We start from the raw sequence: 115343 nt of genomic DNA, 5'->3' as shown, positions 1-115343 counted from the left end.
GGCGGTGGCTACGAAATTTGTCTGGCTTGCCATCACCGCATTGCACTCAACAACCCTAAAGCCGTGATTGGCTTGCCGGAAGTAACCATTGGCCTGTTGCCCGGAGCGGGAGGAACGCAGCGTTTGCCGCGAATGCTGGGCATGGAAGCGGCATTGCCCTTGTTGCTGGAAGGTAAAAAAGTATCGCCCGCAGAAGCGTTGAGCTTGGGAATGGTCGATGATCTGGTGACGAGCCCGGATGTTTTGCTGGAATGCGCTAAGGCCTGGATTGAAGCGCATCCAACGGCCTTGCAACCCTGGGATGAACGAGATAAAAAAACAGGCAGAATCGTTGCGAAAGAAGCGTATAACGTGCCTAAAGGCGCTGTACAAAGTTCGGTTGGCGCCCGGATTTTCAGTGCTGGAACGGCGCTGCTGATGGAAAAAACGAAGGGGAATTATCCCGCGCCGCTTGAAATCATGGCTTGTGTCTACGAAGGCTTGCAGGTCAACATGGATCGGGCTTTGGCCGTTGAGGCGCGGCATTTTGTGCAAGTAGCAACGTCAAAAGTAGCGGCCAACCTGATTCGGACTTTATTCCTAGGGCAGAATGAGATTAACAAAGGCGCGTCTCGTCCGAAAGACATTCCGAAAACGGAAGTTAAGAAAATAGGTATCCTGGGCGCGGGTCTGATGGGTTCAGGAATTGCCCATGTATCGGCGGGGGCGGGGATGGCGGTCGTTTTAAAAGATGTTTCGCTGGAAGCCGCTGAGAAGGGCAAAAATCGGGTACGTACACTGATCGAAAAAGGCCTCGAACGAGGCAAAATAACGGCGGAAAAAGCGGACGCACTGCTGAATCTGATCCAACCAACCGATAGGATAGAGGACCTGAAAGGCTGTGACCTTCTTATTGAAGCCGTATTTGAAAATCGGGCACTGAAAGCCCAAGTTACCCGGGAAGCAGCCCCGATGTTGGCGGAGGGCGGTGTTTTTGGCTCTAATACCTCAACATTGCCTATTTCAGGCTTGGCGCAGGCAGCTGGCAATCCTGCGAATTTTGTTGGGATTCACTTTTTCTCTCCCGTCGATAAAATGCAGCTCGTGGAGGTAATTGTTGGGAAAGAAACGTCCGACTACGCCTTGGCCGTAGCGATGGATTACGTTCGGAAAATTCGGAAAACGCCCATCGTGGTTAACGATTCGCGGGGATTCTATACGTCGCGCTGCTTCGGCGTTTATTCATCCGAAGGAATGGAACTGCTGAAAGAAGGGGTCAATCCGGTGCTCATCGAGAATGGCGCAAAAGCCGCCGGAATGCCTGTCGGCCCACTGGCTGTGACCGACGAAGTGGCGCTGGATTTAGTCTATAAAATTGCCAGCCAGGGCATTGCCGATGGCGCCCTAACCGAAGCAGATACCAGCTATCAGGTCAGTAAACAGTTGGTTGATTTGGGCAGAGCCGGAAAAAAAGTAGCGGCGGGATTCTATGATTATCCAACTGATGGTGAGGCTGCTGCCGGAGCAAAAAAACAGTTGTGGACAGGGCTAAAAGATCTTTTTCCGCCCGCTCAGGAGCAGCCCTCCGTTGAAGAAATCAAAACCCGCTTGCTATACCGGCAGGCACTCGAAGCGGTGCGCTGTGATGAAGAAGGGGTGATTCGGACAAAACTAGAGGCCGATTTAGGCTCTATTCTGGCCTGGGGTTTTCCAGCGTATACAGGCGGTGCGCTCTCCTTCGTCGATTTTGTGGGCGCTAAAACCTTTGTACAGGAGTGTGACCGGCTGGCTGATCGGTATGGCGAACGCTTCCGCCCGACGGCTAAACTCCGAGAAAGTGTATCTTTGCGACACGATGAGCGCATTTAAGAAACTAGCGAGCGATACCGCCCTTTACGGCGGAAGTACCATTCTGGGACGGCTGTTAAATTGGGCACTGGTTTTTTTACATACCCGGATATTTATCCGCCCCGGTGAACTGGCTTCCAACGTAGAAATTTACACCTACATTGGCGTTTTGTCCATAGTTTATACCCTGGGGTTAGAAACCGCCTTTTTTCGGTATGCGGCCCGCAACAAAGACCAGCTTCAGGACTATTACAACCGCTCACTAAGTATTGTTATCGTCTTCAGCGTTCTTCTGTCGGGTAGTTTCATTGCCCTGGCACCGTGGCTAACCGATCTGATGGGTTATCCCGGACAGGAAGTGTTCCTGCAATGGGCCGCCGCGATTCTAGCCATCGACGCGATAACTGCCATTCCCTTTGCGCGGTTGCGGGTGGAAAACAAAGCGCGGCGTTTTGTCAAGACCAAAATCACGAATATCCTGATTAATATTGGTCTGAATTTATTCTTCCTGATTCTCTGCCGTGATATTTACAATGGCGAATACCTGACGGGGCTTCAACCCGCGGTCGATCTTATTTATTACCCATCCATCGGTCCTGGTTACATCATTTTAGCCAACCTGATTGCCAACGCCGTAAACCTGCTGCAACTGGCCGATCTGTTTAAGGGCTTCCGCATTCAACTCGAAAAAGAAGAAGTAAAGGCCTTGCTGACGTACGCGTTTCCACTGATGATCATCGCGTTAGTAGGCGTTATTAACCAGATGACCGACCGGATTTTTCTGCGTCATTTTTTGCCGGACGATTTTTACCTGGGTTTAACGTCGGAAGACGTTCTTGGTATTTATGGCAACTGTTATAAACTGTCAGTATTCATGGCGCTGGCGATCCAGTCGTTCAAGTTTGCAGCCGATCCGTTCTTTTTCTCGCGGGCCGAAGACAAAAACGCGCCTGATCTGCTGGCCAATGTAACAAAGTGGTTCATCATTGTCTGCGTTTTGATTTGGGTCGGCGTCAGCCTGAATCTGGACGTGATTGGCCTGCTAATTGGCCGTTCCTACCGCCGGGGCTTAGACGTGGTGCCCGTATTGATGCTGGCTAACCTGATCATGGGCGTCTTTTACAACATGGGTTTCTGGTTCAAACTCAGCGACAAAACCATTTACGGCACCTGGATTACGGTGGTTGGCACGGCGGCTACCATTGTGCTGAATATTTTGCTCATTCCAGTCATTGGTTACATGGGTTGTGCGTTGGCTTTTCTGGCTTCAGCCATCATCATGGCGGGCTTGTGCTACTACCTGGGTGAAAAATACTATCCGGTTCCGTATGATTTATCCTCGGCCATTGGCTACATCGGTGGCGGTGGTTTGCTGATCTTTTTGGCTTCCCGAATCGAAATTTCCAATCTGTGGATGGCCGTGCCTTACCATGTCCTGCTGTTTATTTTATTCGTGGGTGTTGTCGTAATGGCCGAATGGAAAACCTTTGGTCCGGTGCTGGCTCGTCGGGGTATTGCATTTGGTAAAAAATAAAGGTTATCGAAGCTAGATTTTGATAGATTTGTAAATAACCAACACAATATCTTACTCATGAAAAAGCTCCTTTCTGTCGGGCTGGTCCTGGTGCCCACGCTGCTCTGGGCACAAAGTGGTAATTATACCATTAAAGGAAAATTAGGCACGGTAAATGCCCCCGCCAAAGCGTATCTGCGCTATATGGATGGAACGACAACCAAGATAGATTCTGCGTCGATTCAGAATGGGCAGTTTGAATTCAAAGGGACGGTAGATGGATCGGCGAGAGCCATGCTGCTGGTTGATAAACGCGGCACGGGGATGAGCAACACCCGGCCTGTACCCGCCATGAGTCTGTACTTAGAGCCGGGGGCCATTGTCATCAACAGTCCCGACTCGCTTCTGCATGCCGTTGTGAGTGGTACTAAGCTAAATGCCGACAACGAAAAGCTCAAAATGGCCCTGAAATCATCCTCTGAACGCATGGATAAGCTCATGCAGGAGTACCAGACTGCGACACCGGCCCAGCGGCAAGCCAGCGGATTTGACGCCTCTATTGAGAAACGCTACGAAGAAATTAGTGCAGAGCAGAAAAAACTCAGAGGTGATTTTATCAAAAATAATCCCAAGAGCCTGGTGAGTCTAGATGCCTTAAAAGCGTATGGTGGCTCAGTTCCCGAATATTCAGAAGTGAATCCACTTTTTGAGGGATTATCCAGCGAAATCAAAGAAAGTAAAGCCGGAAAAACATACGGCGCTGCATTAGCTACCTTGCAGAAAACAGCCATCGGGGCGGTTGCTCCTGATTTTACGCAGGCAGATACCGCCGGACGAAATGTATCGTTGCACGATTTTAAAGGAAAATACGTGTTGGTTGATTTCTGGGCAAGCTGGTGCGGACCGTGCCGCAAGGAAAACCCCAATGTAGTTAAGAATTTCCACCAGTTTAAAGGGCAGAACTTCACCGTGCTTGGTGTGTCTCTAGACCGTCCCAACGCAAAAGAAGCCTGGATGAACGCCATTCATAAAGATGGTTTGACCTGGACACAGGTTTCAGACCTGAAATTCTGGCAGAACGACGTGGCGAAGCTGTACGGTGTGCAGGCAATCCCGCAGAACTTTTTGGTTGGCCCCGACGGAAAAATCATCGCTAAAAATATTCGGGGGGAAGATTTAGGCAAGAAACTAGCCGAGTTGCTTCCGGTTCGTCCTTAGGCATAAATCAAATCCTGAAAAAAGCTCCACGCTGTTTATAAAGCGTGGAGCTTTTTTTTAGGCTTTTTGGTCGCGTAATAACTTGTTGGCGTAGATCAGTTCGTTCAGCTCTGGAATGTCTGATTTTGTGAGCGTAGCGCTATCGCCTTCCCACAGTTTTTTGCCTTTGTAGAGAAATATAATTTTCTCTCCAATCCCGATCATGGAGTTCATATCGTGCGTAATGACGATGGTCGTTATTTTGAACTCATCGGTGATTTCTTTGATCAAATCGTCAATGGTAACCGCCGTCAATGGGTCAAGGCCAGAATTGGGTTCGTCGCAGAAAAGGTACTTCGGATTCATCACAATCGCCCGGGCAATACCGACGCGCTTCTTCATTCCCCCGCTGATTTCCGAGGGCATCCGGTCGCTGGCGTGCGATAGTTCGACACGTTCCAGGCAAAATTCAGCGCGTTCTTTTTTCTCGGACGCGGGCATATCCGTCAGCATATCCAGCGGAAAGCGAACGTTTTCTAGCACTGTTTTTGAATCAAATAAGGCCGATCCCTGAAAAAGTACGCCCATTTCGCGCCGAATATCTTTCTGTGTGTTTGGGTCGCCTCTCAAAAAACTACGCCCGTCGTAAAGCACCTCGCCCTCTTCCGGGATAACCAGGCCGATCATGCACTTGAGCAGCACACTTTTACCGGTACCACTACCTCCAATTATTAAACTGGTTTGCCCCGGCTCAAACTTGGCGCTCACGCCATCCAGTACGGTCCGGTCGCCGAAGGTTTTATGAATATCTTTTATCTCAATCATGACGCGCTTATAATAACAATTGAGCCAACACAAAGTCCGCCGCTAATACAGCGATACAACTATTGGTTACAGCGGCGGTAGATGCCTGTCCGACCTCCAACGCACCGCCTGACGTATTGTATCCTTTGAACGACGAAATGGTCGAGATCAGGAAAGCGAACACAACGGCTTTGATCAGCGCGAACGTGATGTTGAATGCCTGGAAGTCCGAGCGAAGGCCAGCAATGTAATCATCAGGGGTAATGATGCCACCGAGGGTTCCGGCCAGATATCCCCCCAAAATGGCCAGAAAGCCAGCCAGAATTACCAGCATGGGAAACATGACAATAGAGGCTACGACTTTCGGTAAAACCAGATACGATGTTGAATTAATCCCCATCACTTCCAGCGCGTCAATCTGCTCCGTGATCCGCATGGTTCCGATGCCACCGGCAATGTTCGAACCCACCTTACCCGACAAAACAATACTGGTAATTGTCGGGGCAAACTCAAGGATCGTTGTATCACGAACAATCAAACCAATAATGGAAGGAGGAATGAGGGGGCTTACTAACTGATAAGCCGTTTGTACGCAGCTTACCGCCCCAATAAACGTAGCAACAATGGAGACAATAAAGACCGAGTCAATCCCAATTTGAATGCATTCATCGAGAGTTAATTTGACATAAACGCCAAACTTTTCTCGATTACGGAATAAAGTACCTAGAAAAATAAAGTAACGACCAAGGCTTTGCATGAGTGGAAACAATAAGAACGGGTAACCAAGGATGAATCAACAAATCCCGGTCCAAATGCCCGCTACACAGTTCAAACAGCGGTAAAGATAGAATGGTTTTGTGCGTATCTTGCTTCCGAATACCAAATTTGCTTATGAATCGATTAATCGTAGTAACGGGCGGAACAAAAGGCATTGGCCGGGCCATTGTCGAGGCCTTTATGAAGAAAGGATACGACGCTGTTGTCTGTGCCAGAAGCGAAAGCGATCTGCATCGTTTGCAGCAGGAAATGACAGTCTTGCTGGCCGATTCGGCGGAGAATAGCGAAGCTTTACCACAACTCTTTACCAAAGCGGTTGATGTTGCAAAACGGGCGGAGCTGGACGATTTTATCCGTTTCATTCAGGCGCTGGACCGGCCCGTTGATGTTTTGGTAAACAACGCGGGTGTCTTCCTGCCTGGTCAGATTCATAACGAAGCCGAGGGCGTGTTCGAGACCCAGATGGAAACCAACGTGCATAGCGTTTACCACCTCACGCGTGGTCTGCTTGGCGGCATGATGGAGCAGCGGCGGGGACATATTTTTATGCTGGGCTCGACGGCCAGCATCATCGCTTATCCAAACGGCGGCTCATACTGCATTTCCAAGTTTGCGTTGATGGGGATGACGAAGGTTTTGCGGGAAGAAATGAAACCGCATGGCGTGAAAGTAACGATTTTGCTACCGGGGGCCACTTATACGGATAGCTGGGCGGCCTCTGATTTGCCCGAAAGCCGGTTCATGAAGCCGCAGGACATTGCCGAAGTAGTTTGGACGGCAAGCCATTTATCCGCCGGCGCAGTTGTGGAAGAAATCCTGCTTCGGCCTCAATTAGGCGATATTTAGCCCTGCTGGAAAGCCTTTTTGAGCGGAATTCTGGCACTTATTTGACGGCTTATGTCAAAAACTACCCTTTATTCACTGCATCCTGCCAACTGTCTTCGTATCTTGCGCCCTCATCGGCAACTTTAGAAGAAACGCGCTAAACTGATAACTGAAAAATTTATACATGGAGCCTGTTCAGTATCTGGGTATTGACGTTGGTGGTACCAACGTCAAAATGGGAATTGTTAATTCAAAAACTGGTAAGATTTCAAACTTCTACAGCCACGACACGGCTGACTGGCGCAAGTCAGGAAATTTTGTGGAGCGTTTTGCGGATGCCATCGCCTTGCAGTTATATGCGCACAAAGAAGTAGAAAGAGTGGGAATCGGTTTGCCGGGAATGATTAACCGAACCCGTACTACCCCGTTGGAAATTACGGCAATTCCTGAGCTGGATGGTGTTCCGCTGGTAGACATTCTGAAAAAGCGCTTTTCGGGCGTTGATTTTTTCCTGGAAAATGATGCTAACGCGGCGGCTTTGGGCGAATTTTATTTCGCGGAAGAGAAAATAAATGAAAATTACATTTTCATTACCCTCGGAACGGGTGTGGGTGGTGCTGCCATCATCAACCGGAAAGTGTTTGTTGGAGGGGATGGAAATGCCATGGAGCCTGGCCATATTCCGTCGCGCAACGGTCGCGTGCTGGAACGCAATATTGGAAAAAAAGAACTGCTCGATCTAGCGATAGAACGCCGGGAAGCCTACCGGGGGGAGACCCAACTGCCCGAAGGCGATAAAATCTCGACGACAGGACTGGTTGCTGCCGCCGCTGAAGGCGACGATTTAGCGCTGGAAATCTGGACGGAAGTAGGCGAGATGCTTGGCGATGGTCTGGTTGCCCTGATTCGTATTCTGGATATCAAGCTGGTGCTGATCGGTGGAGGCTTATCTGCTTCTTATGATTACATTCTTCCCGCCGTAGAAAAGCAACTAAATTACTGGCTGACACCGTATTATCTGAAAGACATCGAGCTAAAACGCGCTACGCTCGGCAACGACGCCGGCTTGCTAGGCGCTGCTTCACTGTGTTTTGACTAAGGCCATAAAAAAAGGGGAATATGAGCCTAGACTTGTATTCCCCTTTTGAATTTTACCCGACAAAATTAACTTCCGGGTTCAGATGAATGCCAAATTGGTCGGCTACGGAAGCCTGGATTTTAGCGGCCAGCGCTTTTACCTCTTCACCCGTAGTTCCGCCGTGATTGACCAGCACAAGGGCTTGTTTTGTATGGACGCCCGTATTCCCCACGCGTTTGCCTTTCCAACCCGCTTGTTCAATTAGCCAGCCTGCGGGTACTTTTACGGCTGTTTCGCCAATTGGATAGCCGGGCATGGCTGGATAAAGCGCTTTCAAGCGATCAAACTGTTCTTTAGGAATTTCTGGATTTTTGAAAAAACTACCCGCGTTGCCAATCTCAGCCGGGTCTGGAAGTTTACTGCGCCGAATGCGAATAACAGCGTCGCTAATGGCTTTAATGCTGAGCTGATCGTCTGCAATGCCCATCTCCGTTAAGGTCTCCTGAATGGCTCCGTAGGATGTATGAAAGGTAGGCGTTTTGTTCAACTGAAACGTAACGCTTGTAATGATGTATTCGCCTTTCGCTTCGTGTTTAAAGATGCTTTCGCGGTAGCCAAAACGGCAGTCGCTGTGCAGAAAGGTATGAATTTCGCCCGTTTTCAGATGAACCGCTTCTAGCTGTTCAAAAACCTGTTCAATTTCAACGCCGTAAGCGCCGATATTCTGCATGGGAGCTGCTCCCACCGTTCCTGGAATGAGGGAAAGATTTTCGATGCCGGCGTAGTGATGCGCCACGCAGTAAAGCACGAAATTATGCCAGTTTTCCCCGGCTCCCGCACGAACATAAACGTGTTGACTGTCTTCTCGAACAACTTCGATGCCCTTGATGTTATTTTTAACCACCAGCCCGTCAAAATCCCGGGTAAGCAGAATGTTGCTGCCACCACCCAGAATAAGTTTGGGAATGGTTAAAAATTCAGTCAGTTGAAAAAGTGTTTTCAGATCATCCTGACTCTCAACCTCAACCCAGTAGCGAGCTTTGGCGTCAATGCCGAATGTATTGTATGATTTGAGAGAAATATTACTTTGTATATCTAGCATAGGTATATCAATCCTGCATCAAAGTTAACGAAAAACAAAGCACTGACGAGGGACTAGCAGGCCGTATGCAAACAAGCGATTCGATAAATTGTTGCATAGCGAGATAGTTGGTAAGTTTGTGGCATCCTATGAAAAAGCATTCTAGTATTTTTTGGATTGTTAACCTATTACTGGCTGTAGGTTTCTTGGCTGGGTTGACTTCTTGCGCCTCCTCGAAAAAGACGACTGCCTCGAAGGGAACTCCTGCCGTAAAACCGTACGAAGAAGACCTGTCTGTTGTTAGACCTAAATACGGCACGCCGCCACCAACTCGTCCGGCTACAGCCCCTGCCACACGGCCAAGCACGGCTCCGGAGCCCAAGCGGCAGTTGCCCTCGGTACAGCCCCTGCACATCAACCGGCGGCTCGATGCACTCTTAGACACGATTGCCCGGCAAAATCGCGCCATTCGGTACGCACCCGGCTACCGGATTCAGGTGTATGTTGGTGATGCCCGGCAGAAAGCGGACCAGGCTAAGGTATACACGTACCAGAATCATCCCGAATTGAACCCGTATCTGAGTTATCGCCAGCCTACGTATCGGTTAAAAGTCGGTGATTTTATGCGGCGGATGGATGCCGAGCGGTATCTGGAAATATTGAAACAGCAGTTTAGCAGCGCGATTTTATTGCCCGACCGCGTGGATATTCGCAAGAGCCTATCCATAAAATAGTGGAAACATAGGCGCACCAGGTATATGGAATTGTCTTAATATTTGGTTATTTTACTTCTAAATCAACATTGGTTGTAAATTTCTTAGTCAGAATTTTATGAAAAAAGCGCTGATCACCGGGACAACCGGGCAGGATGGAGCTTACCTAACCGAGCTGCTCTTATCGAAAGGCTACGAGGTTCACGGGATTAAACGCCGGAGTTCTTTATTTAATACGCAACGGATTGACCACCTCTACGAAGATCCGCACGAAAAAAACATTCGGTTTAAGTTACACTACGGTGACTTGTCGGATTCAACCAACATCATCCGGATTATCCAGGAAGTACAGCCTGACGAAATTTACAACCTCGGTGCTATGTCGCACGTGCGGGTAAGTTTTGAAGAACCAGAATACACGGCTCAAGTTGATGGTATCGGAACGCTGCGGATTCTGGAAGCCGTTCGACTGCTTGGTTTAACCGAAAAAACCCGGATTTATCAGGCGTCAACATCTGAGCTATACGGTGGAGTACAGGGCCATGCTCAGTCGGAGTCAACGCCGTTTTATCCTCGTTCTCCTTATGCCGTCGCCAAACTGTATGGCTACTGGATTACGGTGAACTACCGTGAAGCGTATAATATGTATGCCGTTAACGGGATTTTGTTCAACCACGAATCGCCGCTGCGGGGTGAAACCTTCGTAACCCGGAAAATTACGCGGGCGGTAGCTCGGATTGCTCTTGGTTTACAGGACAAAATTTACTTGGGTAATATGGACGCCCAGCGCGACTGGGGCCACGCCAAAGATTATGTGGAAGCGATGTGGCTGATCCTTCAGCAGGAAAAACCCGAAGACTACGTTATCGCGACGGGTATCACTACGCGTATTCGTGATTTTGTTCGGATGGCTTTTGCTGAAATTGGCGTTGAGCTGGAATTCCGGGGAACCGATGCCGACGAAAAAGGCTACATCGTAAGTGCTTCTAATCCGGCTTACGCATTGGCGGTTGGTAAGGAAGTGGTTTGCATCGATGAGCGGTATTATCGCCCGACCGAAGTAGATCTGCTGCATGGTGATCCAACAAAAGCCATGACCCAATTAGGCTGGAAACCGAAGTATGACCTTAAAGGTCTGGTTCAGGAAATGGTTGCTGCCGATATCGAGCTTTTCCGCCGCGATCAATTGCTGGAGCGGAGCGGCCACCGCGTCATGAATTATTACGAATAATAAGAGTTAGCTCTATAACAAAAAAGCCCGGCATGCCGGGCTTTTTTGTTGATCTATGTATTTTCAAGCATTACACTGGAACAGCGTAGTAGTACATACGCGAGCTATTCGGATACATACCAATCAACATCAGACCTTCACCTGCTTTGGTAGTAGATAAAGCTGCTTGCAGTTCTTTCACTGTCCGGACGTTGCGGCCGTTTGCTTTCGTGATGATGAAACCTTCTTCGATATCCGTTTCGGCTAACTTGCCTTCTGTGATGCGTTTCACACGAACACCACCGCTAACGCCGAGGCGTTTTGCATCAGCTGCTGCCAACTCTTCGAAATCGGCACCTAAAGAACTGATGCTACCTGTCGAAGCAGTTGCACTCTCTTCTTTGCGAATGACATCACGACCGTTGTTCCGGTTACGAAGTTCAACTTTCAGGTCGCGATTCTCACCGTTCCGGTTAACCGTGACGGCCAAGACATCACCCGGACGGCGACGACCGATGATTTCGCGCATCTGGGCATCTGAATCAACGTTCTGGCCTTCCATTTTCACGATAACATCGCCTTTTTTCAGACCAGCAGCAGCGCCAGCACCGCCAGCTACCACATCCTGAACATAAATACCACGGCCTACTTTCGCACCCAATTCCTGAGCAGCGCGGCTATCTAACTCACGTGGGTAGATACCTAAGTAACCCCGTTGTACATTACCATATTTCAGTAAGTCAGCCGATACTTTTTTCACTAGGGAAACAGGAACCGCAAAGCCATAGCCGCTATAATACCCTGTTTGTGAAGCAATCGCTGTATTAATACCAACCAGTTCACCACGAAGGTTTACCAACGCACCACCTGAGTTACCTGGGTTAATCGCGGCATCCGTTTGAATGAACGATTCAATTGGTGAATCACCTTTTGGATCTTCCCGGTTCACATTTTGGTTTAGAATACCAATTCCGCGGCCTTTGGCACTAACAATACCAGCAGTCACGGTCGATTCCAAATCCAGTGGATAACCAACGGCTAATACCCATTCACCTAATTTCAGGTTATCGGAGTCACCAAGCGTGATCGATGGCAGGTTTTTAGCGTTAATCTGAATAACAGCAAGGTCAGTCAAAGGGTCCGTTCCAATCACTTTCGCTTTGAAGCTGCGTTTGTCTGTTAGAATTACTTCTACTTCGTCCGCATCTTTAACAACGTGGTTGTTGGTTACAATGTAACCATCTGGGCTAATGATAACCCCTGAACCCGAAGCCTGTCCGCGTTGACGTTGTGGTGCGCCGCCCCGAGAACCGCCAAAATCTTCACCGAAGAACTCCCGGAAGATGTCTGGCATCTGTTGCTGGCGTACCGTGCGGGTTACTATCGTTTTAATGTGAACAACCGCAGGTGTGGCTGATTCAGCGGCAGCGGTAAAATCACCCGCCGCATTGGGACCCGTTAGGGCCGCCAGCCGGCCAATAGGGGCTGGCCCCGACTCAGTCAGAATAACATCTTGTTTATTAAAGCCCAAGAAGTTGTAGGCTGCGAGCGTGATCGCGCTCGATAAGAGAGCAATAAATGCTAGGACTTTCCAGTTACTTTTCATGTTTCTGTGCTTATGAAGAGGTCGTTTACTGTATCGTATTCAACTCATCAAGTTAACGAAAACTGCTACGCTCAAAATTCGTGATCGTATTGCAATTAACAAAATTTAACAAGGCTTTGTTGATATTGGATTTTAAGATGGTGGTCGCCTGCGGTATTACCCGCAGGCTAACCATATGACCGTTTACAGCCGGCTGCTTATCCGATTTAGTAATCGCTTGAGGCCGCTTGTCGCTGCCCCCTCTCAGTAAGAGTCAACCTGGATAATGGAATTTGACTCGTAAAAGTCATCCTCCTTACTCCGTTTACTCTATACTAATCAACTTACGTACCAGATCCAATTTTAGCGCTAATGTGGCCAAGTTGTCGTTGCTTGAGTAGCTAGAAAAGGTTAATCGTGACAGAATGGCGGGTTTTGCTTATAAAATGGCAGGAAATAACGCAGCGCACCTAGCGGGGAATGCCTGCTTATTACACAGAAATGTAACAGAAATTCTACACTGAAAAGAGAAGATTACAAAGGCGGGAATGTTAGCTATCAGTTGGTTTAATTTCCAGCAGTTCACAGGCTTTTTCGGCGGCAGACTGCTCCGCTTTTTTCTTACTGTATCCGCTTCCGGTAGCAAATTCTTCGCCGCTGACCATTACCTGAGCAATAAATTCACGGAAATGATTATTTCCTTTCTCCGAAATAATCAGAAAATCAATTTTCTTTCCTTCCCGCTGGGCCCATTCGATGAGCTTGCTTTTATAATTGAGGTTGTTGTTAATCAGCGAATCGAGGTCATAGTGCCCCAAGAGTTCTTTTAGGATAAAGCGGCGGGTAAACTGGAAGCCTTTATCCAGGTAAATAGCGCCGACTAAGGCTTCAAGTGCATCACCATACATCGACGTACGGGCGGGCATAATCCGACCCCGGCTTCCATCGTACTCAATGAGTTTATCGAGTCCCAGTTTGCGGGAAATGCCGTTAAGCGTTTCGCGGTTAACAATGCGCGAACGAATCTCTGTTAGGAAACCTTCGTCTTTGTAGGGGAATTTTTTAAAAAGAAATTCGGCGATTACCATCCCCAGAACGGCATCACCGAGGTATTCCAGGCGCTCGTTAGACTCCTTGAAGCCTTTGATCGCCGTCTCTTTTGAGGCAGAGGTATGCCGGAACGCAAGTTGGTAGACACGAGCGTTAGAGGGCCTTGCCCCGATGATGTGAGCAATGGCCTTCCGGAATTTTTTTTCCTCGCTGTCCGCACGGAAGCGGAGAAAGTTGCGAATGGGTAAGATCACACTGTTCGCTAAGACGGCCTGCACCCTCTGTTACTGATCAAATTTGCGGAATACCACGGAAAAGTTGTGTCCTCCAAAACCAAACGTATTGCTCATCGCAATGTTCACCGGGCGTTGCTGGGCCTGGTTAAACGTAAAATTCAGTTTTGGATTGAAGCTCTCATCGTCCGTAAAGTGATTGATCGTTGGCGGTACAAGACTATGCCGGATGGCCATAATACTTGCAATCGCTTCAACGGCTCCGGCAGCGCCCAGAAGGTGGCCGGTCATCGACTTAGTCGAACTGATGTTTAGTTGGTAAGCATGTTCACCAAAGACCTGCTCAATTGCTTTCGCTTCGCTGACGTCGCCAAGCGAAGTTGAGGTTCCGTGAACATTAATGTAATCAACTTCTTCGGGCTTGATTTGCGCATCGTCCAGTGCGTCTTTCATGACATTCAGCGCGCCCAATCCTTCCGGATGGGGAGCTGTAATGTGATAAGCGTCTGAAGACATGCCACCACCGATAAGTTCAGCATAAATTTTTGCCCCGCGCGCTTTGGCGTGCTCATATTCTTCGAGAATAATAGCACCGGCACCTTCGCCCAACACAAAGCCTTCGCGGTCTTTGTCGAATGGGCGAGAAGCCGTCTCGGGCGAATCATTGCGCTCGGAAAGGGCACGCAAGGCGTTAAATCCACCCACACCGGCTTCGGTTACGGCGGCTTCGGAGCCACCGGTAATGGCCACGTTCAGGCGGCCCAGGCGGATGAAATTGAAGGCATCAATCATGGCGTTGGTTGCCGATGCGCAAGCCGACACAGTCACGTAGTTAACCCCCCGAAAGCCATACCGGATCGATAATAGACCCGATGCACTGTCGGCGATCATTTTCGGAATGAAAAACGGATTATAACGCGGACTGCCATCGCCCCGGGCATAGGTCGTTACTTCGTCCTGGAAGGTTTTAAGACCACCAATTCCAGAACCCCAAATAACCCCAGCTTTATCCAGATTGATTTCTTCTAGGTTAAGTCCCGAGTCGCTTATGGCTTCATCAGCCACGACAAGTGCGTACTGGGCGAACGGATCCATTTTACGAGCTTCCTGGCGAGGGATGAACTGCGTTACATCCAGTCCTTTTACTTCACAGGCAAACCGCGTACGGAATTTCTCTGCGTTGAACTTAGTAATCGGGCCGGCGCCACTAACCCCGGCGGATAAGTTATTCCAGAAAGAATTGACGTCGTTACCAATCGGCGTGAGTGCGCCAAGGCCTGTTACTACTACTCGTTTAAAGGGCATAAAATGAACCTTAACCTTAAAATAGGAGGGTACTTATTTCACATTCTCTTCCAGATAGGCAACTGCCTGTCCAACGGTACCAATGTTTTCTGCTTGGTCGTCGGGAATGGAGATGTTAAATTCTTTTTCGAATTCCATAATCAATTCGACCGTATCGAGCGAGTCAGCGCCCAGGTCGTTCGTAAAGCTGGCTTCCGGGGTGACCTCCGACTCTTCAACGCCCAGTTTTTCGACGATGATAGCCTTCACTTTCTGTGCAATTTCTGACATTTGTGTATGCATTAGGGGTTAAAAAAACGTTGCAAAGAAATAGATTAAAAATAGGATTGTCAAATAATTTTTTAAAGCTAAAACCGTTCTGCAACTCTTATACGCACTAGTAAACTTGCAGATTTACAATTTGTTGAAAAATAATACGGATGTGGTTGTACTTAATAAAAGAAGATTAAGGAGGCTTTTTGATTAACAGCAAAATAACGCATCAAATCACCAAATTCACCAACTTCGCACTTCCGTTTACTTGTCTGAATACCGCTTTGTCGTTGTGTTTCAGGCAGGCTGTTGTTGTTTATAACCACTAATCATTAGGCAATTGTGAATATACCAAAGCTAAAACATACCGATTCTGGTAACTTTTTTCTGATCGCTGGCCCTTGCGCCATTGAGGGACGTGATATGGCCTTGCAGATCGCCGAACGCCTGGTTAAGCTAGCCGACAAATTGCAGATTCCTTATATTTTCAAAGGATCCTACCGGAAAGCAAATCGTACAAAATTAAACTCATTCACAGGAATTGGTGATCTTACGGCACTGAAAATTTTAAAAGAAGTTGGTGAAACGTTTGATGTACCCACAGTCACTGACTTTCACGAAGCGCACGAAGCGGCGATGGCTGCCGAATACGTTGATGTGCTGCAAATTCCTGCTTTTCTGTGCCGTCAGACTGACATGTTAACCGCTGCTGCGCAAACCGGGAAGGTCGTTAACATCAAAAAAGGGCAGTTCATGTCGGGCGAATCCATGGGCTTTGCGGTCGAAAAAGTACAGTCGGTTAATCCAGCGGCACCCATTTTTCTGACCGACCGGGGCAATTCCTTTGGCTACGGGGATCTGGTGGTTGACTACCGCAATCTGCCCGCCATGCAGGCGCACGGCGTACCGGTGGTTATGGATTGTACGCACTCCCTGCAGCAGCCTAACCAGACTTCCGGCGTGACGGGCGGAAAACCAGCCCTGATTGCCACCATCGCGAAAGCCGCTATTGCTGTTGGCGCCGATGGGCTTTTTATTGAAACGCACCCCAACCCAGCGGAAGCAAAATCCGACGGAGCAAACATGCTGGCCCTGGATCAACTGGAAGGGTTGTTGGAAAGATTACTCAAAATTCGGCAGGCAATTCGCTAAAAATAAAAACCTGCTGACATAGGGCTGTCATGAGCGGGCTTGACTTTTGTTGCATCGTTCACCCAATTCTTTTGGAATTATGCAGGTAAAACAAGCTCCCCCCATGACTGCCCTGACGTTTTCGACGGCAACCACTTTATCGCAATTAAACCAGTTTGTCGCCGTAATAGCGCGCGGATTGCATCAGGAAGCCGTGCGGCTCGGAGTCGATATTATGGGACCGATTTACTGGACCTATTACGGGGCTAGTGGCGATCCCAACAACGTGTTTCAACTGGAAATTGCCTTGCCCGTCAGCGAGGAAAAAGGCAAACCGGCTGATTTTTCGTTTCGGCGCATCGACTCGTTTAAGTGCGTGGCGGAAACCCTGGACGGCCCTTGGGAGAATCTAGGTGGCTTCTACGGTCGGTTTATTCCCCAGACGATTCAGCAAGGGCATCAATTGAGTGGTGTTGTGCGGGAAATGTATGTGCACATGGACATGGCTGAACCCGCCAACAACATCACAGAAGTTCAACTTGGTATCATCTAAACGGACGCTTTTATGAAACTGAACGCAGGAATTATTACCGATAAACTAGCCGAAACAAAAGCCTTTTACACCAACGTGCTGAATTTCGGAATAACCTTCGAGAACGATTTTTATGTTCTGATGCACACGCCTAGCCAGGAAGGAACCACCCCAACCGAAATCAGTTTTTTACTGCCAAATCACCCGACGCAGCGTCCTATTTTTCAGAGGCCATTCACGGGTGAAGGCGTATATTTGACTATTGAAGTGGATCAAATAGATGCTGAATATGAGCGCATTAAAGCATTAGGCGTGCCAATAGAAATAGAACTACGCGATGAGCCTTGGGGAGATCGTCATTTTGCCATTGTTGATCCGAATGGAATAGGAATCGATGTGGTCATGTACCAGCAACCCGAAGCATAACTGGCTAATTCTGGGCGCAGCTACTGGGTTGCCGCCCAGGATTAATCTCTTTCTTGAGGAATAGCCTGTATATTTGTTCAAAAGCATCTTTCATTAACCGTGCCGGCGTTCCGGTCGAACCGGCGCTCCGGTCTTACTGAATGCCTCGACTGCTTTCTATCGATTACGGCGCGAAACGGACGGGTCTGGCTGTCACCGACCCTCTTCAAATCATTGCCTCTGCCCTGGATACGGTGCCGACGCATCAATTGCTGGATTATTTGAAAAAATACGTTGCGACCGAAGCGGTGGAGGCTTTCATCGTAGGTTTGCCAAAGCACCTTGACGGGTCGGATACGGACAACACACCCCGCGTACAGGGTTTTGTAAAAAGGCTACAGGCGGCTTTGCCCGACATTCCGGTGCATTGGCACGACGAGCGGTTTACGTCCCGAATGGCTTTGCAATCCATGATTGCCAGTGGGACTAAAAAGAAGGATCGGCGGGATAAAGGCAATATTGATAAAGTTAGTGCGGTCATTATCCTGCAATCATACATGAGTTCGAAGGACTTTTTAGGCAATCAAGGCTGATTTTGTGCCTAAAAAACAAGCCCCAGCCAAGTGGCCGGGGATGTTTGTAATCTAACTTTTATCTTCTTGCTGGGTTATACGCCTCTTTTCAATCGAACGTTGCAGCGAATTCTAAAAAAATTATTTTTTTTGTTTGTAGGCCAGTAAACGCAACGCATTAAATACTACCACGAGCGTTGAGCCTTCGTGGGCAATCACCGCTGGGCCAATGCTGGCCACCCCCAGCATAGTCAGTGGAAGCAGCAGCGCCACCATGCCCAAACTGATCGCCAGGTTCTGCTTGATAATCCGCCGGGCCTGCCGACTCAAGCCAATGGCGAAGGGTAATTTCTCCAACTGATCGCCCAGCAGCGCAATATCGGCGGTTTCCAGCGCCACATCCGAACCCGCCGCGCCCATTGCAATCCCGACCGTACTTTTGGCCATCGCAGGCGCATCATTAACGCCATCGCCAACCATCGCTACCTTGCCTTCCTGCTCCCTTAAAGTTAAGACCGCCTGGACTTTGGCTTCGGGTAGCAAATCGCCGAGTGCGTCGGTTAAGCCTACTTCCTTGGCAATGGCGTCAGCCACCCGCTGGTTGTCGCCCGTCAGCATGATCATTCGTCGGATGCCGAGATCTTTGAGCGCTGCTAGTGTGCGTTGGGCTTCGGGGCGGGGCGTATCCATGACGCCGAGAATGCCCAAAAAACGATCTCCCCACCGAACAATCATGGCCGTATGACCGGATTGTTCTAATTGATCGGCTTTGTGGCTGACTGATTCGGGCAGCTTTTTTTGCTCTAGAAATAAGGCTTTATTGCCAATCCAGACGGGAAGCCCATTTACCTCAGCTTGCACCCCCCGCCCGGTGAGGGATTTCAGGTTGGTTGCTTTGGGTACGTGTTTATCGGCTAACCGCTCCTGGCTCCCCTTGACAATAGCTGCCGCTAGGGGGTGATCGCTCAACCGTTCGACTGACTGAGCAATTTGGAGCAGTTCTGTTTCTGAACCTGCCAGCGCGATAACTTGGTGTAACTGCGGTTTGCCTTGCGTCAGCGTGCCGGTTTTGTCAAAGGCGACAGCGGTCAGTTCGCCTAAATCTTCGAGTGGTCGGCCCCCCTTAATGAGGACTCCTTCGCGGGCTGCCCGCGCTACGCCGCTCAAAACGGCGGAAGGCGTAGAGATAGCGAGGGCGCAGGGACTAGCGGCTACCAGCACGGCCATCGCTCGGTAGAAACTGGCCGAAAACGGCTCATCGATGACCAGAAAGGCAAAGCAAAGCGAAACGACCAGAATCAAAACGGCGGGGACGAACCAGCGCTCGAAACGGTTGGTAAACTGCTGGGTGGGTGACTGCTGCGATTCCGCTTCGTTAACCAACTGAATCAGGCGAGCCAGCGTAGAATCGTTGGTGGCTTTTGTAACCTTGATTTCAAGCGCGCTGGAACCATTGATGCTTCCGGCAAAGACTTGATTTTCAGCTTTTGGTGTTGCTGTGCTGCGCAGCGGTATTTTATCTGCGGGTATGCTTTCGCCCGTAATGGGTGCCTGATTGACCGAGCCTTCACCGTTAATAACAACACCATCTGCCGCAATTTTACTGTTCGGTTTAACCAAAATAACATCCCCAATAATCAACTCTTCAATGGGAATTTCCTCTGTAAGCTCACCCCGGCGAACAAGGGCAGTTTTGGCGCTCAGCTCAGAAAGGGCGGCAATGGATTTACGGGCGCGATTCATGGCGTAATGTTCCAGCGCGTGGCCCAGACTGAACAGCGCCAGCAGGAGCGCCCCTTCCGCCCATTCGCCCAGAAAACCGGCACCAGCAGCGGCGACCAGCATCAGGAAATCTATCTCGAACTGTCCCTGCCGGATGGCTTCGACCGCTTCTTTCGCCGTGAAAAAACCACCGAAAAAATAGGCAAATCCGTATAAACTTAAACTGACCCATTGAGGCAAATTCGTTACAAACGATAATCCAAAGCCAGTACCTAAACAAGCGGCGCACAAGATCGCAAAAATGAGCTCGCTATTGGCTCCAAAGATGCCACCGTGTTCGTGGGTATGCTGGTGACTGCCTTTCCCGTGGGCATGATCGTGGCCGGCGTGGCTGTGCCCCGCGTGGCCATGTTCCGCATGTGAATGGTCGTGATGAGGCGCATGAAGAGGCTTGGACAAGGCATTACTTTCGGCGGGGGGCGTTCCGTTGCTAAGGAGCTGGTCGCTTAGTTGAGGCCAGGAAGTTTGCTCTTCGTCAAATTCCAGATGCACGGCTCCCGAAGCCGAAACAGAGGCCTCCAATACACCCGGCCAGCGCCGAATCTGATCCGAAACAGTGCGGGCGTGCCGAGCGTGGCGAATACCCGCTAATCGCCCGACAAAATGACCGTAGCGCTGCGTAATTTCAGCGCCAGCTTGGGCTGCGAGTTGTTGCACGCGGTCCAGCGAAATCGTTTCAGGCTGGTAATGAATGCACAATTGCGCCTTGCCCGAATGGTCGTGGTGATCCGATTTTATGTGGACTTTTTCGATACCGGGCCGATCCGCCAGCAAATCGATCAATCGTTTTACACAACTATCGCGCTCATCGGGCACGTTAGGCAGCAAAAGGGGCAAATCTAGTTGAGTCGTTTCCATAGCGAATGATGTTAATGGGCGTGGCCTTCTTCTTCGCCCGAAGCTGCTTTCAATTGAGACAGCACCGCATACGCACCCTGAATAACTACCTGTGTTTTAGCAATGTCAAAATTGCCGGGGAGCACGACCGCCGAATAACCATTTTCCGTTACCCCGCGCCGCACCTGAATTTGCTTGAAACACGTATGATCGGCTTCGGTTCCGACCTCTCTATGCTCGTGGTGAGCTTCTTCCGTGGTTACTATGAAAATGTAGTCTTTTCCTTCCGAATTAACGATGGCCCCTTCGGGTAAAGCCGTGACTCGGTTATTACCCAGATTCAGGCTGGCTTTCAGAAAGGTATTGGGTGTCAGTTTGCCGCTGTCCTGATCGAGACGGGCAACGACCCGCACGGAACGGTCGGCTTCAATCGCCTGGTTGATAAACGAAATTCGGCCCGTTCGTTCGCGCTCCGCTTCGTTCGTCAGACGAAACGTGAAGCGTTGCCCTTCCCGAATTTGCGGCAGGTCTTTTTCAAAAACAGTCAGTTCGGCGTAAACGCCTTCGTTACTGACCAACTGGGCCAGCACGTCAGCGGGTTGCAGGTATTGGCCGGTGTTAGTGGTGACGTTGGTAATAACGCCCGCTACCGGGGCCGTAATGACGTAAAAAGCGCTGAATTGCCCATTTAAGACGGCTTTTGGGGAAAGACCAACCCGCTGAATGCGCTGCGCAAGTCCCGCCAGGCGGGCACGGGTAGCCGACAATTCGGCGGTTGTTTGCTGGAAAACCTTTAGCGCGCTGACCGCCTGCTGGCTTAATTCTTTCTGTCGGGCGTATTCGGCTTCGAGAAATGTCAGGCGGCTGTGATTCTCGGCGTATTCCTGCTGCAACTGAATCAGGTCTGGATTTTCGATGCGCGCTAAAACCTGCCCTTTTCGCACCGGTTGGCCGGTCATGATGGGCAAACTACGGACAAAACCACCCTGCAAGGCCGTGATGCTCACCTGATTCTGGGGCGGTACGGCCAGCTTGCCATTCACGGAAAGTACCTGAGTGAGGTTACGATAACTAACGGTGCCGAGCTTTATTTCCCCCAACCGAATCTGGTCAGCGGTCAATTCAATCACATCTGTTGGTTCTTCCCCGTGCGATTCGTGCGCATGCTCTTTCTGCTCGGTGTCAGTCGTTTGATCGCCTTTTGGATCACAGGCGATCAACAAACTAGTGAGGGTCAGTATATAAAAAATAGGTGTTTTCATGGCGAAAATAGCTTACGGTAAGCCTAGAAGTTGCTCTAAACGAATAACGAGTTGATTATGCTGTCCCAGCACGTCGATGTAACCGGAACGGGTCTGGTAGGATCGGCTCAGCGCCTGCGAATACGCCAGATAGTCGATGTCGCCGGACTTGAAAGCGATCCGGGCTTTTTCGGCTAGCAACTGCGCCGTAGGCAGGCCCGTTTGTTCGTAGTAAGTCAGGCTACTTTGCCGCTTCCGAATTTCCTGAACCAGTACCGCCAGATCACCCTGTAGATTCCGTTGGGCCAGCGCAAGCATGGCGGTATTGAGTTGCTGCCCCAGTTCCGCCGCCTCGATACGGGCACGCTGCGGACCCCGAAATACCGGCAAGGCAATACCCGCCATAAAGCCCTGAAAGCGTCGGCCTCCACCATAATACACCTCCTGTGTTGGACCGCCCGGGCCACCCAGCGTATAATTTCCAATCAGCGACTGGTTAAAATAACCCAGCGAAAAAGAAGGAAGTAGCCGAGCTTTCTCGACTGCGATTTGCCGAAGTGCTACGTCGGTTTGCTGGCGAATGAGCGCTAGTTCTGGTGTTTGAGCCAGGGTTGCCGAGTCGGTAACAAGGAGCAGGGAGCGGCGGCTGAGGGTGGTCTCGCTTACCGTGACAGGTTGCCGGGTATTGAGTAAGGTTTGAATCCGCAGAATCGCCATTTGCTGGTCTGCTTCCGTTTGGGCCATGAGATTGCGGATTTCGCCCTGTTGATTGGCGGCAGTTGCTACTTCCACGGCGGTGCCTTCGCCAGTGCGTAGCCGCAAGTTAGTAGCATTCTGAAATTCAGTTAGTAAACTATCCTGGGTGCGTAAGAGCCGTTGTCGTTCGGCCAGATAAACCAGATCATAATAAGCTCCCTTTACCTGCGCCCGCAAATCGTTTTGCACAACCGCCGCCCCCAACTCACTGCTTTTTAGGCCCGCATCGGCGAGTTGGCCCAGCCGCCGGAGCAGTGTTGGATTGGGAATGGCTTGCGAAACGGTGAAGTTATTGTCGAAAGCGCGACTGTTGTATTGTCCGGCAGTCCAGTTCAGGTCGGTAGCGCCCAGGTCGCGGGAGGCGCGTCGGGATGTTCTCTGAATAGCAATGTTCAGGTTGCTGACGGTAACGGCCCCGTTGGCGGTCTGGGCCTGCTGTAAGGCACTTTCAATCGTCAAAGGCGTTTGCGCGCAAACGGGCGACTGTATGGCTAGCAGGCTTCCTACCAAAATTAATACAGTAACCACCTGACTACTGGCAATTGACCGTTGATCTTTGGATTGGTTTTTTTGTTCCCACCAGTACAGGCAAGGCAACACCAGCAGCGTCAGAAGCGTGGCCGAAACCAGCCCTCCGATGACCACCGTAGCGAGCGGCCGTTGTACTTCGGCCCCGGCGGTGGTAGCCAGCGCCATGGGCAGAAAACCCAGCGAAGCGACCAGCGCTGTCATCAGGACGGGCCGCAGGCGGTTGGCGGTGCCTTGTAGAATAATGTCTTGTAAGCTCAAATCAGTGTTTTCTTTTAGGTGGTTAAACTCGGCGATCAGGACAATTCCGTTTAGAACCGCTACGCCAAAGAGCGCAATGAAGCCCACACCCGCCGAAATACTAAATGGCATACCCCGCAGCCAGAGCGCCAGCACGCCGCCAATGGCCGAAAGCGGAATCGCCGAAAAAATGAGCAGACTTTGCCGAACCGATTTAAAGGTGAAAAAGAGCAGCAGAAAGATCAGGCCCAGCGCAACCGGGACGGCAATCTGAAGCCGATCTTTAGCTTCTTCCAGGTTCTGGAACTGACCGCCGTAGCGCAGGTAATAGCCGGGCGGGAGCTTCAACTGCTGATCCAGTTTTTGCTGTAATTCCTGCACCACGCTTTCTACATCGCGGCCCCGCACGTTAAACGCCACCGTAATTCGCCGCTGGGCATTGTCCCGCTGAATCTGATTGACACTGTTTTGAAACGAAACGGCAGCGACCTGGCTGAGCGGTACCATTTGGTGATCGACTGTGGTTATGAGTAGATTTTGCACGTCTTCGAGCCGTTGCCGCCCGGCTTCCTGGAGTCGAACCACCAGATCGTAGCGGCGTTCACCTTCGTAGACCAGACCCGCCGTAGCTCCGGCAAAGGCCGCTTCCACGTAGCGGTTGGCATCCTTGATGGATATGCCAAAACGGGCCAGCGCATCCCGGTCGTATTGCACCACAATCTGGGGCAAACCGGATACCTGTTCTACATACAGATCTTTAGCTCCCTTTACCGAGTTAACGATGCGACCCATCCGGGCGGCGTAATCGGCCAGCACGGTCAAATCTTCGCCGTAGAGTTTGATGCCTACATCCTGCTTAACGCCCGAAATCAATTCGCTGAACCGCATCTGAATGGGTTGCAGAAAGCCAAAACTAACGCCCGGAATCTGCGCCAACTTTTGCTGCATTTTGTCGGCTAGTTCTTCGCGGTTTTTTGCCGATGTCCATTCCGAGCGATCTTTCAGAATAACCATCAGGTCGGTGGCTTCGATGGGCATCGGATCGGTTGGGATTTCGCTGGAACCGACTTTGCCAACCACTTCTTTTACTTCCGGAAAATTGGCCTTTAATACTTCGCCCGCTTTCTGGGCCGCCGCCACGGATTGCGCCAGCGAAGAACCCGTCATGACACGTGTTTCAACGGCAAAATCGCCTTCGTCAAGCTGTGGAATAAACTCGCCGCCCAGCCGAGAGAAAATCCAGAGCGTTAGGGCAAATAACCCCAGTGAAGCGGCGAGAACTGCCTTTTTATTGGCCAATGTCCAGTGAATAACCGGGTCGTAGATTCGGTGGAAGAAGGCCATAATTTTATCCGAGAGCGTGCGGGTATTTTTGGCCGGTTTCCGACTCAGACACAGCGCCGACATCATTGGCACGTAAGTCAGCGACAGAATGAACGCCCCCAGAATCGCGAATGCCACCGTCTGCGCCATCGGTCGAAACATCTTTCCTTCGATGCCGACCAGCGCCAGAATAGGCAAGTAAACGATCAGAATAATAATCTCGCCAAAAGCCGCCGACGAGCGGATTCGGCTGGCCGATACGTAAACTTCTTCGTCCATTTCGGCCTGTGATAATTGGTGCTGGTAGCGTTTTAGGCCGAGATGATGCAAAGTTGCTTCGACAATGATCACGGCACCATCGACAATCAGTCCGAAATCAATGGCGCCCAGGCTCATCAGGTTGCCGGATACGCCAAACAGATTCATCATGGACACGGCGAAGAGCATGGCCAGCGGAATCACCGACGCCACAATCAGCCCCGCCCGCCAGTTTCCCAGTAGAATGACCAGCACGAAAATGACGATCAAAGCACCTTCAATCAGGTTCCGCTCAACGGTGCTAATAGCGCGGTTAACCAGATCGGTCCGGTCCAGGAAAGCGTGCAGTTCAACGCCTTCGGGCAGACTTTTTTTAATCTGCTCCATGCGCTCCTTAACGTTGCCGATGACCTGGGACGAATTAGCCCCCTTCAGCATCATCACCAACGCCCCGACAACCTCGCCATCGCCATTGTGCGTCATGGCTCCGTAACGCACGGCATGGCCAAACTGAACCTGCGCCACGTCGCGAACCAGAACGGGCATTCCACCCGGCGTGCGGTGAACAACAATTTTACCGATGTCCGCCAAACTCCGAATCAACCCTTCGCTGCGGATAAAATAGGCATTGGGCCGGCGGTCGATGTAGGCCCCGCCCGTGTTCTGGTTGTTTTTTTCGAGGGCGGTAAATAGCTCGTCCAGGGTTACGCCCGCGCCCCGTAAACGTTGCTGATCGACCGCTACTTCGTATTGTTTGAGGTACCCTCCGAAGCTGCTCACATCGGCCACACCGGGCGTTCCCAGCAGTTGCCGCCGGACAATCCAGTCCTGAATGGAGCGGAGTTCGGTGGCTGGATAACGGGCTTCAAAACCCGGTTTGGGACGAATAATGTATTGATAGATTTCGCCAAGTCCCGTCGTAACCGGAGCGAGTCCGGGCTCGCCCACGCCTTCCGGAATCAGGTTATGTGCTTGCTGAAGGCGCTCGAAAACCTGCTGGCGGGCAAAATAAATATCGACGGCATCGTCGAAAACCACCGTTACCACCGATAGCCCAAAGCGTGAAATCGAACGAACCTCTTCCAGATCGGGCAACGTCGCCATCGTTTGCTCAATCGGAAAACTGATGAGGCGTTCCACATCGAGCGCCGAGAGCGACGGACTGTTGGTAATAATTTGAACTTGATTATTGGTAATATCGGGCAGCGCATCGATGGGCAACCGGCTAAGGGAATAACTACCCCAGGCAATCAATGCCAGCGTTGCCAGGCCAATAATGAGCTTATTCCGAATGGAAAAGCGGATAAGAGAGTCCAGCATGACCGTATGAACAAAAATGAAACACAGGAATACACGCTGCTAAGCCCTTTCAAAACGAAAGGAGGTATCTACGCAGCAGAAACGTTGTTCAGACGGTAAGCTTGGGCGGTTGCCAGATGGCCGAGAGTGGATCAACCCAGTGGGGCGGATAGTAGGCGAAAACCAGCGAAGATGGAAACAGTATTTCAGCCGGTGAGTTGAGTGTATAAAGAAAGCGCGGAGCCGCCGTAAGGGTGGTCGCGCAACAGGCACAAGCACACAAAGGCGAACACAAATGAGCGTGCCCATGCGACGATTCGGTGGCTTCACGCACCTGGATAGACAAACTGATCTCTGGCTGTCCGGCGAGGGTAAGTGGTTCATCGGCACAGGGCCATAACGAAAGCCCCAGCAGATAAACAGTCAGTATGGTTGTCAGCCACTTCATGGGAGCAAATATAGCCGACAAGCTTGTGCAACAGGTAGTCAAAAACGTTACCCTATTGGAATTAATTGATCTTAACTATTTTATTGCAGTCTATAATTAATTAACCCATCATGAAAAAAATACTCTGGATTATCGGTGGTCTTGCCGTTGTTGTACTCATTGGCTTTTTTGTGCTTCGGTCGTGGACGAAATCAAAAAGTCCCGAAGCCGTAGCCCAAATCAATCAGAATGGCGTTTCGGTGAAGGTCGATTACTGCCAGCCTTACAAGAAAGACCGCAAAATCTTTGGGGATCTGGTGCCGTACGGAGAAGTATGGCGGACAGGTGCCAACGAAGCGACGCTCATCGAATTTGATCAGGATGTGGTAGTGGCCGGACAACCCCTGGATGAGGGAGAATATTCGCTCTGGACCATTCCCAGTGAAGGCAACTGGATTGTGATCTTTAACCGGGAAACCGGACAGTGGGGAACCGATTACGATCAGACGAAGGATGTGCTGCGCGTGCCGGTGATGACGCGCAAACGGAACAATGTGGCCGAGCAGTTTTACATCAGTTTTGCCCCGAAAGAACGCGGTACGGACATGCTGCTAACCTGGGACAAAACGGAAGCCATTGTGCCCATTCAGCTACGGCCAGAACAATAAGCCGGAAGAGTTGAAAAAGCGGCGGGGAGATGCCAGAATAATTAAGTATTTTCGTTAGTTATTCAGATTTCAACTTTACGGCTTTATCGATTCATTATGTACTTTTTGCGCTGGTTTGCGCCAGTAATTCTTCTTGCCTGTTTGGCTTTGTCTTCCTATGGCCAAAAAAATCTCTACAACCAGCAGCAACGGATCAATCTGGAACGGCTGGGTAAGGAATTTGAGCAAACGAATACTACTTTGTACCAACGGGCGGCCAGTCTAGCCCGGCAGCGTGGCCTGCCGCTTCAGAAATTTAGGGGCGATGGCAGCGTAATCATTTTGCAGGGCGTTGACGAGCGGGGCAATTTGTTGTATGATGCTACCTACAGCGCTACCCGGGCGGCGCAAACGACACGGACTTCTTCCCTGTATTCGGGGGGCGGTTTGGGATTATCGTTGTCGGGAAGCAGTGCAGTAGTACAAAATAAACTGGGTATTTGGGACGGGGGACGCGTGCTGGCTACCCATATCGAATTGGCCGACCGGGTGACGCAAGTGGATAACGTCACCCGAAACGACAATCACGCGACCCACGTAGCCGGTATTATGATAGGGGCTGGCATCAATCCCCAGGCACGGGGCATGGCCTTTGGCGGCAAATTGCGGGCCTGGGATTTTAGCAACGACGATGCCGAAATGGCCGCCGCTGCGTCTGATTTGTTGGTTTCCAATCACTCCTACGGTTCGCTGGCGGGTTGGGTGTACGATGCCGACCGAACCGGCGATATCAAATGGGAATGGTATGGCGATACGACTATCAGCGCTACCGAAGATCATAAATTTGGCATTTACAACAGCGAAGCCCGCGATTGGGACCGAATTGCCATTAATGCGCCGTATTACCTCATTGTCAAGTCGGCGGGGAACAACCACGGGCAGAACGGTCCGGGCGCTAATCAACCTTATTACATCGGCAGTAGCAATACGGTCAGCCGAACACCCCGCAAAGACCAGAACGGCTATGACCAAATAGCAACTTACGGCACGGCGAAAAATATTCTTTCCGTCGGGGCGATCAGTGCCTTGTCGGTTCCCTACACGCAACCTGCTGATGCACGCATTGCCAGCTTTAGCAGTTGGGGACCTACCGATGATGGGCGCATCAAACCTGATTTAGTGGGCGTTGGGGTAAGTGTGCTGTCTGCCGGTTCGGTCAGCAACAATACCTACGCCACGTTGAGCGGTACGTCCATGTCGGCGCCTAATGTGAGTGGTTCCTTGTTTCTTTTACAGGAATATTTTGCGCAACTAAACGGCGGTCGTTTTATGCGCTCCTCAACGCTCCGAGGTCTGGCCATTCACACAACCGATGAGGCTGGCGACAATCCCGGACCCGATTACCGATTTGGCTGGGGATTGCTCAATACCGAACGCGCGGCCCGGGTTATTGGCAATGCCGACCGAAGCCATTTATTGGAAGAACGAACGCTTACCGCTGGGCAAACCTATACAGTTCAGCTGGTGGCTTCGGGGCGCGGACCGCTGGTGGCTACTATTTGCTGGACTGATCCTGAAGGCACGGCAACAGCATCGGCGAATATTAACTCCCGAACGCCAAAATTGGTCAATGACCTGGATATTCGTCTGAGTAGCGGGCAAACTACCACGTTGCCGTGGGCACTCAACCCGGCGGAACCCACGCAGGCGGCTACGCGGAGCGATAATGTAGTCGATAATGTAGAGCAAATTCGTATTGAGAACCCCATTCCGGGCTCTACTTATACCTTGACGGTTTCGCATAAAGGAGCGCTTACCAATGCTCGTCAGGATTATGCGCTCTTAGCTAGTGGGGTAGGCGGTACGGTCTATTGTGCGTCGGCCGCCACTTCGGCAGGCGGAACCCAAATTGATCGGGTGCGTTTTGCGGGGATCGACCAGGCAGGACAGGCGGGATGCCAGCCTTACACAAATTTTATGACCAACGTGGCCATCGTTGCGAAAGGCCAGCAACTGCCTTTGGAAATTGTGCTGGGTTCCTGTGGCAATACGCGTCCCTCGACAACAAAAGTTTTCATCGACTGGAATCTGGATGGGGACTTTGCTGATGCCGGCGAATTGGTTGCTACATCGGGTACTTTAACGGCTCCGGCCACTTTCGCCTCGAACTTAGTCATTCCGCCGAACCTAACAGAAGGACAAACAACCCGCCTGCGAATTGTCACGGTTGAAACCGCCGATAATAATGCTGTGCTGCCGTGCGGAAATTTTGCCAATGGCGAAACGCAGGAATTTCTGGTTCGGTTTACTCGTCCACAGAATGATGTGGGGGTAACCGCCCTATTGGCGCCCGAGAACGCTTTTTGTGGTCAGGATGCTTTGCGGGTTGGGGTACGGGTGCAAAATTTCGGCACTAGCCCACAGACCGCTATTCTGGTAACGGTGCGGGTAACAACTGCTGACGGAACTTTAGTTACCACATTAACGGGTACGACAACGCAGCCAGTTGCCGCTTCCGCCGAAGCTAGTCTAACCTTACAAAGTCCGCTGACCTTACAACCGGGCGTTGCCTACCGCTTTACGGCGACAACCAATTTGAGTTCGGATCAGGATACGACCAACAACCAACTGGCCGAAACCCGAACTACGGTAGTGGCTCCGACGCCGGGAAATTTGACGGCTTCGTATTGTGGCGAGAATCCCGTTGCGCTCCGCAGCACGGGCAGCGGATTGACTTTCTGGTATGATGCATTAACAGGAGGAAATTTATTAGCGGTTGGAAATGCCACCTCAACAACCGTTCGGCCTGCTAATAACGTGTATTACGCGGGGATTAATGACTTTAGCGGAATCGTGGGACCAACCGAGAAAGGAGCGTTTGGAGGAGGTACTTACGCCGGAAATTTCGGGCCGCAGCCGTTAATCACCACGCAGATTCCTTTAGTACTGGAGAGTGCAAGGCTATATATTGGCAATGCTGGCCGAATCACGTTTACGGTGCAGCGGCTGGACGGCACCTTTGTCTCCTCAACAACGCTCGATGTAACCGCTACGCGTAACCCAAATACGCCCGTTGGTACTCCCCCCGCCGGGCAAACTTCCGACGATCCTACCGATAGAGGTGCAGAGTATCCCTTAAATTTGCGGATACCCGAGCCGGGTGACTACAAAATCGCGATTGAGTACGAGAACGGAGCTTCCATTTTTCGGAGTAACGTCGGTGTGAGTGGCTTTCCGTTTTCGATTCCGGGGGTCGTGTTGCTGAAAGGCTCGCTGTTCAACAATGATACCTTGAAAACGGCTTATTACTATTTGTACAACCTGAAAGTTAAGTCGCTGGGTTGCTCGGCGGGGCAGCGTACTGCCGTGACGGCGCAGCCGACCGATGCGGTGCAGGCCACAATTACGCCGGAAGGTTCGACAACGGCCTGTCAGGGAACGGGGGTGAGGTTGCGCGCCACCGAATCACCTGCTGTTTCGTACCAGTGGCTCCGCGACGGCCAGCGAATTGGCGGAGCGACAACGCCTGTTTTCTCGGCCACGCTGACCGGTGCGTATACCGTGGAAGTAACCGGCGGCTGCGGACCTATAACTTCAGCGCCAGTTGCGGTGACCATTCAGGAGCCGATTCGGCCTACCGTTACCCGCGATGAATATCGACTACTTTCAAGTGCACCAAGTGGAAATCAGTGGTTGCTGAATGGAGTAGCCATTCCGGCAGCGACGCAGCAAATGCTTCTGGTTTCGCAGTCAGGTCGTTATTCGGTGCGGGCCAACCAAAATGGGTGCGGCGAATTGGCGTCCGATGAAATTACCATTGAAGTAATCACTGCCACAACTGAGCCCCTTGGAAATGGCAAACTGACTATCTTCCCGGTTCCGGCTTCGCATCAGGTAACTATCGATTATGTTCTGCCGGTACTAGCTGCCCGTTCGTATCAGATTCAACTGACAGATTTACGTGGGATAACCATTCAAAAAGCGACCATGACGCGCGTGCAAAACAAACTTTACCACACATTTGATGTATCTGGTTTGCCTGCTGGGATATTCTTGATTGTTATTCAGGACGCAGAAGGGAACGTGCTTCACAACGGGAAAATGCAAAAACTGTAGCTCAGTTTCCCAGCGCTACTTTGGTTCGGATAACCGGATGCTCACCGCCGCCCGCTCGCGAAAATGTCGAGCTGTGGCGGCGCCAGTAACCGCCATTGACGCGTTCCCAAACCAGCGCCGACTTAATTTCTTTGGAGAAAGCCAGGTATTGGCCATAGCATTCCAGCTTATTTTGCTGGCCGTCGGGCATCTTGAAGCCTTTCGAAAAATGATATTTCGGGTTCTGGGTGGCTAGCCACTCCATCGCCACAAAAACGCCTTCTTTGGGAAGCCGGATGTTATAGTCGGAAAGGTCTACCTCGCACCAGTTCCCGCCGCGCCGCGCCGTAGCGATTACGCTACGCGGCAGCAAATCGGCACCTGGTTCACCCTCGTTATTGGCGTAGATGCGCACCCGAAACGGAGCCGTAGGAATGCCCTCGCGGGCAATCAGGTAGGCAATTTTATTTAAGTAGCCGTTGAGGGAGCGGGGATTTCGGATTAGCAATGCATACTCAATGTTTCTACCGGAGCAGTTTCCCCAGACGTAGGTGGTGCGGCGGCGCAGTGCGCCCAGGGTGGCAATCCGTGGTTTTCGTCGCCGGACAATCATTTCGGGCAACTGCGTTTCTTTTGCCTTCAGCAAAATGACCGGTTTGTCGGCAAGACCCGAAATAATAACTGTCGTATCCAGAAAGCCAACGCAACTAATCAGCAATGTATCAACGCCAGCCGGTACACGGGCGGTAAACTGACCACTTGTGTCGGCATAGGTGCCGAAGCGGTGTTGCGGATCCGTAATAAGCGCGTAGGGCACGGGGCGGCCATCGTCGACAGATTGGATTTTCCCTCGAATGACTACTTGTCCAATGGCCAGGCCATTACTGAGTACAAAAAGAAGGAAGTATAAGAGACTCTGTTTTACGTACGGTGAGTGAAACATGGAAAACCGTCTGGAAATCGGTACATTTGCAATATTAGACCTTATCACTGTGATTAAACAGCTTTTTGGAATAGAAAAAGACTATTTATTAGCTCCCAATCGCTATTCTATGCTACAGATCACCCCCTCAGAACTTCATCTTTATTCATGGAATTAAAGCACATTCCGCTCGAAAACATTCATGAGCAGCTCGGCGCAAAAATGGTCCCGTTCGCTGGCTATTTAATGCCCGTACGTTATTCTTCCGACATTGAAGAACACCAGACGGTACGAAACGGCGTTGGTATTTTTGACGTTTCGCACATGGGCGAATTTATTCTGAAAGGCGACCGGGCTCTGGAGTTAATTCAAAGAGTATCAGCCAATGATGCCTCTTTGCTCTACGATGGCAAAGTGCAGTACAGCTACTTGCCGAATGAGAAGGGCGGCGTTGTTGACGATCTGCTGGTTTACCAGATTAGCCCTGTTGAATTTATGCTGGTGGTCAATGCCTCCAATATTGATAAAGACTGGAATTGGATAAAAAGTCACATGGAGGCCGGAAATTTCGCCGATGGCGTTGATATGGTCAACATTTCGGACGACACTTGTCTGTTTGCAGTGCAGGGTCCGTTGGCTGCCCAGGCGTTGCAACCCCTGACCAATGCCAAGCTGGATTCGATGTCGTATTATACCTTCGAGAAAACGGATTTTGCGGGTTGTCCCAATGTGATTATTTCGGCAACGGGCTATACTGGCGCGGGTGGATTTGAAATTTACGTGTCCAACGAGCAGGCCGAAGCGGTCTTTAAAGCCATTCTGGAAGCCGGCGCACCGCACGGGATCAAACCGATTGGCTTAGGCGCCCGGGATACTTTACGCCTGGAAATGGGCTTTTGTCTCTACGGAAATGACGTAGATGACGTGATTTCCCCCCTGGAGGCAGGACTGGGCTGGGTGACGAAGTTTACTAAAGACTTCGTGAACTCAAGCAGTCTCAAAAGCCAGAAAGAACAGGGCCTGGTCCGGAAGCTGGTTGGCTTTGAGATGATTGATCGCGGGATTCCAAGAAGTCACTACGAGCTTTGCACGGCAGACGGCACCCATCTGGGCGAAGTGACCTCCGGCACGCAGTCGCCGACATTAAGCAAAGGGATTGGCATGGGCTACGTCCCGTCCGACTACAGCAAGCCGGGAACCGAAGTATTTGTTAAAGTCCGCGACCGGTTGTTGAAGGCCCAGGTTGTGAAGTTGCCATTTGTTAAGAAGTAATTACAGAGGCCCGGGTATAGCTAAATTCGGGCTTCTTTCCTCCATCTATGAAAAATATTGACGTTTGTCTTACCCCCGACTTACTGCATCTTCATACCCAATCGCTTGAAAATTCAATTGTTGTTGTTGCCGATGTATTTCGCGCTACGTCCTGCATGGTCACTGCTTTTGCCTACGGTGTAGAGAGCATTCTGCCCGTTGCAACCGTCGAAGAGTGCAAATCTCTGCAAGAGCGTGGCTATCTGGCAGCAGCCGAGCGGAATGCCCAGAAAGTGGATGGATTTGAGCTGGATAATTCGCCGTTCAGTTACATGGACGAGCGCCTCATTGGTTCAAGAATTGCCATGACTACTACCAACGGTACGTTAGCCATTACGCGTTCGAGAGGAGCCGTGAAGGTGCTGGTTGGTTCATTCCTGAATCTGGAAGCCATTACCCGTTATCTGAAAGCGCAGCAGTATGATGTGTTGATCTTGTGTGCGGGCTGGAAAGGACGCGTCAATTTGGAGGATACACTTTTTGCGGGTGCGTTGATCGAGCGGCTGCGGGATGAGTTTATGGTACCCGAAGACAGCGGTTTGATGGCGTGGCGAATGTACGTACAGGCCCAGAAAGACTTACCAGCTTTTCTGGCGGCTTCGTCGCACGTGCGGCGGCTTCATCGGCTCAGCATTCAGAAAGATATTATCTACTGCCTCCAGCATGATTTATACGACGTTGTTCCCGTACTGCGGGGCAATGCGCTGGTGTGTATGGAAGTCTGATGAAAGGACTTAAACAAAACAGCGTTCAAGGATTTTAAAACCCTTGAACGCTGTAAAAGCTATGATATTAGGTCAGTTAGACCACTGCGTCAGCCGTTACATGATGCTCTGTCTGGAGGTAATCCAATACCCCTTGCAAAGTCGTGAGCTTTGAATAATCCTCGTCGGGAACCCGGATACCAAATTCCTGTTCAAGATGCATAATCAAATCGACCGTATCCAAACTATCCAGCCCAAGATCCCGGGTGAAATGTACGTCGTTGGTAATGGCGCTGTGCTGGACGCCAAAATTTTTGAGAATGCTTATTACTCGCGCTTTCATGGTGTGTGCTTTTCAGGTTGTGAATCCGCAGCTTGTGCAGACGGGCTCTATTCTTTTAACTGCTTGTGGCAAAGTTTAGTTTACCTCACCTAGCAGTTTTATTTTTCGGTCAATTCAAATTCTCTCCCAATAAGCGTTTTAGCTCTAATTGATTCAATAACAGTTGGTACTGATAATTTAGTCGGGCTAATTCCGCTTCTTCGACGCCTGTTTCGGCGCTTTGCAGCTCTACGTTGGTTATAACGCCGTTTTTCAGCCGAGTACGGGCAATATCCAGGGCTTTGCGCGCCTGTAAGGTTTGCGTCTCCAAGTTGGCCAATCGTTGCTGGTTGCTGCGAATATCAGCGGCCAGTTGATCTAGATTCTGACGCAACTGGGCACTGGCATTGGCAACGGCGTAGCGGCTGGCATCCAGGTTGATTTGCGCTGCCTGATTCTGCAATTTGTGACGCCTACCGTCGTAAATAGGCACGGTTAAGGCCACACCGGCAGCGATGTTGAATCGAGGCGTATTGATAGCGGGCAAATAACCGTTTCGGAAACCCGCTGAGCCGTTGAAACCGATACTTGGTTTATTGCTGCGTCCACTAATCAAAACATCCGTTTGTGCAGCCCGAACGCGATCCTGGGCCAGTTGAACTTCTTTATTGCCAGTTTCTTCCGCTGGCCGAGTTGCCTCCAAAGACAAGGTAGAAACCTGCTCGGAAAACTGCGTAGCCGCCGGGCTGATCGCTGGATTCAGATTGCCCGTCAGGTAGGTCAATAACGCGCGTTGCCGTTCCAGATTGTTCTGCAAGTCTATTTTTCGGTTTTGGGCCGCTTTCAAACGAACCTGCTGGGAGATGAGATCGTATTCCAGCGCCTCCCCGTTTTGCAGCCGATTGGCGAAAACCTGGATGTTTTGTTGCGATACACTAATGACCGAATCCTGCACTGTAATGCTTTTTTGCAGAAAGCCGATGCCGTAGTATGTAGCCGCCACCTGATAGGCCAGATTTTGCTGACTCAGCTCGAGGTTCCGTTTTAAAATCTGCACATCGTCCGTTGCTCGGCGGATACTGGCTTCGGTGCGACCAAAATCATAAATCGTTTGCCCGATGCCAATGTTCGCGTTCAGGTTATGATTGGGCTGAAACTGAATGGTTGTTTCGCGGCCATTAACAGGAAGCGTAGCCTTGGCCACCGGCGTAACATACTGGTAAGAACCATTTCCAGTTACGTTGGGCTGGTAGGCGGTGCGGGCCAGATCAACGCGGACTTCTCCCGCCCGAACCTGCTGTTCCTGCTCTTTCAGGCGCGGAAAATTAGCGGTAGCCTGCGTAATCAGGGCCTTTAAATCAGCGGGCAGGTTCGTCTGAGGGGCGTTTGTCTGCGCCTGGGCAAGGCCCGTTATTGCGAATAAGATGAAAATTAGCTGAAATCGTCTCATGTTGATTGATTCGTTGGAATCTATTTTGGCTTAATGCGCCGCATCAGCCGCCGCTTTTGCCGCAGCAGGGTCCATTTTCTTGTTTTGTAATAGAAAGAGTAGCGGTAGCGTAACAACAAAGAAGAGCCCCGCCAGCCTGAATGTATCCAGGTAAGAAATCATAAGTGCCTGCCGGGATATAATGGCATCCATGGTTCGGTAAGCGCCCGATACGGCATCCATTGCGTTAACTCCTTTGGCAATCAGGCCCTGCGTCAGGCCGTTCAGCCGTTCGGTTGTTAGCGGATCACCGGCCTGTAGGTTAGATACCAGATCGCTTCGGTGAACAGCAGTCCGCTGGGCAATGTAGGTGTTGGTAATGGCAATCCCGAACGCGCCACCTAGCTGCCGAACCATGTTGGTGAAAGCAATGCCCGTTGGCAGCTCCTGCGGTTTCAGGGTAGAAATACACTGGTTGATGATGGGAGCGTTAATCAGTGCCATCCCAATCCCGCGAATGAGCAATGCCCAGATAAAATTTCCTTCGCTGGCATTGGCATCATACCCCGCCATCATAAAGCAAAACGTGATAAAAGCCAGGTAACCTAGCGAAACAAAAATGCGGGGAGAAACCCCATTCGCCAGCGATTTACCAACCAGCGGAAAGATCAAAATCGTGACGATCCCGCCCGGAATCAGTAAGTTACCAGTCTTGGTAGCCGTGTAGCCAATAATGCGTTGGGCAAACAGCGGGAATAGCAGAATAGACGTAAACAAGCCATACCCAATGATAAAAACCAGAATTGATCCCACCGCCAGATTGCGGTTTTTTACCACCCGCAGGTTAATCACCGGACTATCGGTTTTCAATTCCCACCAGATAAACATGGGCACTGAAATCAAGGCTACTACGGAAAGGTATAAAATGGCCTGACTATCAAACCAATCGTCGGCTTCACCCCGTTCGAGCACGTATTGCAGACTGCCCACGCCAACCGCCAGGAGCAAAATGCCAAGCTGGTCGATCTTGATTTTACTGCGTTCAATGTTGAATTCCTCGGGTTTCTTCTCGATGTAGGCCGAACTCAACAGAACCGCCGCAATACCAATGGGTACATTGATGAAAAACATCCAGCTCCAGTGGTAATTGTCGATAATAAAGCCCCCCAGCGTTGGTCCTAGCGTTGGTCCCATCACGATTCCCATCCCGAAAATGGCCGACGCAATGGGTCGTTGCGAAACGGGAAAAGCATCGTACATAATCCCCTGTGAGGTAGAAAGCAATGCGCCCCCGCCAATGCCCTGTAGGAACCGGAAGGCCACCAGCGTCCAGAGGCCGTCGGCTATACCGCAGAGATACGAGGCCACGGTAAAGAGAATGATGGAAGCGATGTAGTAATTTTTTCGCCCGAAATAATTTTGCAAAAAGCTCGTCATCGGAATAACAATGACGTTTGCAATGGCATAGGCCGTTATGACCCAAGAAATATCTTCAATCGTAACGCCCAAGTTACCCGCCATATCGGTCAAACCGACGTTAACAATGGACGTATCGATCAACTCCAGAATGGCCGCCGATACTGCCGTAATGACGACAATCCAACGCCGAAAACCTGTTGCTGCCATAGTTGAATGAATAATTAAAAAGAAAGCCTGAACAGGAATAAGTCAAACGCACCTGGATGCGACTGGCTATTCATGGTTATTATTCATCGATTACTGCACTTTCACGGCAGGTTCAACGCTTAAGCCAGCCCGGAGCAAACCTTTGTATTTCTCCGGATTCTGAATTTCAATTTTAACCGGTACGCGCTGGGTTACTTTCACGAAGTTTCCAGAAGCGTTGTCGGGCGGCAGAAGGGCAAACTTGGCGCCGGTTGCTTCCGAGAGCGAAACCACTTTTCCTTTTACGTCGAGGTCGGGATAAGCGTCAATCTTCAGATCAACGGGCTGGCCAATGCGCATTTTTTCCAGTTGGGTTTCCTTGAAGTTCGCCACTACCCAGAAGGTCGAATCATTGACAATCGTGAAGAGAGTTTGTCCCGGTTGAACGTACTGGCCAACCACGACATTTTTCTTGCCTATTTTGCCGGAAATCGGCGCTGTTATGCGGGCGTATCCAAGGCGTAATTTAGCATTATCGACTGCGGCTTGCTTTACTTTCAGGACCGCCTGCACCTTCAGAATGTTAGCCTGCGCCCGGGCAATGGCCGCCTGAGAAACATCCTCGGAGCTGCGTGCCAGGTTGATTTGCTGCACGTTGGCATCGTATTGACGGGCCTGCACATCCGCATTGCTCTGCGAATCTTCCAATTGCTTTTTGGTCAGTGACTGGCCCTGGTACAAGTTCTGATCGCGTTGCAGGTCTTTTTGGGCTTTATCCCGCCGGGTGGCTTGTACCGCCGCGTTTGATTGAGCGACGCGGAAGTTTTGCTGCACATTACGCAGGTTGGCGCGGGCATTTTGTAGGTCGGCCTGGGCGGTTTGCAAATCGGCCAGCGTCTGCTGGTAGTCGGCTTCGACCTGCCGGAGGGCAACGTCGTACTCCTGCGGATCAATGGTAATCAAAGGCTGTCCTTTTTTGACCAGTGCATAATCTTCAACGTTTGCCTCCTGCACATAACCCGCTACCCGGGCCAGCACTGGCGCTGCATTTCCTTCAATCTGGGCATTATCTGTGGTTTCGTATACCTGGCTGTGTTGGTACGCGTTGAAACCATAAATAGCAGCCACGATAACGACAACCAATATAATTAACCGGGGAAGGTATTTTTTGACTGGCGTGGTTTGTTCTGTTGCCATGGAGAGTTAAAATTGAACTATTTTTATTTAGTAAACTAAATTGACTATGTTTGGCAAAGGTAATTTGTTGCGCTGTTTAGTCAACTTGTTTGACTATTTTTTTGTTCTGTTTTAATAAGTTTTTAATTTAAAAGGTGAGATGCGACAAAATAGACGGCTCCGTGCCCAGCGTTGGGTTATTGACAAGGGGCAGTATAAGTAAGAAATTATGGAAAAGTGCGAGAATTTATCACCAGAAACGGCGTCCTTTAACTACCAGCTCTTCTACAAGGTACGTGAGCGATCGCTGGGCCGTGTTCTATCTAAGCTGAAAAAGTTTCTATCCCGCGATATTGAAGAGCGGTTATTGGCCTCAGGCTTTACCGACTTTAAGGTTAGCTACATCGTTTTTTTGGGCAATCTGGAAGAAAATGGAATTACCAACAATGAGTTGGCAAAACGGGCAGGCGTGACCAAACAGGCCATGAGTAAAATTGTAAAATTGCTGGAAGACGGGGGGTATATCTATACCGTAAAAGATCCTAAAGACTCGCGTTCCAGTCAGATATTTATGAATGAGCGTGGCAAGCAGCTGATGAAAACTGTGTTTAACTGCATGCAGAAGATCCGCGAAAAGTACGATGCCATTGCGGGGCATGAGCAGGTCGAGCAGATGGCCGACACCATGTTGCTACTGGTGAGAGAGCTGGAAAAAGAAGAAAATACGTAGTGAATAGGTAGGCAGTTGAAGCTGCCTACCGCTCTTGTTCAAGCCAGTTTCGGACCGATTTTCATGGCAACGGCCATGTCGCCTTTTACTTTAAGTTTTCCAAACATAAACGCAGACATGGGATTCAACTCCCCGGATGACATTTTTTGCAAGTTGTCAACCGTAACTTTGATCTCGCAATCAGCTGCTTTGTCTTCGTTAGACACCACGTTAGGTATCTGTTTTCCGTCGATGTATACGGCTCCCTGGTCGGTATCGAGCTTAACGGTTGCATTAATTCCACTATCCGTACCGATTCGGTTACGAATCTCGTTGGTCAATTCTTGTAGAGTCATTTGATCAAAAAGTTATTGACCTTTAACAGATCACTAGTTTTATTACTTTTTCTGCCTAAAAATATCAATAAATTAAGCCACGCTGGTGAAAAAAACTGAAAAAATAGCTAAGTTCGGAATCTTTTCCCGCAGGGTGGAAAGTAACCTAAACTGAACCAGTGAATTATTGTTTTGTATGGAAGCCTCTTCATTAACGCCATACCCGCCGCCGAGTAGCCAGCGCCCTACCTTTTTAACTGTTCTTTGCGTCTTAACTTTTCTGAGTTGCGCCTGGGGAATTTTCAACGCGATCTCATCCTATAGTGGCGCCGATTTAGCCGCTTCAGTTACGCAGGAAAGCCTTGAGCAAGCGCAGGACAACATGCAGGGCCAGGAAGGCAGCCAATTTATTGAAAAGATGCTGGGTTCCGTTTCTGAGAGCATGAGTCCGGAGCGGATTCGCCAGTCCTCCATAGCAACCATTGTTGTTAATCTGCTTGCCTTGGCCGGCGCTCTGCTGATGTGGAACTTGCGTAAGGTTGGGTTTTACATCTACGTCGCGAGCGTTTTGGTGGCTGTTGTTTCACCAGTAATTATCTTTGGTGGTCTTATTGGCGGAATTGCAGGAGTGAGTACTGCTTTTTTCAGCATTATTTTTCTGGTTCTCTACGCATTGAATCTCAAACACATGCGGTAAGGTCATTGCCTGACGAATGTTATGACTCTTGAACAAACACTTCTTCGGCAATTGCACGGTGAAAACAAAGCCGCGCTTCAGGCGATTTATGAGCGCTTTGCCGCGCAGGTTTACCAGTTTGCTTTTGGCTACCTGAAAAATGCCAAAGTGACAGAACAGGTTGTCCGTGACGTTTTTAGTAACTTATGGGAGAAGCGCCAGACGCTGAGTGATACGATATCGCTAAACGGGTATCTTTTTACGCTAACCTGTCATTTTGTTTTGGTGCAATTTCGGGAGCAGGCCAGTGAGTACCCTTTGCAGGATGTGCTCCAGAACCTGACAACACAAACTGTTCCCGTCAACAGCGAACAGGTTTTGTATCTGGAATTGGAAGAATTCTACCAACAGGCAATTGCCAGGTTATCCAAAAGCCACCGCCAGTTATATGAGCTGAGCCGGCACAAAGGATACAGTAACCAGCAAATTGCCGAGGAGCTTTCTATGTCGCCGCACTGTGTGGAAGAATCGCTTAAACAAGCAGTTGCCAAAATAAGCGGGCATTTTGCAAAATACATTAACTAGGTTTCTAAAGCCGTATGAGATGGATAAGCTCCTAGCCAGGTACGTTCGAAACGAGTGTAGCCCGCAGGAAGAAAAACAGGTGATTGATTACCTGCAAAATCCTGCCAACGAACCGAAATTACACGCCAAAATGTGGGTGCAATGGCAACAGGCTCCCGCTCCCATTGATTCCGAGCCGAATTGGCAGCGGCTCTGGCAGCGCATTGAAAAACAAACCGCGCTGAAGCCGTACAAACTCGCAAACCCGTCCAACCTAAACGCCCACTTTATAAAAGGGGTTATCTGGTTATGCCTGCTTCTGGCGCTTGGATTTAGCCTTCAGTTCCTGCAGAATTGGTACATTCCCATGGCGCTAACCTACCACACGAACCCCGACGAGCGCCTTAAAATTGTCTTGCCAGACTCTTCGTCTACCGTAATTTTAAATGGTAATTCGACCTTGCATTGCTTCCCAAAGAACACCCGTCCAAATGGAAATGTCTGGATACAGGGTGAAGGGTATTTTACGGTTAGCTCACGAAAAAAAAACAACCCTCTACTCGTGCATGCCTCCCCAAAAGTTTCCTTAAAAGTGAATAAAGGAAGTTTTTATCTGTCCAATCGCGATTCTCTGACCCGATTGGTGGTGGGGCAGCATCCCATAGCCCTAATTGTTCAGCCGAGTCTTTTCGGCGCGCCTTCTGTGCAGTCTGTGCAGGAAGGAGAAATTGTTGAATTTGATAAAGGCCAGGGGCTTTTTTCTGCTGCTGGCATTGATTCTCCAGATTATTTAGATTGGGCGATCCCGTATCTGCATTAGACCACTGGGAAAGGCTTTTTTCCGATCAAGCAGGCGTTGCATTGCTGGGTAAGGACTAGTATCTTGCTAATCCTAAACTTTCTTTGCCTACGCTTTATGATGAACCTGCCTGCGAGCCGTCGCTGTTTACTTCTTTGTGTTTTATTCTTATTACTGACCGAAACGGGGTATGGTCAGACATCCAAGCGCTCCAGACGCTTCGTTAAAGCCGACAATGAAAAGACCTGGCAGATCGGCCCATTCAAAAAACTGAATTCGGTTAATCCGGTTTTACTCCCCCTGGCATCGACCACCTTTGATTGCCCGGTCCGAAAGGAGACGGTTCGTTGGGAAGAGAAAGACGTTTTTAATCCGGCTGCGGTCGTGCGGGACGGAAAGATTTACATGATCTACCGGGCCGAAGATGTGGTCGGGAAATACGCGGGTACATCCCGCCTTGGACTAGCCAGCAGCACTGACGGAATCCATTTCAAAAGGCTGCCCAAACCAGTTTTCTATCCGGCAAACGACGCCATGAAAACCTACGAATGGGAAGGCGGCTGCGAAGATCCACGCGTGATCGAAAGTCCAAATGGAGTCTATGTGATGACTTATACAGCCTACGACGGAGATAAAGCCCGGCTTTGCGTAGCGACGTCAAAAGACCTGATGAACTGGCAAAAGCAGGGTCTGGCGTTCGGAGAGGCTTACAACAACAAATACCAAAACCACTGGTCTAAATCAGGCTCTATCATTGGAAAACGGGTTGGAAGCCAGATTATCGCGCAAAAAATCAACGATAAGTACTGGATGTATTGGGGCGACCAGCAGCAACTTTACATCGCTTACTCCGATGATTTGCTGCACTGGATACCGGTTGAGCGGTCTAATGGCAAGCTCTTAGGCGTGGCCGAGTTTCGGCCTGGAAGACATGATTACCGCGTGCTGGAACCTGGCCCGTCGGCATTAATTACACCGAAAGGAATTGTGCTGATCTACAACGGCATGAACGATGCACAGCGGGGCGACCGGAGCTTGCCCGAGGGAGCCTATGCCGCCGGACAAATGCTCTTTAAGGCCGATGATCCGGTTGAACTAATTGATCGGACGGAAACGTACTTCATGAAGCCTGACCAACCGTACGAAATTGAAGGCCAGGTAAATCAGGTTTGCTTTCTGGAAGGGTTGGCTCCCTACAAAGGCAAATGGTTTTTGTATTATGGAACCGCCGACTCGAAGATCGCGGTAGCTACAGCCCCGATTAAGTAAGAAATTATTTTCTCTTAAAATAAGACCCGATGAACGTCCCGAGTACCTCCTCATTAACGTTTCAGGAATACGCGCAATACGATGCGGTTGGTTTAGCTGAATTGGTTAAAAAAGGAGACGTCTCTGCCGCCGAATTGCTTGAAACGGCCATTGCTCGGGCGGAAGCAGTCAATCCGCAACTCAACGCCATTGTGCAGCCTTTGTACGAAGAAGGGCGTAAAATGGTGTCGCAACTGCCGGTTAGCGCTCCGTTTCGGGGCGTTCCTTTTCTGGTCAAAGATCTGGAACTAGAGTGGGCGGGGACGCCATTGCGAGCTGGTTGCCGTGGCTACCAGAATTATGTCTCGACCGCAGACAGTGGCCTGGTTCAACGGATGAAAGCAGCTGGATTGGTTTTATTTGGTAAGACTAATACGCCAGAATTTGGCCTCACACCTTATACCGAGTCTAAACTTTACGGTCCGGCTCGAAACCCCTGGAAACTAACGCATTCGCCGGGCGGTTCGAGCGGCGGCTCTGCGGCGGCGGTAGCGGCTGGTATTGTCCCTGCGGCTACGGCGAGCGATGGCGGTGGATCAATTCGCATTCCGGCGGCGAACTGTGGCTTATTTGGCCTCAAACCATCGCGGGGGCGAACGTCCTTAGGTCCCCGTTTTGGCGAACTTTGGCAAGGAGCCGTAAGCAGCCATGTAGTAACAAGAACGGTACGCGACAGCGCGGCCTTACTGGATGCTCTGGCCGGCGCCACGCCGGGCGATCCTTACGGAATTGCAGCCCCCGAACGGCCTTTTACCGAAGAAATAAACCAGGAGCCGGGCCGCCTGCGAATTGCCTTTACAACCGGACATCCTTTCCTCAGCCAAAAGTTGGATCCCGAATGTGTAAAAGCCGTGCAGGAAACAGCCCGGCTCCTGGAAAGCCTGGGTCATGATGTGGAGGAAATTCCTCTTCCGTATGATGCGCCTGCCCTGAGCGAATTATTTTTTACTATGGTTCTGGCCGAAACGGGCGCTACCGTTCGGGAACTGGGTATTTACCTGGGGCGTCCGGCCCGCCGGTTGGATGTTGAGTTGAATACCTGGGCTTTGGCGCGGCTGTCCGAAGCATACTCTGCCGTTGATTTCGCTTTTCAGTTGCGGCGCTGGAATGAGTTGGCGCGTCGCATGGGTACGCTGCACGAAACGTACGACCTGTTGCTTACACCCGTCCTTTCGCGGCCACCCATTCAGATCGGCGAATTGCAAAACTCGTCTACCGAGGACCGGCTTTTAAAAATAGTAGATTCGCTGGGCGTATTGCGTCACCTGAAAGGCAGCAAGATTGTCACAGAATTAGCCGAAAAAACCTTTAGCTATATCCCCTATACGCCCATTGCAAACATGACAGGGCAGCCTTCCATGTCCGTGCCATTGCACCGTACGCCAGAGGGTTTGCCTGTTGGCCTGATGTTCACGGCGAGTATCGGCAACGAAGCCTTATTGTTCCGGTTGGCCAGTCAGTTGGAGCAAGCTAGACCCTGGCCAAAACTTGCTCCCTTAGCCGAATAGCGGATTAATTATTGAGAGAGACAAGGCGCTGAGGAAGCTGCTCACTAAGACCTGGCGTACTCAGTTTGAAGGATTTTTCAACCAGTTTGTTGCCGTCGGTAATGCGTAACGTGTAGGTGTCGTCTTTTACCTGGCTCAAATCAAACTGTTGTTGAAAGGCTTTTCCTTTTTTGGGTAAGGTGGAAGCATGCAAAACCTTGTTTTTCTTGTCTACTAATTCAATGCGTAAAGGATTGGTGGATGACGGTGAGCGCTCCACGGTCAGCCACAATTTGAGTGGGGTGGCAGCGGGATAAATAGCAGCTTCAAACGCTTTCTCCGAGTCTGACGTAGACACCGCCTGAGCGTGGGTAGGAGTGTAAGGAATGGCGGGTACCAGGGCGAACATCAGTAAGGCCTTTGCAAACACTTGAGCGATCTTTTTCATAGTATGTGTGATTTGTTGTTTACGTTTCAGACAGTGTTTCTGAGCTAATTGTTGAAAAGACGCAAGTGGAAAAGGCCGACAGCAGGATTCTGGGAAGAGTGGTAAAAAAAATAGATAAACGGTCTAAACCGGAATGTATAGGGTTATTGGGGCAAAAAAATAAGCCCAGCAGAAAGCCAGGCTTATTCTTCAAATAAATATATGATGAGATTTTAGCGGACTACAGCGTAAGTCGCTAGCATTTTAGAAGGCGATTGATCTTGTTTGATAGAATGATACCGGTCACGATACAACTGCATCATGCCTAAAATAAATAACAAGCCTAAAAATTGAACTACATCTTTTCGATTAATTCGACGGCCTAGTAAGGTGATGTATTGTTTATTCATGCTGTCCGGCAACTTGTAAGTGAAACGACATCAACTAATTTAGGGCGCCGATCATTCTAAAACAAGTCAAAATATTTATCAAAAAAAGACAAATTAAGCCGGATATCGTTAAAGTATAAAAAGATACTTATTAACTATAAATTAAGTAACTGATAATCAATATTTGGTAATAAAAATGAGGTTGTTTTTATTATATAGTAATTCAATTGAGAAATTGAAATTATAATCCATTTTTAATGCGCTTTTGGGCTTAGCGAGCATAAAAAAAGGATCTATACAGATCCTTTAGCGTCAGTAAGCAAATCATGGTTATCAGGATTGCTGAGTAACAAGGACTTTATCAGCAGAAGGCTTGTAAGCACGGTACTTATTGTGCCAAAGAAGTGTCAGCATTAAAAGCAAAATACCAACTAATAACTGCAAATAGCCCGGTAAGGCTAGCACTTGCTTGGTAGGTTCATTCAGATTGTCTTGCATGTCAATTGTAAAATGGGTGGATTGAAATACGCAGATGGTACCACTATCGCTAGTATAACATGAGCTTCCAAATATATGTTTTGAAAAATCAATACTTGTATAATATTTAGCCAGTGGTCGATTTTAGACTGTATTCTTGAATTATTCTAAGTAATTCAAGTCTTTGCTATATGTTTCGTCGAGGGTTATTAAGGCCCAAAAGCTGATAAAAAAGCAGACAAGAGCAATCAGCGCACCTGCTTCGAGGACACCAATTGTTGGTTTTAAGGCCTGAAACAACGGAATCGTCAGCAGCGTTGTCGCCCGTACGTTATTGGCAATGGAAGTGGTAGCCGTTGCGCGTAGATTAGTTCCGAAATGCTCTGCGGAGACGGTCAGAAACAAGGCAATGTAACCGATGGAAAATCCCAGCGCGAGGCAAAGTGCGTAAAAAAGACTTAGTGAGGAGACGCCGCCAAACAAATAGATAGTAACCAGCAGCGCGTTCAGCGTCATCAGCCAGCCAATGGCTTTGCGGCGGGAACGTAGCCACTGGCTCAAAGGTCCACTCAGTAAATCACCCACCGCCATACCAATATAGGTATACATGACCGCCTGCCCCGCCAGCACAGGCTCCTTGATTTCCAGTGCTTCGCCAAATTCATTGCTAAACGTAGCCAAAATACCAATGACGAAATAAGTGGGCACGGCCAGGCCCATGCAGCGAAAATACGTAAGCAAGCGGCGTCGGTTGGTAAACAAGGCCCAGAAATTACCGCGCTGAGCCGTGTTGGTTTTCATTTGCAGGAACATACCGGATTCAAAGACCGAAACGCGAAGCAGCAGCAGCCCGATTCCCATGCCGCCGCCCACAAAATAAGCAGTGCGCCAATCGAACAGAACGACCGTGAAATAAGCAACAACCGCCCCAAACAGGCCAACGCCTGCAACAAGCGAGGTTCCATAACCGCGAGTTTCTTTGGGTAAGATTTCTGCCACCAGCGTGATGCCAGCGCCTAGTTCACCAGCCAGACCAAGGCCGGCAATGAACCGCAAAAGCGCGTAGATCTCCACGTCCTGAACAAAGCCACAGGCAATATTGGCCACGGAATACGTAATGATAGAGCCAAAAAGAACCGAAAGACGTCCTTTTTTATCGCCCAAGACACCCCACAAAATCCCACCCAGTAGCAGACCCGCCTGCTGCCAGTTCAGAATCATTCCGCCGAGCCGCGAAACCTCTTCTGCGTTTAGCCCCAAATCCTTTAAGCTAGGCACCCGGACAATGTTAAAAAGCAGTAGGTCGTAGACATCCACAAAATAGCCTAACGCCGATACGATAACGGGTAGCGAAAAGAGGGTACTATATGATACAGCGGACAACTTTGTCTCTAAGGGCATGACGCAGACAGAAAGGTTGGGGTTTGGATTGGAAAGTTAATGGTTTTTCCGAATTCGGCTTTGGTGTATACATAACAAAGGGCTGCCGGAGAAACTCGGCAGCCCTTTCTGGTTCGTTTAAAGCCCAGTTTCTTATTCTTCCAGGTAATTCAGGTCTTTGCCGTGGGTTTCTGGAACTGTCAGGATGGAGTAAAAGCCAATAACAAAGCTAAGCAGACCAACAACGGCACCCGCGTTAATAACATCTAGCGACGGTTTTAAATACGTATATAAACTGGTCATCAAAATAACGAGTCCGCGCACCATGTTTGGAATGGTGGTAGCCGCCGTAGCGCGGAGGTTAGTCCCGAATTGCTCTGCCCCGATGGTAACAAACATGGCCCAATAACCGATTCCAAAGCCCATTAGTAAAGCCAGACCATACATGGTAGTTGCGCTTTTTACCCCGAAATACAAATAGACAACGCTAAAGACTAGCGTGAAGACCATGAGAAGAGCAACCGCTTTTTTGCGCGACTCAAGCACCTGGCTAAGAACACCACTCGATAGGTCACCAATGGCCAGACCGACATAGCACCACATGATAGCAAGGCCCGGCTTAATGGGCTCGTCTACGCCTAAAGCAAGCCCAAATTCATTGCTGAGGGTGGCCAAAATACCAATCACAAACCAGGTTGGCAGACCAATACCGATGCACTTCAGGTAACGGGTAAAGCGGTCCCAGTTGGTGAAAAACGCGAAGAAGTTGCCTTTCGAAATGTGTTTCTGCTCCGAGACTTCCTGAAACATGCCCGATTCGAAAACGCCTACCCGCAGAAGCAGCAGGCCAATCCCCATACCACCGCCCACAAAAAAGGCGCTTTGCCAGCTAAACAGCTCAACCGTGAAATAAGCGAAAACAGCCCCAAACAGCCCTACACCCGCCACCAGTGAGGTGCCCAGCGCGCGCAATTCTTTAGGTAAGGATTCGGAAACAAGCGTAATACCCGCGCCCAGCTCACCGGCTAGTCCAATGCCCGCGATAAAACGCATGTAGGCATAATAGTCGGCGGGCGGCATAAACGTAACTTTATCGACAAAGCCGCAGGCAATGTTGGCAATCGAATAGGTCAGGATGGAACCGAAGAGGACGGATAAGCGCCCTTTTTTATCACCCAATACGCCCCACAAGATACCGCCTAACAGCAAACCGCCCATCTGCCAGTTCAGGATGTTAACGCCAACGAGAGAAATTTGTGCGTCGGTCAGGCCCAGGTCTTTGAGACTGGGAATCCGAACGATACCAAATAGCAACAGATCATAGATGTCCACGAAGTATCCCAGAGCAGCCACAATGACGGGCAAACTAAATAAGGCGCGGTAAGAAGGTTTTTGAGGCGGGGTCAAGGTCGATTGCATCGTTTGGGCAAGAGATGATTATGGCTAACTTTATTTGGGAATAAGACGAAACAGGTGGGATTCTAACTACAAAGACGCAAACAAGTGTTAAAATTACTGCTTGTCTACCCAAAAATTACGCATTAATTTTCAGGATAATCTTGCCAAACTGCTGACTGGTCTCCAAATAGCGCAAGGCTTGCTCGGCTTCGGCGAGGGGAAATACAGCATCGACGACAGGCACCAGTTGCTTTTCGGTAACAAAATGAAGCAGATCGGCAAATTCCTGCTCCGTGCCCATGGTGGTGCCGCAGATGGTGAGCTGCTTGAAGAAGACTTTCGAGGGGGCTACGTCGGTGATGTTGCCGGTTGTGCCGCCGTAAAAAATAATCCGCCCTCCGGGAGCCGCCACGTCGATGAGTTGGACAAAGCCCGGTCCCGCCGCGCTGTCAATAATCAAGTTAAAATACCCGCTTTTGCCACTACCCGTCTGCGTCATGAGCTTTCGGGCCCAGTCTGCCTCCCGGTAGTTGACACCCCCATGCGCACCCAGCGTGCTGGCGCGTTGTAGCTTTTCATCCGACCCGGACGTAACCCAAACTTCCGCCCCGGCGGCTACGGCCATTTGCAGGGCCATCAAGGCAACTCCACCGCCAATACCCGTGATCAGCACTTTGTCTGTCGGTTGGAAAGCGCCCCGCGTCATGAGCGCCCGCCAGGCAGTAAGGCCCGCCAGGGGCAATGCCGCTGCCTGTTCAAACGTCAGGTGGTGAGGCTTGAGGTGTAAATATTTTGCTTCGATTTGCAGAAATTCGGCAAACGTGCCGTTTTGGGGCATACCCAGAATGCGGAAATCCGGTCCGTAAAAAGCGGGATTGTTCCCCCAGTTCAGCGCGCAGTTGATTAACACTGATTGCCCCAGCCAACCGGCTTCGACACCTTCGCCAAGGTCAGTAACCACCCCGGCTCCGTCGGACCCTAAAATGACCGGCAACTGAATGCGGGGGTATAAGCCCTGCTGAATAAAAACATCCCGGTGGTTGAGCGCCGCCGCTTTCAAACTGACAAGCACTTCCCCCGGCCCGGCCACTGGCTTTTCGGCCTCAGTATGCCGGGCGGGTTGGTGCAGTTCAGTTTGAACGATGGCTTTCATGGACGGTAATTTTCGATGGAATTACGGACATTTCCGTATTGCGCCAGCAGGTTTTCGGCTACTTCGCGGCTAACGCCAATTTCGCTCATGACCATTTTAGCTGCCCGGTCTTTTAACTTTTCGTTCGTGAGCTGCATATCTACCATTTTATTGCCCTTAACCCGACCAAGCTGGATCATCACCGAAGTCGAAATCATGTTGAGGACCAGTTTCTGAGCGGTGCCAGCTTTCATGCGGGTGCTACCCGTGACGAACTCCGGCCCAACCACTACTTCTACCGGATATTCGGCGGCCTGCGCAACGGCAGAACCGGGGTTACAAACAACGCAACCCGTTAGTAAACCGGCTTCGCGGGCTTTTTTCAGACCACCAATGACGTAAGGCGTACGGCCTGAGGCCGCAATGCCAATCAGCGTATCCTGTTCATCAACGTGGTAAGCTTGTAAATCTTTCCAAGCTTGGTCCCAGTCGTCTTCGGCGTTTTCAACCGCCCGGCGAATCGCGCCATCGCCACCAGCAATTAGCCCAACCACCAGATCAGGCGAAACGCCATAGGTGGGGGGGCATTCGGAGGCATCGACAACACCCAGCCGACCGCTGGTTCCGGCACCGATGTAAAAAAGCCGGCCACCTTCTTTCATCCGCTTGGTAAGTTGAGCGACCAAGGCTTCAATTTGCGGAATTGCTTTTTCAACCGCGAGCGGAACCGTTTTGTCTTCCTTATTAATATTTGTCAGTAACTCCTGTACTGACATTTGTTCTAAATGATTATAATGCGAGGATGTTTCAGTAACCATAATAGCCTTGAAATTTAGCCCAAAGTAACACTATTTATCCAACCTGACGACCACTTAGCCGTTCTTATCTGCCGTTCAGTTTTTTAGGATAAAATTAATATGCATATTGTTTGCGTTTTAAAACAAGACTTCTTTACTTTGAAGCAAGTTACGCTATCAGCGAAAATTCGCTAAATATTATGAAAGCACTTATTGTCATTATTGTACTACTTATTGACCTGGTAAAATAGGTCGGGAGAGGTACTTTGACAATTTGTTGAGGCCCTTTCCCGAACCGGAAGGGTTTTTTTATGCCAAGAAATAATTGAATACCCATGCAGGCAACCGAAACCACTACGCGACTAAACAAATACAGCGCCACCTTAACGCAGGAAATCAGTAACCCGGCTGCTCAGGCCATGCTTTATGGCGTTGGGCTGACCGAAGAGGATATGGCAAAACCACAGATTGGTATTGCTAGCACCGGCTACGAAGGAAACACGTGCAACATGCACCTGAATGGCCTTTCTGTTTATGTAAAGCAGGGCATTCAGGCCAATAATATGGTGGGTCTTATTTTCAATACCATTGGCGTATCGGATGGCATGACCAACGGCAATGACGGCATGCGTTATTCCCTGCCAAGCCGAGATCTGATTGCGGATTCCATCGAATCGGTCGTGAGTGCGCAGTGGTACGACGGTGTAATTACGGTAGTCGGTTGCGATAAAAACATGCCGGGAGCCATTATGGCCATGGCCCGCTTGGATCGTCCCGGAATCATGGTCTACGGCGGAACCATTCGATCAGGACATTATAAAGGAAAGAAATTAGACATCGTTTCGGCTTTTGAAGCGCTGGGAAAACGCTTTGCCGGTAACATTTCCGACGAAGATTTTAAAGGCGTTGTGCAGAATGCCATCCCGGGTGCGGGAGCCTGCGGTGGGATGTATACGGCCAACACCATGGCTTCGTCCATTGAGGCAATGGGCTTGAGCTTACCGTTTAGCAGCAGCTATCCGGCAACGCACGAAGGCAAGCAGGAAGAATGTAAAAAAATCGGGGTAGCCATGAAGCGTTTGCTGGAAATGGATTTAAAGCCTCGGGACATCATTACGAAAAAATCGCTGGAAAACGCGCTGACTCTAGTCATGGCGTTGGGTGGCTCGACCAACGCAACCCTGCACTACATTGCTATCGCCCGCGCGGCTGGTTTGTCCCTGACACTGGACGAAATTCAGGCGATCAGCGACCGGACTCCGTTCATTGCTGACTTGAAACCAAGTGGCAAATATTACATGGAGGATGTTCTGGAAATCGGTGGCGTACCGGCTGTTACCAAATACCTGTATCAGGAAGGATTGATTCACGGAGATTGCATGACCGTAACGGGTAAAACCGTGGCGGAAAACCTGGCCGAAGCTCCTGACCTGAATTTCGAGACGCAGAAAATCATTTTCCCGCTATCGCAGGCCATTAAGAAAACAGGCCATATCCAGATTATGTACGGCAACCTGGCACCCACGGGCGCAGTAGCCAAAATTACGGGTAAAGAAGGCTTGCGCTTTGACGGTACGGCCAAGATTTGCGAACACGAATCGGAGATCATCGACGCGCTGGCCAAAGGCGAAATTCTACCCGGCCACGTCATCGTTATCCGCAACGCGGGACCTAAAGGCGGACCCGGCATGTCGGAAATGCTGAAACCTACTTCGGCCGTGATTGGCGCAGGTTTGGGCGATAAAGTAGCCTTGATTACCGATGGGCGTTTCTCCGGTGGAACCCACGGCTTTGTGGTCGGACACATCACGCCGGAAGCATTCGACGGTGGCCCGATTGCACTCGTCAAAGAAGGCGACCGCATCACGATTGATGCTGAAACCCGCCAATTGACGCTGCACATTTCCGATGAAGAAATGGCCGAGCGGCGGAGCCAGTGGCAACAGCCAGCTCCCAGCTTTACGCGGGGCGTTTTAGGACGCTACATCCGGAGCGTGAAATCAGCCAGCGAAGGCTGCGTGACGGATGAAATGTAAGAACAAACTATTGAATACACCATAAAACAGCAGGACCTATGCAAACAACGGTCAGCGAAGTAACAGAACAGCAAGTCCAGGTAGAATCGTCCCGCGTAGCAACGCCGGAAGTAGATGCTCCGGCTAAGAAATTAATCAAACCCCTGACGGGTGCCGAAGCACTCATGCAGTCGCTGGTGGAAGAGGGGGTAGAAACGATTTTCGGCTATCCCGGCGGCGCGATTATGCCTGTCTACGATGCCCTGTATGACTATCAGGATCGCCTGAATCATATTCTGGTGCGTCACGAGCAGGGAGCGGCCCACGCTGCTGAAGGCTATGCCCGCATCAGTGGCCGTCCAGGAGTCTGTCTGGTTACTTCGGGCCCGGGTGCAACCAATCTGATCACGGGTATTGCCGATGCCATGAGCGACTCCACGCCAATTGTGTGTCTGGTCGGTCAGGTTTTCGCCAGCCTGTTGGGTACTGACGCGTTTCAGGAAACGGACGTTATTGGGGTTACGATGCCCATTACGAAATGGAATTATCAGATTACAAGTGCCGATGAGATTCCGGAAATTATCTCGAAAGCATTTTATATAGCTCAAACGGGTCGGCCCGGTCCGGTGGTGATTGATATTGCGAAAAATGCGCAGCAGGAATTAATGACCAAAGCGTTTTCGTATAAAAAATGCGAAAAAGTGGTTAGCTACCGTCCGCGCCTGATTCCAAAACAGGATCAGTTGGAAAAGGCCGCTGAGTTGATCAATAACGCCAAACGGCCTTACATTCTGGTTGGTCATGGTGTATTGATTTCTAAAGCGGAAAAAGAATTACTGGCCTTCATTGAAAAAACGGGTATTCCAGTGGCTTCCACGCTGTTAGGGCAGTCAGCGGTTCCGTGTGATCACCCGCTTTATACGGGTTGGTTGGGAATGCATGGCAACTACGGTTCGAACGTCATGACCGATGAGTGCGATGTGTTGATTGGTCTTGGAATGCGTTTTGACGACCGGGTGACGGGCAATGCGTCGAAGTTTGCGCCGCAGGCCAAAGTAATCCACATTGAAATCGATCCGGCAGAAATTGATAAAATTATCAAAGCCGAAGCGCCGGTTGTGGGCGATGCCAAAGAAGCGCTGATTCGTCTGTTGCCGCTGGTGAAAGAGAACGACCACACGGCCTGGCGGAACGAATTCCGGAAATACGACGCCATAGAGTACGAAAAAGTAAAGGCACCCGCCCTGGCTCCAACGACCGAAAAACTGAAGATGCCCGAAGTCATCGACATGCTGTCGAAAAAGACCAATGGCGAAGCGGTGATGGTGGCTGACGTTGGCCAGCACCAGATGATGACGTCTGCTTATTACCAGTACCGGCGTCCTCACAGCCTCATTACGTCCGGTGGCCTGGGCACGATGGGTTTTGCCCTTCCGGCGGCTTTTGGAGCCAAAGTAGGTGACCCAAGTCGGGAAGTTATCGCCATCATTGGCGACGGCTGTTTCCAGATGACGCTTCAGGAGTTAGGCACCATTGCCCAGAATAAGCTACCCGTTAAGGCGATTATTCTGAATAATAACTACCTCGGCATGGTTCGGCAGTGGCAGCAGTTGTTCCACAACCGTCGGTACTCGTTCGTTGAATTGCAGAATCCAGATTTTATCATGATTGCAAAAGGGTTTGGCGTCGATGGCCATACGTGCAGCAAACGAGAAGACCTTTCGGCTTCGCTGGATACGTTGCTGGCCTCCGATAAGCCTTATCTACTGGAAGTTATTGTCGAACAAGAAGAAAACGTATTTCCAATGGTTCCAGCAGGAACAAGCGTTTCTGCCATCCGATTGGAATAATTCTGACTACCATGAATACCTACACCATCTGCATATTCACGGAAAACACGATCGGGCTGCTCAACCGGATTACGATCATCTTTACCCGACGGCGGATCAATATCGAAAGCCTGACCGTATCGGAGACGGAGCGGAAGGGCGTTTCACGGTTTACCATCGTTATCAAACACGAGTCGCGCGATCACGTCGAGAAGTTGGTTCGGCAGATTCGTAAGATCGTTGAGGTAATGGCCGTATTTGGCTACCTGGATGAGGATATCGTCTCGAATGAGATTGCCCTCTTTAAGATTGCTACGCCCCTGGGTGCCACACCGCTGGATATTGAGTACATCAATAAGCACTTTAACGCCTGGGTTGTCAACTGGCAACTGGATTATGTAGTGATTGAGAAAACCGGTTCTGAAAAGCAGATTTTCGAGTTTTTCAACTACATCAAGCCGCATGGCATTATTGAATTTGTACGTTCGGGCCGTATTGCGGTCGGAAAAACAGAAAAAGGGCTGGTTGAATACCTGCCCGATGTCGAGTGGGAATATTACCTGTAATTAGTTTTTTACCTCTATAAATCCATCTGAACAATGGCAAAAATCAACTTCGGCGGCACAGAAGAAAGCGTTGTAACCCGCGAAGAATTTCCTCTTGAGAAAGCCAGAGAAGTACTCAGCAATGAAACTATCGCTGTTATTGGCTACGGTGTACAAGGCCCAGGTCAGTCGCTGAACATGCGCGACAACGGGTTCAATGTAATCGTTGGACAGCGGAAAGGCAAAACGTACGACAAGGCAGTTGCGGACGGCTGGGTGCCAGGCGAAACCTTGTTTGAAATTGAAGAAGCGCTGGAAAAAGGCACCATCATATGCTTCCTGCTCTCGGATGCAGCCCAGATTGAATTGTGGCCAACCGTGAAAAAATACCTGACAACGGGAAAATCCCTGTACTTCTCGCACGGTTTCGGCGTGACTTACAAAGATCAGACAGGCATTATTCCTCCGGCTGAAGTAGACGTATTCCTGGTTGCTCCAAAAGGTTCTGGAACGTCGTTGCGTCGGATGTTTGTTGAAGGTAAAGGACTGAACTCCAGCTTTGCCATCTATCAGGATGCGTCGGGTCAAGCCCGCGAAAAATGCATCGCCATGGGTATTGGTGTGGGTTCTGGTTACTTGTTTGAAACCGACTTCTACCGCGAAGTTACGTCCGACTTAACGGGCGAGCGTGGTACGCTGATGGGAGCCATTCAGGGAATCTTTGCTGCTCAGTACGAAGTATTGCGCTCAAACGGCCACTCGCCTTCGGAAGCATTCAACGAAACGGTTGAAGAACTGACGCAATCGCTGATGCCACTCGTAGCCGAAAACGGAATGGACTGGATGTATGCCAACTGTTCAACAACGGCCCAGCGCGGTGCCCTTGACTGGTGGAAGCCTTTCCGCGATGCTACCAAGCCTGTTTTTGAGCAACTGTACAATTCAGTTAAAGCCGGTGAGCAGGCGAACATCTCAATCACGCGTAACTCACAGTCTGACTACCGCGAGAAGCTGGAAGAAGAATTGAAAGAGCTCCGCGACTCAGAAATGTGGCAGGCTGGTAAGGCCGTTCGCAGCTTGCGTCCGGAACGTAACTAGATTTATAAAGCAGGAAAGGAGGCGGAAGAAAATAAAAGCTTTCCACAATCCTTTCCTGCTAGTACTACCGTCAACGCTGAAAAAAATGTAATTTTACAAGACAAGCGTTTCAGCAGCCAGACGAACGAAAAGTAAAACCAGCATGAGCAACGTGGTTGAAGAGAAGGCAATGGTGTTTCCGGAAGTAGACAACATCTACTTAGCTGCCGAGCGCCTGCGAAATGTGGCTGCGCACACACCCCTCCAGGAGAATTTGAGTTTGTCGGAGCGCTACGGGGCTACCATTTTTCTGAAAAGGGAAGATTTGCAGGTCGTACGATCGTATAAGATTCGGGGAGCTTACAACAAAATGGCCAGTCTGCCCGCTGAGGCACTATCTAAAGGAGTTGTATGCGCCAGTGCCGGTAACCATGCTCAGGGCGTGGCCTACGCTTGCCGCAAGATGGCTGTCAAAGGAATTATCTTTATGCCAACCACGACGCCTAACCAGAAAGTGAAGCAGGTAAAACTGTTCGGAAAGGAGTTCGTGGAGGTTGTGCTGACGGGAGATACCTACGACGATGCCTACCACACCGCAATTGACTACGTGGAAACGCACGATAGCACGTTTGTCCACCCATTCGATGACGTACAGGTCATGGAAGGACAAGGAACGGTGGGGCTGGAAATTTTTCGGGATGCCGATTTTAAAATTGATTACCTGCTGATGGCCATTGGTGGTGGCGGTCTGGCAGCGGGTGTGTCAACCGTTTTTCAGCAATTGAGTCCCCGAACAAAGCTGATCGGTGTGGAGCCTTTGGGCTCGCCGTCCATGCAGATGGCCATGGAAGCCGGTCATGTAGTTACGCTGGATGAAATTGATAAGTTTGTTGATGGAGCGGCGGTTAAGCGTGTAGGCACCATGACCTTTGAGGTGTGCCGCAAAAACCTCGACCGCATTTTGTTAATACCGGAAGGAAAAGTCTGCACCACCATCCTGCGCTTGTACAACGAAGAAGCGATTGTAGCCGAGCCGGCGGGGGCGTTAACCATTGCCGCGCTGGACTTTCTGAAAGATGAAATTAAAGGGAAAAATGTGGTCTGCCTGGTGAGCGGCGGAAACAACGACATTACCCGAACTGAAGAAATTAAAGAGCGCTCGTTGCTCTACGAAGGACTAAAGCACTACTTCATCATTCGCTTCGTGCAGCGCGCGGGCGCCATGCGGGAGTTTTTGAGTGATGTGCTTGGACCAAACGACGACATTACCCTGTTTGAGTATTCCAAAAAAACCAATCGTGAACGCGGTCCCGCGCTCATTGGCGTTGAACTCAAACACAAAAGCGATTTTGAGCCTCTACTGCAACGCATGCGGGATGCCAAAATCCACTTCGAATACCTGAATGACAAGCCGGACTTGTTTGAATTTTTGATTTAAGTTATGTCAACTCCTACAACACTCTTCGATAAAATCTGGGATGCCCACGTCGTCAAGGCGATGGAAGGTGGTCCGGACGCCGTATTCATCGACCGTCATTTCATTCACGAAGTGACGAGCCCGCAAGCTTTTGATGGGTTGCGCAAACGAGGTATTGGCGTATTTAATACGAAGCGCACCACGGCCACCGCCGACCACAACGTTCCAACGAAAGACCAGCACCTGCCCATCAAAGAAGCATTGTCGCGGCACCAGGTTGAGACGTTGCGGAAAAACTGCGCGGAGTTTGGCGTTGAATTATACGATCTAGGACATCCCTTCCAGGGAATTGTCCACATCATCGGACCAGAACTAGGGCTAACTCTGCCGGGAATGACCATCGTGTGCGGCGACAGCCACACCAGCACGCACGGCGCTTTCGGAAACGTGGCCTTTGGCATTGGAACCAGCGAAGTGGAGCAGGTACTGGCTACGCAGTGCATTTTGCAGTACAAGCCGAAGCGGATGCGCATCAACGTCAATGGCCAGTTGGCCAATGGGGTTACCTCAAAAGACATTATTCTATACATCATCTCGAAAATTTCGGCCAGCGGCGCAACGGGCTATTTCGTTGAGTACGCGGGCGATACCATACGGGGCCTGTCGATGGAAGCGCGGATGACCATCTGCAACATGAGCATCGAAATGGGTGCGCGTGGCGGTCTGATCGCTCCCGATGAAACCACGTTTGAATACATCCGGGGCCGTCGGTTTGCTCCGCAAGGCGAAGCGTTCGACGAAGCCGTGGCTCACTGGCAAACCCTGAAAACGGACGAGGGTGCGGAATTTGACGTTGAATTGAATTACCAGGCAGAAGATATTGGGCCTATGATTACCTACGGAACTAATCCGGGGATGGGCATCAAAATCAACGACCACGTTCCGAATCTGAACGAAATTCCAGAAAGCGAGCTGGCTTCCTACACGAAGTCTTTGGCTTATATGGGCTTAGAGCCGGGAGCCGAACTGCTGGACAAACCCGTTGATTACGTTTTCATTGGCTCTTGTACCAACGCCCGTATCGAAGACCTGCGCACGGTAGCCGAGTTTGTGAAAGGCAAGAAAAAGGCCGAAGGCGTCGAGGTTTGGGTTGTGCCGGGATCGGTGCAGGTTTCCAACCAGGCCAAAGCTGAAGGGCTGGATCAGGTTTTCCTCGAAGCGGGTTTTGAACTCCGTGAGCCGGGTTGCTCGGCCTGTCTGGGAATGAACGAAGACAAAGTTCCGGCGGGTAAATACTGCATTTCAACATCCAACCGTAATTTTGAAGGGCGGCAAGGACCGGGTGCACGCACGTTTCTGGCTAGTCCGATTACGGCTGCCGCCGCCGCTGTGACGGGCAAAGTAATGGATGTACGGGAGTTGGTGTAATGACTGAAGAACTGGACAATGGCAAACGAGACCTTACATAAATTAGTGGCATCGGCAACTCCCTTGCCGATCGAAAATATTGATACAGACCAGATTATCCCCGCCCGTTTCCTGAAAGCAACCACGCGCGAGGGATTTGGAGACAACCTGTTCCGGGATTGGCGGTACAACGCAGACAATACGCCAAAAGCAGATTTTGTACTTAACAATCCAACCTACGCGGGTGCGCAAATTCTGGTGGCTGGCAAAAACTTTGGCATGGGTTCCAGCCGGGAACACGCCGCCTGGGCCATCCACGATTACGGCTTCCGGGTCGTGATTTCGAGCTTCTTTGCGGATATTTTTAAAAATAACGCCCTAAACACGTTTGTTTTGCCGGCTCAGGTATCAGACGCATTTCTGGCGGAAGTATTCAAGGCCATTGAAGCAAATCCGCACACCCAGATTACGGTTGATCTGGAAAATCAGGAAATCGTTCTGGAAAACGGTGTGAAAGAATCATTTGCCATCAACGCCTATAAAAAAGCGTGCCTGATGAACGGCTACGATGACATCGATTACCTGTTGAGCTTGAACGAAGAAATTAAACAATACGATTTAGCGCATACAAATTTTGAATGAGCGAAAGAGCGAATGAGCGAATAAGTAAGGTTTGTACCCATTCGCTCATTCACTCGTTCATTCATTCGCTCATTGAAGAGGGATGAAAAAACACATTGTCGTCATTGCCGGAGACGGTATAGGTCAGGAAGTAACTACTGTTGGAAAACAGGTATTGGATAAAATTGCCGAGAAATTTGGCCATGAGTTTACGTACGATGAAGCCCTGATTGGGCACGCGGCTATTGAAGCAACGGGCAACCCAATTCCAGAGGAGACCATTACGAAATCGAAACAATCGGACGCTATCCTGTTTGGTGCGGTAGGCCATCCAAAATACGATAACGATCCGACGGCCAAAGTTCGTCCTGAGCAAGGGTTGTTGGGCATTCGGAAGGCATTGGGACTCTACGCCAATCTACGCCCGATCAAGCTATTCGATGAACTGCTACAGGCATCGAGCATCAAACCGGAATTTTTGCAGGGCGCTGATATTCTGTTTTTCCGCGAACTGACCGGCGACGTGTATTTTGGCGAAAAAGGCCGCAAAGACGAAGGCGATACGGCTTATGATCTGATGATTTATAGCCGTTACGAAATTGAGCGTATTGCGGTTAAAGCGTTTGAGGCGGCCATGACACGTCGGAAAAAACTTTGTTCGGTGGATAAAGCCAACGTGCTGGAATCGTCGCGCTTGTGGCGGGAAGTGGTGCAGGAAGTAGCCAAGCGGTATCCAGAAGTCGAAGTGGAACACCAGTTTATCGATGCCGCTGCCATGTTACTCATCAAAGATCCGCGTCGGTTCGATGTGGTGCTGACGGGCAACCTGTTCGGCGATATTCTGACCGACGAAGCGTCGCAGATTGCGGGTTCAATGGGTATGCTGGCCTCGGCTTCCGTTGGTGATACGACCGGCCTTTATGAGCCAATTCACGGTTCTGCGCACGATATTACCGGTAAAGGTGTTGCTAATCCATTGGCTTCCGTGCTTTCAGTAGCCTTGATGCTGGACATTTCGTTTGGCCTCAAAGAAGAAGCCGAAGCGGTTGTAAACGCTGTTGATGCCGTCTTAAAAGCCGGTTACCGAACTCGGGATATTGCCAACGCCAATACACCAGCAGACCTGATTCTGGGTACAGAAACCATGGGACAAAAGCTGTTGGAATTGTTATAAATCAAAAGTGGTATACCCGCTACAGCACAACATAAATTATACGCACGCAGACAAACTATTACTTAAAATTTCAGTACCATGAGCCAGCGAATTTATATTTTCGACACCACCTTGCGCGACGGCGAACAAGTGCCGGGGTGCCAGCTGACCACCGAAGAAAAGGTCGTAGTGGCCAAAGAACTGGAACGGCTAGGAGTTGATATTATCGAAGCTGGCTTTCCGGTTTCGAGCCCGGGCGACTTCCGGTCGGTTGTGGAGATTTCACGTGCCGTGACCGAGCCAACCGTTTGTGCACTTTCGCGGGCTGTTCAGGGAGATATTGATGCCGCTGCTCAAGCGCTGAAAGAAGCCAAGCGTGGTCGGATTCATACCGGAATTGGGTCGTCTGATATTCACATTCGGAACAAGTTTAATAGTTCCCGGGAAAAGATTCTGGAGCAGGCCGTTGCCGCCACAAAATACGCCCGGAATCTGATTGATGATGTCGAATTTTACGCCGAAGATGCCGGACGCGCGGATCTCGAATTTCTAGCTCGGCTGGTTGAATCGGTCATTGCGGCGGGAGCAACCGTGGTCAATATTCCTGACACAACCGGTTATTGCTTACCGCAGCAGTACGGCGACAAAATCAAATACATTTACGACCACGTTCCGAACGTAGACAAAGCCATTATTTCGATTCACTGCCACAACGACCTGGGTCTGGCCACGGCCAACACCTTGTCGGGCGTGCTCAACGGAGCGCGTCAGGTCGAGGTGACGATCAACGGCATTGGCGAACGGGCCGGAAATACATCTTTGGAGGAAATTGTCATGGCGTTGCAGGTGCACAAAGATTTGGGTTTGTATACCAACGTGGACCCGAAGCGGTTGTTCCCGGTTAGCCAGCTTGTCTCCGAAATGATGCACATGCCCGTACAGGCGAACAAAGCCATTGTTGGCCGTAATGCCTTCGCGCACTCGTCTGGCATTCACCAGGATGGTTTCCTGAAGCATTCGGAAAACTACGAAATTATCAATCCGCAGGACGTAGGCGTCGATAAATCACTGATTGTGCTGACAGCCCGCAGTGGTCGCCACGCGCTGAAGCACCGCCTGGAATTGCTGGGTTATCGGTACGACAAACCGGCCCTGGATACGATCTACAGCCGCTTCCTCGACATGGCCGATATTCGGAAAGAGGTAAATGATAAAGATTTGATGGAGTTGGTTCGCTAATTCAATCAACGAGAAGCCGGATAAAAGTCCGGCTTTTTTTGTTATCTTGACGTAGAACTAAATGCAACCTGCAATGGCACGACCAACCCCCGAACTCATTGATGCCCTTCGCCGCACGGCCCGCAAACTCAGTGATGGTGCTCCGTATATGTGGGGACACATGGGCGGCTGCAACTGCGGCAACCTTGCTCAGGAAATCACGAAACTGACCAAAGACCAGATTCATGCGTACGCCATGGAGCGCTACGGCGATTGGAATGACCAGGTAGCAGACTATTGCCCCACCAGCCACATGCCCATTGATCTGCTCATTAGCGAAATGCTGGCGGCTGGCCTGACCACCACGGATCTGAAGAATTTAGAAAAGCTGTCGGACCCGCAGATTCTGCGCCGCCTGCCCTCGGAAAACCGCTTCTTGAAGCATAATCGACGCGATGATGTGGTTTTGTATCTAAACGAATGGGCAATGCTGTTGGAAGAAGCGTTTCTTGCCAACGTTAAATTGCCATCCTTTTCCCTACAACCGATAGTAGAGGTTTAGTAAAAGGCGTCTTCAATGTGCTTTACCTGAATCTGCTCGTTGGCAAGGGTCACGGCAACGATATCAAAGCGAATGTCGTGGTGCCAGTCTTTAGCATAAATGTAATGCTCCGCAGCGCGTTTGATCAGGCGTACTTTGGTGTAGGATACAAACTCCTCCGGGTTGCCAAAGGATAGATTGCTACGGGTTTTTACTTCTACAAAAAGCATTGTTTTGTCTTTCCTGGCAATCAAATCAATTTCCGATTGCTGATGACGAAAGTTTCTTTCCAGAATCTGGTAGCCTTTCTGCTCGAGGTAACGGGCGGCGCGTTCTTCTCCCTGCTTACCAATTTCGTTGTGCTGTGCCATGCCGTTGTATGGTGGTTTTGTGCTTACTTAGTCGTTAGACGCAGCCAAGAACCAATAGGAACGAAAAGGGGGGCATTTTGCGTTTTTCTATATAGATGTTCGCCATATGAATCAACGAATTAACAGACAGGTACACGTTCAGGATTTAGGATCAATTGACTATAAAACGGCCTGGGACTATCAGGAAGGACTCTTAGCCGATATTGTTTCCCGCAAGACCCAGAACCGGAGTTTATCCACCGACCAGCAGCAATTAACCCCGAATTATTTGCTTTTTTGTGAACATCCGCACGTTTATACGCTGGGGAAAAGCGGCAAAGCTGACAACCTGCTGGCCAACGATGCGTTTCTGGAAGCCATTGGCGCTACGTATTATAAAATCAATCGGGGAGGAGATATTACCTACCACGGACCGGGTCAGCTGGTTGGCTATCCCATTCTGGACCTGGACAACTTCTTCACCGACATTCACAAATACATGCGTTTTCTGGAAGAAGCCATTATCCGGACGCTGGCTGAGTATGGACTGGATGCCGGTCGCATTGACGGGTTAACGGGCGTTTGGCTGGACTATGAAACGCAACAGGCACCGCGTAAGATTTGTGCTCTGGGCGTAAAAGCCAGTCGTTGGGTAACCATGCACGGCTTTGCCCTGAATGTAAATACGGATTTGAGTTACTTCAATCACATCGTTCCGTGCGGAATTGCCGACAAGGCCGTTACATCAATGCAGCAGGAACTTGGGCGGCCCGTGCCGTTTGCTGAAGTAGCAGAGCACGTCCGGAGACATCTGGTAAACCTGTTTGATATGGAGTTAGTTGAGTTATTAAAAGAAGAAGTATAATGAAGAAAGATATTTCATTTCTGCCGGTGGAAGGCGTGCGGGTTGTGATCGCTCGCCAACTGAATGAACTGAATCAATACGATTGGAAAGTGTATTTGATCAACCAGAATACCGTTACGATTACCAACGTATTTGTTACGTCGAAAGGGTACGGGTTTCAGGATGACATCAAGCAGGAAACGTCTACCTTGCGGCACTATTTTACAGAACTAAAACCCGGTGAATATCAGGGCGTTGAAAGCATCGCTCCCGAAGTATTTCATCTTAACAATGAATATTGGGTGAGTTATTTTATTGACGGCCAAATATTTGACAAAAAGTTTATCTTCGTGCCGGACAGCATCACCGAACAAAACCTAATTTCCATTAACGAGTTAGGATTGGAAGGGATTCTGCACGAATAAACCTGAAAAATTAGCCTACCCACCTCGCCTATGCAAGCTGACAACTGGAAGCGAAAGTTGAAGAATGTCCTGTTTATGGACTTAAAAACGGTTGCCTCAACGGCTAAGTTCAATCAACTGGATGCGCGCTTGCAACGCCAGTGGGGCCAGAAAATCAGCCTTTTCCGCAAAGAGGAGAATTGGTCGGTGCAGGAATGGTATGACAACCGGGCCTCTTATTATGCCGAGTACGGACGCATTCTTGGCATTGCTTTCGGCGGTTTGTATTGGGATGACAACGAGGTGCCGCACCTGAAGGTTAAAACCTTATTTGAAGAAGATGAGCGGAAACTGTTGCAGCAGTTTGTGCAGGTTATTGAGCGGTATCCGGCTGATGAACTGAGTCTTTGCGCCCACAATGGCCGCGAGTTTGACTATCCGTTCTTTTGCCGCCGCCTGATGATTCAGGGTTTACCCTTGCCGAAAACGCTGCAATTAACGGGGCGAAAGCCGTGGGAAAACCCGCACTTGGATACGCTTGAGCTATGGCGTTTTGGCGATAGTCGGCATTATGTTCCACTGGAAGTGCTGGCCGCCGTATTAAACCTTCCGACAGAACAACTCGAACTGACGGGCGATCAGGTGAGCCGAATCTATTACGAAGAGGGAGATGTGGCAAAAATAAGAAAATATGCCCTTGAATCGGTAGTTACATTGGTTCAGACCTATCTTCGGCTAATAGGGGCACCGCTGATTGAAGAGGCAAACATTACACGAGTTGATTAACAATTCCTTTTTTAACATTAAAATCAGGAATTTACACCATTTACAATGAGAAATAACCGAAATAAACCCAGAGAAAACCCTAACAAAAAACGCCAGGGCGGTGATCATTCACCGGCATCTGTTCAATCGGCCAATCGATTTCTGGACGAATTGAAAAACGATCTGTTGGCGTATTTTGAGATTAATAACGAAGATACATTTTCACAAGCGGATGTACTCGAGCATTTCGATGTATACGACCGCAAGATGAAATTGATAATGAGCGGCCTTCTTGGCGAATTAACCGACGAAGGAACCGTTACCCGCCTGGAAGATGGTCGCTACCAGTATAACGAAACGGACCGCACCGTCGAGGGCGTTGTTGACCATATTAACCCGCGCTTTGCCTTTATTAGCCTGGGCCTGGGCGACCGCGACAGCGATGTGTATGTCAGCACCGACGATTTAAACGGGGCTATTGATGGCGACCGGGTAAAAGTTGTGCGTTTTAGCGACTCGTCCAACCGGGACCGGGGCAAGCGAATTGAAGGAAAGGTCGTTGATATTGTGGCGCGTGGCCGCTCTGAAATTGTCGGACGGATTGAAATGCAGCCAACGTATGGACAAGTCATCCCGGATAATAAAAAGCTTTATGACGAAATTTACGTTCCTAAAGACAAACTGGGTGAGGCAAAAAACGATGACAAGGTTGTTGTTCGTCTGACGCGTTACCCGGATGGACGCCACCGTCCCGAAGGAGAAGTGATTTCTGTGCTGGGGAAAGCCGGACAGAACAATACGGAAATGCACGCTATTTTGGCCGAATTTGGCTTGCCTGTGCAATTTCCAGAGGCGGTAGAAGAAGAGGCGAAGAAGATTTCGACGAAGATTACCAAAAAAGAAATCAGTAAACGCCGCGATTTTCGGAATATTACTACGTTCACGATTGACCCGGAAGACGCCAAGGATTTTGACGATGCGCTCTCAATCCGAACGCTGGAAAACGGGAACTACGAAATTGGGGTTCACATTGCGGACGTAACGCATTACATCCAGCTAAGTACGGCACTGGAAGAGGAAGCCTACAAACGTGGCACATCGGTTTATCTGGTGGATCGCGTAGTTCCGATGCTGCCCGAAAAGCTGTCGAACGTGCTTTGTTCCCTCCGCCCTCACGAAGAAAAGCTGACTTTCTCGGCGGTGTTTGAAATGACACCGGAAGGTAAAATTCAGAATCAGTGGTTTGGTCGAACAGTGATCTACTCCGATCGTCGATTCTCTTATGAAGAAGCGCAGGATGTGCTGGACACGGGTGTGGGCGATTATGCCGACGAGTTGCAGACGCTCAACCGCCTGGCGCTGACTCTACGCGACGAGCGTTTCCGGCGGGGCGCCATTGACTTCGAAACCGTGGAAGTAAAATTCAAACTGGATGAAAATGGAGTGCCGTTGCTGGTATATCCTAAAGTTCGGAAAGATGCACACAAGCTGATTGAAGAGTTTATGTTGCTAGCCAACAAGCGCGTGGCTGAGTTTGTGCACGGTCATGGCCGCAGTGAGCACCCGAATGTCATGATTTACCGCGTTCACGAATCGCCGGATCTGGAAAAACTAAAGACATTCTCGGCCTTTGCCGGACGCCTGGGGTATAAGCTGAAAATCGATGAAGATCATTTGTCGAATTCCTATAATTCCCTCATGGAGTCGCTTCAGGGGCAACCGGAGCAGCATGTACTGCAACAATTAGCCATTCGGACGATGGCCAAGGCGCGTTATAGCACGGAGGATATTGGCCACTTTGGGCTGGCTTTCCGGCGGTATTCGCACTTTACGTCACCGATTCGACGGTACCCGGATATGATTGCTCACCGGCTGCTGCAACACTACCTGGACGGTGGGAAGTCGGTAGAGCAGGATCAGTACGAAAGCATGTGTAAGCATTCGTCGGAGCGCGAACGGGTGGCAACCGAAGCCGAGCGGGCTTCCATCAAATACAAGCAGGTTGAGTTCATGGCAAACATGGACAAAGGCCGCATCTTTGAGGGAATCATTACCGGGGTAACCGATTTTGGCTTTTTTGTGGAGATTACCGAAACCAGCGCCGAAGGGTTGATCAGAATGGCGGATCTGGACGATGATTTTTATGAATACGACAAAGAGAACTACCGTCTGATTGGCCGCCGGAACAAGAAAATATATGCCTTTGGCGATGCCGTGTCGGTGCGGGTGAAAGATGCCAATCTGGCGCGTCGAAGCCTGGACCTGTGGTTAGCCGAAGACAAAGGTGCCCATAAAGAAGCCAACCAGGATCGTCGGGCGCGTAAGGCTGAAATCAAGCAGGACATGCGGTCGGGGTCAGGGAAAAGCCGTTCTGCGTCGCCGAAAGGAAGCAGGCGCAGCGGTGGAAGCGAGAAAGCCCCATCTAAAAAGCGGGCTAAACGATAAAGCAAAACAACTAAGCAAAACGCCCCGAACAATAGTTCGGGGCGTTTTGCTTGGTGTAGTATAGTCAATAAACTAGCTTACTGCATGGCGATGACGCGGTTTACTGTAATTGTAGGTTGCGTCGTTTTTAGCGTAATTTCTTTAACTTCTTTATTGGTTCCGTCCGTAATTTCAACCTGGTAGGTTCCGTCGGCCAAGCTACTTACGTCAAAGGTGGCGTGGGTTACTTTAGTAGACTTGGCTACATTCTGGATGCAAAGTGTGTGCCCCTTAGCGTCAATCAGACGAATTTTAGCTGTATGGCCTTCTGACTTATCAACAATGACGTGTAGTTTATTGGCGTCTACATTTGGATAAACGGCTGTTGTCATGGAAGCCTTGGCAGGGCGGTTTGGCTTGTTGTGATTATCGGCAGCAACAGAAGCAGTGGTAACAGCGAAAGCAATGATTAAGGAAGCGATGAGCGATTTCATAGTCGTATGTTGTTTAAAGTTGTTTTTTAAGATGTGTTGTTGTTTACTGTTCTAATAGAGTCTGGTTTGACTCGGCCAGCCTTTTTAGTGGCTGTTTGATGAATCAAAGGTAGCAGCCTAAATAGTACCTTGCTATGCATAGTACTTTAGCGGTCGTTCTTGCGGGTGAGTGGTTACCCGAATGGATGAAGTGTTGAACGGTTTTGAGAAAATTAGTAGCGTTCGTGAATTTCGGTCAGAAAAGCAGCAGTCCACTTCCGCATTTCAGAGACGGGGCGCGGGAAACTGTTGTGCATCATACTAAATAAAAGCAGCTTTCCCTTCTTGGTAATGAGATAACCGCTCAGGTTGTAAACACCGCTCATAGAACCAGACTTGGCAAAAACATAAGGCTGCCCCGGTTTGTATCCACTGCGAATGGTACCACTGCGTCCACCCGCAGCCAGAATGTTGAATAAGCGCTCTTCAGGAATGGTACGGTAAATTTTTTGCAACAGAACAACCAGCGAACGCGGGGTAAACAGATTATACCGCGAAAGTCCCGAGCCATCAACCCAGATTGGTCGGTCGGGCAGGTCACTTAACTGATTCTGGATCATTTTTTCCAGTGCAAAGGTCGTGCTAATGGTGTCGTGCGTGGAAGAAGCAAGTAATAACAGGTGTTCGGCGAGCATGTTATCGCTAACCTGCATCATGCGTTTGTAAAGTGAATCGGCCGGTAAACCATAGACCGTTTTGGCCGACCGATCAAACGGAATATCAGCCAGGCCAACGGTGCGGTTCAAGGTATCAGCCAGCAATTGAGCCGCCAAACCCGGCGACCAGCGGAAGGGTACATCCTGCCGAAACAAACGTTCGCCTGAGATGACCAGGGCGTGGGGGCGGTCAAACTGGTTTCGAAATTCATCGCGTTGCACATTCAGGGAGGTAGGGCGCCGCGAAACGGGGGTTAGGCTGTCCTGAAAGAAAGACGGAGCCGCTAGCAACTGGGAGCTGCGATTGGGCGCCGAAAACCGAACAATGTTGCCATACAGGGGAAACGGCGTTACTTCCGGCGAGTAATAATCGTTGTAGTCATCCCAGGCCCAGCCCGATCCGAGCCGGTTTCCGCTGAAGTTCGTAAAGGACAAAAAAAGCTTCTCTGGACGATTTTGTAAGAAAGGCAAGACCGCGGTTTTGGGCAGATCAGGATTCAGGAAAGAGCCATCGCCCGTACCCCAGATAATCATGGAATCACCCCGAACAACATACCGCAAGGCAGGAATGGAATCTTTGAGCGTCGTTAGACCCGCGTAAAAGCTAAATAATTTGGTGTTAGACGCCGGTGTGAAATAGCGGTCGGCGTTGTGCTGAACCAGCATTTTCTGGCTCTCCCAATCGTAGAGCGCAAAGCCCGTGAAATGGTCGGCCAGCGCGGGATGACGCAGCAATTCGCGTTGGATGGGCCGGTAGGTAGCGCAACCGGTTAAGAGGAACAAAAAAATCCAGATATAGCTGAAGAGTCTCATGCCTTAAAAGTAACAGGAAAGCGGGAATTTCAACGGTTACCCAGCTTTCTCAACCTCAAAGATTGAGCCCTCAGCTTATTATCCGGCAAAGAGCAATTTCGTCGCGCTTAAGCTTCGATTTCGCGTTTCAATTTCAAAGACACGGAATTCAGGCAATACCGCAAACCCGTCGGCGGTGGGCCATCTTCAAAAACGTGTCCCAGGTGGGCATCGCAGACCGCGCACAAAACCTCAACGCGTGACATGCTGTAGCTGAAATCCTTTACGTAAGCAATCCGCTCTGGATCGAGTGGGTCGGTGAAACTTGGCCATCCGGTGCCGGATTCAAATTTTTTCTTGGACTCGAACAGGTCGGTACCGCAGCAAACGCATTGGTAAATGCCAGGGTCGTGGCTCTCGCAATATTCACCTGTAAAGGCGCGTTCGGTCCCTTTCTGGCGCGTGACGCGGTATTGCTCTGGCGTCAGAATACGCCGCCATTCTTCATCTGATTTTATGACTTTATCAATCATTATTCGGGCAAAATTATTGAATGTAACCTTTACAGTTATAACACAGATAGTAACAGATAGGTTTTCCGGGACAAGAGTGTGAATCTGTGTGACCTTCTTTCTAGTTTTGCGCCTATGCTTACCGACGATTATTTCATGGCGATGGCGCTGCAACTGGCCGAGGAGGCGGGCGACGAAGGAGAGATTCCGGTCGGGGCGGTGGTAGTTTGCCGAAATCGGATTATTGCTAAAGCCGCCAACCAGACCGAGCGCCTGGGCGACGTAACTGCCCACGCCGAATTACTGGCTATAACGGCGGCGGCGCAGCACTTGGGTTCTAAATACCTGACAGACTGTACGCTTTATGTAACCCTCGAACCCTGCGTTATGTGCGCTGGAGCGCTGTTCTGGGCGCAGGTGGGCCGTATTGTGGTGGGTGCACCCGACCCCAAACGTGGTTTTTCGCGTTTAAAACCTTCCCCGCTCCATCCGAAAACCAATCTGATTTCTGGCGTTCTGGCCGACGAAAGTTTGGCGTTGCTGATGAAGTTTTTTAAAGGTCTGAGAACATAAATGAAAAAGCTGGTGTTAAGCCCGTTGACAGACTTCACTATGTATAATCTAAATTCATTCACATTATGGCCTTTGAATTAGCCCCTTTGCCGTACGCCAGCGATGCGCTGGAACCGAACATTGATAAACAAACAATGGAAATTCACCACGGTAAGCACCACCAAACTTACGTGACGAACCTGAATAACGCTGTAAACGGTACAGATCTGGAAGGAAAGTCAATTGAAGAGCTTTTGGCGGAAGTAAGCAAATATCCCGTGGCGGTTCGGAACAATGGCGGAGGACACTGGAACCATACGTTCTTCTGGGGACTGCTGTCGCCAGATGGTGGTGGTCAACCAACAGGCAAACTAGCTGAAGCAATCACTGAGAAATTTGGTTCATTCGACACGCTGAAAGAAGAGTTCGCCAAAGCAGCAACAACTCGTTTTGGTTCGGGCTGGGCGTGGTTAATCGTAACGCCAAGCGGCGAACTAGCCGTTACATCAACGCCAAATCAGGACAATCCGTTGATGGATGTAGCTGATCAGAAAGGAACACCGATTTTGGGCCTGGATGTGTGGGAACACGCTTACTACCTAAAGTACCAGAATAAGCGCCCTGACTACATCGCCGCCTGGTGGAATGTAGTTAATTGGGACGCTGCTGATAAAGCCTACCAAGAGGCAAAAGCGGCCTAAGAAGCAGGAGCACGCGAGTAATGAATAAGGAAAAGCAAAAAAATCTTTCTACTTTCTTGATCTTTATTCATTATTCGCTAATTTTGCAGCTCAAATACACGGAGATTGTAGCTCAGTTGGTTAGAGCACCAGATTGTGGTTCTGGGGGTCGTGGGTTCGAGACCCATCATTCTCCCTCCTTAAAGCCCTGTTTTTCAGCAGGGCTTTTTTATTAAGTAATACGGATCTTCTTTGCGATTCACAATGCCTGATGGTCTACTTACTTCGGCACGTTACTACCGGCCGGTAGTCATTTTTTTGATACTGGCCTACGTTTCCGGTGCAATCGGTTTGCAACTTCCCGTTTCGTCGCCGCTTTTCCGGTCGTTGGTTCCGGTCAATTTGCTGGTCTCTCTTGCCTTGCTGCTGCTTTTTCATCCCGATTGGAATCGCCCTTTCATTTTTTATTGCGTCCTGACCTGGCTCGTTGGCTTCTGGGTAGAGGTGTTAGGCGTTAAGACAGGATTTGTATTCGGGAACTATGAGTACGGGCCTACCTTAGGCATCAAATTCCTGGACGTGCCGCTACTGATTGGCTGTAATTGGCTTATGCTGACGTACTGCTGCGGTGTTGTTTGTGACCGTTTGCCTTTTCCGGTTTATCTGAAAGCAATCTTCGCCGCTTCGTTAATGGTTTTGCTGGACCTCCTGATTGAGCCTGTAGCCATTCAGCTTGACTTTTGGAACTGGTTTGGTGCCGACATTCCCATTCGGAATTATCTGGGTTGGTGGATTGTATCGCTGGTGCTTATGTCGATCTGGTATGGGTTACCTTTTCGGAAAGACAATCGCCTGGCTATGCCTTTGCTACTTTTGCAGTTCTTTTTCTTTATAGCCAGTATTTTGTTTAATCTATAGCGGCGCTTCATTAAACAAACGTAATCCGTAGCGGTTATATTTGTAATTTAGTACGCAAGATGAGCAAGTAGAATGGGGCAGCTTACAATGAGTGGGTATTCAATAAAAGACTTAGAGCAGCTATCGGGAATCAAGGCGCACACGCTTCGTATTTGGGAACAGCGGTATAATATTCTGTCTCCGGGCAGGACGGATACGAACATTCGGACCTACAATGACCAGGATTTGAAGATGGTACTGAACATCTCGTTGTTAAAAGATCATGGTTACAAAATCTCCGAAATCGCGAAGCTAAGTATCAAAGAACTGACTCGTGAGGTGATTGCGATCTCGGATCGAAAACTGAACTACCCCGACCAGATTCACGCCCTGGCGATCTCCATGATTGATCTGGATGAAGATCGCTTTGAATACCTCATCAGCACCAACATTCAGCAGTTTGGCTTTGAAAATACGATGCTATATGTCATCTATCCTTTTCTGAGCCGCATCGGAACGCTTTGGGTCACAAGCTCAATTGGACCCGCGCAGGAGCATTTTATCACGAACCTGATCCGGCAAAAACTCATTGCCGAGATCGATGGGCAAGCGCGCAACCAGCATTCGGACGCAAAGAAATACCTGCTTTATCTTCCTGAAGGTGAAATGCACGAGATCACGCTCCTGTTTGCAAATTACATCATTCGGGCGCGGGAGAATAAAGTTATTTATCTAGGTCAGAATTTGCCTTTCGATGAGTTACAATTTGCCTGTAACGTGCATAAGCCCGACTTTATTCTTACCGCGATCACCACATCACCGAGTAACAGTGAAGTCCAGCCCTACGTTAACAAAATAGCCAAAACCTTCCCTTATGCCCATTTACTACTAACTGGTTATCAGGTGGTAGGACAGGACATTGTGTTGCCAGAGAACGCGACAATCATCAATAATCTGGAAGATCTAAGGCATATTGTCAGCGCCTGAACGCTAGTTAATTAACTACATTCTGCGGCTTTTCCGCGAGAAAAGCCTTGATGTTTTCCACCGTGATTGCCAATAGACGCTGGCGTGCTTCGAAGCTAGCCCAGGCAATATGCGGAGTCAGTACGCAATTTTTCGCGCCAATCAATGGGTTGCCGCTAGAAGGGGGCTCCTGCGTCAGGACATCCAGTCCGGCACCGGCAATTGTTCCCTTGTTGAGTGCTTCGGCCAGGTCGTTTTCAGTAACCAGACCGCCCCGGCTGGTATTGAGAAAATAAGCCGTTTTCTTCATCTTAGCCAATAGTTCCTGATTCACAAAACCTTTGTTTTCGGCGGTCATCGGACAGTGGAGGCTAACTACATCGCTTTCCGCAAAAAGCGTAGAGATGTCCACGTAACGAATGCCTTCGGGTGGCGTATCGGCTGTGTGGCGGCGATTGACGATAACGTTCATGGCAAAAGCCCGGCCAATTTCGGCCACCCGGCGTCCAATGTCACCAAAACCGACTACACCTAGGGTTTTGCCAGCCAACTCAACCAGTGGCGTTTTCCAGTAGCAGAAATCAGGGTTGCTAGCCCAGTCGCCCCGCTGAACGCTGGAGGCATGTACGGACGTGCGATAGGCTAATTCCAGAAGCAGAGCAAACGTATGCTGCGCCACCGATTCAGTACTATACCCTTTTACGTTGGTTACCGTGATGCCCTGTTCGCGGGCCGCTTGCCCATCAATGATGTCATAGCCCGTAGCCGTTACACCGATATACCGCAGATTCGGAAGCTGGGCCAACGTTTCCCGATTCATCCGGACTTTGTTGACGAGCAGCATGTCGGCATCCTTGGCCCGTTCTACGATTTGGTCCGGCGCTGTCCGGTCGTAAAAAGTTACATCGCCCAAGGCTTCGAGGGTTGCCCAATCCAGGTCACCGGGATTGAGGGCGTAGGCATCAAGATAAACAAGTTTCATGCTTCGTGGAGGTTAGGGCGGGAAATTACAACAATCCTGACATTCTTAAAATTTAGACGTAACAAACTCAAGGGCGCGCCGCTCGGCATACGTATGCTCATCGCCACGCACCACAAAACCAACGTGCCCACCTGTTCGGGGTGTTTCAAGGTAAATGTGCGGGTGCGTAGCCGCCAGTCCTTCCGGTGAACACTCCGGCGAAAGAAGCGGGTCATTCTGGGCGTTCAGCAACAGGGCAGGTATCGAAACACCAGTCATGTAGTTGAGTGCAGAAGCCTGCTCGTAGAAATCATCGGCATCGCGGTACCCATTCAGGGGCGCGGAGAAAAAAGTATCGAAATCCCGCCAAAGCCGCACCTGGGCCGCTTTGGTCATGTCCAGTGTTCCCGGAAACAAATTCGCCTTCTGACTCATTTTAACAAGCAGCTTTTTCATGAACCGATTGCGGTAAAACTTATTGGAAGGGAGGTCGAGCAGGCGGGCGCTGGCCCCCAGATCAGTTGGTGAGGAAACGGCAATGCCCCGGCTAATAACGTCCGGGATCGTTTTGCCGTGAACTCCCAGGTATTTGAGAATAATATTGCCACCCATGCTATACCCAACAAGCACAACCTCTTCGTAGTGTTTTGTACGGAGCGCGTGCGCAAGCACTTCGCCAATGTCACCAATTTCGCCGTGGTTGTAAAGCCGGAATGCCCGGTTCATTTCGCCACTGCACGAGCGGCAATTCCAGGCCAGGACATCCCACTTGTTTTGGGCAAATAGACGGGCAGTGCCTTTTACGTAATGCCGGTGCGAATCACCTTCCAGTCCGTGTGTGATCAAAACGAGGCGGCGGCTTTTCTGATCGAGCCAGTCCAGGTCAACAAAATCGTCGTCCGCGAGAACAAGGCGCTCACGCTCATAATTGACGCCAGCTATCTTTCGGAGCGCGCTTGGGATAATGGTCTGAAGATGACCGTTGTAAAGATAGCGAGGCGAACCCGGATAAGCAGATCGTTGAATAATAGGCATGTTTATGAAAACTCTTGGCTATAACCTCGTTATATTAGCAATGGTTTGGAATTGATTGCATGGAATTTGCCAAGTACATATCGGTTGTTGCAGCGAGTATGCTGAAATTTGTTGGTGGGCCACTATCAGGCTTGGCACTGGGTCTGAGCTGGGTTGAAACCAGTGTGTGCACGGTTTCGGGCATGATGATGAGTGTAATACTGGTAACGTATACCGGAAAGCTTTTGCAGACTTTGTGGAGACGTTTCAAACCGGCAACGCCCAAGCGTTTTACCCGCCGGACCCGCCTGGCCGTACGAATCTGGAAGCGGTCGGGAATGATTGGAATCGCGTTCCTGACGCCGATTTTGCTGACTCCCATCGGAGGAACTATTCTGGCCGTATCGTTCCGGGTAAACCGAGGACTCATCTTTAGCTATATGCTGATGAGCGCCGCCTGGTGGAGTGTTATTATTACGCTGGCGACCTACCAGCTTTCTGGCTTTATCGGGAAATAAATAGGCAGCGCTCACCGCCTTCTTGGTTTTCAAGTCTGAGGGTGAGCGCTGTGTTTTATAACGCTTTAACGGTAGTTGCGCCACCGCCCGAACCAGCGGAAACTTTCTTGCGGTAATCGCCCCGGGAGAAAAATTTCTCGATGAAGCAGTACATCAAAATGAAAAAGTAGCGGCTTCCCATCTCCTTGATTTTCAGCTTTGATTCGCCGTACTTCCGGTTTGTCCAGCTATTGGGCACCACAGCGTAGTTATAACCGCGAACAATTGCTTTTAGCGGTAGCTCAACGGTCAGGTTGAAGTGCGGCGAGAGAAAGGGTTTTAACCCTTCCATCGTTTCACGCTTGTAGAGCTTAAACGCGTTGGTGGTATCGTTGTATTTAATGCCGATCACGAGGCGAATAATGGCGTTGGCAATGCGGTTGATGAATTTTTTCAGTTCGGGATAGTCAATAACCTGACCCCCTTTAACCCATCGCGAGCCGAATACGCAGTCGTAATCGCCTTCAAGCATTTTGAAATAGAACTTCGCCAGATCTTCCGGATCATCCGACATATCGGCCATAAAAACGGCCACACAGTCGCCCGTAAAGCGCTCCAGTCCGTAACGCACGGCATACCCGAACCCGTTAGGACCCGGATTGGTATAATACACCAGCGTTGGAATTTCGAGCGATAACTGGTCCAGGACGCGCAGGGTACCGTCTTTGGAGTTGTCATTGGTTACACAGATTTCGTGCGGAATACCGTGCTTCGATAAGGTTTGGTAAAGCGTACGTAGTGTTTCGGGTATCGACTCCTCTTCGTTGTAAGCGGGTATAACGACACTTAGTTTCATAGTGCAATCAATTACGATGTGGAAGCAACCGGATGGCGCTGTAAACTTTTAACAATGATTCTGGAACCAGATAATCCCGGACGATCTCTTTGGTGATGTGCCAATTTGGACGTCCCAGATTCAAGTACTTGAGGGCAATGCTGGCCCGCGGAAAATAACGGCCTTCATACTGCTTCGAATCCAACATCATGCGGTAATACCGGGCAATGTTTTTCCGCAGTACACGATCAAAACGATAATCCAGTTCGCGGTTGATGCCTTCATACATACCGATGCGATTGTACAGAAAGTCGGCATCCCAACGGTGGTCTGTAAAGCTAACGCCATCGCGGTTTTTGCGGTAAACCGACATTACGTCAGGAAGATAGCCAATTTTGCCTTTTTTTGCCAACAAGATGTACCGGGGAATATCGCCGCTCTTGGATTCGTAAAACCAATCGGGATAATCCGTCAGTAGACCATTGCGGAACATGACACTCGACGTAGCCATAAACCAGACTTCATCCTCGCCAACCAGGTCTTCAACCGTCGAGATTAACTTTTGCTCCGGACCGTTAACCAGCTCGGGCGCGTAGCTACCATCCTCCCAAATAATCTGCGCATTATGAAAACAAGTAGAACACTCTGGATGAGCGTCCATAAATTCAACCTGTTTCTGCAATTTATGAGGGCTGGTAAAATAATCGTCCCCATCGGTCGTGGCAATATACTGACCCCGTGAGGCTTCGATGGCACTGATGGCGTTGAATTTGCCCGCCCCGCCGAGGTTTTTCTCGTGCAGAATGGCGCGAATTTTATCCGGGTATTTTTTCTGGTATGCCTCGATAACCTCCCGCGCTCCATCCGTCGAGCAATCATCGGCTACGATGATTTCGTACGGGAACGTGGTTTCCTGATTCAGCGCACTTTCAATGGCTTCGGCAATAAACCGAACCTGGTTGTAGGTGACTATGTTGACGCTAACTTTAATCATTTCATTGCTTTTCCGCATACCCAAATCCCGAAGCGCCAAAACCGTTTCCGTTATAGAACATGTAGGTTTTGCCGTTTAGCTGTATCACATGCGCATAATCCATCATGAGCGAATCCCACCCATCTTCTGACCGGTCAATGCCCGCCAGATCATCCTTGCGTTCCCATTTAATACCATCCGTAGACTCCGCGTAACCAATCCGGTAACTTTGAGCCGTGTCTGTCCGGAAATTCGTTGCATTCCGGTAGGAATAATACATTTTGTACAAACCGTCTTCCTTAATAACGGCCGGACGCCCGATTGCGTCTGTAAACTCGTCATAATCAATCGCTACAGTACCCGTGCGATTCCAGTGAATACCGTCTTCTGATTCGGCGTATTTCACATTGTAGAAAGGCTCGGGGTGTCCGTTGATGACTTCGATCTTCGTGCAAGAAAGATACCACATTTGCCAGTGAGAAGTTCCATCGGGCTTATCTTCCACCAAAACGCAGGGTTGAGCCACCCAAACCTGGTCGTAAATAGAACGATCGAGCAGCGGCCCATCATGCACGCGCTCAAACGTCAGTCCACCATCGCGGCTGACGGCCAGGCCAATGCCAAGCCGGTACCAGGCTGTTTCGCTTTTGTTCCAGCCCGTATAATACAACCAGATTTCGTCGCCACGTTGCAAAAACCAGGATGGCATCGCACCCGTTTCGTCGAACATGCCAATGGCACCTTTGGTCAGACAGGGCTGGTCGTGCACATAAATCACATTGTTCAGGTCGTTAGGGTCTAATTCAACGAAAGACGTAGAGGAAGACCGATTTTCGTCGCGGGTAGCGAAATAAACCCGTAAACGCTCGACGGAATCGCCTTGGTAGATAGGAAAGGCAAAGGGTACTTGGGCGTGCGTGCGGCTGAATGGTTTTGAACCATCTGTTTTATAAACAACTCCTTTTTTAATCCACATAGGGGGTTCTAATTGCGATGGGTCTCACTGATTCCAGGTAGCGATCAGTGCGGACGTAAATGCGTGTTTTTTGTATTTCTCCAGCGTACTGGTAATGTTTATTGATAAAGTCTTTTAGCTCGGGGAAGGTTTCATAACCGTGTTCTTCCCGTTGCTGCAACCACACAGAATTAGGGCCAACCGCATCGACAAAAATCGGTGGCCGGCTTGTCCGGAGATTGCGGATATACCGTTCCCGGTGAATCAGTTGCTCTTTAGGGTCACCAAGAACGCACCGGATCGTGTGGTTGTCACAAACGCCCTGTGGCATCTGGGTTTCTACATTATAGCGTGGTGCCCAGCCCCAGACCACTAAATATTCGCCTGCTTTGGCATATTTTTTTATCTCATTAGAAATAAGTGAGCCTGGTGGATGCCGGTGCCTCAATGGCTCGCGACGGTATTGGCTGGCAAAACTCCTTTCGAAGTCATCAAATTGGCTATCAACGCATACGGCAGTTAACACAAAGACCAGAGCAACCCAGGCAACGCCGTAAACGGGAGCCCGCTGGCTATCGAGCAGGCAGGCATTTAACAGAGAAATCGGAAAAACCAGATAAAGCAAATAATGGATAAATTCATTACCCGGCTTAACAACGGAGTACATACTGGCCATTATTGAGGCTAAGGTAAAGAGGAATACTCTTTTATGGCCTTGTCTGGAAAAGACAGCCCAGCTAATAAACAGCACGAAGGTAGGGAGAACAAAGAAAAGAAAATCAGTTGTGCGGCCCACAAAAGCCGGAAAGTTGCTGAGGTAAGACCAGAAACTCCCTCCGGCACTGTACGAAAAATTGGCCAGAAAGTAATAATGCATGAAATCGTCGAAGACGTTAAATTTGAACGTCATCAACAGCACAAAAATAGGAAAAACAAGCCCTCCAACTATAAAACTGCTGAAAGCCCACCAGAATTGGCCGGGCCTCATGCCTGGGTATTGTTCCAGAATACCAAGAAACGTAATTCCAATAATGACAAGGGCAATGGGCGTTCCCTGCAACTTGGCAAAAGGAACCATACTGGCTACAAAGCTGAGCAAAAACAACTTCGGAACTGAATCATACGCTTGCTGGCGCCACATGCGGGAGTACATCCAGAAACAGATACCCAGCAGCGCTAGTGAAAGCTGCTCGTTGGTGGCGTGTAAAAAGTCAAAATGCTGCGTGAAACTCAAAAAAGCTGCCGCTGGAAATAAAGCAAGTCGGGCCGTGCGCGCGCCGAAAAAATTCTCCAGGGTGAAATAGCCTGTAACCAGACCTGTTGCGATGCAGAAGAAGGCACTCCAGCGAAGCGTGATGTAATCCAGCGGAAAGCCCAGATAAGCAGGAACCGAAGCAAAATAGGAACTTAAAGGACCCATAGTTGCTCCGTCTGTAGACTTCCAGTAGATAGGATGATGAAACAAGGTAATCGCCTGTGACAGCAGCTGACTTTCGTCTGGATTTAATTCGAGATTGAATAGAAGGAGGAGAAGCCGATTTAAAAAAACCAAACCAACCAGAGCAAGTAACAGGGTAATTTGTTGCCAGCGGGCCAATGTTCGTCGGAAATCGCTGGCAATGAACATTACGCCAACGAGTGCAAAAGCGAGCCAACCCATTAATTCCCAAAAAGTAGAAGACCGAATGAAATTCAGTAAAGACATAATGAATTGCTTTCTTCTAAGAATCAGTAATTAGCTGGACAATAGTAAATTACATGAAAAAACACAAGCTAGACATACCAGCCACTAAAGGGTAGCCAATACATCTAGCTTGCTTTCTATGATTTATTTTTGGGCTAGCAAGCGCTGGGCCATGCTATCGTGAATTTGCACTAAAGTCTGGCGCAAATCGTACTGCCAGTTCCAGTCTGGATAGTGGTTTTTGAATTTACTCAAGTCACTGATGTACCAGATGTGGTCACCAATCCGGTTAGTATCCGAATAGCTGTAGTTCATTTTGTTGCCTGAAATCTCTTCACAGACGGCAATGGCTTCCAGCATAGAGCAGTTGGCGTGACGGCCACCACCCGCGTTGTAAACTTCGCCCGCGCGAGGGTTCTGGTAGAAGTGCCAGAACATGTTTACCAGGTCATAGCTGTGAATGTTATCCCGTACCTGCTTGCCTTTGTAACCAAAGATGGTGTAGTGCTGGCCCGTGATGGAGCACTTCATCAGGTATGATAGAAAACCGTGTAGCTGAGCGCCCGAGTGGTTTGGCCCGGTTAGGCAGCCGCCCCGGAAAACCCCTGTTTTCATGCCAAAATACCGGCCGTATTCCTGAACCAGAATGTCGGCAGCTACTTTAGACGCACCAAACAACGAGTGTTTTGTGTGGTCGATTGACATGAATTCATCGATACCGTTGGTGAAATACGGGTGATTTTCGTCAATTTCCCAACGCGTTTCTGTTTCGATCAGCGGCAGGAAATTAGGATTATCCCCATAAACCTTGTTGGTAGAAGTGAAGATAAAGACGGCTTCGGGAGCGTGAAGGCGCGTCATTTCCAGCATATTCAGCGTACCGGTTGCATTAACCGAGAAATCCGTGAATGGCTCACGGGCGGCCCAGTCATGGCTAGGTTGCGCAGCTGCGTGAACGATCAGTTTAATATCAGAGCCGTATTCTTTAAATACAGTCTCTAATTCTTCTACCTTACGAATGTCGGCGGTGTGGTGCTTGTAGTTCGAATACGTATCTTGCAAACGGTTGCGGTTCCATTCGGTTGACCCGTCAGCGCCAAAAAAATACTGACGCAGGTTGTTATCAACGCCAATAACCAAATCGAACTTATCGGCGAAGAATGCTACTGACTCACTACCGATTAACCCAGCTGAGCCCGTTATTAAGGCAACTTCCATAATGAACTTTTTTTATTAGAAGTAAAAATTTCAGGATGTACTAAATCAAATGCGAAATTGCACCATTCTCAGAAGAGTGCTTTTGGAGCGCATCCAATAAACGCTGCAAAGTTACGCTAACTTTGTGTAAGCCTTTTTCCTTTCACTAAAATATACAAAATTAGTTAGAAGTAACGGATCAAGACAAAAGGTTGATCGAATGGACTATTTCAAGACCTTCCAATTCATGATTCCCCACTTCGTAAGCCGGTAAAAGAGAGACACTTTCAGTACACCTAAGCCGTAAATGCTGCTTCGTCGGAAGTTAATGGAGGATGCTTCTTCAAAATACTTGGTTGGACAAGTTACTTCAGCGATTTCGTAGCCCTTATAAAAAATTTGGGCGATCATTTCGTTATCAAAAATGAAGTCATCGGAATTGTGTGAAAAGTCCAGATTGCGGAGCACTTCTGTAGAAAACGCCCGATACCCCGTGTGGTATTCAGACAGTTTCTGATTCATTAGTAGGTTCTGAACCAGCGTCAAAAAGCGATTGGCAACGTATTTGTAGATGGGCATACCGCCTTTCAACGCACCTTTTCCTAAAATTCGGGAGCCAAATACCACCGGGTACAAATCATTCCCGATGATGCTGACCATAGCAGTAATTAATTTAGGGGTGTACTGATAGTCAGGGTGAAGCATGATAACCAGATCGGCGCCTAGCTCGACGGCTTTGCGGTAGCATGATTTTTGGTTGCCGCCGTATCCTTTGTTCGTCTCGTGCCGAATGACGTGGCGAATACCCAGACGACGGGCTTCTTCTACGGTATTATCAGGACTGGCATCATCGACCAGAATTACGTCGTCGATAAGGTCAAAAGGGATTTCACGGTAGGTGCGTTCCAGAGTCAATGCTGCCTTGTAAGCAGGCAACACCACCACTGCTTTCTTGCCGTTATACATGTGCCAAAGCTTAGGTTGTGAGGAAACCCGATGAACGTCGTGTACTAAATGGAGTAGACATGCCGTGGGATTTCTACTATAAATAATGAGACGTATAGCAAACAGGCGGCGGAGCGGCTCCGGTTGTTAGCAGCGGGTAAGGTGCTCTGGCATTTTCATAACTAGCTTAACACAGAGAAGCAAAGGAGTAGTTAACGAAAACTGCCGGATAAGCAACACGAACCTCCCCCACTAAACTGCAATAAATGACCAGGTTTCAAGCTAGTCATCCAGCGCTATACAAAATTAGATTCTCTGATTACAACTTATGAGATGCAGCGCTCTCTATAAAGTAACATCACACCAGCTTAGTTGCCTTTTGCTATTGCCGTAGCGCCAAACAATTTTTCGCGAATTTTGGCAGTACGCTGCTCTAATTCAGGGCGTGCGGTGTATGTATATTTTGACTGAACTGCGGCTGAATCTTTACCAGGGCCATAAACATATTTGTCGCCTGCGCGATAATCTTTCTGGCGAATGGTATTGTATTTCTGATAATCACAAGAAGCTAGCGAAATAATGGAAACAACTAGCAATCCTTTGCTCAAAAGGCTTTTCATCTAAATACGGTTTACAAAGTCAATACAAAATTAAAGTCTACCGGGTAATTAGCCAATAGACGTAAGAAAATACTTTGATGCTGAAACCTGACAGCAAGCCTTAAAAAGTAGGTACTTTCAGAAGTAGAAACGCAGAAGGAGAAGACAGAACCACTACTAGAGTGTATGATAAATTGCTGATCCATAACTGGATAGATAAGCTAGTAGCTTTTTCGGTAAGCTAAAATGGAGCGCTAATACAGACACTTACTCTTGGGATAGCGAGTGCATTAAGTAATCGTAATTAATTACTTTATCGCCAACTATTTGATTTTGTAACCCAAAGTCCGTTTTAGTCAATGGCTTCTGTTTACACAGTACGCTTGACGCTACTTCGCTTCTTCGGTCTATTAATGGTATTTTTCCGGGAAAGGTCTTTGAGAAAAGAAAGGAGGAATCAGAACAGCAACTCAATGCCGAAATCATTAATTTGCACAACCGCGGCGGCCGTTTGGAGTTTTTTTACCTCGGTGGCAATGCGTTGCAGTATTTCAGCCCGACGCTCGGCAGCAGGTTTGGCTCCGGCGCTCCGGCAGTAAGAAGCCCACTGATCGTCGCCCGGAATGTAAATGTAGGCACTGTTCAACGAGCGTTCGTAAGCAAAGCGCAGTGCTAGTGCCGGTTCCCGGTAGGCAACCCAGCCCGAGTAGCCCGCGTTTTCTAGCTCAACAACATACTGAGATAACGGTGTTGCCATTGTGGTGCAATAAGTCCAACTGCTTCTGTAATTCATCATCACTATTGGTCGAACGTAATCGTTTTCCTATATGCTGACAGTCTGGTTGCTTTTTCTGCAGTTCTTGTATGGGTTTATTATGCCGCTCCAAAACCGCAATCAAGGGAAAGATGCAAGGAAGCGAATCGAAGTTGCACGGGTGATTGCAAATAATTCAAAAAAAATGCGGCTGTATCACCGGGGAGCCATAATTCGTGGCGATACCAGCACCCCGCAGCTTGCTCTGGTTTTTACCGGCGATGAATTTGCCGACGGGGGCGAACGCATCCGGCAAGTGCTGCGGAAACACCAGATCAAAGCGTCTTTTTTTCTGACCGGGCGCTTTTACCGGAATCCTGCTTTTCAGAATATCATTCAGGAACTGAAAAAAGACGGGCATTACTTGGGCGCTCATTCCGACCAGCATTTGCTCTACTGCGACTGGCGTAAGCGCGATAGTCTGTTAGTCAATCGGGAGCAATTTAGAGCCGATCTGCTCCGTAATTACACGGAGATGCAGCGCTTTAAGGTCAGGGAATCCCAGGCTCGTTTTTACCTGCCGCCTTATGAATGGTATAACAACACCATTGCCACTTGGACCAAAGAGCTAGGCCTGGAACTCATTAATTATACGCCCGGGACGCTTTCCCATGCCGATTACACCACACCCAACGACAAGGTCTACCGTTCGAGCCGCCTTATTTTGCAGTCGATTTATGATTTTGAAAAAAAGGCTCCGTCGGGTCTCAATGGTTTTATTTTATTGATGCATATTGGTACTGATCCCGCCCGGACAGACAAATTATACCTCTACCTGGACGAACTGCTGGACTATCTGAAAAAGAACAATTACCAGCCCATCCGCATAAATGAATTATTGACTGCATGAGCTACGAGAAAGTTAAAGCCGACTTGGAAAAGCTGGCGGACTCAGACAGGGCCGTTATACTCCAGCGATTTTTCAAAACCGGCCCCGGCCAGTACGGGGAAGGCGATCTTTTTTTGGGTTTGACGGTGCCGCAGCAACGAATAATTGCCCAGAAGTACATTTCGCTGGCGGACGAAGAAATTGAAAAATTAGTCCAGGACCCTTATCACGAGTGCCGGTTGACCGCGCTAATTATCTGGACCAACCAAGCCAAAAAAGCAAAGCAGGCCAGACGAAAGCAGATTCTGGATTATTACCTGAAAAATAAGAAATTCATCAATAATTGGGATCTGGTCGACACGTCCTGCCCGGAAATTGTTGGAAATTATTTGCTGCCCGAAGATCGGACAATCTTGTATGAACTGGCGCAGGAAAACCACCTTTGGTCACAGCGGATTGCGCTGATTTCTACCTTGGCTTTCATCCGAAAAGGACAGTTTTTCGACACGTTTTCCCTGGCCGAAAGTTTGTTTGCGCACCAGCACGACCTGATTCATAAAGCGATTGGCTGGATGCTGCGCGAAGTTGGAAAAAAGAACCCGGAGGCATTGGAAGAGTTTCTGCACGACCACATTCGGCAGTTGCCCCGCACGGCTTTACGCTATGCCATTGAGCGATTTGACCCCGCGCGCCGGAAGTACTATCTGGTTTTGTAAGTGTCTGACTTTATTTTCTTAGTATATTTACAACTCGTTTGACTACAACGCAGTAACAACAGTCCCAAAAAGCTGCTGGCTGCCTCCCGAAAATATGTCTTGGTTTATACGAAAAGAAAAAGGTATTAACACGCCCACGGAGATGAAGCGTGAAGCTCCGGACGGATTGTGGTACCAGTGTCCGAACTGCAAAAAAGTAATGCATACACGCGAACACAAGCAAAACGCGTATACGTGTGTGCATTGCAGCTACCACGAAAAGATCGGTTCGGAAGCTTATTTTGCTCTTTTATTTGACGATAACGAATTTACGGAGCTAGACGCAACAATGACCTCGGCTGACCCGCTGAAGTTTGTTGATTCAAAGCCTTATCCAGAGCGAGTGCGCGCAACCATCGCCAAAAGCGGCTTGAACGATGCTGTCCGGACTGCTTACGGCAAAATGAATGACCTGGAGGTCACGGTGGCTTGCATGGATTTTACGTTTATTGGTGGATCAATGGGATCGGTTGTGGGCGAAAAAATTGCCCGGGCCATCAGCCATTCCATCGAAACCCGGAAGCCGTTCCTGATGATTTCGCGCTCAGGTGGGGCGCGGATGATGGAAGCTGGTTTTTCGCTGATGCAAATGGCCAAAACATCGGCCAAGCTGGCGCTGCTTTCGGAAGCTAAAATTCCGTATGTGTCGCTGCTAACCGATCCAACAACGGGCGGAGTAACGGCTTCCTATGCCATGTTGGGCGACTTCAACATTGCCGAGCCGAATGCCCTGATTGGTTTTGCCGGGCCCCGCGTCATTCGTGAAACCATCGGAAAAAACCTGCCGGAAGGCTTTCAAAGTGCCGAATTCGTACTCGACCACGGTTTTCTTGACTTTATTGTCGACCGTAAAGATCTGAAAGACAAACTAACCAGTTTGTTCGGAATGCTTCAGTAATAATAAGGGTCCTTAACCATCTGGATTGAATACCATCGGATGGCTAAGGACCCTTTTATTTTAACGCTTCAATACCTTGTGCGTATACGTTTTCCCATGCGTATATGTCCTCAATAAGTACGTTCCGGGCACCCACTGCCCCGTATCCAGCGAAATTTCGTGTTCATGACTGGGATTGACCAGATCAATCTCCCTAACCATTTGTCCCTGTACATTGAATAATTGCATCCGCGCGATCGAAGGTTGCGGGCTTTTCAGTCGGATATGAAGCCGATCCTGAACCGGAATCGGATAAGCCAGAATAGACACCTCGCCATCGCTTACTTCTTCCTGCGTGCCGGTAATCAGCGGCTGGTTGGCAACAGGCTCATACGGAGGAATGGTTCCGGGAGTTCCCCCTGGCCTGTCTTCAACAATCAGCAGCATATCAAAAAGAGTTTCGCTGATTTTCTGGCCATTCCGCCATTCTTCGGCAACGACCGCAAAAACATAACGCCCCTGTTCCGTCGGTGCATTCCAGTCAAGAACCCCCTGAAGATCAATTTTAAAGGTACCTCGCCGTGCGACGTCGTTGGGGAAAACATAGCTAGGCAGCAGGAATTCCGGTTGGGTGCACTCGGCAAGCTTTGGGCGGGTAACGGAATAAACAACACTATCGCCCTCAGTATCCGCTCCTTTCAGGTTAAAACGGGCGGCCTGCTGGGTAGTGGCTTTAAATCCATTTTCCGGGTAGGCAAAGGCGGGTGTCGTGTTGGTAACGGCGGTAGAAAACGTGGTTTGAATATAAAAAGGAGTTTCTGCATTGCTCAGATTACGAGCACCCGATGTCCGATTGGTAAGACTGGCTGCAATCGTATATGTTCCCTGAGTTTGATACGTATAGGTAATGCGATAAATATTTATTGAAGACATTTGGTCAAGTGACCGATGTTCGACGCGATCTGCTACCACCGTTTTGTTGGCCTCTCCCGTGCATAATCTAATGGTTTGTTCTGAACTGGCAACGGCACCGTTATCCGTGAACAGATTTACCGTAAATTCAAAAGTGAGGTTGGTCGGCGAAACACGCTTTGCCTGAATATAGCCGCCTAGAATATGGGTGCCAAATGCGTGGTTCGCCATAGCCAGCAACACCAGCAACGTAAAGGGATATTTCATAAGGAGGACAGGGAAGTGTGCGCGGATTACAGACCCTAAACGCCGAAAAAGCGTATATTTATATACGAAGAAGTCCTTTCTTTGCTGCAATTTATTGTTTGGTAGTTTATATCCTGGCTATGCTTTACACCCCCGATCAAACCGCTGCTTTTTCGACGTATTCCTTACGGTATCTGCAAACTACGCTGGCAGATCATGTACTGACCGTCACCTTGAATCGTCCCGAAAAAAAGAACGCCTTAAACCCAACGCTGATCAATGAACTGGCTTTTTCGTTGACGTATGCGCATCATGAAAAAGACGTCTGGCTGATCGTATTAGCGGCGGCAGGAGATACATTCTGTGCGGGAATGGATTTGAAAAGCCTTTCCAATGGTGAAGTAGAACCAACAACCGTGCCGGAACCTGCGGAGCCCGTAAAACTCGGCGAGCTTATGGCGGGGCTGCACAAGCCTTGCATTGGTCGTATTCAGGGGCCGGTGTATGCGGGGGGATTCCTGTTGGTTGGCGGTTGTACGCACGTTGTAGCGGCAGAAAGCGCGACGTTTAGCTTGCCCGAGGTCAAACGTGGGCTGTTTCCGTTTCAGGTGATGGCTAGTTTGTTGGAAATCATGCCTGCCCGGACCGTACTGGATTTGTGCCTGCGCGCCCGGACGCTGTCGGCTTCGGAAGCCCATCAACTGGGTTTGGTGACCGAATTCGTGAAAAAGGAAGATCTGGATGCGGCTGTCAGTCAGTTGGTGACCGATCTAAAAAAATACTCTCCGGCGGCCATGCAAGCGGGCTTACGGGCGTATCAACAATTGAAAGCCATTCCACGGGCGGAACAGCAGGCTTACCTGCATGAGCAGTTCCGGCAAATTCAGCAGACGGCCGACGCTAAGGAAGGCATGGCCGCCTTTCTGGAAAAGCGGCCCCCAAACTGGTTGGGGGAATAATCAAGGCTTGGGTAAATCCGGGCAGCCGTCTTTCCGGCGGGTGTCGATAATGTTCTGGATTTTCCATTTCCCTTCTATCTTGACCAGCGTAAACGCGTTGACACCGCAGTGGCTTTTTTGCTGGTTGTAATAGAAAGTATAAGGCGTCCAGGCAGTGGCCAGTTCTCCGTCGATTTTAATCTCGTAACCAGATAACCGCTCATCGAGGGCACCGGGCTTTTGCTTGCCGACCGAAGCCACAAACTGCGGGATGGATTCCTGCCTCACTGACGTCAGACCGTCCTTGGTTTTTCCAACGCTCATGAGTGTGGAGGTAGGAATAAAAACCGACTTAAAGAGAGTGGTGTCGGCTTTTCGCATGCCATCGAACATCTGGTCAATCGCCGCCTGAACGCCCTTCTCGTCGTTGTTTTGGGCAAAAGCCGTGAACGAGGTTAGGGAAAATAAAAGAAAGAGTACTTTTTTCATCCGATAAAATAAAAACGTGAACCTGCGAGTCAAGTTAGCAGATTCACGTTTCAAACCGGTTAATTTCTATCAGATTTGACTATTCGGTTTTTTGCGAGAGTACCTCGATCCACCGTCCATAAGCATCGCGGTAAGCTTCCTGCGCCCGCATATCCGGCTCAATTGTCCGAACGACTTTCAGACCATTGAATGCTTCTTCGCGATTTTTGAACAGCCCTAGCCCTAAACCAGCGCCCCGCGCCGCACCCTGAGCACCGTCGGTGTTATAAAGCTGAATTTCAGCGCCGGTCAGGTTCGCCAGCGTATCGCGGAAAAGAGGGCTAAGGAACATATTGGCTTCACCGGCCCGAATTGTTTTCAGGCCAACACCAACCTGCTCCATGATCTGAATGCCGTAATAAAACGAAAAAACAATTCCTTCCTGGGCTGCCCTGATCAAGTGCGGCAAGCCATGACGCGTCAGCTGCAAGCCATGAAACGAAGCGCCCAAATCGCGGTTTTCCAAAACGCGTTCGGCACCATTCCCGAAAGGCAGACACAAAAGTCCATCAGCTCCAACGGGGGCATGAATGGCAATGTCGTTCATTTCGGCGTAGCCAACGGAACCACGCAAAACCTGGTTTCGGAGCCAGCTATTCAGAATGCCGGTTCCATTGATGCACAAAAGGACACCGTATCGCGGGGCTTCAGGCGTGTGGTTAACGTGCAGAAACGTATTGACCCGTGATTGCGGATCGTACTGGGCGCTTTCGCTAACGCCATAGACAACGCCGGAGGTTCCGCCCGTTGCGGCGATTTCACCGGGGTCCATGACATTGAGAGACAGGGCGTTATTTGGCTGGTCTCCCGCTCGGTAGGTAACCGGCGTGCCTTCCGCCAGACCTAGTTCTGTAGCTGCCTGGGCGCTAAGGCGCCCCTGCTCGGCAAACGTAGGCTTAATGGTTGGCAGCAGCGACTGGTCGAAGCCGTAATAACTCAGCAGAAACTCGGCGGGTTTATTTTCCAGAAAATCCCAGAAAATTCCTTCCGATAAACCGGATGGCGTAGTAATCACCTCGCCGGTCATGCGAGCCGCCAGGTAATCGCCGGGCAGCATGATTTTATCGATGTTGGCATAAATCGAAGGCTCATTGGCCTTAACCCACGCCAGTTTCGCCGCCGTAAAGTTACCCGGTGAGTTCAGCAGATGACTCAGGCTTTTTGCTGGACCAATGGACTGGAACGCTTTTTCGCCGTAGGAAACCGCCCGGCTGTCGCACCAGATAATGGCTGGGCGCAGCACGTTTAAGTCTTTATCGACAACCACCAGCCCATGCATCTGGTACGAAATACCAATCGCCTTTACATCCTGCGGTTGAACACCTGCTTTTTGTAAAACAGCTTTTGAGGCCAGACAGGCGTTTTTCCACCAGGCGTCAGGAGCCTGTTCGGCAAAACCCGCTTGTGGGGCATCGATAGCCATTTCTGACTCTGGAAAAAAAGCAGAAGCGACCGCGGTGCCGGTTTCAACGTTTAACAGGCAGGCTTTAACGGACGAGCTGCCAAGATCAAATCCTAGAAGGTACATGAATAAGGGTTACTGTTTGAAAACCGAACTTCAAACAAAGAAAACCTATTCTGCCAATAGCCGCAAGTAAATTCCGTTAGTCCAGCCGAAACCATCCTGATTTGGGTACTCGCCGCCGCCAGCCTCGGTGTTGTTGTCCATCACGTTGTATTTCTCCATCATCTTACCGGTATTGAAGAAAACTTTGTCGTTCAGCGCGAGCCAGCGCGCCCGAATAACCGAAGCCGTGTTGTCGAAACCGTAGTCTTTCAGGCCTTTATAGGTAACCCATTGAAGGGGTGCCCAGCCGTTGGGAGAGTCCCACTGCTGGCCTGTTGTGTGTAAGGCCGTGACAACACCGCCTGCCTGCAAGAAGTCATTAACCACCAAATCGTGAACGCGGGATGCCTGCTCGGGCGTGGCCAGACCGACATACAGCGGGAAAAGACCCGCCAGCGACAGAATGGGTGTGAGGCTGTGCGTTTTCAGGTTGTAATCTTTGAAAAAGCCTTTTTCCTCATCCCAAAACAAACGGGTAATTACTCGCCCGCGTTCGTCGGCACGTTTTTTATAAATGTCAGCCACTTCAACCTGGCCGGCTTGCCGATAGGTATCCGACAATATTTTTTCGAACACATACATCAGACAGTTCAGGTCGACGGGTATAATGTCGGTAGTTTGGGTGGTAGCTAGGGTCAGGCCGTCGGATAGCCAGCGACTTGTAAAGTCCCAGCCTGATTCGCAGGCGGCCCGGATATGCCGATACATTGTTTCGGGCGGCGTTCCGTAGTCGGCAGACGCTTTATGAGCCAGGTCAACATCTTCGCTGTATGATTCGGGGCGCGGAGCGGCTACGTCATCCCAGTAACGGTTCAGAACGGCACCTGCCTCGGGGGCATCTTCGGGAATTAGGGCCACGCGCCGGAAACAAGGCTCGACATCATCGAGGCGGTAATAGCCATCCATCCAGAAAGTGTATTCCTTCTGCATGTGAGCCAGGTAGCGAGTCATGACGCCCGGCCCATCGATTTCAGCCAGGAGCTGAAGCATGAGCGGGAAAAATGGTGGCTGCGAACGGCTCAAAAAATAGCTCCGGTTGGCATTGGGAATATGGCCGTAGGCTTCAATCAGGTAGGCAAAATTTTCGACCATTCCCCGAATCAGGTCATTCTCACCCGATACCTGCAAGCCCAGCATGGTAAAGTAACTGTCCCAGTAGTACAGACCACGGAAACGCCCACCCGGAACAATGTAAGGATAAGGCACCGGCAGGAGCGAACTGTTCGGCTCGACGCTGCGGGTCAGCTTGCTCCAGATGCGGTTAATGTGCTCGGCAGTGGGAATTGTTTGGTCGCTAACGAAGTCAGTGCTGATTTTGGAAGGTATCCGGAAGTTGGTTCTAACAAACTCTTCCAGCTGAAAACCTGCCTGATATTTTTCAATTTCATAGCGACTCAGAATCTCTTCCGCGGGCGCATTGGGTATGCAGTCTGCAAATGTTTTACTATCTTGAAATATATGCTGCATCTGAACGTCGTGAAATAAGACGCCAAAAAGCAGGTCCGGCGAGATGGGGTGTTGTTGCGTTGTTAACATAAGAATACCAGTGATCACACGTAACTCTATAAGACAACTAACACTCTAATTGTTTTTAGGGTTAAACAAGTAACCTACTACTCAAAGAATGAATAACCGTTTAATGATTATTTCTTATCGGCTGCCATTCTCGTTTCAGAATGAAAACGGTACGATAAGCGCAAAAGCTTCCTCCGGCGGATTAGTTACGGCTGTTAAGTCGCTAGATTTCAGTGAGTCAGATCAAAAGCCGGTTTGGATTGGTTGTGCTGACTTTTCCCGGAAGACGTGGGATAAATACCACCATCTGGTCAATGATGACTTTGAATACATTCCCGTTTTTCTGGACAAAAAGACAAATACAGATTTTTATAATGGCTTTTCAAATTCAGTATTGTGGCCCCTGTTTCACTATTTTTCCACATACGTTGATTACCGCGAAGAGTATTTTACGGCGTATCAGAAATCCAACGAAGCCGTAGCGGAAGCCATCGCGGAAATCGCCAAACCAGACGATACAATCTGGATTCACGATTATCATTTTATGGCTTTGCCGCAGCTGGTTCGGGAGCGTATTCCGACGGCCACCATCGGTTTTTTTCTGCATATTCCGTTTCCTTCTTACGAGCTTATCCGAATCCTTCCCCAAAAATGTAAAGACTATCTACTGATTGGTTTGCTGGGTGCCGATCTGGTTGGATTTCATACCAACGACTACAACATTCATTTTTTGCAGTCGGTGCAGCTTAGTTTGGGGGTGCAGCATAAAATGTGGCAGATTAACTACCAGAATCGGCTCATTCGTTCGGATACTTTTCCGGTTGGGATTAACTATGAGTTATTTCACGATGCCTACGACCAGGAAGCCGTGGTGGAAGAGCGGAATAAACTAAAAGAAGCCTATAAGGATGAGCGCATCATTTTCTCGGTAGATCGCCTGGATTATACCAAAGGGGTCATGCAGCGTCTGGAAGCGTTAGAATGGTTTTTTGAACATAATCCCGAGTGGATCAGTAAGTTGTCGTTTATTCTGGTGGTGGTGCCATCGCGGGGAGAGATTCAGAAATACGGCGAACGGAAACAACTGATCGAACAGGCAGTAGGCCGGATTAACGGAAAGTTTGGTACGCTGACCTGGCGACCGATTATCTACCAGTATGCGTCGCTGTCGTTTGAGCAGCTCATTGCTTTGTATACCGGCTGTGATATTGCGCTCATTACGCCCATTCGCGACGGAATGAATCTGGTAGCCAAAGAATTTATTGCGTCCCGTAAAGACATGCGAGGCGTATTGATCCTGAGCGAGATGACGGGTGCAGCCACCGAACTAGGCGAAGCCTTGCTGATCAACCCCTTGGACGAGGCCGAAATTGCAGACCGGATCAAGATTGCTCTCGAAATGGAGCCGGATGAGCAGGCTCGGCGCATCGAGAGCATGCAACGGCGGCTACAGGAATACGACGTAAAAAAATGGGCAACCAGCTTTATCGAATCGCTGCTGAACATGCACCAGATGCAACAGGAAACGTCGGCTCGCTGGCTAAGTCACGATGAATACACGGCGCTGCTCGAAGCGTATACGGCGGCTCAATCCAGACTGTTGCTGCTGGATTACGACGGAACGCTGGTTGGGTTTGCACCTACACCCGAGCGGGCGGTGCCTTCCCAGGAATTAATCACTACTTTGGAACATTTGGCCAACCAGAGAGGAAATAAAGTGGTGATTATCAGTGGACGGAACAAAGAGGCGCTGGAAGACTGGTTTGGTCATTTACCCATTGAGATGGTGGCTGAGCACGGGTCATATATCAAGCGGGAAGGTAGCTGGCGGCAGGATGTAATGGACGACGGTGCCTGGAAAGAAATTGTCAAGCCTATTCTGGCTGAGTTTGTTAGCCGCTGCCCGGAATCTTTTGTTGAAGAAAAAAACAATTCGCTGGCGTGGCACTACCGCAATTCGGAAGAAGATACGGGTTTCACTCGTTCCCGCGAATTAATCAATACGCTGGAGCATTTGCTACCCTATCAGTTGCGGGTTCTGGACGGAAATAAGGTAGTAGAAATCAAAAGTGCGGAAACCGACAAAGGCAAAGTGGCTAAACAGATGTCGCTGGCTCACCCCTACGATTTTGTGCTTTCCATTGGCGACGACCGCACCGACGAAGACATGTTTACGGCCTTGACCAAAGAAAACGAATTTACGATTAAGGTAGGGCGGGGCAATACGAGCGCCCGTTTGAGGCTTAGCCGTGTAGATGAAGTATTGGAGTTGCTGAAAGACTTTTCGCAGGTGAGGTAAAATTTTCTGGCTTGGCAGGCTTCTGCCAAGCCAGAAATGCACAGTTAGGCGGTAATTCCCAACAAGTTCAGCATAAAAGCGTATTCCATCGCTACGTCTTTCAACGCTTCAAAACGCCCGGAAGCACCGCCGTGGCCAGCCTCCATATTCGTGTGAAGCAGTAGTTGATTGTCGTCGGTTTTGAGCGTACGCAGCTTGGCAACCCATTTGGCAGGCTCCCAATACTGAACCTGCGAATCGTGCAAGCCGGTTGTAATCAGCATGTTCGGGTAGGCTTTTGCCTCCACATTGTCGTAGGGCGAATACGAGAGCATATAATCGTAATATTCCTTTATTTTCGGATTACCCCATTCCTCAAATTCGCCGGTCGTGAGCGGAATACTCTCATCGAGCATGGTTGTCACCACGTCCACAAAAGGAACAGCGGCTACGATACCCTTGTAAAGGTCCGGGCGTAAGTTGACAACAGCGCCCATAAGCAAGCCTCCCGCACTGCCTCCCATCGCAAAAAGCCGGTCTGCCGAGGTATATTTCTGCTCAATTAAGGCTTCCGAAACATCAACAAAATCGGTAAACGTGTTTTTCTTCTGAAGCAATTTTCCGTCTTCATACCAGCGCCGACCCATCTCCTGGCCACCCCGGATGTGGGCAATGGCATAGATAAACCCCCGGTCGAGCAAACTCAGACGCGTTGACCCGAAACTGGGCTCCATGGAATATCCGTACGAACCGTAGGCATACTGAAGCAGGGGGGCGGTTCCATCTTTTGGGGTGTCTTTGTGGTAAACCAGCGAAACGGGTACCTTCACGCCATCGCGGGCGGTTGCGTAAATACGCTCGGCTACATAATTCGCTTTGTCGAATCCTCCCAACACTTCCTGTTGTTTCAGCAGCGTTTTCTCGCGGCTATCCATGTCGTAGTCATAGACTGAGCCGGGGGTGGTTAACGACGCGTAACTAAAGCGCAAAACCGTTGTGTTGAAATCGGGATTGTAGGCAATGGCCGCCACATAAGCCGGTTCGCCGAAATCAAGGTAATGGTCTTCCTGGCTGCGCTGGTCGATGATGCGCAGGGCAACCAGCCCTTCTTTACGCTCACCAAGCACCAGATGGTGGGTGAAAATATCCATCTGCTGGAAATAAACGTCCGGGCGGTGGGCAATCACTTCCTGCCAGTTTGCGCGGTCACTTTGCTGACCTTCGGCAACTTCCATGAGCCGAAAATTTTCGGCTTCCCAGTTGGTGCGAATGTAAAATTTAGTGCCAAAATGCAGTAAATCGTACTCGTGTCCTTTCTGGCGGGGCAGAAACGTTTGGAAAGCACCGGTGGGGTTATCGGCTTCCAGAAGCTGGTATTCCGTAGCGACTCCGTTTTGATCCGACACAACGGCCACGTATTTTTTTGACTTCATCCGGTATAAGCCCATGTAAAACTGATTGTCAGCTTCTTCATAGACCAGAACGTCCTGGCTGGTATCGGTTCCCAAAACGTGGCGGTAGACCTGAAAACCCAGTAAAGTCTGCGGATCTTTTCGAAGGTAAAACAAGGTTTGGTTATCCGTTGCCCAGGCAAAACTACCGGCTTCTACGTCTGGAATGGCTTCCGCATAAAGTTCACCCGTTTTGAGGTTCTTCACGCGCAGGGTATACATGCGCCGGCTAACCGTGTCTTCGCAGAAAATAGCCAAATCTTCACTGTCCGAAATTTCGTAACCGCCCAGATCGTAGTAATCGTGGCCTTTGGCTAATTCGTTACAATCAAAAATAACTTCTTCCGGAGCTTCCAGCGACCCATGCTTGCGACAGTGAACCGGGTATTCGCCGCCTTCAATAAAACGGGTGTAATAAAAATAATTGCCGTCCTTAAAAGGCACGGATTCGTCCTGTTGCTTGATGCGCCCCTTCAACTCCTCGAACAACTGTTCACGCAGCGTTTTAACCGGTGCGAGTATTTGTTCCGTATAGGCGTTTTCGGCTTCCAGGTAGCGGATTACTTCGGGGTCTTCGCGATCATTGAGCCAGTAATAATTATCAGTTCGGGTATGGCCGTGAATGCTTAATTCGTGTTCCTTAACGGCGGCTTTTGGGGGCGTCTCAGCGGATTGAATATGTGACATAGACTAAGGTGGTCGTGTATTGCTTTCTTAACAAACGTTACTTTTATCGGTTCATTAAGTATACAATAGATAAATTCGTGTACTTCCTGGCTTGTAAATGCCATTCAGGCGGGCAACTTACTGAAAAAAACAATCGCAACGAGTGCCTGAAATCGGGCGTCTACCGTTCAGACAAATAATCGGTTTGAATAAAGATTTTTAAGGCGTATCATGTGGTCAATCAAGGGCTTTTTTGTTACTTTGAGAAGGTTTGTAGTAGTCTCTCCATGAGAAAAAAAGTTTACATTTTTCTTCTTGTTGCCGGTAGCTCCGGATTCTTAAGCGCTTTTGATTTGCAACGTCCAGCGCTGGACAAAGTTTTTACCCTCATCAACCAGGAGGTTCAAAAGAATAGCCGCGCTTATGAAACGCTTGCGGATGCGTCGCAACGAATCGGCCACCGCCTGACGGGCAGCCCCAACGGAGGCCGCGCGGAAGAATATGCGTTTAACTTACTCAAACAGTATGGTTTCTCGGATGTACGCTACCAATCGTTTGAAGTTGAATCCTGGATGCGGGATACGGTAACGCTTGCTGTGGTGCCCAATAAAAGCGACAATTTCCGCGATGTGCCAGTCGTGGCGCTGGCCCACTCACCGGTCGATGCGCATATTCAGGGCGAAATTATTGATGTCGGGAATGGTCTGGAAGGCGATTTTGCCGAACTCAAAGGAAAGCTGAAAGGCAAGGTTGCTTTGGTCAACATTGGCTTGGCGGCTCCGCTGAAAGGCGCCCGGAATTTGCACCGCTCCGAGAAAACAGCATTGGCTATTCAGCACGGAGCCGTTGGCGTGATTATGGTTAACCAGGTGCCGGGAAAAGTTCTGCTGACGGGAACGGCCTCCGTAACGGGCAAGCTTATTCCGATTCCGTCGGTTTGTATTTCCCTCGAAAGTGGGCAGGAAATCCGGCGCTGGATGAAGGAAGAACGGAACCTGCACGCGCTGGTCGACATGACTAACTTTAGCAAAAAAATTAAAGCCCGAAACGTGGTGGCTACGTTGAAAGGCTCTAAATATCCCGACGAAAAAATAGTAGTAGGGGGCCACCTCGACTCCTGGGATCTGGCTACGGGTGCCATCGATAACGGCATCGGTTCATTCACCGTACTAGACATTGCCCGAACTTTCAAAGCTTTGAAACTGAAGCCAAAACGCACGGTTGAATTTGTGATGTTCATGGGGGAAGAGCAAGGCTTACTGGGTTCGAAAAGCATGACCGAAGAGCTGAAAAAGTCCGGCGAACTGGATAAAATTCGGTACATGATGAACCTCGACATGACCAACGATCCGACGGGAATCAACGCTTTTGGCCGAAACGAGATGGTGTCTTTTTTTAACACCATCGGGGAAGCCATCCAGAAAGTAGAGCCCGCTTTTGCCAACAATATGTCGAACCAGGCGGGGCTGCACAGCGACCACCAGCCTTTTATGATCGAAGGGGTTCCCGTCGTTGGCATGAACGGTCACCTGTCACCGGACGTCTTAAATTGTTACCACGCTGATTGCGATAAAATGAATCTGGTTAACAAAGACCAGCTGAAAAACACGGTTCGTTACTCGGCAATGGTGCTTTATGCCATGGCCGAAGCCGAGGATATTCCAACGCGTCGGCTGGACGATAATAAAACCAGGGACTACCTCATTACCCAGGGATTGCGAACGCCTTTGCAAATCGCGAACGAATGGCGCTGGAAAGAATAAGGTAGCCTACTTTTCAGGAAAGTATTTGTGCCCCGGTTACTTTCCGGGGTTTCTTTTTGAAACGTTGTTCGTCTAATACAGTAAACTCTTACTTAATTAGAAAATTAATGCTGGCGAAAACCTACGGCAGCGCCGTTTATGGCGTCAATGCGACAAACATAACAATTGAAATAGCCGTTGGGCAGGGCATGGGTTTTTACCTGGTTGGTTTGCCCGATAGTGCCGTAAAAGAAAGTGAGCACCGGGTCGAGTCGTCGCTGAAGTATTTCGGATATAAAATGCCTCGCCAAAAAGTGGTGGTCAATTTGGCTCCGGCTGACATCCGGAAAGAAGGTTCCGCCTACGATTTGCCCATTGCCTTGTGCATTCTACAGGCTTCTGAACAAACAACGTTTGAAAATAAGCTGGAAGAATATGTGATTATGGGCGAACTCTCGCTGGATGGGCAACTTCGTCCCATCAAAGGCGTTTTACCCATTGCCATTGAAGCGCGGAAACGGGGGTACAAAGGATTTATTTTGCCCGTTGAAAATGCACACGAAGCGGCCATTGTCAACAATCTGGACATCATTGGAGTCGAGAACCTGATGGATGCCATTGGCTTTTTTGAAGGGTCGAAGAAGATTGAACCCTTGGTGAGTGATACCCGGGATTTATTTCTGCACTACCAGAATGCCTACGACGCGGATTTCTCGCACGTGCAGGGGCAAGAGAACATCAAGCGGGCGATGGAAATTGCCGCCGCTGGTGGTCACAACGTCATTATGATTGGTCCTCCGGGGGCGGGAAAAACCATGCTGGCGAAGCGGCTTCCGTCCATTCTTCCCCCGCTAACCATGCAGGAGGCGCTGGAAACCACTAAAATTCATTCGGTAGCGGGCAAGCTGGGCAGTCGGGCCAATTTGATCGCAACGCGTCCTTACCGGGCTCCTCACCACACTATTTCCGACGCCGCTTTAGTGGGTGGAGGTAGCTTTCCACAGCCGGGTGAAATCTCGCTGGCACACAACGGGGTCTTGTTTCTCGACGAATTGCCGGAGTTCAAACGCTCCGCGCTGGAAGTGATGCGGCAGCCGCTGGAGGATCGCAAGGTCAGTATCTCCCGGGCAAAATGGGCCGTTGAGTTTCCAGCAAATTTTATGCTCATTGCCAGCATGAACCCTTGTCCCTGTGGTTATTACAACCATCCTGAAAAAGAATGCGTGTGTGGTCCAGGGGTTGTCCAGCGCTATCTGGCTAAGATCAGCGGTCCCTTGCTGGACCGGATTGATCTGCACGTTGAAGTAACGCCGGTTTCTTTCGATCAGATGACCGCGAACCGACCGGCGGAAAGCAGCGCCGATATTCGGGCGCGGGTCATTCGGGCGCGGGAAATTCAGACGAAACGCTTCGACGATTACGACGGTATTTATTCCAACGCCATGATGCCCTCACAGATGGTCAAAGAGTTGTGCGTCATTTCGGAACCGGGGCGGATGCTGCTGAAAAAAGCGATGGAGCGGCTAGGTCTTTCGGCGCGGGCCTTCGACCGAATTTTAAAAGTATCACGAACGATTGCTGATCTTGCCGATAGCGAAGAAATTCGGATTGAACACCTGGCCGAAGCCATTCAATACCGGAGCCTGGACCGCGAAAACTGGGCTGGCTAAAGGCATAGCCTCTTCATAAAACGTTCGCTTTCGAAACGGTTGAGCGACTCGTTTAAGATCATTCGTAAAAAATCCGTTTTGCGTAGGTTTTTATCCTTTTTGCGAAAGTGCAGTTGCGCGGGTTTGTTGATTTTTGTGCTATAAAACGCTGCGAGTTCAGGCTTTTAGCATCGCACTAAACAACAAATCAGAATGATACGCAAGATTCTCAAATGGATCGGTGGTAGTCTACTGGCTATCATTGTCCTTCTTTTGGCTGGTTATTTATTTATTTCCTGGAATATTGGCCAGCGCACCGAAAAGAAATATGATTTCGCCGTTCAATCCCTAGCCATTCCTACGGATAGCACTAGCCTGAGCCGAGGCGAACACCTGGTTGTCATTAAAGGCTGTATTGAGTGCCACGGTAAAGATTTAGGTGGGAAACTAATGATGGACGATGCCGGTCTTGGGCGGCTCGTTGCTTCTAACCTAACCAAAGGGCAGGGCGGTTTGCCAAGCGATTACAGCACTGCTGATTGGATAAAAGCACTTCGCCACGGAGTGAACCGGGAAGGTAAACCATTGCTCTTCATGCCTTCCCATGAAACAACGCTGCTATCCGAAGAAGACTTGACGGCGGTTATTGCCTATTGCCAGCAGGCTTCACCGGTCAACAGCAGCTTACCAACCAATGAACTTGGCCCCATCGTGAAGGTAATGACTTACCTGGATAAAATGCCGCTCCTGGCCGTAGAGAAGATTGATCATAACCTGCCTATGATTGCTAAGGCGGATACAACAGTAGGTGTTGCGCAAGGTAAATATTTGTCCGTCTCCTGCGTGGGTTGCCACCGGGCCGCACTCAAGGGCGGTGAACCACTGGCACCGGGCTTGCCACCAGTGCCAGACATTACCAGTACCGGAAATGTGGGCAAATGGACGCAGGATCAGTTTATGACGGTACTTCGCACGGGCAAGACGCCAGGCGGCCACCAGATCAGTAATGACGATATGCCGTGGAAAATGACGGCACAGTACAAGGACAAAGAACTGATTTCGCTTTATCAGTACCTGCAATCCGTGAAGTAACACAGAACGTGGCGGTACAGATACAGTCCCGCTAAAACGCTAGGCTCTGAAAATTAATCATTTAGAAGCGACTACAATGACAAAATCACGCTTAACCGCTGTTTGTGCATTGCTCATCACTTCTTCGGTTTTGTAGAGCACCTCCTTAATAGAAAAGCCCGCCTCAACTAGTAGAGTTTCTGCTTTTTGAGCGTCATATAGTTGAAATCCGTATTGCGTAAAAGGTAATTTCTGCATAAAATCTTTCTGGGCAAAGGCGAGGTGGAAGTGGCCACCTTGCTTCAGAACGCGAAAAAATTCCGTGGCGTATTGCGCCGGATCAGGCCAGAAATAAAGCGTATTTACCGTAAAAATTTTATGGAACGTCTCCCTTTCAAAAGGAAGATCACGACCGTTAGAGAGAGTAAACGCAATGTTATTTTTCGCCATTAAAGCCGCATTGCTCTTCTGCGCTTCCCCAATCATGGTTTCGGAAATATCAGCGCCTTGATAGGTTAAGTTACTCGCTTGGTCAAAAAGGTAACTCAAATGGCTGGCGTTGCCGGGACCAATTTCCAGAACGCGCTCGCCACCGGTCAGGTTCATGGAATCAATAGTCGATCTGGTCATGTTGCTGTTCGACTTTTCCATCTGCGCCCCGACCTTGATGCCATTCTCGCCCGAAGGGCAGCTCAATTGACTTGCCAACTCTTTTAACTCGGTTTCATTCCATTCTTTGTTAGTCATAACTGGGTTTGTTTTTCGTCGGAACAATAAGATGTAAATAGGGAAAATAGCCGAAACTTGCCAAATCCGTCATTATAAATGTCATCTGCGGGGCCTTATCGTGAACATCTACTTAATTGTGGCGTTTAGCAGTAACAAACTAACTCTCTATTCAATCCTGCATGCAGCTTATTGTCTCGCCCGAAAATCCCCTGGAGTGGATCGCCCTGAAAACAAATATGGTTCCCTTGCCACTGCTGCACGCACAAATATTTCCGGTTGTTTCTAAAGCGGTATTGGAGGCAGCAGATGCCGGTGTTTTTGAGGCGGTCGAAAAAGGGTCAGATACGGCAGAGGCAATTGCTACAACTTGCCAGCTAAATCCGAAAGCCGTTCGGGAATTATTGGGTCTCTTGACAGCGCTGGGCTATTTTACCTTTAAGGGCGGGAAATTCAAGCCGACGGCTATGGCCCGTAAATGGATGACCAAAGCCAATTCAGACTCGGTTTATGGGATGATGATTTTCAATAACCGGGTTATGTGGGACTGGATGAACCACCTGGGAACGTATCTGCGCACGGGTGAAGGCATTCAGTACCACGACAATCTGACTACCGAGCAGTGGGGGTATTACCAACGCGCCATGCTGGCTGCTACCAGTACGGAGGCGAGGGAGTTTGGTCGCCGTGCCTATGTCCCTAAGAAGGCAACGAAAATGCTGGATATTGGGGGCGCGCACGGGCAGCATTCGGTGGCTTTGTGCAGACGGATGCCCGACTTGCAATCCACTATTCTGGACCTTCCCCAGGCCATCGAGCAGTCGGCTCCTTTGCTGGCAAAATTAGACATGGGGGGGCGGGTTCGGCACCAGGCGGGCAACGCACTCACGGATGATTTTGGCGAAGAAACGTACGATATTGTGCTAATGTCGAGTCTGGCGCACCATTTCACGGATGAACAAAATCGCCTGGTTACCCAAAAAGTAGCCAAAGCATTGCGGCCCGGCGGCGTTTTCATTATCAACGAATTTATCCGGCCAGAAACCGGCAATAAGCCCGAATTAGTTGGCAGTAGCACCGATTTATACTATGGTTTAACCAGCGCAGCGGGCAATTGGAATATCACCGAAATTTATAGTTGGTATCAGAGCGCAGGACTAAAACCGTATAAAGTGAAAAATTACCTGAGTATTCCGGGACGAGCCATGGTTATCGCAAAAAAATAAACAGCGATAGACTTGTGAGTCAGTTTACTAAGTTGTAATTTTTCGCATCGGTTTTCTTAATCTACTCTGAAAAGTAAGCCTCTTGTGAACCTAGAAAACGCAGGGGTAAGGCAACAAAAATGGGCGTGGGCGTTAGCCTCCGCCCACTTTCATTAATGCGTCTCGGTAATTACTAATTTCTCAATCAGCAAAATAAACAGGTGAATCACCTTGATGTGAACTTCCTGAATCCGGTCGGCAAAACCGAAGTGGGGAACACGTACTTCAACATCGGCAGTGCCCGCCATTTTACCGCCATCCTTACCCGTTAATAAGATAACTTTCATGCCTTTTTGGCGAGCCGCCTCCACCGCCCGAATGATATTGGCGGAATTGCCACTGGTGCTAAGACCTAGTAGCACATCGCCTTCGTTGCCGAGGCCTTCCAGGAAGCGGGAAAAGACAAATTCGTAGCCGTAATCGTTGCTAACGCACGAAAGGTGGCTCACATCCGAAATGGCAATGGCTGCCAGTGAACGCCGATCTTGGCGGTAACGACCGGAAAGCTCTTCTGCAAAATGCATGGCGTCGCAGTGGGAGCCGCCGTTGCCGCAGGAAATAATTTTTCGGCCACTCTGCAAGGCTTCGGCCATGAGGCGGGCGGCCAGTTCAATGTCAGCGATATTTTTATCGTCACTCAGAAAATCTTCCAGCACCGACCGGGCTTCGGTCAGTTCCTGGCGAATGGTATGTTCAAGCATTAGTGTTTGGAAATTTTAAATGCAACCGCCAAAACGGCTAAAAGCTGACGGTGTGTTCGTCAAATTTCGACCAAAGGTAAGCTTTTAGCACCAACGCTCCATCAAAGTACGAGTGTCCGGTAAGGCATATTCCAGCGAATCGAAAACGAAGTCAGGGACGTATTGTAGGTGAGGCGACTTAACTGGCTGTCGCTCATGCGGAGCATCTGGCGGAGGTCAACAAAAAGATTATGCTTCAGCATGAACGAGAGACGCAAATCACCGTACGAAACAAGCGTTTCGCGCCCCTGGCCGATGTGGTTACCCAGGTCACTTACCCGCGAATCATACGGCAAAAGCAGATTCCCGCCGTAATTGCGAATACCAGCGTCGGCACCATAGCGCATCAGGCCAAAAATGCCCGTGAGCATCCAGCGGTTACGAGGTTGGTATTTCACGATGGCCAGTCCCTCGATAAAATTGGCACCCAGCGGGTGGGCCAAAGGCTGGTTGTAATGCACGTAATTGGTTTGCCCGGAAAAGTGCGAATAGGTGTAGGGCCGAGCCAGGTTCATTTCACCCTGAAGGTCGAGATTGGGAACTCCGAACGCGTCGATGTATTTTAAGCCTGTCTGAAGGGCAAATTTATTGGTCCAGGAACCTTGGCCGGCGGTTAAATCCTTGATCAAGAATTCATCGAGCATGAACTGGCCGTATACCAGAAAACGCCGCAGGAAATTCGCTTTGAAGTCGATCCCCAGCATGGCATTGTCGGCACTTCCCTGGTAGGATTCTACGAAGCGGTAGAGAATAATCGGATTCAGGTAATTGAGTTCGAGGCGATCGCGGCTGTAAACTTCCGATTCAAAAATGCCCACGTTAACATGATCGCCAATGTTGACGCTCAGGTGGTGAATGGTGGTGTATTTCTTGGGAAATATCTGATCTTGGCTGGTTGGAACCTGTGTATTCTGTAGTTCGGTGAACAGGTTGGTATACTGAAAACGCCCCAGCTTGGTCGTGAACTTCATGAATAGGTACGGCGCGCTGTTATCGGACAAAAAGAGGGAGCGGAAGCCGTTGCCAAAGAAATTGCGATCGTGGCCAAACTGTAAGTTGATAATTTTCAGCGCATTGAATGTAATGTAACCCCGTGCGGACAAAAAATCGACTCCATTTTTATAAGGCTTCGCAAAACCTTCGTTGGGAACCAGCGTTCTGCCCACGGCATAAGCCGCCTGATAAGCCTGAATGTTAACGGGGTAAGCCGCCTGATTATCCGAGAAATAGGTGTAAAAACCCAGCCGTTTCCGAATGCTGCCGCGAATTTCAAGCCCTCTGGAATTGATGTAAGGATTTTGTTTGATGGTCGAATTGTCGATTTCAGAACGGTTTCTCGTTGTTTCGAAGCTATAATTGAAATCAACGGCGGGGCTAACGTGGATGTCAAAATCGGGCGTTTCGGCACTGTAGACGTCGCTCTTTTTCTCGAAGAATACATTAAACAAGGGACGTTTGCTGTCGCCTCTGGGCGAATAATCGGAGCCGAGTTCCGATAGACGGGCTTTAGCCGCCGAGATTGAATCATTTAAGGATACGGGTTGAACCCATTCCCAGCTATCGTCGCGGAGATATTGTAAATTAAAACGGTCGGCCCGCGACAAAGAAAGCGACGGATTCTCCAGAATGCTATCCGTTAACTGAATAATCTGGTGACGATTATAAGGCTTTATAGAGCTATGAAAACCTGTTGCCCAACGCCCCTGCTTAATCTCAAGTCGGTCAACAAGGTGGTAGTAATCAGCATTTAAGGGAGCTGTGGGGCTTTGTGCGTATGTGGTTACAGACACAGCACCCAGAGCAAGAATAAACAGACAGTAGATAAATTTCATATGGTGGGAAACATCAGCCAGTCATATGGCAGCAAGCTAATAGATAGTGTCCGAAAAATAACTATTCCGTTTGGATTATCCCGCAGGTCTCCCTTAAATTACCGTGAAAAACCAAACTATTGGTGTTCTGGAATTCCAGAACAAGCTAATCTAAACGAGCCCGCATGTTTGTATTTACCCAACAGCCTTCCGTTGCCAATCACTTTATTGCCGAACTACGCGATACATCTGTTCAGAAAGATCGGCTGCGTTTTCGCCGGAATTTAGAACGTTTGGGTGAGCTAATGGCTTACGAAATTTCGAAAACCCTGCCTTATCAGGTAAGCCGGGTCCAGACGCCATTGGGTGTATCGACGACCCAGTTACTAATCAAACCGCCCGTACTAGCCACCGTTCTGCGGGCAAGTTTGCCTTTTCATCAGGGATTTCTAAACTTTTTTGATCAAGCGGAAAATGCGTTTGTGGGTGCCTACCGGGGGTATCATACGCACGACGAAGGTTTTGAGGTAGCGATGGATTACATGGCTAGTCCGGATCTGAGCGGTAAAACGGTTATTCTGATGGACCCTATGCTGGCCACGGGTCGCTCGCTGGAGAAAGTGTACCACGCCCTGTTGCGGTATGGCATTCCGGCGCAAACGCACATCGCGGCGGTGCTGGCTTCCCCGGAAGGTATCCGTTACGTGCAGGAACAAATGCCGCAGTGTCATCTCTGGCTGGGGGCTGTAGACGACCGCCTGGACGAGCATTTTTACATTATACCCGGATTAGGCGACGCTGGCGATCTGGCCTTTGGAGAAAAGTTATAAAAAAATGGGCTCAGCATCGATAAACGCTGAGCCCGTGGTTCTTAAAAATACCAGTTGCTTAGTTCAACAACTCGTCAAACGTTAGCGAAACGTAGTAAACGGAGCCTACGTAAGCGCTTCCGTAAGCTTGGTAATATAGTTTTCCGCCCAGGTTGGTACCGCCCAATTTAACAATGGATTTCAGGCGGGATACTTTGTAGCTAACCTGTGCATCCAGGTTGCTGATGGCCGGAACTTGGGTATTTTGGAACAGCGGTATGCTGGTGTCGGTTGGTTGGTTCACCGAGCTTTCCCAAACAAAGCTGTCCTGGTGTTTGAAGCTGACATTAAAGCCAATTTTAGAACCGCCGATGTTGCGATTTCCTACCGATAGGTTCCAGCGGTATTTCGGTGTATTGAAGCTGGAGTACTGTACCTCCGCAGATGGCGTGAAATTGTTCAGCGTGTTGTTCGAAATATTACCACCAATCAGGAAGCCTTTCGGGAGTTGGTAGTCGACACCAACCGCCCAGCCCGAAGCTGTAATCCGTTCGCTGCTGTTAGCCGGAAATGAAAACGCTGTACGCGTGCTACCACTCAAAACCCCTGTTGATACAGGAAGCTGCCCTGGTGCTACAGAGGCGGTAGGTTGCAGTAAAACTACACTACCGATAAAGTCAGTATAGACGCTGTAATAATAATAAGCATCTATAAAGAGCTTTTTGCCGAATAGACCCCGATATCCAATTTCATAGTTCGCCACGCGTTCTGGCTTAAATTCTTTCGGCTGGTAAGTCTGCAACGAACCCAAATTGGCGTTGATGGCTAGAGCCTGCGCAATAGCAGATCTATTAGCTTGGATAGCTCCAGGTAGCTGTGCCTGAATAGCTCCTGGTAATACGCTGTTTACACCATTTTGAATGGCAGTTGTTGCCCCAGCAGCCGGAATCTGTCCAGCCGCCACCGCTGCGTTGACCTGTGCCGTAACCTGTGCTGTAACCGCTGCTGTGACCTGTTGGGTAACCTGCTGAGTGATCAATGCTTCTGCTTGGGATATTGTTGTAGGATTAGCAGCAGCTTGCAGAACAGCGGCTCCAAAAGCCGCAACAACTGGTCTTGAGTACGAATTGGTCAGATTGTACCGTGTAACGAATTCAGGTAAACCACCTACTAAACGGGCCGCTGGTGTTTGCAGATCAATGTATTGGTTCTGCGTCGTCGGAATGCGGAAACCAGTTTGGTAAGAGAGGCGAATGTTATGGTCGCCAAACGTCGTCACGGCGGAGATACGCGGCGTAAACTGCCCTTTAAAGTTCTGGTTTTTATCGTACCGAATTGAACCTGTCAGTTTGAGGTGATCATCCAGGAGCGTCTTGCTAACCTGAGCAAACGCACCGTACTCGTTGATGCCGATCCGCCCGTTGCGTCCTTCGGCCTGGTCAGCAAAAAGCGTTCCGTTTGACCGTAGTTCGTACATCCGGTAGTTGGCACCAATCAGGAAATCCGCAAACTTGATCTGCTCTTTGAAATTGTAAAGTCCTTCAACATGGTACATATTGGACTTGTCCGAGAAACCCCCACCGCCCTGGCTGATTGGAGTATCCCGAACTCGATCCAGCAGAGAAGTAAAGGCTTCCGTTCCGGGCAGAGGACGGCCCTGATCCGCTACGCCCCGTGCCGTTTGGTGCGCTGCATCTTCAGATTGGCCAGCTCCCCGAGCCTGCGCAAACGCTCCAGCGTATTGCCCAAACCAAGTTGTGCTAGGCTTCCAAGCCTCGTTCATGGCAACACCAACTAAACCAGCCGCGTAGGACTTACCCGAGCGCTCCTGAGTAGTGTAGGCACGGAGCGTAAAATTGTCACCGCGGAGTTCGAGTTTAGCCTGAGTCAAGGCGAAATCCCGGAGCGAGTATCGGCTCGCGCCCGTGTAAACCGTTGTACCAAAACCATAATTAACCTGGGCGATGGCTTCTACCTTTTCGGACAGCCGGTAGTGAACGGCCCCGTTAAATTTGAAGCTTCTGGTATTATAATCAACCAGACTCTGCTCAATATACCCTGTGCGGCTAATGTTACGGTCGGGGAAAAGCGCTAAGGCAGCGGCAGGGAGCTGTCCGCCAGTGATGAGCGCCTGGCCCACTGAGCGAATATTAGCCTGGGCTTCGTCGCCGTAGATATTGGTCCCGTCGTAGTTGAGATTGACACCGGTTCCTCGACCAGGGCCAGGATTGCCGCCCAGGTTCAGGTTGTCGTAATTGGTTGCCTGCCAGTCTTTGGCCTGGATGTAGGAGAAGTTCACTTTAAAGGCCAATTTATCGTTGAAGGCCTTGGCATAGCGAATGGAGGCGTCATAAAATCCCGTATTGGTCTGGTCGCGGTTGTTAGCACTCATGATGCCCGTTTTGACGTTAGCGCTAAGACCCTGATAACGGAATGGATTTTTGCTCGTCATCAAAATCAAACCGTTGATGGCATTAGGGCCATATAGCGCTGAGGCCGCGCCGGGCAGTAATTCAACGCTTTCCACATCCTGTTCGGGCATCCCGACAATGTTGTCAATCGGGAAGTTCAGACCGGGCGCGGAGTTGTCCATGCCGTCGATCATCTGCACAGTGCGGGGGTTACCGGTCGAGCCGAAGCCGCGCATGTTGACGGATTTGAACAAAACTCCCTGCGTCGCCATATCGACCCCTTTGAGGTTGGCTAAGGCATCGAAAAAGTTAGGCGCTGGTGAGTTCTGGATGGTACGAATGTCCATTTTCTCGACGGCCACCGGCGATTTCATTACGGACTCTTCCACCCGCGACGCTGATACAACGACCTCCTGACCCAAGATGGCCTGTTCGCTCAGTTTGATGACCAAATCGGTAGTGGTGGTAAGTACCATTTCCTGCGTCTGATAACCTACCATAGACACAACAATCGTTACGGGCGGAGCTGCTGACATAGACAATGAAAAAGCGCCTTTGTTGTCCGTAATGGTACCAATCTGTCGTCCCTTAACGGCCAAGCTGACACCCGCCAGCCCCGTTCCGGATTGGTCATCGACGATTTTCCCCGCAATCTTAGTCTGTGCGAGTGCAACTGTACTCATTAACAGACATATAATTAACGCTAATGTATTGTTAGTAAAAGGTTTAATCATGGTAATGCCATGTGTTTTTAGTATGAACATTCATTTTGGCTTCAAGTAGTGAATAAGGGTTAATATTTACAAGTTTTTCTGGGAAAGTTTATAGGCATTTCAGGCTAGATCTTACTATTAAAAAATCTGGTTCCTAAGGGATTTGATTCTAGGCTCAACCTCATAGTCTGTTGAATAATAAAAGCTAACTTTTTCGGGCATTTAGAGCCAATACTTGTAGATTGTGCAGTCAACGTGACCAATAATGAAAATCGTTATAGAAAAGCGTAATTCTATTATTTATTAGAGATGAGTCAAACATACGTAGTAATCATGGCGGGTGGTGTCGGGACGAGGTTCTGGCCCTTCAGCCGTACAAATAATCCGAAGCAATTTCACGACGTTCTAGGTACGGGGAGAACGCTTCTGCAACAAACCGCTGATCGTTTTGAAGGCATTTGTGATAAAAGTGCAATCTATATTGTAACGAGTGAAGAATACAAGGATCTCGTTAAAGAACAGCTTCCGTTTCTTGACGACGACCAGATTTTGCTGGAACCCGTCCGGCGCAATACGGCCCCGTGCATTGCCTATGCTACCTATAAAATTGCCGCCCGCGACCCAAATGCAAACATCGTTGTGGCTCCCGCCGATCACATCATTCTAAAGGAAGAAGAGTTTAGAAGCACGATTCGGACGGCTTTGCAGGCAACGGATTCGCACGACATTCTAGTGACTCTAGGTATTCAACCAAGCCGGCCCGATACTGGATACGGGTATATTCAATACCTGACGGAGTCGGAAGGGAGCGTGAAAAAAGTGAAGACGTTCACGGAAAAACCGCATCTGGAATTGGCGCAGCAATTTCTGGATAGTGGCGAGTTTGTCTGGAACGCGGGCATCTTCGTCTGGAACGTAAAATCCATCAACAAAGCGTTTGATACCTATCTTCCCGAAACCGCGGAGATTTTTGCTGAGGGAACGCCCTACTACTACACGGAGCAGGAACAGCCGTTCATTAATAAGGCTTATTCGCAGTGTAAAAGCATTTCCATCGATAATGGAATCATGGAAAAAGCCAATAATGTACATGTTGTCCTAAGCGATTTTGGCTGGTCAGATCTGGGTACCTGGAAGTCTTTGTATGAAGTTTCCGAAAAAGATGCCAACTCAAATTCAACGGATGGCAAGCTGATACTTTATAATACTACGAATTCAATTATTAAAACGCCAAAAGATAAGCTGGTGGTTATTAATGGGTTGGATGGGTTTATTGTGGCTGAATTTGATAATGTGTTATTGATTTGCCGCAAGGAAGAAGAGCAAAAAGTAAAAGAATTTGTGGCCGATGCCAAAGAGCATGGTACGCAATTCGTGTAGCAGCTTCATTCCCTTTCAGCGCCGCAGTGTTGTCAATTTGGCTACGCTGCGGTTTTTTATTTCCAACGGATCAGTTGGGGCAACGGAGGCTACGCCGATAGAAGCTGCGTACGAGGGTAAATGTGCGTTTCAGCTTAATCTGAGCGATAATGTACGTATCCTTGTTGGATGGATTTCCGCGCTGGTTTCCCGCCTGGTTGGGAGGTAAACCTAATTCGGGCCGACGGTCGGAAAGTGCCCGGGCAACGTCAGAAGACAGCGCATCCGGATTGGGATAGACCGTGCTGACATCGTCTAAATAATCACTCAAAAGATAACCCATACTGATGTCGAGTTGGAGGAGGTATCGCTTATTGAGTTGGTGAGAAATCACCAATCCAGCCGGCAAAACGACTGGTGTTCGGGAATAAGCAACGCCTTCTGTCTGGTAAGGGGGGAGGGTTAGCCAGCTTTCGGCATACTGGGCTTTAGTAATCAGGTACGTGAATCCAGCGCCCAGATAAAGGCCTACATTCCAGTTGGGTTTGGCAGCCGGAGGGAAAAGGCTCACTTCCAGTCCGAGGTAGAAATCTGGATTACGCGAACGAAAAGAAAGATTGTTTTGGTAATTCGCGGTTTTAGCCTGATCACCCCGAATTTGGTAAAAACGGGCTTCTGTACGCGCAGCCAAATGAGGCAAAAGTTGGTAATAGGCCCCGACGCTGGCGGAAGGCCCCAACATAATCTGTCCCGGTGTCATGCTGCTGGATAAATCGCCCCCGTAGCCCGCCACGCCTAGTCCTGCCGAAACCGAAAGCCGCTCATGTTGAAATTTTTCGGATTGAGCATGCGTAGCGGTTACTGATAAAAGCGAGAACGCTACCCCGCCTAAGGCGTTGACAACCCAATGATTCATCGAAGAGAGAAAGGCTACTTAGTTTAGCAATAGATGAGCAAGGTAACTTTTTGGGTTTGCATCTACAATTTTGCCACAAAAAAAGTCATCCTCCATTCCAGAGGATGACTTCAATGGGTAAGTATAAATTAGTTAGCCGATCTAACGGAACTAGCACCGGATGTATGTGACTGGACAGAAGGTGAACCTTTGTAGTTAACGCTGCTGGCACCACTGGCATCGGCTTGTAAACGGCTGGTCGCAAAAACCTGCGCTTTACTCGCTCCGGATGCTTCCACCGTGGCGCTTTCCAGTTTAAGATCAAACGCTTTCAGAGAGGCTGCGCCAGACACTTCTCCATTCAAGGTTTTGGCTTTGCCTTTCAGCGTAGCGTTTGACGCACCAGAAATGTCGATTGACACTTGAGAGGCATCCACATCAATCGTAGACGAAGAAGCCCCGGAAATATCAGCGGTGAAGTCACCCATGTTCCGAAAGCCCGTTACCGTCGATTTGGAAGCCCCCGAAAATGAGACACCGGACAGATTAGGCATCGTAATGGTGAGCGTAACGCGTTCGTGTCGGTTGTTTCCGAACGAGTTGTTCTTGTAACGAATACGCAATGTTTTGTTGTTACCGATGCTGGCATCCAGGTCCTCCAGGTCACTTTGCCGACCCGAAGCCGTGATTTTATAATTGCTGCCTTGTGTAACAGTAATGACAAAGGCGCTGCCTAAATCCAGACGGTCAAAATTGCTGAGGGAAAACGTGCGGGTTTCTTCCTGTAAAATGCTCATTCGGGTGCCTTTATTGGCAGGGCAGGCTGTAAAAGCCATCGTTGTCAGAGCAGCCAGGCAGAAAACTAAGAAGCGTTGAATGGTCAAAAGCGTTTTCATGAGTTTGTGTGATTGCGTTGACGTAAAGATGTATGAAATAGACTGAAGGTTGCACGCCCTTTGATTATTGAATGTCATTCCGTGATGAATTGCCATTAACCTTGCTGGCACCGCTGGTATTAGCGTTCAGATCAGTTACTTCGCCAAAGTCAGCTTTACTGGCGCCGGATGCCTCTACGTTTGCCCGTCCAACGCGGCTGGCGGTGGCGTCAAGTTTGCAAGCGCCCGACAGATCAGCACTTAAATTGTTGGCGCGACCCTGTAAAGTAGCTTTGGAAGCCCCCGACAGATTTACTTTTAACCGATTCACTTTCACGTCGATGAGCGAACGGCAGGCACCACTCATGTCTACATCCAGCGCTTCCAGGTTCTCGAAGCCGGTAATGCTGGCTTTGGTTGCACCAGAGAATTGAGCTGATTTTACGGTTGGCATGGTAACCGTAATGCCGATTCGTTTACGATCGCGCCACTGAAACAGGCCGCTCTTGCGAAAGTCAACGTGGAGTTCACCACCTTCGACGCGCACCCGCAAATCGTTGATTTCGCTCTCGCGTCCATCCGCTACGACCCGAACGGTATCTCCCTGCCGAACGCGCACGATAAAGGCACCCCCAATGTCGAGTTTATCAAAATTAGGGACATCAAACTGGCGGTTGTAATCTCCCTTCTGGTCGAAATCATGCCCAAATTCTTCGCGCAATGCCTGACTAACGGCGTCGTCCATATCAAAATCATCATCATCATTGCGGTCTAAATCACGCGTTCCGTCAGCGCGCACCAGCCCATCCTGTTTGGTAAATTTCCAGAGGCTGTTATCCATCTGGTCTATTTCGCGCGAGCCAAATTCATTTCGGATATACCGGGCAAACGACTCGCTCATTCGGAATGGTTTTTCGTAAGGAATCAGCACCGTGATGTTTACTTCCTGGCCCCGAAATTTAGCGCCGGGCTTGATTTCGTACTCATTATCAAAGCGAATGGTCGAATCCTGAACAGCAAAGTTATAGATTGCGGCTTTGGCATTAGCCTGGGCATCCCTACGGGAAGAGCCTTGCGCCTGGAGCCGTTTTACCACCTGCCAGGTTGTACCGTTATACGCTTCCAGTTCAATTGAAGGTCGGAAAGACGTATCATCCAGGTCATTGATTGTAAAGGTAGGTGTTCCAGTAGGCGTAGCGACAACCGCTTCTTCCACAACTCCCGTCCGGCGAAAATCGCTGACAATGGGCGGAATCGTAGCCGCAATGCCAATTAAACTCAGGAACCAGATGCTTAGCAAGGTCAGATTAACCCGCGAAGAAACCAGTGTTCTTTGCGAAATCAGCGTGATACCCAGAATTGCCAGTGCCAGACCCGGAATGAAGATGGCGACAAAGGCGGCCAGAATCATGGGTACCGATAGCTCCTGCTGGATCAGTTCCAGTGGAAAATTGCCGGTTTCAATGCCTAAACCTTGCATGCCTAACCCCGTGCCGAGAATAGTCAGTGCCCCGATCATAATGGCACCGCCAACAAAAAGCAGCATCACCCCAACCAGAACGCGGACAACCGTGCCAATTCCCCAGGCCAATGGGCCCAGCGCGCGGCCCAGGCCACTAAAAACGGCTGATATCACCCGAAAAGGAAACAGAAGCACTTTAGTTAAAGCATTTTCGTTGCCTTCATTTTCGTCAATGTTCAGGCTGCGTTTGACGTTGTGTTCAATGTTCTCCAGCGTAATGGGCTGGCCTTTCATCTCCATTTTTTCGGTCATCGTTTTGGCTTCGGGAGAGATAATCCAAAGGATGATGTAGGCCAGAAAACCCGTACCGAACGCGAAAATGGCTAGCACAAACAACAAGCGAACCAGACCGGAGTCGATGCCGAAATAAGCCGCAATGCCGGAAGAAACACCACCCAGCACCTTATCATCGGGATTGCGATAAAACTTTTTTACACTTTTATCTTCTTCCAAAGTCGTGGAGCCCGGAAAAGCAATCCACATGGCGATATACAGGATGGTAGTGAAACCGGACAAACCGGCGAAAAACTCTTCACCGCTGTTGCTGGCTCCCGCAAAGGGCGGCAAGGCCAGGACCAGCGTCAGAAAGGCTAGCCGCACCCAAACCGGGTCGATGTTAAAATAATTGGCGATTCCAGAAGCTACCCCGGCAATCACTTTCCGGCGCAAATCGCGGTAAAGGCGGCGAGGGCCCCGGCCTGCTGTAGTACTGCGGGGTGGCACTTGCTGACTACCGTATCCAGGCTGGCTTTGGGGAGGCGCTTCAGAACTGGTTGTTTTGCTTTCGGGGCGTTGGCTGGCACCAACCAGAATTTCTTCTTCTTCCACCGCCACGAAGTCGGCCACGGTACCCATCGAGCGAATCAATTCGTTGACATCGTCAAGGGTAACGGCCTGGCGTGGAGTGCCTAGTTTTTCTTCACCTTTCAGCTTGTTGTGGAGCTTTTCGGCGATTCGGTTCTCAATGTCGGTGATGATTTCCTGACTATCTTCGTAGGTCGAAAAATACTGCTGAATGGACGCCAGATAACCTTTTAGCTTGTCGTAGCCGTCTTCCTCAATGTGGAAGATGACGCCGCTTATATTAATACTGATGGTCTTTTTCATGACTGTTGAACGGAAAGTGTCAAAAACGAGGGTTTAGGTTAGGCATTGGATGTGTAATCGTTCGGGGCAGCGGGTTCCGGTTGCGTATGGCCATTGGTAACGCCTTTTTGCTGGCCGGTTTTGCTGACAATCTGGTTCACCGACTTTGCCAATTCATCCCATGTATCGTTCATTGCTTTCAAAGAGGCCTGGCCTACTTCCGTCAAAATATAATATTTACGGGGTGGCCCCGAGGTTGATTCTACCCATTTGTAATCGAGCAAACCAGCATTCTTCAGTCGGGTCAAAAGCGGGTAAAGGGTGCCTTCTACAACCATAATGCGGGCTGAGGTCAACTCATCCAGCATGTCGGAGGCATACACTTCTCCCCGCGAAATGATGTGCAGGATGCAGAATTCCAGGATTCCTTTGCGCATCTGCACTTGTGCATTTTCAATATTCATAGCCTTACATGACTGTTAGTAGTTTGTGGGGAAATGCCTGAGTGCCTGTCTTTTTCATAAGTCATGGGTCTGTTCATCGTATTTGTTGTTTCGCTTCCAGA

101 protein-coding genes and 1 tRNA gene (1 of these 102 only partly in view) are annotated in these 115343 nt (G+C 49.6%); 53 read left to right on the top strand and 49 right to left on the bottom strand.

Annotated features, from left to right (window positions below; translation table 11 throughout):
- The 3 genes in view from L0Y31_RS05260 to L0Y31_RS05250 are tightly spaced (at most 57 nt apart) and all read left to right on the top strand, a layout consistent with a single transcriptional unit that may run on beyond the window.
- Positions 1-1848: the 3' portion of a 3-hydroxyacyl-CoA dehydrogenase NAD-binding domain-containing protein gene (locus L0Y31_RS05260; protein WP_234736086.1), read on the top strand. 327 nt of this gene lie to the left of the window's left edge; 1848 of the gene's 2175 nt are visible here — the last part of the coding sequence; the start codon falls outside the window, past its left edge; it ends in the stop codon at positions 1846-1848.
- Positions 1835-3361, top strand: coding sequence for a lipopolysaccharide biosynthesis protein (locus tag L0Y31_RS05255; protein ID WP_234736085.1), 1527 nt, complete (start codon positions 1835-1837; stop codon positions 3359-3361). The genes L0Y31_RS05260 and L0Y31_RS05255 overlap by 14 nt, the downstream gene beginning before the upstream one ends.
- A 57-nt stretch (positions 3362-3418) precedes the next feature.
- The gene (locus L0Y31_RS05250) at positions 3419-4558 is read left to right on the top strand and encodes a TlpA disulfide reductase family protein (RefSeq protein ID WP_234736084.1); all 1140 of its coding nucleotides are present in this window, start codon (positions 3419-3421) and stop codon (positions 4556-4558) included.
- Between the two features lie 57 nt (positions 4559-4615).
- On the opposite strand, the gene L0Y31_RS05245 is transcribed toward L0Y31_RS05250, so the two are convergent.
- Positions 4616-5362: an ABC transporter ATP-binding protein gene (locus L0Y31_RS05245; protein WP_234736083.1), complete on the bottom strand. Its 747-nt coding sequence runs from the start codon at positions 5360-5362 to the stop codon at positions 4616-4618.
- 7 nt (positions 5363-5369) lie between these two features.
- Positions 5370-6098: an MlaE family ABC transporter permease gene (locus L0Y31_RS05240; protein ID WP_234736082.1), complete on the bottom strand. Its 729-nt coding sequence runs from the start codon at positions 6096-6098 to the stop codon at positions 5370-5372.
- Positions 6099-6232: 134 nt separating this feature from the next.
- Between L0Y31_RS05240 and L0Y31_RS05235 the strand changes: the two genes are divergently transcribed.
- Together L0Y31_RS05235 and L0Y31_RS05230 are read left to right on the top strand one after the other, a co-directional pair.
- Positions 6233-6964, top strand: a complete 732-nt coding sequence (locus L0Y31_RS05235) for an SDR family oxidoreductase (RefSeq protein WP_234736081.1) — start codon at positions 6233-6235, stop codon at positions 6962-6964.
- Positions 6965-7127: 163 nt separating this feature from the next.
- On the top strand, positions 7128-8042 hold the full coding sequence (locus L0Y31_RS05230; RefSeq protein ID WP_234736080.1) for an ROK family protein: 915 nt from the start codon (positions 7128-7130) through the stop codon (positions 8040-8042).
- Between the two features lie 52 nt (positions 8043-8094).
- Here L0Y31_RS05230 and murB read toward each other — a convergent pair whose 3' ends face one another.
- Positions 8095-9123, bottom strand: coding sequence for a UDP-N-acetylmuramate dehydrogenase (murB, locus tag L0Y31_RS05225; RefSeq protein WP_234736079.1), 1029 nt, complete (start codon positions 9121-9123; stop codon positions 8095-8097).
- 128 nt (positions 9124-9251) lie between these two features.
- On the opposite strand from murB, the gene L0Y31_RS05220 reads away from it, so the two are divergent.
- Complete coding sequence (locus L0Y31_RS05220; protein WP_234736078.1) at positions 9252-9836, top strand: SPOR domain-containing protein; 585 nt, start codon at positions 9252-9254, stop codon at positions 9834-9836.
- Between the two features lie 97 nt (positions 9837-9933).
- Complete coding sequence (gmd, locus tag L0Y31_RS05215; protein ID WP_234736077.1) at positions 9934-11046, top strand: GDP-mannose 4,6-dehydratase; 1113 nt, start codon at positions 9934-9936, stop codon at positions 11044-11046.
- A 70-nt stretch (positions 11047-11116) separates the two neighbouring features.
- Here the strand turns inward: gmd and L0Y31_RS05210 are convergent, their stop codons facing one another.
- The 4 genes from L0Y31_RS05210 to L0Y31_RS05195 all read right to left on the bottom strand — a co-directional run bounded on the left by L0Y31_RS05210 (position 11117) and on the right by L0Y31_RS05195 (position 15468).
- Positions 11117-12631 carry a Do family serine endopeptidase gene (locus L0Y31_RS05210; RefSeq protein ID WP_234736076.1) on the bottom strand — a complete coding sequence of 505 codons (1515 nt, stop codon included), beginning with the start codon at positions 12629-12631 and terminating at the stop codon, positions 11117-11119.
- 530 nt (positions 12632-13161) lie between these two features.
- Positions 13162-13914, bottom strand: coding sequence for a ribonuclease III (gene rnc / locus L0Y31_RS05205; protein WP_234736075.1), 753 nt, complete (start codon positions 13912-13914; stop codon positions 13162-13164).
- Positions 13915-13944: 30 nt separating this feature from the next.
- Positions 13945-15198: a beta-ketoacyl-ACP synthase II gene (gene fabF / locus L0Y31_RS05200; protein WP_234736074.1), complete on the bottom strand. Its 1254-nt coding sequence runs from the start codon at positions 15196-15198 to the stop codon at positions 13945-13947.
- Positions 15199-15231: 33 nt separating this feature from the next.
- Positions 15232-15468, bottom strand: a complete 237-nt coding sequence (locus L0Y31_RS05195) for an acyl carrier protein (protein ID WP_234736073.1) — start codon at positions 15466-15468, stop codon at positions 15232-15234.
- A 321-nt stretch (positions 15469-15789) separates the two neighbouring features.
- Here L0Y31_RS05195 and kdsA point away from each other — a divergent pair, with 321 nt between their 5' ends.
- From kdsA to ruvX, 4 genes are all read left to right on the top strand, one after another.
- Positions 15790-16602: a 3-deoxy-8-phosphooctulonate synthase gene (kdsA, locus tag L0Y31_RS05190; RefSeq protein ID WP_234737122.1), complete on the top strand. Its 813-nt coding sequence runs from the start codon at positions 15790-15792 to the stop codon at positions 16600-16602.
- A gap of 79 nt (positions 16603-16681) precedes the next feature.
- Positions 16682-17134 carry a hypothetical protein gene (locus tag L0Y31_RS05185; protein WP_234736072.1) on the top strand — a complete coding sequence of 151 codons (453 nt, stop codon included), beginning with the start codon at positions 16682-16684 and terminating at the stop codon, positions 17132-17134.
- 12 nt (positions 17135-17146) lie between these two features.
- A complete protein-coding gene (locus tag L0Y31_RS05180; RefSeq protein ID WP_234736071.1) occupies positions 17147-17539 on the top strand; it encodes a VOC family protein in 393 nt (130 codons plus the stop codon).
- Between the two features lie 140 nt (positions 17540-17679).
- A complete protein-coding gene (ruvX, locus tag L0Y31_RS05175; RefSeq protein WP_234736070.1) occupies positions 17680-18111 on the top strand; it encodes a Holliday junction resolvase RuvX in 432 nt (143 codons plus the stop codon).
- Positions 18112-18231: 120 nt separating this feature from the next.
- Here ruvX and L0Y31_RS05170 read toward each other — a convergent pair whose 3' ends face one another.
- From L0Y31_RS05170 to L0Y31_RS05155, 4 genes are all read right to left on the bottom strand, one after another.
- Entirely contained in the window at positions 18232-20730 is a 2499-nt protein-coding gene (locus L0Y31_RS05170; protein ID WP_234736069.1) for a heavy metal translocating P-type ATPase, read from the bottom strand.
- A gap of 11 nt (positions 20731-20741) precedes the next feature.
- Positions 20742-21971, bottom strand: a complete 1230-nt coding sequence (locus L0Y31_RS05165; RefSeq protein WP_234736068.1) for an efflux RND transporter periplasmic adaptor subunit — start codon at positions 21969-21971, stop codon at positions 20742-20744.
- Positions 21972-21983: 12 nt separating this feature from the next.
- Positions 21984-26375, bottom strand: coding sequence for a CusA/CzcA family heavy metal efflux RND transporter (locus tag L0Y31_RS05160; protein ID WP_234736067.1), 4392 nt, complete (start codon positions 26373-26375; stop codon positions 21984-21986).
- Positions 26376-26463: 88 nt separating this feature from the next.
- Positions 26464-26802: a DUF6660 family protein gene (locus L0Y31_RS05155; RefSeq protein ID WP_234736066.1), complete on the bottom strand. Its 339-nt coding sequence runs from the start codon at positions 26800-26802 to the stop codon at positions 26464-26466.
- Between the two features lie 110 nt (positions 26803-26912).
- Here L0Y31_RS05155 and L0Y31_RS05150 point away from each other — a divergent pair, with 110 nt between their 5' ends.
- Together L0Y31_RS05150 and L0Y31_RS05145 are read left to right on the top strand one after the other, a co-directional pair.
- Positions 26913-27449, top strand: coding sequence for a DUF2911 domain-containing protein (locus L0Y31_RS05150; protein ID WP_234736065.1), 537 nt, complete (start codon positions 26913-26915; stop codon positions 27447-27449).
- A gap of 96 nt (positions 27450-27545) precedes the next feature.
- The gene (locus L0Y31_RS05145) at positions 27546-31544 is read left to right on the top strand and encodes a S8 family serine peptidase (protein WP_234736064.1); all 3999 of its coding nucleotides are present in this window, start codon (positions 27546-27548) and stop codon (positions 31542-31544) included.
- Position 31545: 1 nt separating this feature from the next.
- On the opposite strand, the gene L0Y31_RS05140 is transcribed toward L0Y31_RS05145, so the two are convergent.
- Entirely contained in the window at positions 31546-32466 is a 921-nt protein-coding gene (locus tag L0Y31_RS05140; RefSeq protein ID WP_234736063.1) for a carboxypeptidase-like regulatory domain-containing protein, read from the bottom strand.
- Between L0Y31_RS05140 and L0Y31_RS05135 the strand changes: the two genes are divergently transcribed.
- The 3 genes from L0Y31_RS05135 to L0Y31_RS05125 are packed head-to-tail and all read left to right on the top strand — an operon-like array spanning position 32465 to position 34481.
- Complete coding sequence (locus L0Y31_RS05135) at positions 32465-32623, top strand: hypothetical protein (RefSeq protein ID WP_234736062.1); 159 nt, start codon at positions 32465-32467, stop codon at positions 32621-32623. The two genes, L0Y31_RS05140 and L0Y31_RS05135, sit on opposite strands and share 2 nt — an antisense overlap.
- Positions 32614-33717: a glycine cleavage system aminomethyltransferase GcvT gene (gene gcvT, locus L0Y31_RS05130; protein ID WP_234736061.1), complete on the top strand. Its 1104-nt coding sequence runs from the start codon at positions 32614-32616 to the stop codon at positions 33715-33717. The genes L0Y31_RS05135 and gcvT overlap by 10 nt, the downstream gene beginning before the upstream one ends.
- 47 nt (positions 33718-33764) lie before the next feature.
- Entirely contained in the window at positions 33765-34481 is a 717-nt protein-coding gene (locus L0Y31_RS05125) for a 2-phosphosulfolactate phosphatase (protein ID WP_234736060.1), read from the top strand.
- Positions 34482-34557: 76 nt separating this feature from the next.
- On the opposite strand, the gene acpP is transcribed toward L0Y31_RS05125, so the two are convergent.
- The 4 genes from acpP to L0Y31_RS05105 all read right to left on the bottom strand — a co-directional run bounded on the left by acpP (position 34558) and on the right by L0Y31_RS05105 (position 39013).
- The gene (acpP, locus tag L0Y31_RS05120) at positions 34558-34803 is read right to left on the bottom strand and encodes an acyl carrier protein (RefSeq protein WP_234736059.1); all 246 of its coding nucleotides are present in this window, start codon (positions 34801-34803) and stop codon (positions 34558-34560) included.
- 109 nt (positions 34804-34912) lie between these two features.
- Positions 34913-36232, bottom strand: a complete 1320-nt coding sequence (locus L0Y31_RS05115; RefSeq protein ID WP_234736058.1) for a TolC family protein — start codon at positions 36230-36232, stop codon at positions 34913-34915.
- Between the two features lie 30 nt (positions 36233-36262).
- Positions 36263-37837: a DHA2 family efflux MFS transporter permease subunit gene (locus tag L0Y31_RS05110; protein WP_234736057.1), complete on the bottom strand. Its 1575-nt coding sequence runs from the start codon at positions 37835-37837 to the stop codon at positions 36263-36265.
- A 90-nt stretch (positions 37838-37927) separates the two neighbouring features.
- Positions 37928-39013 carry an HlyD family secretion protein gene (locus tag L0Y31_RS05105; protein ID WP_234736056.1) on the bottom strand — a complete coding sequence of 362 codons (1086 nt, stop codon included), beginning with the start codon at positions 39011-39013 and terminating at the stop codon, positions 37928-37930.
- Positions 39014-39221: 208 nt separating this feature from the next.
- Here L0Y31_RS05105 and L0Y31_RS05100 point away from each other — a divergent pair, with 208 nt between their 5' ends.
- Positions 39222-39722: a MarR family winged helix-turn-helix transcriptional regulator gene (locus L0Y31_RS05100; protein ID WP_234736055.1), complete on the top strand. Its 501-nt coding sequence runs from the start codon at positions 39222-39224 to the stop codon at positions 39720-39722.
- Between the two features lie 38 nt (positions 39723-39760).
- Here the strand turns inward: L0Y31_RS05100 and L0Y31_RS05095 are convergent, their stop codons facing one another.
- Positions 39761-40057: an SCP2 sterol-binding domain-containing protein gene (locus L0Y31_RS05095; RefSeq protein WP_234736054.1), complete on the bottom strand. Its 297-nt coding sequence runs from the start codon at positions 40055-40057 to the stop codon at positions 39761-39763.
- A gap of 175 nt (positions 40058-40232) precedes the next feature.
- On the opposite strand from L0Y31_RS05095, the gene L0Y31_RS05090 reads away from it, so the two are divergent.
- The 5 genes from L0Y31_RS05090 to L0Y31_RS05070 all read left to right on the top strand — a co-directional run bounded on the left by L0Y31_RS05090 (position 40233) and on the right by L0Y31_RS05070 (position 44891).
- Positions 40233-40733 carry a hypothetical protein gene (locus tag L0Y31_RS05090; protein ID WP_234736053.1) on the top strand — a complete coding sequence of 167 codons (501 nt, stop codon included), beginning with the start codon at positions 40233-40235 and terminating at the stop codon, positions 40731-40733.
- 21 nt (positions 40734-40754) lie between these two features.
- Positions 40755-41297, top strand: coding sequence for a sigma-70 family RNA polymerase sigma factor (locus tag L0Y31_RS05085; RefSeq protein ID WP_234736052.1), 543 nt, complete (start codon positions 40755-40757; stop codon positions 41295-41297).
- A 19-nt stretch (positions 41298-41316) separates the two neighbouring features.
- Complete coding sequence (locus tag L0Y31_RS05080) at positions 41317-42096, top strand: FecR domain-containing protein (protein ID WP_234736051.1); 780 nt, start codon at positions 41317-41319, stop codon at positions 42094-42096.
- Positions 42097-42195: 99 nt separating this feature from the next.
- Entirely contained in the window at positions 42196-43344 is a 1149-nt protein-coding gene (locus L0Y31_RS05075) for a glycoside hydrolase family 130 protein (protein WP_234737121.1), read from the top strand.
- A 29-nt stretch (positions 43345-43373) separates the two neighbouring features.
- Positions 43374-44891 (top strand): amidase, encoded by a 1518-nt coding sequence (locus tag L0Y31_RS05070; protein WP_234736050.1) that lies wholly within the window; start codon positions 43374-43376, stop codon positions 44889-44891.
- Between the two features lie 4 nt (positions 44892-44895).
- Here L0Y31_RS05070 and L0Y31_RS05065 read toward each other — a convergent pair whose 3' ends face one another.
- The 5 genes from L0Y31_RS05065 to murQ form a co-directional block, all read right to left on the bottom strand.
- Positions 44896-45318, bottom strand: coding sequence for a hypothetical protein (locus L0Y31_RS05065; protein ID WP_234736049.1), 423 nt, complete (start codon positions 45316-45318; stop codon positions 44896-44898).
- Positions 45319-46325: 1007 nt separating this feature from the next.
- The gene (locus tag L0Y31_RS05060) at positions 46326-47564 is read right to left on the bottom strand and encodes an MFS transporter (RefSeq protein ID WP_234736048.1); all 1239 of its coding nucleotides are present in this window, start codon (positions 47562-47564) and stop codon (positions 46326-46328) included.
- Positions 47565-47696: 132 nt separating this feature from the next.
- Complete coding sequence (locus L0Y31_RS05055) at positions 47697-48962, bottom strand: MFS transporter (RefSeq protein ID WP_234736047.1); 1266 nt, start codon at positions 48960-48962, stop codon at positions 47697-47699.
- A 115-nt stretch (positions 48963-49077) separates the two neighbouring features.
- Positions 49078-50094: a quinone oxidoreductase family protein gene (locus L0Y31_RS05050; RefSeq protein ID WP_234736046.1), complete on the bottom strand. Its 1017-nt coding sequence runs from the start codon at positions 50092-50094 to the stop codon at positions 49078-49080.
- Entirely contained in the window at positions 50091-50891 is an 801-nt protein-coding gene (gene murQ, locus L0Y31_RS05045) for an N-acetylmuramic acid 6-phosphate etherase (RefSeq protein ID WP_234736045.1), read from the bottom strand. The genes L0Y31_RS05050 and murQ overlap by 4 nt, the downstream gene beginning before the upstream one ends.
- Before the next feature lie 314 nt (positions 50892-51205).
- On the opposite strand from murQ, the gene ilvD reads away from it, so the two are divergent.
- The 10 genes from ilvD to L0Y31_RS04995 all read left to right on the top strand — a co-directional run bounded on the left by ilvD (position 51206) and on the right by L0Y31_RS04995 (position 62714).
- Positions 51206-52906 (top strand): dihydroxy-acid dehydratase, encoded by a 1701-nt coding sequence (ilvD, locus tag L0Y31_RS05040; protein WP_234736044.1) that lies wholly within the window; start codon positions 51206-51208, stop codon positions 52904-52906.
- A gap of 38 nt (positions 52907-52944) precedes the next feature.
- Entirely contained in the window at positions 52945-54735 is a 1791-nt protein-coding gene (gene ilvB / locus L0Y31_RS05035; RefSeq protein WP_234736043.1) for a biosynthetic-type acetolactate synthase large subunit, read from the top strand.
- An 11-nt stretch (positions 54736-54746) separates the two neighbouring features.
- Positions 54747-55280 carry an acetolactate synthase small subunit gene (gene ilvN, locus L0Y31_RS05030; protein WP_234736042.1) on the top strand — a complete coding sequence of 178 codons (534 nt, stop codon included), beginning with the start codon at positions 54747-54749 and terminating at the stop codon, positions 55278-55280.
- A 33-nt stretch (positions 55281-55313) separates the two neighbouring features.
- Entirely contained in the window at positions 55314-56357 is a 1044-nt protein-coding gene (ilvC, locus tag L0Y31_RS05025; protein WP_234736041.1) for a ketol-acid reductoisomerase, read from the top strand.
- Positions 56358-56499: 142 nt separating this feature from the next.
- Positions 56500-57774 (top strand): threonine ammonia-lyase IlvA, encoded by a 1275-nt coding sequence (ilvA, locus tag L0Y31_RS05020; RefSeq protein WP_234736040.1) that lies wholly within the window; start codon positions 56500-56502, stop codon positions 57772-57774.
- 3 nt (positions 57775-57777) lie between these two features.
- Positions 57778-59181, top strand: coding sequence for a 3-isopropylmalate dehydratase large subunit (gene leuC / locus L0Y31_RS05015; protein ID WP_234736039.1), 1404 nt, complete (start codon positions 57778-57780; stop codon positions 59179-59181).
- 18 nt (positions 59182-59199) lie between these two features.
- Entirely contained in the window at positions 59200-59802 is a 603-nt protein-coding gene (gene leuD, locus L0Y31_RS05010; RefSeq protein WP_234736038.1) for a 3-isopropylmalate dehydratase small subunit, read from the top strand.
- An 82-nt stretch (positions 59803-59884) separates the two neighbouring features.
- Positions 59885-60955, top strand: coding sequence for a 3-isopropylmalate dehydrogenase (gene leuB / locus L0Y31_RS05005; protein ID WP_234736037.1), 1071 nt, complete (start codon positions 59885-59887; stop codon positions 60953-60955).
- 78 nt (positions 60956-61033) lie between these two features.
- Positions 61034-62173, top strand: coding sequence for a 2-isopropylmalate synthase (locus L0Y31_RS05000; RefSeq protein ID WP_234736036.1), 1140 nt, complete (start codon positions 61034-61036; stop codon positions 62171-62173).
- A 73-nt stretch (positions 62174-62246) separates the two neighbouring features.
- Positions 62247-62714 carry a hypothetical protein gene (locus L0Y31_RS04995; RefSeq protein ID WP_234736035.1) on the top strand — a complete coding sequence of 156 codons (468 nt, stop codon included), beginning with the start codon at positions 62247-62249 and terminating at the stop codon, positions 62712-62714.
- On the opposite strand, the gene L0Y31_RS04990 is transcribed toward L0Y31_RS04995, so the two are convergent.
- The gene (locus L0Y31_RS04990; RefSeq protein ID WP_234736034.1) at positions 62711-63064 is read right to left on the bottom strand and encodes a YraN family protein; all 354 of its coding nucleotides are present in this window, start codon (positions 63062-63064) and stop codon (positions 62711-62713) included. The two genes, L0Y31_RS04995 and L0Y31_RS04990, sit on opposite strands and share 4 nt — an antisense overlap.
- A gap of 106 nt (positions 63065-63170) precedes the next feature.
- Here L0Y31_RS04990 and lipB point away from each other — a divergent pair, with 106 nt between their 5' ends.
- Genes lipB through rnr form a run of 4 tightly spaced genes read left to right on the top strand, consistent with a single transcriptional unit; the run spans position 63171 to position 67501 of the window.
- Positions 63171-63908, top strand: a complete 738-nt coding sequence (gene lipB, locus L0Y31_RS04985; RefSeq protein WP_234736033.1) for a lipoyl(octanoyl) transferase LipB — start codon at positions 63171-63173, stop codon at positions 63906-63908.
- A complete protein-coding gene (locus L0Y31_RS04980; RefSeq protein WP_234736032.1) occupies positions 63908-64312 on the top strand; it encodes a hypothetical protein in 405 nt (134 codons plus the stop codon). Before lipB ends, L0Y31_RS04980 begins: the two co-directional genes overlap by 1 nt.
- Positions 64313-64342: 30 nt before the next feature.
- Complete coding sequence (locus L0Y31_RS04975) at positions 64343-65077, top strand: ribonuclease H-like domain-containing protein (RefSeq protein WP_234736031.1); 735 nt, start codon at positions 64343-64345, stop codon at positions 65075-65077.
- A 45-nt stretch (positions 65078-65122) separates the two neighbouring features.
- Positions 65123-67501 carry a ribonuclease R gene (gene rnr / locus L0Y31_RS04970; protein WP_234736030.1) on the top strand — a complete coding sequence of 793 codons (2379 nt, stop codon included), beginning with the start codon at positions 65123-65125 and terminating at the stop codon, positions 67499-67501.
- 77 nt (positions 67502-67578) lie between these two features.
- On the opposite strand, the gene L0Y31_RS04965 is transcribed toward rnr, so the two are convergent.
- The 3 genes from L0Y31_RS04965 to msrB form a co-directional block, all read right to left on the bottom strand.
- The gene (locus L0Y31_RS04965) at positions 67579-67974 is read right to left on the bottom strand and encodes a T9SS type A sorting domain-containing protein (protein ID WP_234736029.1); all 396 of its coding nucleotides are present in this window, start codon (positions 67972-67974) and stop codon (positions 67579-67581) included.
- A 212-nt stretch (positions 67975-68186) separates the two neighbouring features.
- Positions 68187-69482, bottom strand: a complete 1296-nt coding sequence (locus L0Y31_RS04960; protein WP_234736028.1) for a D-alanyl-D-alanine carboxypeptidase/D-alanyl-D-alanine-endopeptidase — start codon at positions 69480-69482, stop codon at positions 68187-68189.
- A gap of 107 nt (positions 69483-69589) precedes the next feature.
- Positions 69590-69994: a peptide-methionine (R)-S-oxide reductase MsrB gene (gene msrB, locus L0Y31_RS04955; protein ID WP_234736027.1), complete on the bottom strand. Its 405-nt coding sequence runs from the start codon at positions 69992-69994 to the stop codon at positions 69590-69592.
- A gap of 114 nt (positions 69995-70108) precedes the next feature.
- Here msrB and L0Y31_RS04950 point away from each other — a divergent pair, with 114 nt between their 5' ends.
- From L0Y31_RS04950 to L0Y31_RS04930, 5 genes are all read left to right on the top strand, one after another.
- Positions 70109-70546, top strand: coding sequence for a nucleoside deaminase (locus L0Y31_RS04950; protein ID WP_234736026.1), 438 nt, complete (start codon positions 70109-70111; stop codon positions 70544-70546).
- 65 nt (positions 70547-70611) lie between these two features.
- Complete coding sequence (locus L0Y31_RS04945) at positions 70612-71226, top strand: superoxide dismutase (protein ID WP_234736025.1); 615 nt, start codon at positions 70612-70614, stop codon at positions 71224-71226.
- 100 nt (positions 71227-71326) lie between these two features.
- Positions 71327-71402 (top strand) — tRNA-His (locus L0Y31_RS04940).
- Between the two features lie 67 nt (positions 71403-71469).
- The gene (locus L0Y31_RS04935) at positions 71470-72123 is read left to right on the top strand and encodes a carotenoid biosynthesis protein (RefSeq protein ID WP_234736024.1); all 654 of its coding nucleotides are present in this window, start codon (positions 71470-71472) and stop codon (positions 72121-72123) included.
- Positions 72124-72210: 87 nt separating this feature from the next.
- A complete protein-coding gene (locus L0Y31_RS04930) occupies positions 72211-73089 on the top strand; it encodes a MerR family transcriptional regulator (protein WP_234737120.1) in 879 nt (292 codons plus the stop codon).
- Positions 73090-73096: 7 nt separating this feature from the next.
- Here L0Y31_RS04930 and L0Y31_RS04925 read toward each other — a convergent pair whose 3' ends face one another.
- Both L0Y31_RS04925 and L0Y31_RS04920 read right to left on the bottom strand, forming a co-directional pair.
- A complete protein-coding gene (locus L0Y31_RS04925) occupies positions 73097-74050 on the bottom strand; it encodes a D-2-hydroxyacid dehydrogenase (protein WP_234736023.1) in 954 nt (317 codons plus the stop codon).
- A gap of 45 nt (positions 74051-74095) precedes the next feature.
- Positions 74096-75064, bottom strand: coding sequence for a YheT family hydrolase (locus L0Y31_RS04920; protein ID WP_234736022.1), 969 nt, complete (start codon positions 75062-75064; stop codon positions 74096-74098).
- A gap of 98 nt (positions 75065-75162) precedes the next feature.
- On the opposite strand from L0Y31_RS04920, the gene L0Y31_RS04915 reads away from it, so the two are divergent.
- On the top strand, positions 75163-75561 hold the full coding sequence (locus tag L0Y31_RS04915; RefSeq protein WP_310587135.1) for a hypothetical protein: 399 nt from the start codon (positions 75163-75165) through the stop codon (positions 75559-75561).
- A 55-nt stretch (positions 75562-75616) separates the two neighbouring features.
- Here the strand turns inward: L0Y31_RS04915 and L0Y31_RS04910 are convergent, their stop codons facing one another.
- The 8 genes from L0Y31_RS04910 to L0Y31_RS04875 form a co-directional block, all read right to left on the bottom strand.
- Positions 75617-76396: a glycosyltransferase family 2 protein gene (locus L0Y31_RS04910; RefSeq protein ID WP_234736020.1), complete on the bottom strand. Its 780-nt coding sequence runs from the start codon at positions 76394-76396 to the stop codon at positions 75617-75619.
- A 7-nt stretch (positions 76397-76403) separates the two neighbouring features.
- Positions 76404-77369 carry a glycosyltransferase family 2 protein gene (locus L0Y31_RS04905; RefSeq protein ID WP_234736019.1) on the bottom strand — a complete coding sequence of 322 codons (966 nt, stop codon included), beginning with the start codon at positions 77367-77369 and terminating at the stop codon, positions 76404-76406.
- 1 nt (position 77370) lies between these two features.
- The gene (locus tag L0Y31_RS04900) at positions 77371-78324 is read right to left on the bottom strand and encodes a glycoside hydrolase family protein (protein ID WP_234736018.1); all 954 of its coding nucleotides are present in this window, start codon (positions 78322-78324) and stop codon (positions 77371-77373) included.
- Positions 78314-80008 carry a hypothetical protein gene (locus L0Y31_RS04895; RefSeq protein ID WP_234736017.1) on the bottom strand — a complete coding sequence of 565 codons (1695 nt, stop codon included), beginning with the start codon at positions 80006-80008 and terminating at the stop codon, positions 78314-78316. The genes L0Y31_RS04900 and L0Y31_RS04895 overlap by 11 nt, the downstream gene beginning before the upstream one ends.
- 123 nt (positions 80009-80131) lie before the next feature.
- Positions 80132-81205, bottom strand: coding sequence for an NAD-dependent epimerase/dehydratase family protein (locus L0Y31_RS04890; RefSeq protein WP_234736016.1), 1074 nt, complete (start codon positions 81203-81205; stop codon positions 80132-80134).
- A gap of 204 nt (positions 81206-81409) precedes the next feature.
- Complete coding sequence (locus tag L0Y31_RS04885) at positions 81410-82150, bottom strand: glycosyltransferase family 2 protein (protein ID WP_234736015.1); 741 nt, start codon at positions 82148-82150, stop codon at positions 81410-81412.
- Between the two features lie 347 nt (positions 82151-82497).
- Positions 82498-82749 carry a hypothetical protein gene (locus L0Y31_RS04880; RefSeq protein ID WP_234736014.1) on the bottom strand — a complete coding sequence of 84 codons (252 nt, stop codon included), beginning with the start codon at positions 82747-82749 and terminating at the stop codon, positions 82498-82500.
- Between the two features lie 436 nt (positions 82750-83185).
- A complete protein-coding gene (locus L0Y31_RS04875) occupies positions 83186-83485 on the bottom strand; it encodes a hypothetical protein (RefSeq protein WP_234736013.1) in 300 nt (99 codons plus the stop codon).
- Positions 83486-83687: 202 nt separating this feature from the next.
- Here L0Y31_RS04875 and L0Y31_RS04870 point away from each other — a divergent pair, with 202 nt between their 5' ends.
- The 3 genes from L0Y31_RS04870 to accD all read left to right on the top strand — a co-directional run bounded on the left by L0Y31_RS04870 (position 83688) and on the right by accD (position 86024).
- Positions 83688-84392, top strand: coding sequence for a polysaccharide deacetylase family protein (locus tag L0Y31_RS04870; RefSeq protein WP_234736012.1), 705 nt, complete (start codon positions 83688-83690; stop codon positions 84390-84392).
- Positions 84389-85087 (top strand): DNA alkylation repair protein, encoded by a 699-nt coding sequence (locus L0Y31_RS04865; protein ID WP_234736011.1) that lies wholly within the window; start codon positions 84389-84391, stop codon positions 85085-85087. Before L0Y31_RS04870 ends, L0Y31_RS04865 begins: the two co-directional genes overlap by 4 nt.
- A gap of 94 nt (positions 85088-85181) precedes the next feature.
- Positions 85182-86024: an acetyl-CoA carboxylase, carboxyltransferase subunit beta gene (accD, locus tag L0Y31_RS04860; protein ID WP_234736010.1), complete on the top strand. Its 843-nt coding sequence runs from the start codon at positions 85182-85184 to the stop codon at positions 86022-86024.
- Between the two features lie 60 nt (positions 86025-86084).
- Here the strand turns inward: accD and L0Y31_RS04855 are convergent, their stop codons facing one another.
- Positions 86085-87182 (bottom strand): T9SS type A sorting domain-containing protein, encoded by a 1098-nt coding sequence (locus L0Y31_RS04855; RefSeq protein WP_234736009.1) that lies wholly within the window; start codon positions 87180-87182, stop codon positions 86085-86087.
- 119 nt (positions 87183-87301) lie between these two features.
- Here L0Y31_RS04855 and L0Y31_RS04850 point away from each other — a divergent pair, with 119 nt between their 5' ends.
- Positions 87302-88120, top strand: a complete 819-nt coding sequence (locus L0Y31_RS04850) for an enoyl-CoA hydratase-related protein (RefSeq protein ID WP_234736008.1) — start codon at positions 87302-87304, stop codon at positions 88118-88120.
- Here L0Y31_RS04850 and L0Y31_RS04845 read toward each other — a convergent pair whose 3' ends face one another.
- From L0Y31_RS04845 to treF, 3 genes are all read right to left on the bottom strand, one after another.
- Complete coding sequence (locus L0Y31_RS04845; RefSeq protein ID WP_234736007.1) at positions 88121-88588, bottom strand: nuclear transport factor 2 family protein; 468 nt, start codon at positions 88586-88588, stop codon at positions 88121-88123.
- 79 nt (positions 88589-88667) lie between these two features.
- Positions 88668-90155, bottom strand: a complete 1488-nt coding sequence (locus tag L0Y31_RS04840; protein ID WP_234736006.1) for a xylulokinase — start codon at positions 90153-90155, stop codon at positions 88668-88670.
- Between the two features lie 45 nt (positions 90156-90200).
- Positions 90201-91730: an alpha,alpha-trehalase TreF gene (gene treF, locus L0Y31_RS04835; RefSeq protein WP_234736005.1), complete on the bottom strand. Its 1530-nt coding sequence runs from the start codon at positions 91728-91730 to the stop codon at positions 90201-90203.
- 88 nt (positions 91731-91818) lie between these two features.
- Here treF and L0Y31_RS04830 point away from each other — a divergent pair, with 88 nt between their 5' ends.
- Positions 91819-94008, top strand: coding sequence for a bifunctional alpha,alpha-trehalose-phosphate synthase (UDP-forming)/trehalose-phosphatase (locus L0Y31_RS04830; RefSeq protein WP_234736004.1), 2190 nt, complete (start codon positions 91819-91821; stop codon positions 94006-94008).
- Between the two features lie 44 nt (positions 94009-94052).
- Here L0Y31_RS04830 and L0Y31_RS04825 read toward each other — a convergent pair whose 3' ends face one another.
- A complete protein-coding gene (locus L0Y31_RS04825) occupies positions 94053-96125 on the bottom strand; it encodes a S9 family peptidase (RefSeq protein ID WP_234736003.1) in 2073 nt (690 codons plus the stop codon).
- A gap of 266 nt (positions 96126-96391) precedes the next feature.
- Between L0Y31_RS04825 and L0Y31_RS04820 the strand changes: the two genes are divergently transcribed.
- From L0Y31_RS04820 to L0Y31_RS04810, 3 genes are all read left to right on the top strand, one after another.
- The gene (locus L0Y31_RS04820) at positions 96392-97867 is read left to right on the top strand and encodes a M20/M25/M40 family metallo-hydrolase (protein WP_234736002.1); all 1476 of its coding nucleotides are present in this window, start codon (positions 96392-96394) and stop codon (positions 97865-97867) included.
- A 107-nt stretch (positions 97868-97974) separates the two neighbouring features.
- Positions 97975-99516: a YifB family Mg chelatase-like AAA ATPase gene (locus L0Y31_RS04815; protein WP_234736001.1), complete on the top strand. Its 1542-nt coding sequence runs from the start codon at positions 97975-97977 to the stop codon at positions 99514-99516.
- Between the two features lie 192 nt (positions 99517-99708).
- Entirely contained in the window at positions 99709-100587 is an 879-nt protein-coding gene (locus L0Y31_RS04810) for a c-type cytochrome (protein ID WP_234736000.1), read from the top strand.
- Positions 100588-100644: 57 nt separating this feature from the next.
- Here the strand turns inward: L0Y31_RS04810 and L0Y31_RS04805 are convergent, their stop codons facing one another.
- Positions 100645-101313, bottom strand: coding sequence for a class I SAM-dependent methyltransferase (locus L0Y31_RS04805; RefSeq protein ID WP_234735999.1), 669 nt, complete (start codon positions 101311-101313; stop codon positions 100645-100647).
- A gap of 161 nt (positions 101314-101474) precedes the next feature.
- On the opposite strand from L0Y31_RS04805, the gene L0Y31_RS04800 reads away from it, so the two are divergent.
- Positions 101475-102518 (top strand): class I SAM-dependent methyltransferase, encoded by a 1044-nt coding sequence (locus tag L0Y31_RS04800; protein ID WP_234735998.1) that lies wholly within the window; start codon positions 101475-101477, stop codon positions 102516-102518.
- 152 nt (positions 102519-102670) lie between these two features.
- Here the strand turns inward: L0Y31_RS04800 and lpcA are convergent, their stop codons facing one another.
- Positions 102671-103258: a D-sedoheptulose 7-phosphate isomerase gene (gene lpcA / locus L0Y31_RS04795; RefSeq protein WP_234735997.1), complete on the bottom strand. Its 588-nt coding sequence runs from the start codon at positions 103256-103258 to the stop codon at positions 102671-102673.
- A 101-nt stretch (positions 103259-103359) separates the two neighbouring features.
- On the bottom strand, positions 103360-105129 hold the full coding sequence (locus L0Y31_RS04790; protein ID WP_234735996.1) for a hypothetical protein: 1770 nt from the start codon (positions 105127-105129) through the stop codon (positions 103360-103362).
- Positions 105130-105293: 164 nt separating this feature from the next.
- Here L0Y31_RS04790 and upp point away from each other — a divergent pair, with 164 nt between their 5' ends.
- Complete coding sequence (upp, locus tag L0Y31_RS04785; protein WP_234735995.1) at positions 105294-105938, top strand: uracil phosphoribosyltransferase; 645 nt, start codon at positions 105294-105296, stop codon at positions 105936-105938.
- Between the two features lie 58 nt (positions 105939-105996).
- Here the strand turns inward: upp and L0Y31_RS04780 are convergent, their stop codons facing one another.
- Positions 105997-109011 (bottom strand): carboxypeptidase-like regulatory domain-containing protein, encoded by a 3015-nt coding sequence (locus L0Y31_RS04780; RefSeq protein WP_234735994.1) that lies wholly within the window; start codon positions 109009-109011, stop codon positions 105997-105999.
- Positions 109012-109350: 339 nt separating this feature from the next.
- On the opposite strand from L0Y31_RS04780, the gene L0Y31_RS04775 reads away from it, so the two are divergent.
- Positions 109351-110421: a mannose-1-phosphate guanylyltransferase gene (locus L0Y31_RS04775; protein ID WP_234735993.1), complete on the top strand. Its 1071-nt coding sequence runs from the start codon at positions 109351-109353 to the stop codon at positions 110419-110421.
- 70 nt (positions 110422-110491) lie between these two features.
- Here the strand turns inward: L0Y31_RS04775 and L0Y31_RS04770 are convergent, their stop codons facing one another.
- The 4 genes from L0Y31_RS04770 to L0Y31_RS04755 form a co-directional block, all read right to left on the bottom strand.
- Positions 110492-111316 (bottom strand): outer membrane beta-barrel protein, encoded by an 825-nt coding sequence (locus tag L0Y31_RS04770; RefSeq protein ID WP_234735992.1) that lies wholly within the window; start codon positions 111314-111316, stop codon positions 110492-110494.
- Between the two features lie 128 nt (positions 111317-111444).
- Positions 111445-112191, bottom strand: a complete 747-nt coding sequence (locus L0Y31_RS04765; protein ID WP_234735991.1) for a head GIN domain-containing protein — start codon at positions 112189-112191, stop codon at positions 111445-111447.
- 64 nt (positions 112192-112255) lie between these two features.
- A complete protein-coding gene (locus L0Y31_RS04760; protein ID WP_234735990.1) occupies positions 112256-114799 on the bottom strand; it encodes a PspC domain-containing protein in 2544 nt (847 codons plus the stop codon).
- Between the two features lie 38 nt (positions 114800-114837).
- Positions 114838-115242: a PadR family transcriptional regulator gene (locus tag L0Y31_RS04755; RefSeq protein WP_234735989.1), complete on the bottom strand. Its 405-nt coding sequence runs from the start codon at positions 115240-115242 to the stop codon at positions 114838-114840.
- Between the last annotated feature and the right edge of the window lie 101 nt (positions 115243-115343).

It is taken from the genome of Tellurirhabdus bombi, assembly GCF_021484805.1.
Classification (GTDB): Bacteria; Bacteroidota; Bacteroidia; order Cytophagales; family Spirosomataceae; genus Tellurirhabdus; species Tellurirhabdus bombi.
Note: the sequence above shows the minus strand (reverse complement) of the source record. Positions and strands in the feature narration are given on the sequence as shown.

Excerpts from the sequence above, each read along its gene's own strand:
- L0Y31_RS04980 (WP_234736032.1), top strand. The coding sequence starts at position 63,908 with ATGAAGAAAGATATTTCATTTCTGCCGGTGGAAGGCGTGCGGGTTGTG.
- L0Y31_RS04915 (WP_310587135.1), top strand. The coding sequence starts at position 75,163 with ATGCTGAAATTTGTTGGTGGGCCACTATCAGGCTTGGCACTGGGTCTG.
- L0Y31_RS05060 (WP_234736048.1), bottom strand. The coding sequence starts at position 47,564 with ATGCCCTTAGAGACAAAGTTGTCCGCTGTATCATATAGTACCCTCTTT.
- upp (WP_234735995.1), top strand. The coding sequence starts at position 105,294 with ATGTTTGTATTTACCCAACAGCCTTCCGTTGCCAATCACTTTATTGCC.
- L0Y31_RS05220 (WP_234736078.1), top strand. The coding sequence starts at position 9,252 with ATGAAAAAGCATTCTAGTATTTTTTGGATTGTTAACCTATTACTGGCT.
- L0Y31_RS05165 (WP_234736068.1), bottom strand. The coding sequence starts at position 21,971 with ATGAAAACACCTATTTTTTATATACTGACCCTCACTAGTTTGTTGATC.
- L0Y31_RS04960 (WP_234736028.1), bottom strand. The coding sequence starts at position 69,482 with ATGAGACTCTTCAGCTATATCTGGATTTTTTTGTTCCTCTTAACCGGT.
- L0Y31_RS04975 (WP_234736031.1), top strand. The coding sequence starts at position 64,343 with ATGCAAGCTGACAACTGGAAGCGAAAGTTGAAGAATGTCCTGTTTATG.
- msrB (WP_234736027.1), bottom strand. The coding sequence starts at position 69,994 with ATGATTGATAAAGTCATAAAATCAGATGAAGAATGGCGGCGTATTCTG.
- L0Y31_RS05150 (WP_234736065.1), top strand. The coding sequence starts at position 26,913 with ATGAAAAAAATACTCTGGATTATCGGTGGTCTTGCCGTTGTTGTACTC.
- L0Y31_RS05050 (WP_234736046.1), bottom strand. The coding sequence starts at position 50,094 with ATGAAAGCCATCGTTCAAACTGAACTGCACCAACCCGCCCGGCATACT.
- L0Y31_RS04815 (WP_234736001.1), top strand. The coding sequence starts at position 97,975 with ATGCTGGCGAAAACCTACGGCAGCGCCGTTTATGGCGTCAATGCGACA.
- murB (WP_234736079.1), bottom strand. The coding sequence starts at position 9,123 with ATGCTAGATATACAAAGTAATATTTCTCTCAAATCATACAATACATTC.
- L0Y31_RS05080 (WP_234736051.1), top strand. The coding sequence starts at position 41,317 with ATGGATAAGCTCCTAGCCAGGTACGTTCGAAACGAGTGTAGCCCGCAG.
- lpcA (WP_234735997.1), bottom strand. The coding sequence starts at position 103,258 with ATGCTTGAACATACCATTCGCCAGGAACTGACCGAAGCCCGGTCGGTG.
- L0Y31_RS05245 (WP_234736083.1), bottom strand. The coding sequence starts at position 5,362 with ATGATTGAGATAAAAGATATTCATAAAACCTTCGGCGACCGGACCGTA.
- L0Y31_RS05210 (WP_234736076.1), bottom strand. The coding sequence starts at position 12,631 with ATGAAAAGTAACTGGAAAGTCCTAGCATTTATTGCTCTCTTATCGAGC.
- L0Y31_RS04830 (WP_234736004.1), top strand. The coding sequence starts at position 91,819 with ATGAATAACCGTTTAATGATTATTTCTTATCGGCTGCCATTCTCGTTT.
- L0Y31_RS04850 (WP_234736008.1), top strand. The coding sequence starts at position 87,302 with ATGCTTTACACCCCCGATCAAACCGCTGCTTTTTCGACGTATTCCTTA.
- L0Y31_RS04990 (WP_234736034.1), bottom strand. The coding sequence starts at position 63,064 with ATGGCACAGCACAACGAAATTGGTAAGCAGGGAGAAGAACGCGCCGCC.
- gcvT (WP_234736061.1), top strand. The coding sequence starts at position 32,614 with ATGGAATTAAAGCACATTCCGCTCGAAAACATTCATGAGCAGCTCGGC.
- L0Y31_RS04800 (WP_234735998.1), top strand. The coding sequence starts at position 101,475 with ATGCAGCTTATTGTCTCGCCCGAAAATCCCCTGGAGTGGATCGCCCTG.
- leuC (WP_234736039.1), top strand. The coding sequence starts at position 57,778 with ATGTCAACTCCTACAACACTCTTCGATAAAATCTGGGATGCCCACGTC.
- L0Y31_RS04780 (WP_234735994.1), bottom strand. The coding sequence starts at position 109,011 with ATGAGTACAGTTGCACTCGCACAGACTAAGATTGCGGGGAAAATCGTC.
- L0Y31_RS04950 (WP_234736026.1), top strand. The coding sequence starts at position 70,109 with ATGCTTACCGACGATTATTTCATGGCGATGGCGCTGCAACTGGCCGAG.
- L0Y31_RS04825 (WP_234736003.1), bottom strand. The coding sequence starts at position 96,125 with ATGTCACATATTCAATCCGCTGAGACGCCCCCAAAAGCCGCCGTTAAG.
- L0Y31_RS05185 (WP_234736072.1), top strand. The coding sequence starts at position 16,682 with ATGCAGGTAAAACAAGCTCCCCCCATGACTGCCCTGACGTTTTCGACG.
- L0Y31_RS04875 (WP_234736013.1), bottom strand. The coding sequence starts at position 83,485 with ATGGCAACACCGTTATCTCAGTATGTTGTTGAGCTAGAAAACGCGGGC.
- treF (WP_234736005.1), bottom strand. The coding sequence starts at position 91,730 with ATGTTAACAACGCAACAACACCCCATCTCGCCGGACCTGCTTTTTGGC.
- L0Y31_RS04925 (WP_234736023.1), bottom strand. The coding sequence starts at position 74,050 with ATGAAACTTGTTTATCTTGATGCCTACGCCCTCAATCCCGGTGACCTG.
- L0Y31_RS05255 (WP_234736085.1), top strand. The coding sequence starts at position 1,835 with ATGAGCGCATTTAAGAAACTAGCGAGCGATACCGCCCTTTACGGCGGA.
- ruvX (WP_234736070.1), top strand. The coding sequence starts at position 17,680 with ATGCCTCGACTGCTTTCTATCGATTACGGCGCGAAACGGACGGGTCTG.
- rnr (WP_234736030.1), top strand. The coding sequence starts at position 65,123 with ATGAGAAATAACCGAAATAAACCCAGAGAAAACCCTAACAAAAAACGC.
- L0Y31_RS05110 (WP_234736057.1), bottom strand. The coding sequence starts at position 37,837 with ATGGCAGCAACAGGTTTTCGGCGTTGGATTGTCGTCATTACGGCAGTA.
- L0Y31_RS05135 (WP_234736062.1), top strand. The coding sequence starts at position 32,465 with ATGGAAAACCGTCTGGAAATCGGTACATTTGCAATATTAGACCTTATC.
- gmd (WP_234736077.1), top strand. The coding sequence starts at position 9,934 with ATGAAAAAAGCGCTGATCACCGGGACAACCGGGCAGGATGGAGCTTAC.
- L0Y31_RS04910 (WP_234736020.1), bottom strand. The coding sequence starts at position 76,396 with ATGAAACTAAGTGTCGTTATACCCGCTTACAACGAAGAGGAGTCGATA.
- L0Y31_RS04755 (WP_234735989.1), bottom strand. The coding sequence starts at position 115,242 with ATGAATATTGAAAATGCACAAGTGCAGATGCGCAAAGGAATCCTGGAA.
- L0Y31_RS04885 (WP_234736015.1), bottom strand. The coding sequence starts at position 82,150 with ATGTATAACGGCAAGAAAGCAGTGGTGGTGTTGCCTGCTTACAAGGCA.
- L0Y31_RS05195 (WP_234736073.1), bottom strand. The coding sequence starts at position 15,468 with ATGTCAGAAATTGCACAGAAAGTGAAGGCTATCATCGTCGAAAAACTG.
- L0Y31_RS04845 (WP_234736007.1), bottom strand. The coding sequence starts at position 88,588 with ATGAAAAAAGTACTCTTTCTTTTATTTTCCCTAACCTCGTTCACGGCT.
- L0Y31_RS04870 (WP_234736012.1), top strand. The coding sequence starts at position 83,688 with ATGCGGCTGTATCACCGGGGAGCCATAATTCGTGGCGATACCAGCACC.
- L0Y31_RS05125 (WP_234736060.1), top strand. The coding sequence starts at position 33,765 with ATGAAAAATATTGACGTTTGTCTTACCCCCGACTTACTGCATCTTCAT.
- L0Y31_RS04810 (WP_234736000.1), top strand. The coding sequence starts at position 99,709 with ATGATACGCAAGATTCTCAAATGGATCGGTGGTAGTCTACTGGCTATC.
- L0Y31_RS05075 (WP_234737121.1), top strand. The coding sequence starts at position 42,196 with ATGAACCTGCCTGCGAGCCGTCGCTGTTTACTTCTTTGTGTTTTATTC.
- L0Y31_RS04880 (WP_234736014.1), bottom strand. The coding sequence starts at position 82,749 with ATGAAAAGCCTTTTGAGCAAAGGATTGCTAGTTGTTTCCATTATTTCG.
- leuD (WP_234736038.1), top strand. The coding sequence starts at position 59,200 with ATGGCAAACGAGACCTTACATAAATTAGTGGCATCGGCAACTCCCTTG.
- ilvN (WP_234736042.1), top strand. The coding sequence starts at position 54,747 with ATGAATACCTACACCATCTGCATATTCACGGAAAACACGATCGGGCTG.
- L0Y31_RS04895 (WP_234736017.1), bottom strand. The coding sequence starts at position 80,008 with ATGTCTTTACTGAATTTCATTCGGTCTTCTACTTTTTGGGAATTAATG.
- ilvB (WP_234736043.1), top strand. The coding sequence starts at position 52,945 with ATGCAAACAACGGTCAGCGAAGTAACAGAACAGCAAGTCCAGGTAGAA.
- L0Y31_RS05160 (WP_234736067.1), bottom strand. The coding sequence starts at position 26,375 with ATGCTGGACTCTCTTATCCGCTTTTCCATTCGGAATAAGCTCATTATT.
- murQ (WP_234736045.1), bottom strand. The coding sequence starts at position 50,891 with ATGGTTACTGAAACATCCTCGCATTATAATCATTTAGAACAAATGTCA.
- L0Y31_RS05140 (WP_234736063.1), bottom strand. The coding sequence starts at position 32,466 with ATGTTTCACTCACCGTACGTAAAACAGAGTCTCTTATACTTCCTTCTT.
- L0Y31_RS05170 (WP_234736069.1), bottom strand. The coding sequence starts at position 20,730 with ATGGAAACGACTCAACTAGATTTGCCCCTTTTGCTGCCTAACGTGCCC.
- accD (WP_234736010.1), top strand. The coding sequence starts at position 85,182 with ATGTCTTGGTTTATACGAAAAGAAAAAGGTATTAACACGCCCACGGAG.
- L0Y31_RS05105 (WP_234736056.1), bottom strand. The coding sequence starts at position 39,013 with ATGGCAACAGAACAAACCACGCCAGTCAAAAAATACCTTCCCCGGTTA.
- L0Y31_RS04935 (WP_234736024.1), top strand. The coding sequence starts at position 71,470 with ATGCCTGATGGTCTACTTACTTCGGCACGTTACTACCGGCCGGTAGTC.
- L0Y31_RS04900 (WP_234736018.1), bottom strand. The coding sequence starts at position 78,324 with ATGTGGATTAAAAAAGGAGTTGTTTATAAAACAGATGGTTCAAAACCA.
- L0Y31_RS05250 (WP_234736084.1), top strand. The coding sequence starts at position 3,419 with ATGAAAAAGCTCCTTTCTGTCGGGCTGGTCCTGGTGCCCACGCTGCTC.
- L0Y31_RS05065 (WP_234736049.1), bottom strand. The coding sequence starts at position 45,318 with ATGAAAAAGATCGCTCAAGTGTTTGCAAAGGCCTTACTGATGTTCGCC.
- ilvC (WP_234736041.1), top strand. The coding sequence starts at position 55,314 with ATGGCAAAAATCAACTTCGGCGGCACAGAAGAAAGCGTTGTAACCCGC.
- L0Y31_RS05230 (WP_234736080.1), top strand. The coding sequence starts at position 7,128 with ATGGAGCCTGTTCAGTATCTGGGTATTGACGTTGGTGGTACCAACGTC.
- L0Y31_RS05100 (WP_234736055.1), top strand. The coding sequence starts at position 39,222 with ATGGAAAAGTGCGAGAATTTATCACCAGAAACGGCGTCCTTTAACTAC.
- L0Y31_RS04920 (WP_234736022.1), bottom strand. The coding sequence starts at position 75,064 with ATGCCTATTATTCAACGATCTGCTTATCCGGGTTCGCCTCGCTATCTT.
- L0Y31_RS04890 (WP_234736016.1), bottom strand. The coding sequence starts at position 81,205 with ATGGAAGTTGCCTTAATAACGGGCTCAGCTGGGTTAATCGGTAGTGAG.
- L0Y31_RS05085 (WP_234736052.1), top strand. The coding sequence starts at position 40,755 with ATGACTCTTGAACAAACACTTCTTCGGCAATTGCACGGTGAAAACAAA.
- lipB (WP_234736033.1), top strand. The coding sequence starts at position 63,171 with ATGAATCAACGAATTAACAGACAGGTACACGTTCAGGATTTAGGATCA.
- L0Y31_RS04995 (WP_234736035.1), top strand. The coding sequence starts at position 62,247 with ATGGCACGACCAACCCCCGAACTCATTGATGCCCTTCGCCGCACGGCC.
- acpP (WP_234736059.1), bottom strand. The coding sequence starts at position 34,803 with ATGAAAGCGCGAGTAATAAGCATTCTCAAAAATTTTGGCGTCCAGCAC.
- ilvA (WP_234736040.1), top strand. The coding sequence starts at position 56,500 with ATGAGCAACGTGGTTGAAGAGAAGGCAATGGTGTTTCCGGAAGTAGAC.
- L0Y31_RS05155 (WP_234736066.1), bottom strand. The coding sequence starts at position 26,802 with ATGAAGTGGCTGACAACCATACTGACTGTTTATCTGCTGGGGCTTTCG.
- L0Y31_RS04790 (WP_234735996.1), bottom strand. The coding sequence starts at position 105,129 with ATGAAATTTATCTACTGTCTGTTTATTCTTGCTCTGGGTGCTGTGTCT.
- ilvD (WP_234736044.1), top strand. The coding sequence starts at position 51,206 with ATGCAGGCAACCGAAACCACTACGCGACTAAACAAATACAGCGCCACC.
- leuB (WP_234736037.1), top strand. The coding sequence starts at position 59,885 with ATGAAAAAACACATTGTCGTCATTGCCGGAGACGGTATAGGTCAGGAA.
- L0Y31_RS04930 (WP_234737120.1), top strand. The coding sequence starts at position 72,211 with ATGAGTGGGTATTCAATAAAAGACTTAGAGCAGCTATCGGGAATCAAG.
- L0Y31_RS04820 (WP_234736002.1), top strand. The coding sequence starts at position 96,392 with ATGAGAAAAAAAGTTTACATTTTTCTTCTTGTTGCCGGTAGCTCCGGA.
- L0Y31_RS05000 (WP_234736036.1), top strand. The coding sequence starts at position 61,034 with ATGAGCCAGCGAATTTATATTTTCGACACCACCTTGCGCGACGGCGAA.
- L0Y31_RS04770 (WP_234735992.1), bottom strand. The coding sequence starts at position 111,316 with ATGAATCATTGGGTTGTCAACGCCTTAGGCGGGGTAGCGTTCTCGCTT.
- L0Y31_RS05090 (WP_234736053.1), top strand. The coding sequence starts at position 40,233 with ATGGAAGCCTCTTCATTAACGCCATACCCGCCGCCGAGTAGCCAGCGC.
- L0Y31_RS05115 (WP_234736058.1), bottom strand. The coding sequence starts at position 36,232 with ATGAGACGATTTCAGCTAATTTTCATCTTATTCGCAATAACGGGCCTT.
- L0Y31_RS05180 (WP_234736071.1), top strand. The coding sequence starts at position 17,147 with ATGAAACTGAACGCAGGAATTATTACCGATAAACTAGCCGAAACAAAA.
- L0Y31_RS04905 (WP_234736019.1), bottom strand. The coding sequence starts at position 77,369 with ATGATTAAAGTTAGCGTCAACATAGTCACCTACAACCAGGTTCGGTTT.
- L0Y31_RS05240 (WP_234736082.1), bottom strand. The coding sequence starts at position 6,098 with ATGCAAAGCCTTGGTCGTTACTTTATTTTTCTAGGTACTTTATTCCGT.
- L0Y31_RS04775 (WP_234735993.1), top strand. The coding sequence starts at position 109,351 with ATGAGTCAAACATACGTAGTAATCATGGCGGGTGGTGTCGGGACGAGG.
- fabF (WP_234736074.1), bottom strand. The coding sequence starts at position 15,198 with ATGCCCTTTAAACGAGTAGTAGTAACAGGCCTTGGCGCACTCACGCCG.
- L0Y31_RS04865 (WP_234736011.1), top strand. The coding sequence starts at position 84,389 with ATGAGCTACGAGAAAGTTAAAGCCGACTTGGAAAAGCTGGCGGACTCA.
- L0Y31_RS05145 (WP_234736064.1), top strand. The coding sequence starts at position 27,546 with ATGTACTTTTTGCGCTGGTTTGCGCCAGTAATTCTTCTTGCCTGTTTG.
- L0Y31_RS04840 (WP_234736006.1), bottom strand. The coding sequence starts at position 90,155 with ATGTACCTTCTAGGATTTGATCTTGGCAGCTCGTCCGTTAAAGCCTGC.
- L0Y31_RS04855 (WP_234736009.1), bottom strand. The coding sequence starts at position 87,182 with ATGAAATATCCCTTTACGTTGCTGGTGTTGCTGGCTATGGCGAACCAC.
- L0Y31_RS04765 (WP_234735991.1), bottom strand. The coding sequence starts at position 112,191 with ATGAAAACGCTTTTGACCATTCAACGCTTCTTAGTTTTCTGCCTGGCT.
- L0Y31_RS04760 (WP_234735990.1), bottom strand. The coding sequence starts at position 114,799 with ATGAAAAAGACCATCAGTATTAATATAAGCGGCGTCATCTTCCACATT.
- L0Y31_RS04945 (WP_234736025.1), top strand. The coding sequence starts at position 70,612 with ATGGCCTTTGAATTAGCCCCTTTGCCGTACGCCAGCGATGCGCTGGAA.
- L0Y31_RS04965 (WP_234736029.1), bottom strand. The coding sequence starts at position 67,974 with ATGAAATCGCTCATCGCTTCCTTAATCATTGCTTTCGCTGTTACCACT.
- L0Y31_RS05095 (WP_234736054.1), bottom strand. The coding sequence starts at position 40,057 with ATGACTCTACAAGAATTGACCAACGAGATTCGTAACCGAATCGGTACG.
- L0Y31_RS05235 (WP_234736081.1), top strand. The coding sequence starts at position 6,233 with ATGAATCGATTAATCGTAGTAACGGGCGGAACAAAAGGCATTGGCCGG.
- L0Y31_RS05055 (WP_234736047.1), bottom strand. The coding sequence starts at position 48,962 with ATGCAATCGACCTTGACCCCGCCTCAAAAACCTTCTTACCGCGCCTTA.
- L0Y31_RS05070 (WP_234736050.1), top strand. The coding sequence starts at position 43,374 with ATGAACGTCCCGAGTACCTCCTCATTAACGTTTCAGGAATACGCGCAA.
- L0Y31_RS04805 (WP_234735999.1), bottom strand. The coding sequence starts at position 101,313 with ATGACTAACAAAGAATGGAATGAAACCGAGTTAAAAGAGTTGGCAAGT.